The sequence below is a fragment of the Nostoc sp. MG11 genome (assembly GCF_014904695.1).
In the GTDB taxonomy this organism is placed as follows: Bacteria; Cyanobacteriota; Cyanobacteriia; order Cyanobacteriales; family Nostocaceae; genus Komarekiella.
Map to the genome: position 1 here is coordinate 1 of NZ_JACXXN010000025.1, position 87,249 is coordinate 87,249.

Below are 87,249 nucleotides of genomic sequence, written 5' to 3' on the forward strand. Positions count from 1 at the left end.
ACCTGCACGCCGATTGCAGTTGAACGTATCTGAAGAAGAATTAGCTCGTCGTCGTACCAACTGGCAAGCACCTGCACCGCGTTACACTAAAGGTGTACTGGCCAAATATGCCAAGTTGGTATCTTCTAGCAGCCTCGGTGCTGTAACCGATTTAGATTTGTTCAATAACAGAATGTCTGGTGCTAATAATCGAGGCTTCGGAAAAGGTCGATCTAGCTGTGGAGAAGGGATGGACTTATGAGCGATCGCTTTAAGCGATCACCTGTGCTTTACGAGAATTGAATCAGCACCCAGATGGATTTTTTGCTCAAGCTTGGTGTGAAGTTGTGGGGCGGAAGGGTGAGTGAAACGCACAGAGAAGTCTGAGCGGCGGCTTCCGCCGATGGTCTGTATCACTACCGAGAGGCGCAAGGCTTTGTGCCTCTCCCTTGTGTCCAAAGGACACAAGGCAACCGTTCTGAAAGAACGGTTGGGCAGTAAGACCCGCATAGCGATCAGAACTTCGGTGGGCGTGCAGAGTTAAGCGCAGAGTTTTAGAGAATTTGCGATAAAAACTTGCGTGTTCTTTCTTCTTTAGGGTTGTTGAAAAAGACGTTAGGGGTTGCTGACTCAACGAGAGAACCGCTATCCATGAGAATAACTCGGTCGGCAACTTCACGAGCAAATCCAACTTCGTGGGTAACAACTACCATTGTCATGCCATCACGGGCTAAACTTCGCATCACGTCCAAAACTTCTCTTACCATCTCAGGATCTAAAGCTGAGGTGGGTTCGTCGAATAGCATAATTTTAGGTTGCATGGCTAAAGCACGAGCGATCGCCACCCGTTGTTGCTGTCCACCAGATAACTGTCCTGGATATTTCTGTGCCTGTTCTAAAATTCCCACTCTTTCTAATAATTGCATAGCCAATTCTTCAGCTTTTACCTTTGGCGATCGCCGAACCCAAATTGGTGCCAACGCAATATTTTGCAGCACTGTGAGATGGGGAAATAAATTGAATTGCTGAAATACCATTCCCACTTCTCGCCGAATTGCTTCAATATTTCGCAAGTCATGACTGAGAGTAATACCATCGATTTCAATTTTTCCCTTTTGGTATTCTTCTAAAGCATTAAATGTGCGAATAAATGTCGATTTACCTGAACCGGAAGGCCCCATCAATACTACTACTTCGCCACGAGTTACTGTCAAACTTACACCCTGGAGAACGTGGAATTTACCATACCATTTGTGAACATCCTCAGCCACAATTATTGATTTTGGTTCTGACATGGGATTTCACCTCGAAATAATATAATGTAAGAAATTTTAATTTTAATTATTTAACCGTCTCTCTAATCGTCGAGAAGCCAACGACATGGAGTAACAAAATACCCAGTAAATTAATCCAACAAACAAATAAACTTCTGCATAGCGACCAAGAAACTGTGGCTGCGCCAAGATTGAACGAGAAATACCCGTGAGTTCCACCAATCCCACTAGAGATAATAGTGAAGTGTCTTTAAATAAGCCGATAAACTGACCAACAATCGCGGGAATAACCGCACGTAAAGCTTGAGGTAAAACAATCAATATGACCACCAAAGGTGTATTTAATCCCAGTGCTTTGGCTGCTTCAATTTGTCCGCGCGGGATTGCTTGAAGTCCACCGCGCACGTTTTCTGCCATGTAAGCAGCACTAAACAGAACCAGTCCAGCGATCGCTCGCAATACCCGATCTAAACGCACATCTGCTGACAGAAATAATGGCAGCATAACTTGAGCAAGGAATAAAATCCCAATCAATGGCACTCCTCTGACTACTTCTATATATAGAATACAAAACCAACGTACTGCTGGCAGATTGCTCGTACGTCCTAAAGCTAGTAAAACTCCAATGGGAAAGGAAAGTACAATACTAACTGCTGCCATCAACAAAGTAAGTAGTAAGCCATTCCACAAATTTGTGGATACAGATTGCAAGCCAAATCCACCACCAATTAACCACAAAATTATTGGAAAAGACAACAACCATAATAGGGAAAGCCAAAGAGCTATTACCTTTGCAAATCTTCCTCCAATCCAAAAACTTGCAAATAATAAAACTGCAATTAACAGCAACCAGAGACGGGATATAAAATCTAATGGCAAAACAACTAATATCACGCCAGAAATTAAAGCAAACAAAGCAAATCTGCGCCTTCTCAATTGTTGCTTTCCAGAAAACACACCCCAAGTTAACGCGCCTAAAGTTGAAGCGATCGCTAGTACAATCCAAACTCGCCAGTATAAGGCTTGGGGAAACCGTCCAACTAAAAATAAACGTAAATTAACCTGAATTACTGCCCATTGTGCTTGAGTGGTTGCCCAAATCAGAACTCCCCGCACTACCCAAAACAGCAATACTAAGCAAACAACAGTTAGTAAGCTGTTGTACCAAGTACTGAACAGGTTTCTACGTAGCCAAGTCAATTGAGTATTTGTCATTAGTCAAGAGTCATTTGTCATTGGACATGAAGCAGGAGGTAAAAAAGTGGAGTTCTAAGCCTTGTTGACGAGTATCAAAGACTCATCGACAAATCTCTGAGGTTTAACTTCTAACTTCAACTGCTTCCTCATCTCCTTCATCTCTCTTTAATTTGCACGGTGCGATTGAATAAATTCATAACTAAGGAAATAGTCAAGCTCAGGATGAGATAGGTGAGGATAATCAATAACATAACTTCTACGGCTTTACCCGTTTGGTTAAAGGTGGTAGAAGCGACAAAATAAACATCAGGGAAGCCGATCGCGATCGCTAAACTGGAATTTTTTGTCAAGTTGAGATACTGACTAGTTAATGGTGGAATGATCACCCGCAAAGCTTGGGGAAAAATCACTAGCCGCATCACTAACCCTGGTTTTAATCCTAGCGATCGCGCTGCTTCCCATTGTCCTTTAGGTACTGATTGAATCCCGCCTCGGACAATTTCAGCAATAAATGCACCTGTGTAAAAAGTTAGCCCTAACAACAAGGCTGAAAACTCTGGGGACAAAGTAAACCAAGGAAGTTCTAAACCATTTTGACTCAGGCCAATAAACCCCCAGAGGGAAATTTTATTTTCTGTCTTAGGAAAACCGAGGAAAACAGCAAAGTACCAAAATAGCAATTGCAGCAGTAACGGCGTATTGCGGAAAATTTCCACGTAAATCATAGCGATATTCCGCACTAGCCAGTTGTCAGAAAGCCGAGCGATACCAGCGCTTATCCCCACAATTGTCGTAAGTAAAATTCCTGCTACTGCTATCCGCAAAGAATTAATTAGTCCCACCCACAAAGCTCGACTGTAGCTGTCAGTCGGTTTATAGGAAATCGGCGTTTCGCCAATATCAAAGGACGCTTGCTGCTTGAGAAAATCAAATCCAAACTGAATCCCCAGTTGCCGCAAATTACGATTAACGTTGCCCCACAATATTGTTACTATAATTACTGCTAAAAATACAGCAATGAGTTGCCCAGCAATATTCCAAAAGCGTTGATCACGCCATATAGGCACTTTTGAATTAGTCATTCTCCCCTTGCTCCCCTGCTTACCCTGCTCTTTTCTACCGGAACGGAGGAGAATAGAGTAATCCGCCTTTTGTCCAGAGTTGATTTTGACCGCGAGCTAGATTAAGTTTTGTCTTTGGGCCGAGGCTGCGATCGTAAATCTCAGCGTAGTTGCCGACGTGCTTAACTATTCTTGCCGCGAAATCGTTTGTTAAGCCAAGTCCCTCACCAAGGTTGCCTTCTGTTCCTAAAAAACGCTTAATATCTGGGTCATTACTATTGGCAAACTGTCCAACATTCTGGGAATTAATGCCTAACTCTTCGGCTTTTACCAGGGAATAAACCGTCCACTTAACAATATCACCCCACTTTGTGTCCCCCTTAGCAACTGCTGGTGCAAGAGGTTCTGAAGAGATGACTTCATCGAGAATCACGTTTTCTTTTGGTTTGGGTAGAATCGAACCCCGCGAAACTAAAGCTGAACGGTCGGCTGTAACGCCGTCGCAACGACCTTCAGCATAAGTGGCAAAAGTAATGTTAACGTCTTCAAAAACAACGGGTTTGTAAGTGATGCCCCGTTTTCGCATTTGGTCTGCTAAATTCTGTTCGGTAGTAGTACCTGTTTGAACGCAAATAGCTTTATCTTTTAAGTCTGTTAGGGACTTAATGCCGCTATTCTTGCGAACCATTATGGCTTGACCATCGTAAAAAACTACAGGTGCAAATTCCATACCTACTGAGGTATCACGACTAAGTGTCCAAGAAGTATTACGGCTGAGAATGTCTACTTCTCCAGTTTGCAAAGCTGTAAACCGCTCTTTGGCATTAAGATTGCGAAATTCTACAGCATCGGGATTATCAAACAAAGCTGCTGCGATCGCGCGACAGACATCCACATCGATACCGCTGTACTTACCGTCATTTCCGACAAAGCTAAACCCTGGTACTTCACCACTGACACCACAAATGACCTGACCACGACTTTTAATATTATTCCAGCGATTTCGAGTTGCTTGTGTTCCGGGAGTGCTGGCTGTATTGGCTGTTTGTTCTGACTCTCCACCACAAGCAGTAATGGTAAAAATTAGGGGTGCGATCGCTAAAACTAAAGCTGATTTATGCATAAACGTCATAGATACTCAACAACAGAAAATGTATTATTCACTACAATCATTACGTGAAAACAATTTGATGCTTGTAATATAAAACTTTATCAGCTCTGTGCTTTATTGTTTTTGCGAAAGCAACGGTTGAAGTTTTACTTATTTTCTCAAAAGCTTGATATGACGAGAAGAAATTATTTCAATATTATGTAGATCCAACTTGGAAGATAATATTAAAATTTAGGTAATTTACGTAGTTTTATTTAACTTAAAATAAAGACTTAGCAACTCTAAATATAATTTCAGTATTTTCTTGCTCGTTACATTACAAAACTTACTAATAGTTGAGATGTATAAAGCAAAATCTGGTTTGATTATCCAAATAAATAATCAAATAAACGTGACATATAGCAGTCCTTTGTTATTTGTGATCAACCACTTATGACAAGTAGAGAAATCTTAGCGGAGCGGAAAGTCAGAGCTAGGATTTCTACAGAAGTCCATTTGAGTTAAGGGAATAATTAAAAGAATTGTCTATAGTCTACGTTCTTCGCCTGGGTAAAAACTGAATAATCGCGTTTCAACAAATGAGCATAAGCTCTATTCCATACTTCTAGGTGAGGAGAAGTAGCCGCACCAACCTAAGCAACTGCCACTAGCAGGTTAAACTAGGTCTGGTAACAGCTGCTCCACCGTTCCTTATGAGGCTTTTATGGGAGCTAATCTTAAACAGATTGCCAAGTACTTAGATAACCTTGGTTGGGACTACCGTTTTGATGACGAAGAAGACCGGATTATAACAGGGGTGGAAGCTGATAACCTAGAAGACTTCCTGATAGTTGTCCAGTTGGATGAAGAGGGAAAATTTTTTCGGGTTTTTGCTCCTCAAGTTCTAGCAGGAATTCAAGACCATCCTCACAAGGGAGCTATCCTACAGACAATGCTAGCTATTTCTTGGGAAACTAAAATGTTGCAATGGGAGTATGACCCATCGGATGGGGAAATCCGTGCCATTATTGAGTTTCCGCTAGAAGACTCGATTCTCACAGAAAGACAGTTTCATCGTTGTCTGAGTGGGTTAATTCAGATTGTTGATAGCATAGCGATACCTCGCCTGAGAGAAGTGATGGAAACAGGTGAAGATCCGGGAAATCTAGAACTTGGGGAAAGATTATTACTCAGTATTCAGGAAGAGGCTCCAGGATTACTAGATCTGCTGGAAAAAGCAATGGAAGCGCGGAAAAAGCGAGGAAGTTTTCCCAGCGATTGAGGCAGATCATCACTGAAATAGCTATACTCCAAAGTGATACCCTCACTATATACTGAATTTTTCTAGGGCTGGATTTTATGACATCCTATGCAACCTCCTCTGCCAAAGCGGAAATGAGTGAACTCCGGCGGTTGAAAGGCTTACTACCGCCAGAATTGCAGAGCTGGGTCACGGTTGAAGGCACAACTGAGGTCAATCCACCCCTGATCCGTAGCGAAGAAATTGGTAAAGACCAGGTAGAGATTCAAATTGATCTGGTCAAATGGGATGCCCTCGCAATGGATCAGCGTAACCTGCTGTTCTGGCATGAAGTCGCTCGCGTGCAAAATGACACGATTCCCAAAGATGGTTGGGAAATGGCAGCGCTAGCAATTGGTTTAGGTGGTGCTGTCGGTGAGTTGTGGGTACAAGATGGATTGCTGCTGGTGTTAGCTTTGGCGTTGTGTGGTGTCTCAGGCTGGCGACTTTATCAAAAGAATAATGGGGGCAAGCAACTCACAGAATTGGTCGATGCTGACGAAAAAGCGATCGCCTTGGCAACTCGTTTTGGTTACAGCCTTCCCAATGCTTACAAGAGTTTAGGTAGCGCCTTAAAAACCCTGATCGATAACACTCCTAGCAAGCGCCAACGGTCTAAATACGAAGCAAGACTTTCTGCCCTCAAACGCAGTGCCAATAAGGTAAAAGCTAAATCTAAGGCTGCAAATGAAGGTGGTCTGTAGAAATCAGAAAGTAGGTTGGGTGGGCAATGCCCGCCCATAAAATATTTGATCACAAACATAGAAATTGCCATGAGGTGTGATCGCAAATGTCTCAGGGTCAAAGCTTAGACCAAGAACTGCTGCATCGCCGTTGAGTTACCTAGGAGCATCGGGCATTAGTGACTCTTCCCCATGCCCCATGCCCCATGCTCCATGCTCCATGCTCCATGCTCCATCCCAAGAGTGGGTCAAGTTTTTTATAAAAGCTTCTACAGTTGGTTGAGCATTTTATGCGTCTGAGGAATCACACGCACTTGCTTGACAAACCGCTTCATTAAAGATTGCCACATCAAAACTTGCTCTGGAGAAGGGGCCATTATAGGTATTTGAGTGAATTGTTCTGAGGCTGGCAAAGGCGTAACAGGTTGTAAAAATACTGGAATGTCTTGACTCACGGCTGCCACCAGCAAAGCTGAGCGTTCCAACTCGCCTGGGTCTGTCTCTTGAGAAACAATTATCTTGACAAAAACGTTTAAAAGTGAATCGTGACATAATTGGAGAAATTTTGCATGTTCTTGCCAATGACTTTCACCGCTGACACTGGGCAGCTTTAAATCCATACCTACAGAGTCTAAGTAGGGGAGAATCATAGCTAGTTGTTCTGGGCGATGTCCGCCAGTTTCTAGGTATATAGGTAGACCAGTTATGGCTCGGATTTGCGGTAGAAATTGCGTCAGGAAAGAAGCGTGAAGAAGTGGTTCGCCCCCAGTTAAGCTAATGCTATCGTGTAGACAAGGTAGATTTTGCCTTTCAACTAATTCTATTAATATGGGTAGTGAGACAGGATTAGAGTGAATTTCAAAGTCGCGTAATCCTGGCGATCGCTCTATCCTACAGGTAGCAGGTGCATTCCAAGTGTTAGCGCTGTCACAAAAGTGACAGCGCAAGTCACAAAGAGCAAAGCGAACAAAAATCTGACGCGTCCCTACATTCAGTCCTTCCCCTTGAATGGCAGAAAATACCTCGACCAGGCGTGCAGTGGGTGTAATCGTAGTTTTAGAAATCATTTGAGGAGAGCAACGCGATCGCGTTGCGTCGGCACAACAGCAACTATATTTTTTGGCTTCTGTTATTTTTTTGGCTTCTTATTCTATTGTGAATCGTCGCTAGCGATTTCCAATCCCACCCCAAGCAACTAGCGTTTAGTCCTTATTCCTACTGATTTAACATCTGGTTAGGCAATCTTTTAGGACAAAATAATGTTTGGCAGATTACATTATACATGGCAACGAAAGTGCAGAGCTTCATGACTAGCCAACCCATTGAGGTAGATTTTCCAGTTACTTCCCTAAACGACACGGCTATAGTGCAGGTGCCCGCACGGTTAAGCGTGCTAGAGGCTGTAGGCTTTAAGCAAACCTGCCAAGGCTTAACCCAGTCCACTTCCCATCCCAAGCAAATCATCATTGACTTTCACCAAACTACTTTTATGGATAGTAGTGGTTTAGGTGCCTTGGTAAGTAATTTTAAATACGCCCAGGAGAAAGGTATGACGTTAATACTGAGGAATGTCACTCCTCAAGTAATGTCAGTCCTAAAACTCACAGGATTGGATCAGGTTTTTTCCATTGAGTCTATCAGCGACGTATCGCTAATAGAACAGCAAAGTGGCGTAGAATTGCCTAGAAAAGCTTCGCGTCAAGTGGAACAATTACCTACTACTCATCCTTCTGTGGGATCTTGGATGAAACGGTTCATAGACATTATTGGCTCACTGGTAGGTTTAATTATTACAGGAGTGTTGTTGATTCCGATTGCGATCGCTATTCAAATCGATGATCCTGGTCCCCTTTTCTTTAGTCAAATCCGCTGTGGTTGGATGGGAAAGCGTTTTGAGATTTGGAAATTCCGCTCCATGTGTGTGGATGCGGAAGCGAAGAAATCCCAAGTTAAAAACCAAGCGCAAGGAGCCTTTTTCAAGAACGAAAACGATCCCAGAATTACGCAGGTAGGGCGCTTTTTACGGCGAACTAGTCTGGATGAACTGCCCCAATTTTGGAACGTTCTGAAAGGAGAAATGAGTTTAGTAGGTACTAGACCACCCACACCTGACGAAGTGGAACGCTATGAAGTACCGGAGTGGCAACGCTTAGATGTTAAACCCGGTATGACTGGCGAATGGCAAGTGAATGGTCGATCTACAGTACGTAGTTTTGAGGATGTAATTCGCCTGGATTTGCAGTATCAACAAAATTGGAGTTTAGTGTACGATTTAAAACTGATTTTCAAAACCGTAGCTATCTTGTTTCACAAAAATAGCGGCGCTGTTTAACCTATTAACCTTATTTGCAATTTGTTGGTAACTCATACACCCACAATAATTGTTGGGTACGCCCAAGCCCCTTTTGGGCTTGGGTAAATACAAAATTTGACTACAGCAATATTCTAAAGATATCTTTTTTAATTTCTGCTTATTCAAAAATTTATCAAGAAAAAACTTACTAAATTTCTAGATTTTTTAAATTCCATTAAAGGTGTTTGACTCTACTTTATCAACTTTTAATTAAGCTCTATTAATTAACGTTGAAAGTTTCTTTAACTAACAGGCACAGGGTTTACACTTAAGACTACATCATAAATTAATACTTAAAACATTACTTAAATAGTAAAAAAAATATCATAGATACCTTAGTACGCAATATCAAATTTTACTCAATCTTTAATTAAAATCCCTGACATTAAAAGAGTCTGAAGACACAATTAAACATAGGCGCTTTTGAGCACCAAACGATATTTAAGACAAATACTGTCATTAAATAAAAAAACCGGGGTACTTCTGACTTATTATTTATGCGGATTTTGATTTACTCCTACAACTACTATCCAGAACCTATTGGTATTGCCCCGCTGATGACTGAATTAGCAGAGGGACTAGTTAGGCGTGGACACCATGTGCGCGTAGTCACTGCTATGCCCAATTACCCTGAGCGTCAAATTTACCAAGGCTATCGAGGCAAATGGTATCTCACAGAATATAAAAATGGTGTTCAAATCCAACGCAGTTATGTTTGGATTCGCCCGCAGCCCAACTTGCTAGACAGGGTATTGCTAGATGCTAGTTTCGTTGTTAGCAGTTTTGTGCCCGCCCTCATCGGCTGGCGTCCAGATGTTATCCTCTCGACTTCACCATCCCTGCCTGTTTGTGTACCAGCTGCTCTTTTAGGATGGTTACGTGCCTGTCCTGTAGTTTTAAATTTACAAGATATATTACCGGAAGCAGCTGTACATGTCGGTTTACTGAAAAATAAATTGCTCATCAAATTGTTTACGATATTAGAAAAATTTGCTTATCATACCGCTAGCAAAATTAGCGTCATCGCTGATGGGTTTGTGGATAATTTGCAGTCTAAAGGCGTCGAAGCTAACAAAATTGTGCAAATTCCCAACTGGGTTGATGTAAATTTCATCCGCCCCTTGCCCAAAGAAAATAACCCTTTCCGTGCAGCACACAATCTGAATGGCAAATTTGTAGTGCTATATTCTGGTAATATTGCTCTAACTCAAGGCTTAGAAAGTGTCATCAAAGCGGCTTCTGTGTTGCGCCATATCTCAGATATTGCATTTGTAATCGTTGGAGAGGCAAAAGGTTTACAGCGATTGCAACAGGAATGTCTAGACTGCGGGGCAGATAATGTTTTGCTACTGCCGTTTCAACCCCGCAAATATTTACCACAGATGTTAGCAGCTGCGGATGTCGGTTTGGTAGTGCAAAAGAAAAATGTTGTATCCTTCAACATGCCATCGAAAATTCAAGTGCTATTAGCGAGTGGTCGAGCATTGGTTGCGTCTGTGCCCGACAATGGTACAGCAGCTAGAGCTATCAGGCAAAGTGGCGGCGGAGTTATTGTTCCTCCAGAAGATCCCCAAGCTTTAGCAATGGCAGTTTTAGACTTGTACCAAAACCCAGAAAAAGTCAAAAATCTAGGTTATAAAAGTCGTCAATATGCCGTTGAGCATTATGCTTTTGAGCAAGCATTAAATCAATATGAGACATTGTGTTACTCACTGATAGCAGATAGCAGAGTAATTAAGTCCACAATAGTAACGAAACAGGAAGTTTAATCTACCTGGTTGAGTTAGGTTGCTTATCAGTGTCCTCTTGGATTCACAGTCTGAAAAGTCGCAAATTCTACCAAAAATCCCACGGCTTTACTTCCTTGAGGCTGTGGGAAAACTATTTGTTTTGCCCGTACACTAGGGGCGCTCTGGTGTCCTAGCCTACTCTAAGCAGACGATGGCTAAACCCCTCAAATGGATTTATCAAGGATGCTCTGTGGCGGTATTAGTTAGGTGATGTAGGATACAAAGATGTGTATTTGGTTTGGAATCTAAAGTAAAAAATATAACAATTTAACCACTGACTTAGAACTTCCATACCAATCAGACTTTAAGCAGACCACGTTATGAGTCTGCTGTGTTATGTCGTGATTTTTAGCAAATGACCTAAAACCTGGCTGCGGCGATACCTGCGAATTACAAGCTTTAGATATTAAAATGTTTGATTAGTCTGCAACATCCCAAAAATTGTTACTGGAAAGCCCTTTGTGGTTGATCTTTGCATAATATTTACTTGCAATTGGTGCTTGCTTGTGTCGAAACCTCAACAACTAATTCAATTAGATAACTAGCCCCATAGACACCTGTTTTTTTGTTAGTATTCAAAAAAACCTATTTACACAGTTGCAGTTCAATTGTTTGTTGTTTGTAAGTAGTTGTCAAGAATTGTTACAAAAGGAAGAAAGCACCTGAGGTTTAATGTCTGATTATTTCCAAGGAGATTTCCAATTACAGTCTGTCTCAGTGATGAATAATGCGGTGCGAAGTACCTCTGAAACCGAAGATTCGAGTGGAAAATTAGCTGCAACCATCGCTGAAGCTGCATCAGATCGCAAAGCGGGTGATATCTTATTGCTCAGAATGGCAGATGTATCCTACCTGGCAGATTACTTTGTGATGATGACTGGCTATTCTAGGGTACAGGTAAGGGCGATCGCCGAAGCAATTGAAGAAAAAGTCGAAAATGAGTGGCAAAGGCGTCCCTTGAGGACAGAAGGAAAAGCCGATGGGAGTTGGGTTTTACAAGACTATGGCGATGTGATCGTTCACATCATGATGCCCAAGGAGCGGGAGTTTTACAATTTAGAAGCGTTCTGGATTCATGCAGAACGGATTTCGCTACCAAAATCCGATGACGGAGGAGGTAAACCAACGTGATTAAGTCCTCGGTTTCCAATTGCCCTGTTCCCACAGAACAGCAGCCTCTAAATGAGTACGAAGAGTTAAAAACTTCCTGGCTGTTTCGTGATAGCACCTTAAATTGGCATAAGTATATTACGAAAATAGTTTGGATTTGGAGTTTATCGTGGCTGGTAGCAGGACCGGTAGCAGCGGCAAGTTTTCCTCCGCATAAGTATATTACCCATTTTATGCTTTGTGGTGCAGCAGGAGCGAGTGTAGGAGTCGTGCTAGCACTGGTACGTTTGTACTTAGGCTGGTTCTACGTGCGGGATCGCCTCTATAGTCCCACAGTATTCTATGAAGAGTCAGGTTGGTACGACGGTCAAACTTGGACAAAGCCCCTGGAAATCCTTGACCGCGATCGCTTGATTGTTACGTATGGAATCAAACCCATTCTCCGACGGTTACAATTTACTTCTGCTGGCTTGGCTGGATTGTTTCTTATTGGTACTATAGTTTGGCGTTTGTTGTAAATAGTCATTAGTCAGTGGTCAGTAGTCGTTAGTAAAAAACAAATGACATAGACACCTTAGCGGCTTCCCGCAAGGTAGGATAAATGACTAATGACAAATAATAAAATAGTGATAAATTTTAACCCATGACAATGGGAAAACGAACTCAAGCCACAGCACTGGAAGTCCGGTTGCTGCGGGAAGGTATTATTGAATCGAGGCATATAGTCCAGGCTGTTGTATGCGACGAACGAGGACGGGTTCTAACTGTTGCCGGCAACTCAGAAACAGCTGCGTTTGTCCGTTCAGCGCTCAAACCATTTCAAGCACTCGCCGTCACAGCTACAGGTACACTAGAACGCTACGATCTTAATGATCGCGACTTGGCAATTATCACGAGTTCCCACAAAGGAACGATAGAGCAAGTCCGACAGGTGTTTAACATCCTTTGGCGAGCCGATCTTGACCCTTCAGTACTCCAATGTCCAATTCCTGAAGGCAAGCGGAGTCCTCTAGAATACAATTGCTCTGGGAAACATGCGGGAATGCTAGCCGTTTGTCAACAACGCCATTGGCCTTTAAATAACTACTTGGAACGCAAGCACCCAATACAGCAGTTAATTTTAGGCAAAGTATCAGAGTTACTGCGAATGCCAGCGGAAGAATTTATCAGCGCTCATGATGATTGTGGCGCACCAACTTATCTGATGCAACTCGGTCACATGGCGTCTTTATATGCTCTGCTAGCTTCTAGTACCAATTTAGATATGGAGCGTATTGTCCGTGCAATGACTCATCACCCAGCTATGGTGGCAGGTGATGGAGAATTTGATACGGAATTGATGCGCTTAACTCCAGGAGAACTAGTAAGTAAAGCTGGTGCCGAAGGAGTGCAGTGCATTGGTAGACTTGGTGAGGGTATGGGATTGGCGATTAAAGTCATGGATGGGGCAAAAAGGGCAAAATATGCCGTTGCTATCCACTTGCTCCAGCAGATGGGCTGGATTAGTCCTAGTGCGGCAGAAAGCTTGTCAGAAAAGTTTATGACTTTAGGAAAATACAAGCGTTTAGAAGTTATTGGTGAATTATCGTTTTTGTAGTTGCCAAACTTTTGACTTTGGGTTAAACTAGAAAAGTAAACAAACGACGCGGGATAGAGCAGCCTGGTAGCTCGTCGGGCTCATAACCCGAAGGTCAGTGGTTCAAATCCACTTCCCGCCACCAAATAAAAGATCAAACAAATCCCTCCAACCTTTACAGATTGGAGGATTTTGTTTTATTTTGATCTATTCTGAAGTAGGAACCTTCCAAAAAGCGCGGAGAAACATGGTTGTGAAGTTGCAGCGACCAATTTTAGTAGGAGGACTGGGACTGTCCTTTTTCCTGTGGATGCTAGAAAATTGGCATCATTCAATAGTGCAGCTGGGTGAATTTAGTTTATTAGGCACCTTAGCTGTTGGCGGTGGTTTGTGGTTATTACAGCAAAATCGCCCGAAAGGCAGTTTAGAACAGCTAAATGGTATGCTTGTGGATCGGTCAACCGTGGAAAGTGCGATCGCTAAAGCTGAAGCTGTAATTAACCAACTGGCAAAGGAAGCAGAAAAACATACAGCCTTAGAGACACTGCGAGAACAAGTTGCCCAATTGCTGTTGGAGTTAGACAGGCAAGAAATTAAACTGGCTGTTACTGGCGGGAAATCCGTGGGTAAGAGCACTTTAATTCAGGTGCTATCTAACTGGCAAGAAAATCAGCCAAGAGTCAAATTCCAAGAGACAGCATCTTTGTTTACAGAAGTGGGTGACAAGTCGGATGCAGATGTTCTGGCAGAAGTGGCAAAATCAGATTTTGTTCTGTTTTTGACAAACGGTGATTTGACAGACTCAGAATTTCAAAGTCTCCAGCAGATAAAGGCAGCAAATCAGCCCACAATCTTAGTTTTTAACAAACAAGACCAGTATTTAGTAGATGAACGCGCCAGCATCTTGCTGTCATTAAAACAGCGGATACAAGAAAATGTCGTTGCAACTGCGGCCTCTCCCATTCCCATGAAAGTACGGAAGCATGAGGTTGATGGTTCTGTGCAAGAGTGGCTGGAGCAACCAGCGCCAGATATCCAGCAGTTGACACAGCAATTAGGCGAAGTTTTAGCACAGCAAGGACAACGCCTAGTGTGGGTAACTACCATGAGAAAAGCCAGATTGCTAAAAGCTGAGGCGAAAAACTGGCTGAATGGAACCAGACGCGATCGCGCCACCCCAGTTATAGAACAATATCAGTGGATAGCTGCTGCTGCTGCCTTTGCTAACCCAGTCCCAGCACTTGACATCTTGGCAACTGCGGCAATTAATGCCCAAATGGTAATGGATTTAGGCAATATATATCAGCAGAAATTTTCCCTAGAACAGGCGCAAGCTGTAGCTGGAACAATGGGAAGTTTAATGCTGAAACTCGGTTTAGTGGAACTTTCTACAAAGGCTGTTGGTACTGTCCTTAAAAGTAACGCTGTCACCTTTGTTGCTGGTGGCGTAGTGCAGGGAGTAAGTGCCGCTTATCTAACCAGAGTAGCAGGCTTAAGTTTAATCGAGTATTTTCAACAACAGGAAGTAGCTATAGATTCGGGAAATGCTTTGAATTTGGACAAGTTGCGGCAAACTTTGCAAAAAGTATTTCAGCAAAATCAGCAGATGGCTTTTTTACAAGGGTTTGTTAAGCAAGGCGTAAAGCGTTTGTTACCGGAAGCACAGCAGGTTGAACTCGTTAGTGCTGAGAAAACGGTTGGATAATCTCGCGCAAAGGCGCTAAGTTTTTCTTAGCGCCTTTTGTGTGTGAAGTTGGAAATCAGTTTGGAAGTAATGACTAGTGTTCGCCCTTGTATATTCTCCTTTTTTGCTGGCTCAGGTTTTTTAGATTTAGGTTTTGAAACCTGCGGTTTTAAAATTGTTTATGTCAATGAAATTTTTTCCCCATTCATGGCAGTGTACCGCTATTCACGGGAGGTTCTCAACCTAACATTGCCAGAATACGGATACCATGACGGAGAAGCAGGAGACGTAACCAAACTTATTGAAGGTCTACAAGCACAACGTCTCTGGGAATTAGTACAAGACTGCCGTAAGTCTAATAATATTGTGGGCTTTATTGGTGGCCCTCCCTGTCCTGATTTTTCTATTGGTGGAAAAAACAGAGGACGTTTAGGAGATAATGGCAAACTTTCTGCTTCCTATATTGAATTAATTTGCCGGAATCTTCCAGATTTCTTTTTATTTGAGAATGTTAAAGGTTTATGGAGGACAAAAAAACATCGTCTGTTTTTTGAATCGTTAAACCAACAGTTACAGCAAGCAGGCTATATATTAACAGAGCGATTAATTAATGCTATTGAATTTGGTGTACCCCAGGATAGAGACAGAATTATTCTTGTTGGCTTCCACAATGATTTTATCAAGAACATAGGAATAGAAATTGATAGTGACCAATTTCTACGTGAAGGAGCTTTCCCCTGGGAAAATAATATTTTATATCCTCAAGAAAAAGTTTTTGCTTATCCTTGGCATAGATGCGAACCTTTTAAAGAAAATTCCATAGTGCCTTGTCCTGATAACATACCTCTAGAACTAACTGTTGAATATTGGTTTAGAAAAAATGATGTGACAAAACATCCTAATGCTAAACATTATTTTCAACCAAGGGCAGGTATCACGAAATTTGCTGCTGTTGATGAAGGAGATGATTCTAAAAAATCTTTTAAACGTCTTCACAGATGGCGTTACTCTCCGACAGCTTGCTATGGAAATAATGAAGTACATTTGCATCCCTACAAAATCCGCCGAATTTCTGTAGCGGAAGCTTTAGCCATACAATCTTTACCTGCAAATTTTGTGCTTCCAGAAAATATGTCACTAACAAATATGTTTAAAACTATTGGTAATGGCGTGCCATACTTGGCATCAAGAGCGTTAGCTAAAACTGTTTTTGACTTTTTAGTAACTAAAGAATGGCATTTTGAAGAGGAAATCAAGCAATTGGAGCTACCACTCACTTTTAGTTAAATTGTTGTAGAACTTAACTAATGTTGAATAGCTGCTGCAACTAACGGCACTAAATCTGCTTTTCTTGTGTATGGATATGTACCATCTACCAGCTTAAAATTTTGTTCCAGTGCCACACCATGAGGGGCAACTGCTGTACTAAATATAGTTCTATCAGCAGGCGTTAACTCACTGACAACCATGTAATATTTCCAACTTTGCTGTAATACATAACCAATTGCTTTAATCATAGCTGCTTCAAACAAAGGCTGATAACGACGATCTGGACGATTTGAAGTTTTGAGGGAAACTGCTGCTTTGACTTCTTCTATATGTAATTTTCCTTTTAAAAAATTATACAGTACTAAACTTTCTGGATCTCTTGTTTGTTGCTGTAAAAGTGACTTAATGATGTTTGAATATACATGATTTTCAATAATAACAATAATATAGTTTGGGCTAGGCATAAAAATTTTGTCTTTAACAGGTTGTATTTTCGCTAAAGCATTATTTACATTAGCAAAATTATCCTTGGTGAATAAGTTTAAAAAATTTGAATATGCTTCATCTACTCCTTCTATTTGTAACCTTGAATTTGGCATAGAAAAAGCCGCAATACATACCCCAGTTTCTTGATTAATCTCAAAGATAATTTCAGACAATAAACTAGTTGCTATTAACTCGTTCCATCCTCCTATCGCTTTATTGAGAGCGCCAACTTGGGGATTTTGTGAGTACTTTTCTCTAAAAGCTTTAATTGTTTCGTTTTCATCCAGTCTAAAATTTCACTAACCGATAAGTTTTGAGCTAGTTTAATCACTATCTCAGAAGATAAATTTCTGTATATACTTCTGCTATTGATACGGAATTTACCATTTGATATTTCTGTAAACCATGTCCTATCACTAGGCATTTTCTTATTTTTTCAGATAAGGTGCAGGGAGATTTTATAACAGGTAAAGATTATTACCAAGGATATTTCTCCTTCCTAACCTTACTGCTGCCTAATGTCAACTTAAATACCTACACTTATTTAGAGACATCTGCAAAGCCGATATACGAGATCAAGTCAGCAGACTGTTTTCAGGATAAACTCGTAATAAATGTGGTTTAATATATATATATAAGAAATGTTTTAATTTTTTATAAATTAATAATCAATCACTGGCAGAAGACACGATGGCAGCAGACTATCCAGAAATTGATATTGCGCCATTTATTGATCACGCCCTGTTAACGCCAACAGCTACCCCAGAGCAGGTTGAGCAATGGTGTGAAGAAGCATACAGATTTAATTTTGCGGCGGTTTGTGTGTACCCCGCCTATGTGAAGCAAGCAGTCGAGCTTCTGCACGGCAAAGAACCGAAAGTATGTACAGTTATTGGTTTTCCTGCGGGTGCGACGACTTCAGCCGTCAAGCTGTATGAAGCTCAAGAAGCTGCGGATAGTGGAGCCACTGAGTTAGATGTGATGATCAATCTGGGCTGGTTGAAAGCTGGCAAAACAGAAGAAGTCCACCGGGAGATTGCCGAAATTTGCGAAGCGACTGGGCAAACTATTAAAGTAATTTTAGAAACCAACCTGCTGACAGATGCAGAGAAAAAACTGGCAGCTGAAATATCTATGGAAGCGGGGGCAGCATTCTTAAAAACCAGTACAGGTTGGAATGGTGGAGCTACCGTTGCAGATGTAAAACTTTTGAAGGAAGTAGCAAAAGAAAGGGTAGGCATTAAAGCATCAGGTGGGATTCGCACCGTTAATCAAGCCCTGGACTTAATCTTAGCGGGCGCTACTAGATTAGGCACATCTCGTGGTATCGATTTGATCCGTCAGCGCGATAATCTGGAAGAGAGTGGATAATCATTTGTCTTTTGTTCTCTATCCTACTCTAGCTTTCTCCTGCAAAGACGCTATTGTACGCGGGTAATAGTAAGCCACTCTTTGAATATCTATGTAATTTGTTCTTCGTCCTAAACCTAATGACTAATGACTGATGCCCCTTACGGATGACGCTCGTTCCGAAGCTCGTGATGCTCGATGACTCGCTACTGCTGTGCGCTAAGAGTGCCCCGCTTTTCTACGAGAGGCTGTGCGCCCTAAGCGTAGCTATGCCGCAGGCTTTACGAGACGCTACGCAAACACTAACGCCAGTCACCTGGGTTGCGAAAACGCCACTTGCTAAGAGCGAACAAGCCGGGAAACTTCAGAGTTCTGTTCGCCCTTGGAGGAAAGCGGAGCCATTAACGGAAGCCGCTGTTCCGACTTCTCTTTGCAATACTGGACTGGACCACCGCGCTGGCTCACTAATGACTAATAACTCATGAGTAGAACCTATAAAGCAACTGGAATTAATCTCAAAACCCAGGCGCTAGGAGAATCGGATAAAATAGTGACGATTTTGACACGAGAATTTGGTCTGATTCGAGCAGTTGCTCCTGGGGCACGTAAGCACAACTCCAGCCTTGGTGGTAGGAGTGAGATGTTTGTGGTAAATGAACTATTAATTGCCAAAGGGCGATCGCTCGATAAAATTACTCAGGCACAGACGTTAAAAACTTATCCAGGTCTAGCTAAAGACTTAGGAAAACTGGCTGCTAGCCAGTATTTAGCAGAAATAGTTTTATGCCAAGCCTTGAGCGAGCAACCCCAGGAAGAACTCTATGAGATACTTAATGAACATCTCAGCCGCTTGGAAACATTGCCCAAGACGGAAGTATATAGTATCTTGGCTTACTTAGTTCATGCGGTATTTCACCTTTTAGCTTTGGCAGGATTAACGCCTCAAGTACAAGTCTGTTGCCTAACTCAGCGCCCCATAACGCCAGACTTTACAGACCCTAACTGGCAGGTAGGATTTAGCATCGCTGCCGGTGGAACGGTTTGCTTAGAAAACTGGGAACGATCACGAAAAGAGGGAGAAGGTGAAACAAGGAGACACAGAAATTCATCTTTTCCTCAACTACTCAATCACTCCACTACCTCATCGCTTTCAAAACCTGCCTACCAAACAGTTGTTGTCCATCGACAAGAAATACCTGTGATTTCTTGTCGTTTGGGTGCCACAGAACTGGCAATGCTCCAACATCTGTCGCAACCAGAGATAATGCAGATGGATGCAGCCAAAGATTATGGCTGGTTATCTGTTGAGCAGATTTTGCGCCAGTATACTCAGTATCATTTAGGTCGCCCTATTCGCTCTGCTACCTTAATCGACTCTTATTTTGCTGCCAACCATGATGCAACCATCTGATTTGGATCAAAAAATCCTGCCTTTGTCACCCAGCTACGCCAAAAAACAGAATAGAGCATCAGATCCTACCGTAACCAATCGCCTGAGTGCCGTTCCCAAGTCAACACCCAGTCAAATCAATAGCCAAGAAATATCTCCAAAAGACGTTTCTAAAAACGATAAAAACTGGGCGACAGAAATACCTAAAACTGATGTTCCGAGTCAATCAGAAAAACAATCTGATGAGCGATTAGATACTGCTGAGACAGGTAGCAATGGGCAAATACCAGTAACAACTACCCCAGAACAAGAACCACCGAAATTAGATCGGTCTGGTTCCGGTGGAAAAGCCTCATCAGGGAATGTAAAACATTTAGGGTTTTTACCCGTATTGAGAAATCCCAATTTCCTGGCTCTTTGGGGTGGTCAAGTTTTTTGCCAACTTGCTGATAAAGTGTATTTGGTACTGATGATTGGCTTGATTCATGGTCAGTTTCAAACAGGCAATCAGAGTATTAGTGGTTGGGTGTCAGCATTAATGATGGCTTTTACCATTCCCGCTGTGCTGTTTGGTTCTGTTGCTGGTGTGTTCGTAGACCGCTGGTCGAAAAAAGCTGTGCTGGTGGCAACAAATGCTTGGCGTGGCATCCTGGTTTTAGCAATTCCTTTCCTATTATGGTTGACTCATGATTGGAAACCCATAGGAATGTTACCAGTCGGTTTTGGCATCATCTTGGGTGTGACTTTTTTAGTTTCCACACTGACACAGTTTTTTGCGCCAGCAGAACAGGCGGCAATTCCCTTAGTAGTAGAAGAACAGCATTTACTCTCTGCTAACTCCCTTTACACAACGACAATGATGGCATCGGTGATTGTCGGCTTTGCTGTGGGAGAACCGCTATTGGCGATCGCTGATCAAATTTGGCTGCAACTCGGTGGTAATGGTGGACTGGGTAAAGAACTTTTGGTAGGTGGCAGTTATGCGATCGCGGGACTAATTTTGTTTCTCTTGGCAACTAAGGAAAAACCTCATGCTCCCGAAACAGAATTCCCTCACGTATTCTCTGATCTGCGAGACGGTTTTAGCTACCTCAAAGCAAATTATCGTGTCCGCAATGCCTTGCTTCAGCTAATTATCTTATTTTCTGTTTTTGCAGCATTAACTGTTCTTGCCGTTCGGATGGCAGAAATAATTCCTAACTTGAAAGCCTCCCAGTTCGGCTTTTTACTAGCAGCTGGCGGCGTTGGAATTGCTGCTGGAGCAGCAATTCTTGGTCAATTTGGACAACGCTTCTCCTATAGCCAATTAAGTCTGTGTGGTTGTTTGGGTATGGCAGCATCTCTGATTGGTCTATCAATATTTACAACGCATCTTTGGGTAGTCCTGCTATTGGTGGCCCTGGTGGGTATCTTTGGAGCACTAATTGGTATTCCCATGCAAACCGCTATCCAAACAGAAACTCCGGCAGAAATGCGTGGCAAAGTATTTGGTCTGCAAAATAATGTGATTAATATTGCCCTATCCTTACCTTTAGCATTAGCAGGTATAGCAGAAACTTTTGTGGGATTACAGGCCGTTTTTCTGGGATTAGCTGCGATCGTCTTTTCAGGAGGTATATTAACCTGGCATAACTCAAAAGAATAGTTATCAGCTAACAAGAATTATTATTCATTACCTTTTTACTTAAAGATTTTGTGTTCATGGTAAACTTAGGTGAATAATAATTTATCGCATACTTGCTGGGAATTAATCTGACGTTAGCCAGAATAAGTTGTTTATATGTATAAAATGAACAACTTATAAGTAAAGTAAATAAAGCCGTAAGTCCATTAGTTTAAACATCTGAAAAATCAGATTTTTGAGCTAACGTGTGGCAGTAATTTATCATAACTAAAAAACTAGCAAGTACAGCATGATAAAAAAAGACAAAAAAAACACATAAAACTGAATAGATAAAACTCGCTTTTCTTATAGCTAATAAAGAATGCGTATAGCCTGGATTGGAAAAAAATCACCCTTTTGCGGTAATGTCACCTACAGTCGAGAAATTACAAATGCCTTGCTAGACCGGGGACATCAAGTTAGCTTTCTTCACTTCGCTCAAGAAGAATCGGAACCAGACAACTGGCCAAACTTTCAGGAAGTTTCCCTACCCTTCATTTACAAGTCCCAGGTTTACACAATTCCTACTTTTAAAGCGACCAAAGTTTTAACCCAGTCGCTACGGCAAATCAAGCCGGATGTAGTTCATGCTTCCTTGACCCTATCTCCTCTTGATTTTGTTTTACCAGAAATATGTGAACAACTGAGTTTGCCCCTAATTGCCACTTTTCACACACCATTTGCTGGCAAGGGGGCAAAACTGATTTCGGGGACACAACTTTTAGCTTATCAACTCTACGCGCCTTTTTTGGTTAACTATGATCGCGTGATTGTATTTTCCCAAATTCAGCGAGAATTATTAGCACGTATGGGTGTACGGGAAGAAAATATCGCCGTAATTCCCAACGGTGTTGATACCAGCAAGTATTCTCCCGGAACTTCTAAAGTCAAAGCAGAATTTAAAGCCGAACGCTTGTTTGTCTATCAGGGTCGCATAGCCCCAGAGAAAAATATCGAAGCCCTCCTCCGGGCTTGGAAGCAGTCAGAAATGGGGACTGATAGTAAGTTGCTAATTGTTGGCGATGGCCCTTTGAAACCTTCTTTAGAACCATTTTATGGTTGGGAATATGGCATTATCTGGCTGGGATTTGTTGCTAATGAAGACCGACGCATCGAAATTTTGCGGGGCGCAGATGTATTTATTTTGCCTTCATTGGTAGAGGGTCTGTCCCTCTCTTTATTAGAGGCAATGGCATGTGGACTAGCTTGTTTAGCAACAGATGTAGGTGCAGATGGAGAAGTATTGGAAAAAGAGGCAGGTATAGTTCTTAATACTAAGACAGTGCGATCGCAATTAAGAACCCTCTTACCAGTTTGCCAAGACCATCCTGAGTTAACAACACTACTAGGGCAAAAAGCTAGACAGCGCGTATTAGACCGTTATACCCTCAGTAAGAATGTTACTCAGTTGGAAGAACTTTATAAAGAAGTTTTAACACAGCGTCCTCTACCTCTAAGTCGCAGAGCTTAAAAAAAGTAAGAACTATTTTTGGTATCAAAGCGATAGATGTTCATTACAAGCACAGATCAAGACTCAGAATTTTGTAAAAACCATCCCAAACTTGTTGGCTGTTCATAAACCCGTTTCAGGGTGTTCACATCTCTGGGAGAAATAGGCGGGGGGTTGCGAACTTGGGAAAAATATAAGGCATCAGTTTGTAGCGGACTATGGCCCCAAATTCCCAGTGCATGACCGAATTCGTGGCGAACAGCAGCGGTGAGATAGTTACCAGTCTGGCTAGGACTCAACATTATTGTGAAGCGGTGGGATAAAATTTTGTTGTTGCTAGTGTACAACTCGTAAGTAGTTTGTGCAGAACGCGCACGGGGAACATTGTCGCCACGGGAAATCTGAAGAGGTGGCGCTTTTCGTACAATCTTAATGTCAGCAAGTTCTGGCTGTTCGACTACTGTCAAAGGCAAATAAGCGCTCCATTCCTGTACAGCTTGCAAGACACTGTTAACCCATGCTTGAGCCTGTTTTTTGCTAACAGTTTTTGGTAGCTCTACGTAAACTCGAATAGGAAATTGCGACCAAACTAAATAACCTACTTGGGTTTTTGTGACTTGGGAAAAGTAGTCACCGCTGTTTGTCTTATCTTGCCACTGCGCTAGTGTGGGTGGGAGAGGATGAGGGAGAAAGGAGGAGAGAGAAAAAGAAGTTCTGGATTTTAAATCATATAAAGATGATTTTGTCAAAGCATTAGTCAATTGGAGATTAGCCAAAATGAGTAGCAGCCCTGTGCCAATAGCTAAGGCAAGAGCTGCTAGTAACCGCCGTTTAATTAAATTTTTGAGGGTGTTAGGTTTTGGGCATTGAGTTCTTCCCATTTCCCTATTTCCCTTTTCTTATTTAGGTAGCCAACCGGCACTCAAAACGACTGTTAAACCAAGGAAAATAACTGTCAGTGCCCAAGTAACTCGGTTCAATGTATTTTCTGCGCTCTTGGTGCTGCTAAATAACTGGGCTTGTCCGCCAATAGCTCCAATACCATCACCTTTGGGGCTATGTAGTAACACTAAGACAATTAAACCTATGGCGGAAAATGCCCAAATGCCTTGCACGATATTAGTAACTGTCATGGTAGCAATCTCATTTATAAAAAGTTTCAAAACGGAGGAGTTAGGAGTTAGAAAAGCCTTGATTTGTGATTCTTAACTTTTAACTCCTAACTATTTCTACAGCCCGACTTGTGCGGGAGTGCGAGTACGTTGCAAGTCATATTCTGCTGATAAAAGCAGCGATCGCCCTGTCATCTCCGGTGGCTGAGGTAATTGTAAAATCTCCAGAATCGTGGGGGCAATGTCGGATAGCTTGCCATCGCTTCGCAGTTCGACATTAGTAGCATGTCCGGGGATTTTGACTTTCTCGCCTTCCACCAGAATTAAGGGAACTGGGTTGGTGGTGTGAGCTGTCCAGGGATTACCCTTATCATCTAGCATATACTCTGCGTTGCCGTGGTCAGCAGTAATAATTGTTGTACCACCGACTTTACCAATGCTCTCGACGAGACGACCCAGACAGCGATCCACTGTTTCAATTGCCGTAATCGTAGCTTCGATTTGACCAGTATGCCCTACCATGTCTGGGTTGGCATAGTTAATCACAACTAAAGAGTAGATACCTTTTTGAATCGCGGCGATCGCTACATCTGTAACTGCTTGTGCTGACATTGCCGGGGCTTTGTCGTAAGTCGCTACCATTGGACTGCTGACTAGTTCTCGATCTTCTCCGACAAAGGGTTCCTCTAGACCGCCATTGAAGAAATAGGTCACATGGGCGTATTTTTCGGTTTCGGCGGTGCGGAACTGCTTAAGATCGTGATTGGCTATGACTTCCCCCAGAATGTTACTCAGATTTTGAGGCTCAAAAGCTACAGCCACAGGTAAGTCTGAATCGTACTGAGTAAATGTGACAAACGACAGCGGTGTGATTTGCTGTCTTTCAAAGGCATTAAAGTTAGAACTGACCAAAGCTTGAGTCAGTTGTCTGGCGCGATCGGGGCGGAAGTTGAAAAATATTACCCCATCTCCTGGTTCTATTGCACCAGGAGCAATTCGGGCTGGAAGGACAAACTCATCATTTACCCCTTCGGCGTAAGATGCTTGCAAGACTTCCAAAGCCTTTCGACCATCACCTGCACCATCTTGTGTCATCACGTCATAGGCGCGTTTGACCCGATCCCAGCGGTGATCGCGATCCATCGCGTAGTAGCGACCGCTGAGGGTAACTATGCGCCCAATTCCTGTGCGGTCTATATAGTCTTGCAGCAGAGTTATTGCTTTTACACCATCTTTTGGGGCGGTGTCACGACCATCAGTAATGGCGTGGATACAAACTTCTGAAATTCGCTGGTTTTTGGCTAAATCTAGTAGTCCGAATAAATGGGTAATGTGTGAATGTACTCCACCTTCAGAACAAAGTCCTACTAAATGCAGCTTGCTATTTCGAGAGCGAACTTCCTGACAAATTTTGACAAGTGCTGGGTTTAAGGCAATAGAACCGTCTTCGACCGCATCTGAGATGCGTACCAATTCTTGCGGTACCACTCGCCCAGCGCCAATGTTCAAATGACCAACTTCCGAGTTGCCCATTTGTCCTTCTGGCAACCCCACGGCTTTTCCTGATGTGCAGATGAGGGTGTGCGGGTAAGCTGCCCATAAGCTTTCCACAATTGGAGTTTTAGCCGCGACAATAGCGTTTCCTCGCGTCTCCTCGCAGTAGCCCCATCCGTCTAAAATGACTAGCACCACAGGAGCAACAGGTGCTTTGGTCATAGTAAAATTGCCCTTTACTTTTTGTAATACCCGAATGATACCATTGCTAATCCCTGCCGCAAGTGAATTTCTGCTTATTAACTTCTTTTATGAAGGGCTTGCAGTTTTTTTAGATATTTTTTAAAATTTAGTAATTTTTTTATATTATTTGCGATCGCTAATAATTCAGTGATTACTAAGTAGTAGCGCATCAGCGCTACTACTTACCTATTTTCCCGTTACTTATTTGCGTTTCGTGCCAGATTTCGCAGCTTTTGCAGCTTTCTTAGCTGCTTTTTCGGCATCTATCGCGGCTAACTTTGCTTGTTCTTTTTCTTCGGCAATTTTCTGGAGATAGTAATGATAATCTCCTAAGTAGACGCGGAATTCGCCATCACGAATTTCTACGATTTTGTTAGCTACCTTAGAGATAAAATAACGGTCATGGGAAACGACAATTGCCGTACCATCATAGTTTTGTAGAGCTTCTTCCAACATCTCTTTAGCTGGAATATCCAAGTGGTTTGTCGGCTCATCTAAAATTAGTAAGTTCGCCGGACGTAAGAGCATTTTTGCCAATGCTAGACGAGCTTTTTCGCCCCCACTTAATGCCCCAACTGCTTTAAATACGGTGTCACCAGTAAATAAAAACCGTCCTAAAAGCGTGCGGACTTCTTCATTTTTCCAGTCAGGAACTTCATCATGGATAGTCTCCATAACAGTTCTCTTCAAATCCAAAGCTTCAGCTTGATTTTGCTCAAAATAACCAGGAATAACGTTGTGATCGCCTAATTGGACGATACCTTCTGTGGCTTTTTCCATACCCATGATTACGCGCAGAAGTGTAGATTTTCCAGCGCCATTGGGGCCAAGAAAAGCAATGCGATCACCTCTTTCAATCAGGAGATTCGCACCCAAAAACAAAATTTTATCACCATAAACATGAGTTAAGTCTTTAATTTCTACTACTTCGCGTCCACTGCGGGGTGCAGGGGGAAAGCGGAAATGTAAAGTTCTTACCCCAGCTATAGGTGCTTCGATGCGTTCGACTTTTTCCAGTTGCTTTTCCCGGCTTTTTGCCTGAGTACTGCGGGTAGCACTGGCGCGAAATCTGTCAACAAAAGTTTGCTGCTTTTCTAGTTCTTTTTGCTGGCGTTCGTAGGCGCTAAGTTGTGCTGATTGATTTTCGGCTTTTTGTTGTAAATACGCCGAGTAATTGCCAAGATAAGTAGCGGAAACACCACGTTCAGTTTCCACAATTTGGGTGCAAAGGCGGTCAAGAAATTCCCGGTCATGGGAGACTATTACCATTGGGGTAATTAGCCCTTTGAGGTAATTTTCTAACCACTCAATGGTTTCTAAATCCAGGTGGTTAGTAGGCTCGTCCAGCAGCAATAAATCGGGTTTTTGCAGGAGGATTTTACCCAAACTCATCCGCATCTGCCAACCACCACTAAAGGCGCTGACGAGGCGATCGCCATCTTCTAGCCCAAACCCCATCTCTGGTAAGATTTTGCCAATTCGTGTGTCTAGGCTGTAGCCATCCAAGGCTTCAAATTGGCGCTGTAAACGATCCAACTTGTCAATTAATTTATCTAGTTCCTCTGGGGTAGCCGTTTCCATGTCACGCTGCACCTGCGCCAGAGATAACTGCACTTGGTTCGCTTCTTTGAAGACTATCCAAAATTCTTCTCTGACAGTGCGGCTAGGGTCTACTTCAAACTCTTGGTTGAGGTAGGCTATGTGTAAGCTGGCAGGACGAATAATTTCGCCAGCAGTGGGTTCAATTTCCCCAGTGATGATTTTGAGTTGGGTTGATTTTCCAGCACCGTTGACGCCGACTAAGCCAATGCGATCGCCTGGTTTAACTTCCCAGTTGATATCTTTGAGAACTTCGCCGGTGGGGTATATTTTATTGATATGTTCTAGTCGCAGCATCAAGTTTCTCTCAGGTAGGGAGTGGGGAATGGTAGTTGGGAGGAAGTGCTAACGCCGTGTCTAATCTTAACAAAATTTAACTACAAATTTGGTACAGGAAATTCCGAGGAGATAGAGATCGAGTTTTGACTTACCTAAATATAGGTTTTATCACATCAATCTTAGGGTTGATATTACGATACTTGCTTGACTTTTATAATTCCAAACTTAAAGGTTGTGCTATCTGTACAACAGTCAACTCCAATACTAACAACCAGGGTATTTTGTCTTTGCGATCGCCTTCTTTTATTTCTTTGTGATCCACCCTTGTCTGCTTTAACTCATTTAATCCAAATATTACCTGTATTTATTCCCAAATTTCTCTGCGAAAACAGTCCTTTTAAAATCAATAAAAATGGTGTGACATCTTAACAAATCACACACTCTTCCTGTCTAAAAATACTTCTCTTTGACTTTGTGCTCTAACTTTCAGAAAACCACTCTACATTTATGTACTCTTTGCAGTTTATTTTCCCAATTCAACTTGCTTTTGCTTCATCCCCAGATGCTTCAGCAACAGCGGCTAACCTATCTGCCGCAGCTTGAACGATTTGAGCTACTTGGCTCAGAGGCATGTGCTGAATTTGTCTGAGAATCAAACTCAAGTCTGAGGTTTCTGGAATTGGTTTGCCATCCAAGCAGCTAAGCAACTCTTCCATTGTGTAGCCTGCTCTCGATGCGATTTGAGCCAAATTTTCCGTATCTGGTATCTTCACACCTTTTTCCCACATCTGAACAGCAGTAGCAGAAACTCCCAAAAGCTTACCAAACGCTCGCTGACTCATTGAACCGCGAGCCAGTTTAATGATTTCAATCAGTTTTTGTCTGCTTTCAATGTTCACTGCTTGTTTAGCTAGCCAACGTATTTACAAGTTCACTTTCAATACTACAAGTTTACTTTTATATTGACAGCCTGATGTTTTAGTACTAAACTAAGTATCTTTAGTTGTAAGATGACAACTATAGTAATGATTTTATAAGTAGGCGATCGCAGCCATCTTGAGCCAAAAGAACTTATTTTGCTACGGCAGATCAGCTAGTAGCTAGGCATTGCTGCGAACAATAATATCGAAGGTGCATCATGTTTCGCAAGCTACACAAAACTAATCAATATCGCCGCAAAGGTCGAAATCTTATAGCCGCTAATAAAATTAAACCAGAACAGTGGAATATTTCTCAATCAGAAGCCAAAGAAGCCCTAAAAGCAAAAGGCTACGATGTTAAGCAAATCAAAAAAATTCATCACTTGAAGCATCAGGTGTGTATTTCTTTCTGGGATGCAAAATGTAACGTGTGTAGCAGCTTTTTCAGCTACCGGATTTTTGCGCGTTGGCGAAGCGAAGTAGAAAAGTTAATTTATTGTTGCCAAAACTTAAAAGAATGGGCAAAGTTAAATCACCTCATGCAGTACGAATTTGCCTACTATAACTATCCTAGCGAAATAGAAAATACACTCGACGCTAAATTAGAAAACCACTTGCGTGTGTTGAATGCAACAGAACGACAAGCGGTTTTCCAAGTAGTTTAATAGTGACAATTAATTGGCAACACCAGAAGTCGCTAACTCTGCTAAACGCTCCTGCTGATCTTGAGATATACAAGATTGAATAACCGTTTCTAAGTCGCCTTCCAAGACAGGGTTGAGGGAATAGTTTTGACCTAGGCGGTGGTCGGTAACGCGATTATCTTTATAGTTGTATGTGCGAATTTTTTCTGATCGCGATCCTGTACCAACTTGCGATCGCCGCATGGAAGTAACAGCTTCTTGTTGTTCGCTTAACTTGATGTCGTACAACTTCGCCCGCAGAATTTGCATCGCCCGTTCTTTGTTTTGCAACTGGCTGCGTTCTTCTGTACAGAAAATGCGTATTCCCGTTGGTTTGTGCATCAAGTCAACGGCTGTTTCCACCTTGTTGACGTTTTGGCCACCAGCACCACCAGAACGAGCTGTAGTCATTTCAATATCTTTCGGGTCAATGTGAATTTCCACATCATCCACCTCTGGCATAATCGCCACGGTAGCTGTGGAAGTATGAACCCGTCCCCCAGATTCAGTTGCCGGCACGCGCTGCACACGATGCACTCCAGCTTCAAACTTTAGCTGGCTGTAAACGTCATTACCTTTAATTTCGAGAATGACCTCTTTCCAGCCACCCATTTCTCCGCGAGATTCGCTCACTAGAGAAACTTTCCAACCTTGAGTCTGGGCATAGCGGGTGTACATCTGCATCAAATCGCCAGCCCAAATACTTGCTTCATCGCCACCAGTACCAGCGCGAATTTCCAACATGATATTCTTTTCATCATTGGGGTCGCGTGGTAACAGTAAGACTTTCAAGCGAGACTCTAAATATTCTATTTTTTCCTCAAGTTCCTTTACTTCCAGTGCTGCCATTTCTTGCAACTCTGGATCACTCGCAGATTCTTTATAAACCTCACGCGCTCCGATCAAGTCTTCTTGGGCTGTTTTCCAAATCTCGTATGTATCAACTACCTCTTCCAAAGAAGAACGAGACTTAGCAATTTCTTGATACTCATCAGGGTTGCTAGCGGTATCGGGGTCGCCAAGACGACGTGTTAATTCATTAAAGGTTTGTTCAACAGATTTTAGTTTGTCTAGTAAGTATGATTCAGCCATGACGAGTGCGATCGCTCCTTAAAATAACAAGTTGGCTCGAGCATTAAATGACAATCGACCCAGCTGATGCAGGGTCGTCGTTAACAGCAGAGCCAACCCGCTACTTTTTGTTTTGATCGTCGCCAGATGTTTGAGTGCTGCTCATACCGTATTTGCGGAGGAAGCGCTCTACTCGACCCTCAGTGTCAATAATCTTCTGAGTACCAGTGTAAAAGGGGTGATTTCCAGACCAAACATCTACATGCAATTCTGGCTTGGTAGAGCCAACAGTCATCACAACTTGACCGTTGCAGTAAACTTTAGCTTCTGGATACCACTTGGGATGAATATCAGATTTAGCCATTGTTCCTTGTGTGGTGAATCTATATAAATTATAACTTTCAGCTTTCAATCAAGACTAGGAATTAGGGACTAGGAAAGAGTTTTCCTAATACCCTATACCCAATTTCCAGCAGCTTAACGCTTGGAGTACTGAGGTGCTTTCCGGGCTTTGTGTAAACCATATTTTTTCCGCTCTTTTGCTCTGGGATCACGAGTCAAGTAGCCTTCTGTTTTCAAAGGTGAGCGATTTTCTGGATCTAGTTGACACAACGCACGGGCAACTCCCAAGCGAATGGAGTCAGCCTGACCGGTCAAGCCACCACCTTCAGCTTTTACCAAAATGTCATATTCGTTTTCCAGTCCCAGAGTTTCTAGAGGTGCTCTGATGACGCCAAGGTAATTGGCGTTGAATTGAAAATACAAGGTTCCATCTTTCCCGTTGACAGTCAGTTGACCGTTACCTGGAATTAGACGTACTCGTGCGACTGCGGACTTGCGACGACCAGTTCCCCAGTACACGGCACGACCGCTATTAGCGTCTGCTACTACCATTAATTTTCCGCTCCAGGAATTGTATTAACTTTTAGTTCTTTAGGTTTTTGAGCTTCGTGGGGATGAGTGGGCCCAGCGTAGACTTTCAGTTTGGTGAACAACTGCCTACCCAGACTATTTTTGGGTAGCATACCTTTAACAGCGACTTCTACTATCCTTTCTGGTAGGCGTTGTTGCAGCTTAGCGAAGGTTTCTGTTTTCATCCCGCCAGGACGACCAGAATGGCGACGATAAATCTTTTGGGTACGCTTTTTACCTGTAACTGCTATTTTTTCAGCGTTGACGACGATAACAAAGTCACCTGTATCTAGGTGAGGAGTATATTCGGCTTTTTTTTTGCCTCTGAGAATCTGGGCGATTTCAGTGGCGAGGCGACCGAGGCGTTGGTCAGTAGCGTCTACTACGTACCACTCACGCTCAAGGGATTCTTGAGGAGGAAGGTATGTTTTATTCATTGTTGTTTGTCCTTTGTCACTTTGTCTTTGAAGTTCTGAACGCCGAAGCCGGTGCTCAGACTTCTCTGTTTGTCATTTGTCCGTTGTCATTTGTCGTTACTAATGACTAATGACTCTTGACTAATAACCAACTTTGGCAGGGTTTCGTACCAAATCTCTTTTGGAAAGGGAAAATTTGGATAGCCGACGCGCAATAAGCATAAGCCTTGGGGAGGTGCAGCGTGTTTCACTTCTTCCCGGCGTTGTTCTTTCCAGAGTTCTGTGAAGCTAGCAAGCGATCGCTTGCCAGAGCCTACTTGTGCCAGCATCCCTACCAAGAGCCTCACCATGCCATACAAAAATCCATCTGCCTGTATTTCTATATGGATAAATGGCCCACTACGACAACATTCTGCTGCTTGTACCTCTACCCAGGAGTGCGATCGCTTTGATCCTGCACGGTGAAAAGCAGCCAAATGGTGTTTTCCCATTAACGGTTTGAGGGCAGCTTGAATTAAGGCTTCATCCAAGGGATCATAATAATAATGCCAACTGAAGGGTTGTACGAACAAGTTCGGTAGATCTTCAGTGTATATGGTATAGCGATACCGTCGATAGGCTGCATTAAAGCGAGCGTGCCAACGGTTATCTACACTTGCCGATGCCCTTATTAATATATCTTGAGGCAGATAGCTGTTAAGAACTGTTGCCCACTTATGAGGTGGGATTAAACCTGTAGCATCAAAATGAGCTATTTGAGCAGCGGCGTGAACTCCGGCGTCGGTACGCCCAGCACCGTGTAGTGGTACATGGTATCCAATAATTTTCGTGATCGCTGCTTCAATCTCTTCCTGAACAGTGCGCTGCTGCTTTTGCCGTTGCCAGCCATGAAAGTAAGTGCCCAGGTATTGGATTACCAGGGCTACTCGGTGAGTCGGTGGAGGCTGGTGACTTTCTAACATACAGATTATGTCATTTGTCTCTTGTCAAATGAGTTGCGGAGTCTCAAGTAGAAATAACTTGACTCCTGACTCTTGACTCTTGACTAATGAATTAGACCAGTTCAATAATCGCCATTTGGGCATTATCACCCCGACGCGGCACAGTATGCAGGATGCGGGTATAACCTCCTTGGCGATTACCATACCGAGTGGGAGCTTGCTCAAACAAAGCGTGAACTAGTTGTTTGTCAAAGATATAGCCCAGGGCTTCCCGACGTGCTGACAAAGAGCCGTCTTTGGCTAGGGTAATCATTTTGTCTACTTCACTTCGCAGAACTTTAGCTCTAACTAAAGTAGTAGTTATCCGACCATGACGTATCAGCTCGGTAGCGAGCGATCGCAGCAAAGCACGGCGCTGATCGGTTGGTTTACTGAGTTTTTTGACGCGACAACGGTGACGCATAATTATGCACTATGAATTATGAACGGTTTTTAATTAAGGGTGTTTAGAACCTCTTTCCTGCGGCAGGGTAATGCCTAATCGTCGCTGCAAAGCTTCAACTACTTCTTCCGCTGATTTCTGACCAAAGTTCTTAATTTCTAAGAGGTCTTCTTGGGTATAATCCAACAAATCTGCTACAGAGTTAACCTGTGCTCGTTTGAGACAGTTATAAGCCCGCACAGAAAGTTGTAACTCTTCGATAGGAATCTGAGCAGTTGGATCGTCTGGAATGTCTGAACCTGTATCTGTTGGTTCTAGGGAGATATCTTTCAACGGATTGAATAAATCTACCAAAATGCCAGCAGCAGAGGATAGTGCTTCTTGGGGAGAGAGACTACCATTCGTCCAAACTTCTAACAGCAGTCGGTCTTTTGTGATCGAGCCGTCTAAACGGGCTTCTTCGACACTATAGTTAACTTTCCGCACTGGCATAAACACTGAGTCGATTTGGAGAAAGTCCAACGATGTGGCTTCTTCACGTCCTCGCTCTACGGTGCGATACCCTTTGCCTTTCTCGATCCGAAATTCCATTTCCAGCTTGCCTCCCTCAGCTAGGGTGGCTATATACTGAGTTGGATCAATGACTTCTACTTCACTGGGTAAATCAAAATGTGCCGCGGTAACTGTTGCTGGGCCGTTAACGAGCAACCGACCAATCTGAGGTTGAGAAGAATAGCTTTTAAGAATTACTTCCTTCATTTTCATGAGGATTTCCAGCACATCTTCTCGTACACCCGGAACTGTGGCAAACTCATGAGAAACGCCTGCAATCCGCACTGCTGTGACTGCTGTACCCTCTAAATTAGATAGTAAAACCCGCCGCAGCGCGTTGCCAACAGTTGTTCCTTGACCACGCTCCAGAGGTTCCAGAATAAACTTACTGTAATGGCTACGACTTTCTTCTGTACTAGACTCTACACATTCAATTTGAAACTGCGCCACGGATTAGCCTCCCTTCTTTTAAGGTGCTGCTAGCAGGCAAATCAATTGCCTCCCGAATTCACTTTATGTCCTGTAGATTTAGGTCTGTCAAACTCACAAAATAGAGTTTGAAGCTCCTATTGAGCTTACAGGTGTTGATAAAATTTTGGGTTTTCCAAAGTTTAGTTGCTCTTCCTACTGGAAGAACTGATACGCTTTGAGTAGGCCCAGCCGTCTGAAGTTTACAAGCTTTACCTAACGGCAGTTTGCACTTCTAATAGTCTAAGCATCCATGACGGGTGACTTATTTTTGATGAAACTTCTTGCCCTTAGTGTCTAATTTTTGATGATTAAACTCGACGACGTTTAGGTGGACGGCAACCATTGTGAGGAATCGGGGTAATATCCCGAATTAGTGTAATTTCCAGTCCTGCTCCTTGGAGTGCCCGGATAGCCGTTTCTCTACCTGCTCCTGGGCCACTGACCATTACCTCAATTTGACGCATCCCTTGATCGATCGCTCGACGTGCTGCGCTTTCAGCGGCAGTTTGTGCTGCAAAAGGAGTTCCCTTTTTTGCTCCCTTAAAACCGCTAGAACCAGCGCTAGCCCAAGATATGACATCTCCATTTTGATCGGTAATGGTGACAATGCTATTGTTGAAAGTAGACTGGATATAGGCCATCCCGTTGGGGACGTTCCGTTTTTGTTTTTTGCTCCCGGATTTTTTAGTTGGTTGTCTCGCCATATTTGTTTAGTGAATTTCAGGTAAAACTTGCTCTGATTGGCAAGCGGTGCAAAATTATTTGCCTGGTGCCTTCTTCTTACCGGCCACTGTCTGCCTTCTCCCACGACGGGTTCTAGCGTTAGTGCGAGTTCTTTGTCCTCTGACTGGTAGGCCCATGCGATGACGACGCCCTCTGTAGGTGCCAATGTCAACTAAGCGCTTGATGTTCATAGACTCCAAGCGCCGCAAATCCCCTTCAACTTGATAGTTGCTTTCTACTTCTGCTCGCAGGGCTGCGACATCGGCATCACTTAACTCTTTAACACGGATGTCTGGGTTTACACCTGTAGCCGCTAGAATCTCTTGCGACCGTGATAATCCAATCCCGTAAATGTAAGTCAGACCAATTTCAATGCGCTTATCGCGTGGAAGGTCTACTCCGGCAATACGTGCCACAATTAATCTCTCCCTATTGTTGTCGCAATTATTGTTGGAAAAACGTGATTAATCGCGTCTTTTCGTTTTAATGATGATATGTGTGTCGTACCCGAATTTGATGGTGGTAAGAGCACTATCCTTGACGTTGCTTGTGCTTGGGGTTGACACAAATCACCATAACGCGACCACGACGTTTGATCACGTTGCACTTTTCACAAATTTTCTTGACTGAGGCTCTGACTTTCATGCCTTTTCTAATTGACTCCAAATATTGAATTATAGCATTTTTAGGGAAATTAATTTCAGTTTACTAACTGAGGAACACCAAAAAGTTGTTTTATGGTAAAATTCTCTACATGTGATTTACTTCTTCCGTAGTCGATAAGTGATTCTGCCTTTCGTCAAGTCATAGGGAGTTAACTCTACTTTGACGCGATCGCCAGGTAAAATCTTGATATAATTGCGGCGGATCTTGCCGGAAATGTGTGCCAGCACATTAAAGCCATTGTCCAAGTCAACGCGAAACATTGCATTGGGCAAGGATTCAGTAACCGTGCCTTCCATTTCAATCAAATCTTGCTTAGACAATTTGTTTTTTCCTCAACTCAACAATCTCCTGTTCTGTTGCAGCAGCTTCATCTGCAAGAGAACATACTTTAAGAAATATATCAACAGTTTATTAATATATCTTAGCTAAAATTGATCTACTCCCTGCTAGGAGTGCAAGAAAGCAGGAGGTAACTACATACTTATTCTTGTCTCCCTTCCTTTGCGTCTGTCTCTGTCATGTTTCAGGAGGCTATTATCTTTTGAAGATCGCAAGTGACTTCTTCTTGGGGCTGATTACCATTGATCGTGAGGAGTTTTTGGCGCTCGCGGTAATAGTCAATCAAAGGCGCAGTTTCAGCGCGGTAAACTTCTAGCCGACGACGAATCACCTCTTCAGTGTCATCTTTTCGTCCTCTGCCGAGTAAACGTGCTACCACTACTTCATCTGGCGCATCTAAGTTAACTACCCTTTCGCCATGCTGATGCGTTTTTTCCAATAACTCCTGCAAAAAAACTGCTTGAGTTACTTTGCGGGGAAAACCATCAAGAATCCAACCGGATGCAATATCTGGCTGTTCTAACCGCTCCTGCACCATTTCCTGCACTAGCTGATCAGGGACTAATTCACCGCCATCAACATAACTTTGAGCCTTAATCCCTAAAGGAGTTTGCTCTTTCATGGCTTGTCTTAATATGTCGCCCGTAGAAATATGGGGAATATTCAACTTTTTAGCCAAGGTTTGAGCTTGAGTTCCTTTACCAGCCCCAGGTGGCCCCAAGAAGATTAATCGCGTCACTATTGTTTCACCATTCCTTCATAGCGCTGAGAGATGACGTAAGTTTGGACTTGTTTAGCTGTCTCAATTGCCACACCAACTAGAATTAACAAAGAGGTTGCACCCAGACCCTTAAAGGTTGGTACTCCTAAAGCACTTTCCACGCCGGTTGGAATAATAGCAACTAAACCCAAAAATATAGCACCCAAAAAGGTGAGTCGGTTTGTCACACGCTCAATATACTCACTAGTCGCCTTACCCGGACGAATGCCAGGAATACTGGAACCCATTTTCTTCAGGTTTTGCGCTACGTCTACTGGGTTGAGTATCAACGAAGAATAGAAATAGCTAAAGAAAATGATAGAAATCATGTAGACCAAAGCATATATCCAAGAACCAGAACCGCTTGGACTCAGATAAGTGTTAACAATATTCGCTAATTCTGGGTTTTTGGTAAAATTAGCGATCAAAAGTGGCAAACTCAGGATGGCAGCTGCAAAGATAATTGGCATGACGCCCCCAGCTATTAACCGCAGGGGTAAATAACTACGTTGCTCTGCCAAAACGCGGCGACCTACTTGGCGACGAGCCGAAATAATCGGAATGCGACGCATTCCTTCTTGCACAAAAACAATACCAACAATTGTTGCTAGGAAAACCAAGATCAGCACTATCACACGACCTACTATTTCCCGACCACCAACTTGTACCAAGTCAATGGTATCGCCTAATGATTTTGGTAACGATGCTACAATGTTGACAAAAATCAACAATGATGCGCCATTCCCAATACCACGTTCTGTGATCAATTCTGAAGCCCACATTACGAACATGGAACCAGCAATCAGAGCGATCGCCGTTTCAGCTACGAAGACTGGCCCTGGGTTTAGAGCAAATTGCTGGAGAAATAATGCCGAAAAAGCCACACTTTGAATAATGGCCCAGCCTAAAGATACATAGCGGGTAATTTGTGCAATTTTCCGTCGACCAGCTTCCCCTTCATTTTTCTGTAAATTTTCTAAAGAAGGAATTGCCGCAGTAAGCAATTGAATAATAATGGATGCATTAATGAAGGGCAGAATTCCTAAGGCAAAGACTCCCAAAGTCGAAAGTCCCCGCCCAGAAAATATATCCAACAAACCGAATATGGAATTATTGCCCTGAATAGCTTCGCCAAATCTAACTCTATCAATCCCTGGTACTGGTAGAAATATGCCTAGGCGAACCAAAATTAAAATCCCGACAGTGACAAGCAGCCTGCCTCTCAGCCCAGCCGCTTGAGCCATCTGCATAAAAGTTTCTTGAGCCGTTGGGGCTTTGTCTCGACTGATCATAGAGTGCTACCTTTATTCTGAACCAAACGCTGGTAGCGAGTTGGTTTGCATTTAAGTGCGCTGTTCTGGCTCACTCATAAGACTTCACAACTCCCACCAGCTGCCTCAATTTTGCTACGAGCTGTACCTGTGAAAGCTGCCGCTTGCACCTTGAGCGGAATGCTCAATTCCCCATTACCCAAAATTTTCAATGGTCCCTTGACAGCAGTTATGATACCTGCTGCTTTTAAGGAGATCAAAGTTACTTCTGTATTAGCAGGAAGGGAAGCTAGCTTCTCTACATTAATCGTAGTGTAATTTTTACGATTAACAATTGGAAAGCCCTTCAACTTAGGCAGACGACGATACAATGGCTGCTGACCACCTTCAAAACCTGGTCGGGTACCGCTACCAGAGCGAGATTTTTGACCTCGCATACCTAAACCAGCACTAGCACCTTGACCGGCAGAAATACCTCTACCTACACGCTTACGGCGTTTTTTCGAGCCTTTTTGAGGCTTAACATCGTTGAGTCTCATAAGCTAAAAGTTGTCATTTTTCATTTTTCATTTTTCATTTGTCATTTGTTATTGCTAAGAACAAAGGACTAAGGACGACGGACGAATGACTACTCAGATATAGAGATGTTCAATAGCAATGCTCCGATCTTCAGCAACTTCGGCAAAGGTACGCAGTGTAGATAGGGCGTTGACTGCGGCTCTAGCATTGTTGAGTGGATTATTAGAACCAAGTTGCTTGGCTAAGACGTTGCGAACTCCTGCCAGTTCCAACACAGTACGCACAGCACCACCAGCAATTACCCCAGTACCAGGTGCAGCTGGGCGCATCATCACCTTAGCACCACCACCGACACCATCAATAGGATGGGGGATGGAGTTAGATTTGGTAATTGGAATGTCAATCAAATGTTTTTTGCCGTCGGCTACGCCTTTTTTGACAGCACCAATTACATCTGAGGCTTTGCCTACTCCAACGCCGACTTGACCGCGTTCGTTACCGACGACTACAATCGCTCGGAAGCTAAGCTTTTTACCGCCTTTGACGACCTTACTCACGCGTCGGATTTGGATAACCCGCTCTTGCCAGTTTGTTTCTTCTTTCTTTGTTCGGTTAGTTTTACGACGACCCGTTGCCATAATCAATGCCTCTGTTAGTCAATGGTCATTAGTCATTAGTCATTAGTCATTTGCTCTTAATACAAGGGACAAAGGACAGATGACAAAGGACAATTTAGAAATCTAAACCAGCCTCGCGTGCTGCATCGGCTAATGCTTTGACACGACCATGATATAGGTTGCCACCACGATCAAAGACTACTTTAGTAATACCTTTTTCTAGCAATCTCACTGCGATCAATTTGCCAACTTGCGCCGATGCATCACGATTAGCACCTGAACTTAAACTAGATTTCAACTCTGGTTCTACAGTCGAGGCTGCCACTAATGTATGATGCTGAGTATCATCAATGACTTGCGCGTAAATATGTTCATTAGAGCGAAACACGGCTAACCGCGGACGCTCTGGGGAGCCGATAACTTTACCACGGACGCGTCGATGGCGACGCTCCTTTGATTCTCTACGAGTAAGTTTCATTTTTACTTCTTACCACTCTTACCAGTCTTACCAGCCTTGCGTCTTACCTCTTCACCGGCATAGCGAATGCCTTTACCTTTATAAGGTTCTGGTGGACGAACGGCACGAATTTTAGCTGCTGTGTTGCCTACTATTTCTTTGTCATAGCCGCTGACGATGACATTAGTAGTACCTTCTACTGCAAATTGAATTCCTTCAGGTGGAACAATTTGTACCTGATGGCTGTAACCCATATTTAAAACCAGGTTACGACCTTGAACTTGTGCTCGGTAGCCAACTCCTTGAATTTCCAAACGGCGCTGAAAACCACTAGAAACTCCCTCGACCATGTTGGCAACCAAGGTGCGGCACAAACCGTGCATTTGACGAGATGCCTTTGTATCATCTCGTCGAGTTACCTGCAATGTTTCCCCTTCTTGGGAAACTGTAACAGCGGTAGGTAGATCGCGTGAAAGTTCCCCTTTAGGCCCTTTCACAACAACCTTTGTGCCATCAATCGCTACTTGGACTTTGGTGGGAACAGTAATTGGACGTTTACCAATACGAGACATGACTTTTTGTCCTTTGTTATTTGTCCGTTGTCCTTTGTTATTTGTCCTTTGTCTTTTCCTAATGACAAATGACCAATGACAAATGACTAATGACTACCAGACGTAGCAAAGCACCTCACCACCCAAGTTCTGACGCCGCGCTTCGCGGTCAGTCATGATGCCACTGGATGTAGAAATAATGGCGATGCCAATGCCGCCTAGTACTCTTGGTAATTCTTTTCTGTTGGAGTAAACGCGCAAACCTGGCTTACTCACTCGCTTTAAGGCGGTGATTAAAGGCTGGCGATTTTTGCCCTTGTATTTCAAGGAAATCACCAGATTACGCTTTACCCCTTCTTCGGCTTCTTCAAATTCAGAAATAAAGCCTTCCTCTCGCAGCACTTTAGCAATACTACGGGTCATTTTTGTAGCTGGCACTTGTGTAGTTTGATGCCTCGCCAAATTGGCATTGCGGATGCGCGTCAGCATATCTGCAATTGTGTCGTTAGCCGCCATCGTTCCCTCTTTAGATGAACTTATTGATCGCGAAAGGGCATTCCCATTTCTTTAAGTAAGGCGCGGCCCTCTTCGTCGTTTTTCGCTGTGGTGATGATGGAAATATCCATACCACGGATTTGATCGATGCTGTCGTACTCTACTTCTGGAAAGATTAGCTGTTCTCTTACACCCAGAGTATAGTTGCCGCGACCGTCAAAGCTTTTGGGACTAACGCCGCGAAAGTCTCGAATTCTAGGCAGTGCCAAGCTAATGAGTCGATCGACAAATGCGTACATCCGTTCGCCTCTGAGAGTAACCATGATGCCGACAGGCATACCTTGACGAATTTTGAAGCCCGCGATCGCCTTTTTTGCTCGCGTTACTACTGGCTTTTGACCAGCAATCAGCGCGATTTCGTTTATGGAAGCTTCGAGCGCCTTAGCATTTTGAGCCGCTTCTCCCAAACCTCGGTTAACAGTAACTTTCACCAACTTTGGTACTTGATGAACGTTGGTGTATTGAAACTGATTGATCAGTTTAGGGACGATTGTCTCTTGGTATAAGCTTTTGAGTCTTGTTGGCGCCATAGTTTCTTTTCCTAATTATCCCTGGGCTTGGTCAGGGAAGCTTATTTGTCCTCTATTACAAAGTTCTGTTCGCCGGAAGTCGGCGTACCCTGGGGGATCTTGCTACATACAGACTTTGCGCTTTGTCATTTGTCTTTTGCTAGTGACTAATGACTATTTATCTAAAATCTCACCAGTTTTCTTGAGTTTTCTCACCTTTTTGCCTTCTGGCGTAAAGGTGTAACAAACACGACTAGCGACGTTTTGCTTAGTAGAATAAAGCATCACATTAGAGCTATGAATCGGGGCTTCTTGGGTGACTATCCGCCCTGATTCACCTTCTTGCTGGGGTTTAACGTGCTTAGTTTTAATATTGACGCCTTTGACGACAACTTTGCTCAGTTGAGGAAGCGCTTGGATAACTTCACCAACTTTGCCTTTATCTTTACCAGCAATTATCTGGACTGTATCGCCAGTTTTGACATGCATCTTGTGGAATACTTTTGGCTGATCTTTTCGGTATGCCATTACAGCACCTCCGGAGCCAGAGAAACGATTTTGGTAAAGTTTTTCTCACGCAGTTCTCTTGCTACAGGGCCAAAGACCCGTGTACCTCTAGGATTACCATCTTTGTTGATGATCACTGCGGCATTATCGTCAAAGCGAATACTCATACCACTGTCTCGATTTACGCCTTTGCGAGTACGAACAATTACCGCTTCCACAACATCAGATTTTTTTACAGCCATGTTGGGTGTAGCATCTTTAACAACAGCAATAATTTTATCGCCTATACCGCCATAACGGCGATTGCCTCCACCTAAAATGCGGATGCACATTAATTTACGAGCGCCGCTATTATCTGCGACATTAAGGTAAGTCTGGGGTTGAATCACGATTAGTCTCCCGTGTGGTGCTGTTAGAAAACTAACAACTATGAGATGTTAAATAGATTTGACGTTGAGGACTTCTGTGACTTGCCAGCGCTTGGTTTTACTCAGGGGTCTGGTTTCTTGAATGCGGACGCGATCGCCCACTTTACACTTGCTTTCCTCATCGTGAGCTTTATAGCGCCGGGTTTGAACTACAATCTTGCCGTACTTGGGATGAGGAGCGCGGTTTTCCACAGCAACTACTACCGTTTTTTGCATTTTGTCGCTCACTACCAAGCCAACTCGTTCTTTGACTGCCATAATCTCCTACTTTTCTTCTTTAGCCGATTGACTTGCTGCCCGTTGGCGCTCCGTCTCTATTGTTAGCAATTGGGCTAAGCGGTGTCGGGCGTGTCTGAACTGGTGAGGTTTTTCTAGTTGTCTGGTTGCTTTTTGTAAGCGCAGCTGAAATAGTTGCCTTTTAATAGCAACAATTTCCTCAGCCAATTTTTGATCACTTAATTCTCTAGCTTCTGAAATCTTGGGAAGAGGCATAACCTACTCCTGCTCCTCTGGTTTAGAGCGCACAATAAACTTGGTTTTTATGGGCAACTTAAATGAAGCTAAACGCATAGCTTCTCTGGCAATTTCTTCAGAAACGCCAGCGATTTCAAATAAAATTCGCCCTGGTTTAACGACAGCTACCCAAAACTCCGGCGAACCTTTACCGGAACCCATCCGAGTTTCAGCAGGACGCATGGTTACAGGTTTGTCAGGGAAAATCCGAATCCAGATTTGTCCACCCCGACGAATGTAGCGGGTCATTGCCCGACGAGAAGCCTCAATTTGACGAGAGGTAATCCAAGCAGGTTCTTGAGCTTGGAGTGCAAAATCACCGAAGTTTAGGGTGCTGCCACGGCTGGCTAGTCCCTCCATCCGTCCGCGTTGTTGTTTGCGGAATTTAGTTCTTCTAGGACTTAACATGGTTTGTCAAGAGTCAAGGGTCAAGGGTTATGGGTCAAGGTTGAAGTCAATGGTCAAAAAATCTTGGACTTTTGACTATGGATTTTTGACTCTTGACTATCCTTCATTTGAGCGGTCTTCAAATTGCTGACGACGGCGTTGTTGTTGACGGCGACGAGGTTCGCGGTCACGGTCACGATCGCGTGTTGTGGGTGGGGGCGGAGTTTCTTCCTGTCCAGGGATAATTTCTCCCTTAAACACCCAGACTTTGATACCTAGAATGCCGTAAACCGTTTTTGCCGTGCAATAAGAGTAATCAATGTCCGCCCTTAAAGTATGTAGAGGTACTCTACCTTCACGAGTCCACTCTGTCCGGGCAATTTCTGCACCATTAAGACGACCGCTGACTTGGACTTTAATGCCTTGAATTCCGGCACGTTGAGCACGCTGAATCGCTTGCCGTACTACCCGCCGAAACGAAACACGGCGTTCTAATTGTTGAGCAATGTACTCGGCAATTAAGTAGGCATCAGCATCAACTCGTTGTACTTCAACTACGTTAATGCGAATTTGGCGATTGCTACCCAACAGTTCTTGGAGTCCGGTACGCAGTGATTCAATGCCTTGTCCACCGCGACCTACAACCACGCCTGGTCTTGCTGTACGTACTTCTAAGTCGATTTGGTCGGCTTTGCGCTCAATCCGCACCTCGGAAATCCCGGCGTTATTTTGAGCAAGTCTACCCAGCTTTTTTTCTATGTATTGACGGAGTTTGTGGTCTTCTTGTAGAAGTTCTGGATAGCGTTCAGGAACGGCAAACCAACGGGATTGATGTTCGTGTGTAATACCTAGGCGAAAACCAACTGGATGAATCTTCTGTCCCACAAATGCTTCCTCTAAAATTTCTTACTTTACGCAATTTTTCATGTAAACGTGCTTATTTCTCTGGGGCGGCTGCAACAGCCACAGTGATATGACACGTAGGCTTGCGAATTTGGTAAGCTCGACCTTGCGCTCTAGGTTGGAACCGTTTCAGCACTGGGCCTTGATCGGCATACGCTTGGGTAATCACTAGCTGAGTCCGATCTAACCCTGCATTGTGTTCCGCATTGGCAGCAGCGCTTCTAAGAACCTTTAATATGGGTTCTGTAGCTCTATAGGGCATGAATTCCAGGATAATTAGCGCTTCTCTATACGAGCGCCCACGAATTTGATCTAGTACACGACGCACTTTGTAAGCAGAAATACGTATAAATCGGGCGATCGCTTTGACTTCAGTAGTATCAGTAGCCATAATTTTCTCCATTTTTGTCATTTGTTATTCGTCGTTTGTCATTTGTCTTTAGCTAATGACCAATGACTAATGACTAATGACTACCTACCTGCTTTTTTGTCACTTTTACCATGACCCCTATAAGTACGTGTCGGGGCAAATTCACCCAACTTATGTCCCACCATCTGCTCACTGACAAACACTGGAACGTGTTGGCGTCCGTTGTGAACAGCGATGGTATGACCCACCATTAGAGGCAAAATTGTCGAGGCTCTCGACCAAGTTTTAATGACTTGCTTTTCGTTTTTAGCATTCAGCTTTTCAATTTTGCTGAGCAGATGATCGGCCACAAAAGGGCCTTTTTTTAGAGAACGACCCATAATCTTAAGTGCTGAGTTCTGAGTTCTAAATTTTAAGTTTCGAGTTTTGAGTCTTAAGTTTTGAGTTTTGAGTCTTAAGTTTTGAGTTCTTTAATTCCACTCAGCACTCAGCACTCAGCACTCATAACTGATTAAGACTCACGACCACCGCGACCGCGTTTAGAAGATTTGCGGCGGCGACGCACAATTAGTTTGCTGCTGGGTTTCTTAGGTTTGCGTGTCTTTGCACCCAAGGTGGGTTTACCCCAAGGTGTTACAGGCCCAGGTCTACCAATGGGTGCTCTACCTTCACCACCGCCGTGAGGGTGGTCAACTGGGTTCATGACGCTACCTCTGACCTTGGGACGGCGACCTTTCCAGCGATTTCGCCCTGCTTTACCTGCACTCAGGTTTCTGGCATCAGTGTTGCCTACTTGTCCAATAGTGGCGTAGCACTCACGCCGAATCAAGCGGACTTCTCCCGACGGCAACTTAAGAGTTACATAGTTACCTTCTTTTGCCACTACTTGAGCGCTAGCACCAGCAGAACGCACGATTTGACCACCTTTTCCAGGAGTCAATTCCACGTTGTGAACACTTGTACCCAAGGGAATGTTTGACAAAGGTAAGGCGTTACCATCTTCAAAGGGGGCTTCAGGCCCAGCAATAACTATTGTTCCGACTTTCAACCCGTTTGGTTGGAGGATGTAACGCTTCTCGCCATCCTGGTAATACAAAAGGGCAATGCGAGCATTACGATTTGGATCGTATTCAATAGCTGCGACTTTGGCAGGAATATTACGCTTATCTCTTTTAAAGTCGATGATCCTGTAAAGTTGCTTGTGTCCGCCACCCCGGCGACGGCTAGTAATCCGCCCTTGATTGTTCCGACCTTTGGCGCGATGTACCGATGTCGTGAGGGATTTCTCCGGCTCAGTTTTGGTAATTTCTGCAAAGTCGGAGATAGTAACTTGGCGAGTGCTGGGGGTATAAGGGCGATAAGAACGAGTACCCATCTTAGCTTTAAACCTCTGGGAATAGAACTTGTCTAATCTTGTCTTCGTCCCCAGGCGCGACAGTAACTATGGCTCGCTTATATTGGGGCTTGTAACCAATAAATCTGCCAACGCGACGCTTTTTACGCGGTGGTAGCGCAGTATTGACTTGTACAACCTTGACTTGAAATAGGTCTTCGATCGCCGCTTTGATTTGGGGCTTGGTTGCTTTCGGAATTACTTCAAAAGTGTATTTATTCTGCTCCATCAGCATGGTCGCCTTCTCTGTGACAATTGGGCGACGTACTAAGTCAGCAAGATCACGGGGGTCAAAGCTAGGCACTGTAGACCTCCTGGATTTTTTCTAGGGCTGATGCCGTAGTTACAATCTTGTCAGCGTGCAGCAAATCGTAAACATTTAGCTGGTCAGCTGCAATTAGCTTTAAATTTTCTATATTGCGGGCTGACAAATATACGTTTTCAGGAAACTCAGACAAAATTAACAGTGTCTTAGTTTCTGGTGCTGCTCCCCAACGAGCCAGTGCTGCCACTAATTCTTGGGTTTTTGGGCGGGATAGCTCGTTGCCAAATTCTTCTACTACAATCAAATCGTCAATACGACCGACCAAGGCTGTCCTCAGTGCTAAACGCCGTTCTTTGCGGTTTAACTTCAGATTGAAGTCTCTGGGCTTTGGCCCAAATATCACACCACCACCACGCCATAGTGGTGAACGAATAGAACCTGCACGAGCACGACCAGTACCTTTTTGCCGCCAAGGTTTGCGACCGCCGCCTCTAACTTCGGAACGAGTTTTTGTACTGGCAGTTCCTTGGCGAGAATTGGTCAATTGTCGTACTAAGGCTCTATGCACAATATGCGCTGCCGTTTCCTCTTTAGCAACTCGCAACTCGAAGGTCTTCTCTCCGACTTGTTCCCCTTGCCAATTTTTAACTACACTTTCAACCATTTTCCTTATTTGTCCTTTGTCATTAGTCATTAGTCATTTGACTAATGACTACTTCCCAACTTGTTTTGCAGGCACAACGTTCACTAACGCCCCTGGTTTACCAGGAATGGCTCCTTTAATTAGTAATAAGTTGCGTTCCGCGTCTACTTTCACGACAGTCAGCTTGCGGATTGTGATGCGTTTACCGCCTAAACGCCCTGCCATCCGCTTACCTGGATAGACACGACCTGGCGTTGTACCAGCACCAATAGAACCTGGCGCTCTATGGTTTTTGGAACCATGTGACATTGGCCCCCGACCAAAGTTGTTGCGCTTCTGGTTCCCCGCAAAACCGCGGCCGATACTTGTACCGATTACATCGACTATTTGACCTTCACTAAAAATATCTGCTTTAATCTGCTGACCTAAAGCATAATCACCTGAACTATCGGTGTGATACTCATTTAAATGACGCAATGCTGGCGCAGATGATTTAGACAAGTGACCCAACAGTGGCCTGTTTAAAGCTTTTGATTTAACTTCGTGATAACCGACTTGGATAGCAGCGTAACCGTCGGTTTGTTTCGTTTTAACTTGTGTAACTGTGCATGGCCCTGCTTGTATAACGGTGACAGGAATAGCTACTCCTGACGCGTCAAATATTTGGGTCATACCCAGCTTGGTGCCGAGAATACCTACTGACACTGCGACTGGTTCTCCTTTCTACTTGCTGACTTTGGAATTGGACTTTAGAGGACACATGATTGTCAACATTGGTCTTGGGTGGAGAGGCCTCCAAAATTTGGCGCAGCTGACGCCGAACCAGATTTCTCAGGACGCACCAAACTGTGTCCATACTGTTTGGTGAATCGCTTACTTTCACTCGCTGGCTCACCAGAATAGCCACAACTTCCCTCCCATTAGGAAGGAGTATCTTCTGGAATGATGCAAGGCGCTACAGCTTCAAGCTGTGTGCAGCAATGCTTTTGTCCAAGCAATTGCTCTGGCACTTCCTGGTTGCAGTTGGACTTAAGCGGATATTTTCCGCTCAGTATCCGTTAACTGAGACTGATGCAAAGCCGTGAAACCAACGCTACTGCTCAGTTTCTACTTCACTAAATACCTTAAGCTATCGTTTAAGGTTTTGCCTAGTTGTTCAGGGGCTACAGGAGTGAATGCAGCTTTTTTCTCATGGCTAGTTTTAATTTTAAGCTACAAGCTTAAAATTGACTGTACGAAATATCTAGCTTACCAGTGTTTTAACCAATTTGAGTCAGTTTGTCCAATTTACAATTGAGGCATTAACTAACTCAAACAGTGGGAACAAAAGGCAGCTTAATTTTCATGTTTGGTCACAATCTAATAATATATATCAATTATTCATTTTTGTCTATAGATTCGACTAAATCCCTCTCTTTGCTTATCTATCAAGGGTAAGAGGCGAAATGGTCAACCTAAAGGTTGAGGCGATCGCAGCAAATCAAGTAACAAAGTTTGCAATCATAACAGATGCTTCCGAAAGCGCCCATGATTCATCTAGCAACTCACGAAATATTGTAGGGCTGACGCGGGGAATTGTGAGTCAAAGAACTGAGTACTGAATTGTAAGTAATATTTCTCTTCCCAGCTACAAGTAGGAAGTGTCTTCAATACAGAACAGAGAATTCAAAGCTTAAAATCCTATTAACCTCATAAAGCGAACCAAATCTAGTTCATAAGTTATTGTTGAACTCAATCTCGCGGTTCACGGTAAATAATAGAGATATCTGAGTGGGATAAGACGAAAATTTATGGCATTGATTACCACTGGTAACGCTTTAATCCGCGACCTGGAAAAATTTGGCGCTCTTGGTGTGTACGTACCTCTAGAAGGAGGTTACGAGGGACGTTATCAACGCCGACTGCGTGCAGCTGGCTATAATACCCTCCACATTACTGCTAGGGGACTGGGCGATGTGGCTGCATATCTCACAAGAGTTCATGGAGTCAGACCTCCTCATCTTGGTAAAAAAAGCACTGGTAGTGGTGCAGCGGTGGGTTATGTATATTATGCACCACCAATTATCAATTATCACTTAGAACAGTTACCACCAAAGTCAAAGGGGCTGGTCTTGTGGATTATTGAAGGACATATTCTTTCCAATCAGGAACTTGAGTTTTTAGTAACTTTACCTAGTTTGGAACCACGAGTAAAAGTAGTCATTGAGAGAGGTGGCGATCGCTACTTCCGTTGGACGCCTCTAGAAAAAACGCTGTTAGCTAGTTAGTCCTTAGTCATTAGTCATTAGTCATTTTGATCACTAATGACTAATGACTTCAATCAGCATTTCGATAGTGCTGGCTCGAAAACCACAAGATGCAAACAATCGGCGTACAACTTCATTGACTACTGCTGTATCTAGCCGAATTTGGTTAACACCCATTTGATGAAAGCGTTCAACACTTAGTATCACCATTTGTCGTGCAAGTCTGTTTTGGTGATATTCTGGTTCAACTTAGATATCGTGAATAAAAGCAAATTCCTGTAAACGATAAATTGGTATTTCTCGTTCTACTGTCGCTACCATAAACGAAGATATTAATCTTGTTGATGAGCAAATTTATAACCACCCCACAGAGAAAGGGCGATCGCTATCACTAGCAAAATCGGCACGCTGTACCAAGGAAACTGAGATAATGGCAAATGGGCCGCTGCACGCAATCCGATGCTGGCATAAGTCAACGGTAATAGGTAAACAACGGCTTTCAAGGCAATTGGTAATGTTCCAGGATCAAAGAAAGTAGCTCCTAAAAAAGACATGGGGATGATCACAAAGTTGTTGTAGAGTCCTACTGATTCTAGTGATCGCACACTCAACCCGACAATCACCCCCAACCCTGCAAATACAGCACAATTCAGTACTACCAACAGTAGAAATAGTGGATTGAGAAAATTCCAGTTCCCGGTTAACAGCACTGCTACTAAAATTACTGAACCAGAAGTCATCAACCCCCGCACTATCCCTGCTAGCATTTTACCAATGTGCAACGCTAACGGATGTATGGGTGCTAGTAACAACTCCTCAAAGGTTTTGGTAAAGATTCTGTCCCCGCAAATCGAAAATGTCGTCCCACCAAAGCTAATTGTCATCGACGACAGCGCTACCATCCCTGGTAGTATGAATTCTAAATAGTTGTCATAATTACCACTGATTCCTGAGTCTGGCTTGATTGAACTACCCAAACCCAGCCCAAAAGCTAAGATGTATATAAGTGGAGATATTAAGCCTGATGCAGCAACTTGTACTATTCTTACACGTAAATCGAGCCAATCGCCCCAAAAAATAGTCAAACTATCCGCTATGAGGATTTGAAATTGAGAAGTTTTAAACCTCTTGCTTGAGAGTAATGCTTTGGGAAATGTCACTTTCTAGTTACTTATCAAAAATTTTATCAACTATTAATTTACATTTTTTGGTGCATCAATTACTAGAAGTAACTAAAAGCTCTAAGTTTGAGAAATTGAAATTTAAAAAAGCTAAAATTAGATAAGCCATGCATTTTAATAGTGTCATATTGGCAAACTCAATCCTAGTTATCTCAAACCAATCAAAAACATGATATAATTAACGATTGAAATATTATTATGTTGATTTTAAGAAAAACAAAAACCTGGAAAGGTTGAAATTCTGCCTAGACATCTAAACTTATTTGCTATTTTTGTCATTTAATTAAGAAAATTGCACGTAAGGTTGCAGGCAATTACAGTCAAGACTCGGCATACTGAAAGAGGGAGAGAAGTTTAAACCACTCCCAGCCCAATCGGCGTGAAGGTGATTAAGCAACAATGAGACGTAAATCTACTGGTAGACAGGCTACTACTTCTAAACCCTCTGCTTTCCAATCCCCTCTGTTCAACTTCACCACCATCGCAATTTTGGGGGGGGTGTTGATATTAGGAATTGGGATTGGCATTGCTTTTAGTTCTACAACCACGTTAGCTCCATCAAATGTGGCTTCCCGTGAATTTATTGATACTAAAGCACCTAACCCTGAGATTTGCGTGCAGTATGGAGCCAGCGCTATGGTGATGGACGCTAGACTGTTTGTCACTCTCAACCCCTTCAACGTCTATGTTGCTCAGCCTAGTATGCGTCCTGGATGCGTCATCCGACAAAATAACTGGGCGCTTTTAGAGCAACGTAAGCTGGTTACATCTGACCAGGTAAGAGATTGCAAAAACCGACTGAATACCTTTGGCTTTACAGGTAACTTAGACAGTGATAAACCTGATATTAGGTGTATATATCAGAATGAGGCTGCTCAAAACTTCTTTACGGCTCAACCAGGAGCAGTTGGCTCACCTCAAGAAACAGACAGATTCTAAATTTGGGCATGGGGCATAGGCAGAATTACTTTTGTTGATATTCTATGCCCAATTTCCAATCACTTTGAATTTTTAGTATCTAGTTTTGGGTAAAGGTTGACCAAACTCAATCACCTCGATATTGGGATCATTAGATCGATTATTCGGGGTTGTTGGTACTGGAAATTCAGACTGGTTTAAAGGAGTAATGCTGTTTAAATTACCAGGTTGATTTGGGAAAGTGGCAGGGGGAAGAATAGAATTAGGTAGTTGAGAGGGTTGGTTAGGAGCCAGAGGAGGAACAGTTACAAAAGGCTGCTGTGGATTAGTTGTTTGCGGTAGGTCGCTCGATGGGGGCGGAAGCGTGAACAAGGGCGGTTGTGCGTTAGTAGTCGTTAGCGGTAGATTACTAGACGGCTGTGAGTAGTTATGGGGTATTTGAGGTAGGTTATTAGGTGAAGGCGAAGAATATACTGGTTGCACAGAAGTACTATAACCAGGAGTGACAGGACGTAAAACCCAGCGAGTGGAGTTGTTTTGGGAAACGCGTTGCAGTTGCAGCTGCTTTAGATGTAAAGAAGTACTTGGTGCTAAATCTAAGACGATGCGGGTGCTACTTGCGTTCAATTGAGAAACGCGAATTCTTTGAATTGCTCCAGAATAATTTTGTTGAGTAGAAACATAGCCCAACTGAGTATCTGGCAGATCTAAAACAATACGAGGTGGTTGGGCAAGGTAGAAATAGCGGGGGGTAGTACCTGCGGAGAGAGTAATTTCTAGTTGTACTTTCTCTGGATAAAAGCGCCAATCGTCTAGTTTTGCTACTGGTGTAGCAGCACTGCTAACAGTTTCAAGGGCAATTGTCACGTACAAGCTAAACAAGCTGACGCCAAACAGCTGCTTGTACCATTGGAAAAATTTCCTAGTCTTTAGTCCCTTGTCCATTCTTTTGATCCCTTGTAGGTTGAGCTATAAATTATGGTTTATCGACTAGCAATATAGCAATTCCTAATTACGGGTTACTAATTTCCTAAGCTAATCGGCAAACAAGATTGCATGTTGAAATAGGAGTCAGAAGTTAAGGGACAGAAGACATTGGTTATTTCTCCTCCGCGTCCCTACTTTCTTTAGCTACGACAATACTGCAAACTAAATACATATCAGTTTGTTCTCCACAGTTGTCCATGTTTTAATGGCTGTTTAACTTCTGGGATTTTTCCTGAGCTTTTTGTGGTGTGGCGGTAAATCTCAGATTTTGCGAGATCCCACTTATGGTTAGTTGACCTGTAATTTTGCCTCTATCCACTAGTTGCATTTGAATTGTGACTGAGTTAGTCGGATTATTTTGCAGTCGAGAGATATTACAAAGGATGGATCTGTCAACTTTTCCAGATAAGCTCAACTGCTGATTTCTCAGCATCATACCCGTAAGCGAGTACTTTACGTCAATATCTGCGTTAGTATTTGCTGGTAATAAAGAGGCATTCAAGTAAATACCTGATTGCTGAAGATTTAGTATCAAGGCATCTGATTTTTCACACAGCGGCAAATTTTCAGCTAGTGTCAGATGATAAAGACCATTAATTGCAGGAGGAGCCTGAAGATTGTTTTCTCCGTAAGCAGTTACGACTTTAAACAACAGTAGTACTGAACTTATTGCAATAGCATAAAATGCTAAAGATTTGAAGTTGAAATGATTCATAGTTTCACATCCCAACTTTTGATTCTTGACTACCAACATCAGGAAGCACGGAGGACAGGTGAGAGGTAAGTTGACTGTAGCGGCGGGTAATTAGTAAGGAGGAGCGGCATTGAATAGCTAGTTGATCTGTATATCGTCCTAGAGTTTGACGCTCAATTCCCCAAGTACGGCTAGTGCCAGCAATTGTTAGATCGACACCTTCTGAGGCTGCAACGACAGCTTGGATTGGCTCTGAGGATTCGACAATTTTGATGTCTATGCGATCGCGTACACTAGTCGGCAATTGCTCCATCATCGTATGCAGTTCGTAACTCAATTCTTCCTTGGCATGATTAGCTACTACTTGTAATATTTGCAACATACAATTTTCGTGATTGATTAGCAGTCTCAGCGCAAGTATCAATGCTAGATCATCATGAATATTTGCCGAATAAGGCACCAACAAGCTTTCTAATCGCTCGCCTCCCTTGTCTACAAAAACTGCGACATCAACTGGTGCATTGGTCAGAATTTGCCCGACTCGTCCACCTAAGCGATTGCTACTAAAAGCTGGACGATGCCATCCCACTAAAATTAAATCTGTTTGTTCTAATGCGGCAATCTGTGCTGTTTCCCGCGCGACATTGCTAGATATGCGAACCATAGGATGCACATGAGATTGTGTTTCTGGTGGTTCGAGAGTATTAATCAATTCTGTTAGTTGCTGGCGGCGCTGTGCAATTAATCGGTCTGCCTCAACTGGAGTACTTTCAAAGGCATAGTCTTCTTCAAATTCAATCAAGCTCAAGGGATTAACAATGGCGGGTTGTTGGTGGTTGAGAGTAATGCCTGTGGTGGGCAGCGCGATCGCTACAGCTAATTGCACCAAACCTCTTTGTGTAGTGGGATTTGCAATCGGTACTAAAATCCGGTAGGGACGAGTGTAAGTTTCACTGGCAGCATCTATGCCTGCTTCTGCTTCCAATACTGGTTCCACTACATCTAACATGATCAGCTTTTTCGGATACGTCCATTCCAGCAGTGGCGAGGTCATGAATGTGGTTACTAACGCCATTATGACCAACATGGTAAATACTAAAGGCGAAATGACCCCTAACTCCAAACCAATATTTAGCACTATCAACTCGGTCAAACCACGAGTGTTCATCAACCAACCAAGTGCCGATGCTTCCCGCTGATTAATGCCACTGACACGAGCTGCTACATAAGTGCCTATATACTTACCTGCGATCGCCACTACTAAAACTAATGCACACAGCAACCATAATTCAGGACGGTTAAGCAAGCCAATTTGCGTCCGCAAACCACTGTAGGCAAAGAATATTGGCAGTAAAAATATCAGCACAAAATCTTCAGTTTTTACCGCTAATTCCCGCACTAAATCTGCATTCTTGGGCATTGCTGCGCCCAGGAGAAATGCCCCAAAAATTAAGTGAATGCCGATTAGTTCAGTGATCAGTGCAGACGCAACCACTGCCATATAAATCAGAGCTAGAACCAATTGGCTAAGGCGTCCAGTGCGGCGATAATGAGTAGCCAGACGTTGCAAGAACCAACGTCCCACCGTCAGCATAAAAGCAATGTAGACTAAGCTCTCGATAATTGTGGGGACTGCACCAGCGAAGTTACCTGTACGAGCTACAGCGATCGCTACTGCTAATAAGCACCAAGCTGTCGCATCATCTACTGCGGCACAAGTTAACGCCAACGTTCCTAAGCGTGTCCCTTGCAAATTATTTTCAGTAATAATTCGTGCTAGTACTGGAAAAGCAGTAATTGACATTGCTGCCCCTAAAAACAGGGCAAAGGTGGTAAAAGATACACTAGCATTGGAAACCAGGGGATAAAGCAGCAACGCTAGCAATGTTCCTAAAGAAAACGGCGCTAAAATGCTTACGTGAGAAGTTAAAATTGCTACTTCTAATTGTCCACTTAAGTATTTTGGATTTAGCTCTAATCCAATTAGAAACATGAAGAATATTAGTCCCACCTGAGACAAAACATTTAGAAAAGGAATAGTTTCTGGTGGGAACAAGGTAATTGCTGTATGGGGGGCAATCCAACCAAATAAAGACGGGCCGAGCATAATCCCCGCGACAATTTCACCAATTACTAGCGGTTGATTAATTGACCGGAATGCCAGCCCTATTAGCCGCGACAGTCCAATAACAATCAGCACCTCAACCAGAACGAGAATAATTGTGTGCATGGTTCCTCAAAAGCGACTATCCGGTTTCCTTAAGATGATTCTTTAAATTAATGGAAAATGTCAACCTTGTTAAACACACTTAAAGTTAATTCGCTCTTAGTTTTGATGTCAATTGTTACAACACAGTTCCAGTAATGAAAGTAGTTATAACCAGAATTCAAAGATAGGTATTTAACCAAGATATACGTAATTGATACCTCAAAATTCTGCTCTATTGTTATTAAAACGAGGATTTTTCATAGCTTGTACCTTGTAATAAAAAAGTAATTAATGGCGATGCCATGAGTGTAGTAATAATCGCCATAATAACCATGATCGTAAATAAAGTTGGAGTGATTATACCTTGTTCAAGACCAACATTGAGAATGATTAACTCCATTAAACCACGAGCATTCATTAATGAGCCAATAATCGCCGAATTACGCCAATCCTCACCCCCAAGCCTTGCTGCCAGTGTACAAGAAACACCTTTACCAAGAATAGCGATCGCAATAATTAAGATTGTTATTCCCCACAAAGTAGGTGTGTTTACCAGTCCAATTTGAGTATTAAGTCCAGAGAAAACAAAGAAAATCGGCAGTAGAAATGAAGTCGTAAAGAACTCGGTATATTGGCGAATTTGTTGGGCAAATTCTCCACGTGGCATCACTGCTCCAAGTACAAATGCACCGAATATCGCATATATGCCCGTGGCATCAGTAAACCAAGCGCAAAATGCCAAAACTATTAACAATAAAGTCAGGGTTTGCCTACTCACACCTGCATCACGTTTTGTCATGCGTGTGAAGATGCTAAGTATAGGTTGCCCTACAAAAATTGCAAACAATACATAAATAATGCCACCACCAATTGCTAAGACAGCAATGCTCATGGAATTTTTCACACTAGCAAGCACAATCGCTAGTAAACACCAGGCAACTCCATCATCAACTGATGCTGCACCTAAAGCTAAAGTACCAAAGCGAGTTTTTGCCAAACCGCGTTCGTAAATGATTCTAGCTAACATGGGAAAGGCGGTAATAGTCATCGACGCACCAAGGTATAAAGCAGCAGCCCAAGGTGTTACATTTGGTTGGAAAAAATTGCCATTGTTGTACAGCCAAAAAGAGGCGATCGCTCCTAAGATAAATGGAGTAATAATTCCGGCAGCAGATAGCAATCCCGCGCTTTTAATATGATGTTTTAAGAGTTTGGTATTAAACTCCAATCCAATCAAAAACATATAAATTGCTAACCCAATTTGGCTAATAGCATATAAAATCGACATTGATGGGTTAGGTATCTTGCTTCCTAGTGCAGTCAAAATAGGAAGTTTGGGAAACAGCCATTGCTGCAAATCTGGCGTTATCAAGCCCAAAAGTGATGGCCCTAACATCACACCTGCGATCATTTCACAAACAACATCGGTTTGACCTAGATAACGTCGTCCTAGAATCGTGACAATACGACAAGTGATTAAAATTATGGTGAGTTGCAGAAAGAGCTTGGTAACTAGGTCAAAATTCGACATTTTACTTCCTTGAGCACAAATTAAGAAGATATTGAGGGAGTTAAATATAGCACTTTTAAGTCAACAAGACACATCAGTAGAAAAACAACAGCAAAAGTACAGATACGTGAATTTTCGCGTCTCTTAAGACTAAGATTCCCGACTTCTTTAAGAAGTCGGGAATCTTAAAGTCGGGAATCTTGTTATTCAGAATATATGAAGATTTATAACCACTCCCCACCTCGGAAACGCCAACGGGGAAATATAATTCGCATGAGGCTTTGCGAAGTAATAAAAACTGCTAACCAAACAAAGCTGTAATGTACAAGAAAAGCTCCTGGCGATAGTTCTTCTTTTGCCAAAGGTATTGGTAAAAAGCCAAAAATTTTTATCCCACAGAAGACAAATAATAATTCCCAGATACCAGCTAAGAGTTGATAAACTGCGGGCCAATCCCTATCCCAGCGAGATTTTTGAAGATGGTTATAAAGTATATCCCAACCTAAGCCAAAGATAGCGATATAACTGAGAATCCAAAAATAAACTGAGTTAGCACCAGGCCCAACTAAGCCTATTGCAAAGGGCAAGGATACCAACACCCCGACAGTAGCAAGTAGTAATAATCGAGTTTGCCAACGACCTAATAAAGTTGGAGTCATAAAATTACTGAATAAAAAATAAAAATATGGGAGTTTTTTAGATTAGTTGTGAAATGCACTTTACTCCCATTCATATTCAAAAAACCAGCAAAAGTTTGGTGTTTTGTGCAAGGAAGGAAAATACAAAAGTAATTATATATTTAGGATGATCGCAATTTAGAATGATAAGCTGCTAATGGTTTCCAATTAAGTACATCCTCTAACAAAGCTTGATATCCTAGTGTATTAGGATGAAGACCATCTTCGCTCAAGCGTTTGAGTCGCCAAGCTTCACCGCGTTCCATCCATTGCTGGAAAATATCCAGATAGGGAATTTGCCGCTTGGAGCAAGCAATTTGAGTAGCTGTTTTATAGCGGTATTGTTCGGCATGATTGTAGTAAAAGCAATCTAGAAATGCCATTTTAGCTTCATTCACTGGAACCATGCCTACAAATAATACCGGACAGAGTTGCTGTGCCAAATCTAGTAAAGAAGCAATTTCCGATTCAAATATGGCAAAATCTGTATAATTGCGTCCATTAGGACGAGTTAACCGCGCTGAGTCATTCACACCTACTGATAGAATAATTAGGTCGGGAACACGATTTCGCAGTTCACCCCGATGGCGAAATTCCACTTCTAGCCTTTGTGCTACTTGCTGGGTGCGATCGCCTCGTACTCCTAAGTTATATAAAACATGACCGGGACTATCCGGCAACATCCACCACCGCCGCAGTTGCTCAACCCAGCCTCCTCTTTCCGGGTCGCCGAATCCATAGACTAAGCTATCTCCCAGTGCGATAATCTTCAAAGGCTGGCATTGATTTGGTGGTACAGACAGCTGCATTGAGGAAGTAGCTTGAAATGTTTGCATCTTAAAAAGAATATATTTTACATCTTTACAAGATTCTATACATTTCTACACCATTAATGAGTATTTTTACGCGTCATCTTGATAAGCGTTGACCAAGTAGGGGACTGCTGCATCTCGGCGCGGCCAATTCTGGGAAAGAAAGCGAACTAGCAAAGGCAATGTTACTAGCATCAGTAAGACACCTAACCACCAGTTAGAACGTAATTGTTCTAGACTATTCACGGCTGAGGTAGGATTCGACTCACTAGAGAAAAGTCCCATTGTCACCGCTAGAAAATTGTTCAATGCATGGCAAGCGATCGGTACAATCAGCGTGCGGGTTTTGATGTATAACACCCCCATGATTATCCCAAATATGGACAATCCCAAAACATTCGCGTGTAAAATTCCAAATAAAAGCGACGAAATGACCAAGGCTGATCGAATGCCCCACTTAGCCGCCCAGCGTTGTAAAATAATACCTCGGAAGAGAAATTCCTCTGTGATCGGGCCAATCACCACATAAACGATCGCTGCTAGCAAGTTGTCAAACAAAGGTGCAGTACTTCGGGGGGACGGATTAGTTGCAACCTGGCGGAGGACTCCCTCCACAAAGGAAGGTGCGACTAATAACAGTAGATAAAATGATACAAGGAAGGCACTGAGGGAAAACAGGATGGTGAGAATTACCAAGCCTACTGTATTTAACCACTTATGATTTTTGGGCACTCTACCTACGACGTACTTAAGATTAATTCCAAAGCGTTTGAAATCTGCCAGTTCCCAGAGGCAAAGCAACCCAAATATTAAGATGTAGAGGATCAAGGGTACAACTTGATTATTGAATTTAAAACCACTGATTCCTTGTATAAAGCCTAGTGTAAAGCCAAGACTCAACGAGATCAACAAACCTCGCAACAGCAAATTACGAACCTTGAGCTTACGGAACGGATTATCGAGATTTTGATCTGTCATAAATTAACGATGGGCGATCGCCTATAATTTCTTTACTTTCACTTAACTAAGGCGATTGATTCAACACCCACTTCAGCCATTGCCTATAGGAACTTATAATATTCAAATATTGGACTCCAGGCGCACGGGCGGCGACGAGTCCATCAACGGCAACTAACGCGGCGTACTGCAAGCCCAAAAAACTATCAACAGCTGCATAGGGGCCACCAAGGGTAATGGCCCCAGCTGCATACATCTGACCTCTGCCACTACGCATTTCTATCAACTCAAAATTGTTCGCCACAACCAACCGCCCCAAGTGATTCAGCGGCAAATTGTAATGTTTTACCAAATCGTCTAATAAAGGATTTGTTTCTACCTTGGCGTCGAGTCCAGTAGCATCAACAATAAAGTCAGCAGCCAGATTCATTTCTCCAAAACCTTTTTCCCGGATACGGGTAATAGTGCGATTTTGGGCATCCCGTTCTACACCCAGTACTTCACCAAAGGTAATTTGATACCAGCCTTCGCTCAGTCCTTGTTCTGTGATACGTTGCCAGTCGTGACGGTCAGCGGTGGTTGTACCGCCCCAGTCCGCTAGTAGGCGCTTGCGTTCATCAGGACTAGCTTTTTCTAATATGGTGCGGAGTTCACCGCCCCAACAGGCTTTAGGCCAGTTAAATGGTTGAAATTCGTAATGATTTTTGACTAGACGCTGGGCAGTTTGAAATTTATTACCTTGGGGTTTGGGCGATCGCATCAAATGCAAAACTGTAATATTCTGATTTTGCTTTCTTGCCTCATAAATGCGCTGAAAAACGCGCGAAGCGACAATCCCCCGCCCCCGAATCAACACCGTACCACCCTGTTGCTCTAGCTGCTGGTAAACATGATCGTGTGCCTCATAAGCATTCACGACCGACTTAAAATCTTGATATTTTTCTCTATAAGCTTGCAAATCTGGAAGAAACTGAATGGCTGGGTAGCCAGTAGCTAAATGTAAATAACGACTAACTAAAAAAGCATAATTTCCTGGGCCACGAGAATAGGCTACGCAATACCTGCCATCATCAGTTTTGCGAATTCCCCTAACTCGCCCATAGCGATAAATTTGATTCCAGCCAATGCGCTTCGCTTCTCGGTCGATGGAATCAAAGACATTACCTGCACGGGGTGTATAAGTTTCAGCAAATGTTGGTTCAGCAAATACCTGCCACAAATATCTGAATGCTGAGTTTATCTTGCCTTGGGTGAAATCATACCAAGATTCTCGCAGAGCATAGCTAGGCCAGCCCCAAATATTATCGGGACAAGAGTCAGAATTAGATCGTAGTCTTTCATGTAAGGGAATTTGCGAATTCATGCAGAGGCGCTTATAACGAGCATACGGCTCCCCCTCTAATCCCAAAGCCACAATCTTGTCGGCATGGACACCACTAATTCGCAGCAAATCAACCCAGACAAAGCTACCCAACCCCGCCCCAATCGCCAGATAATCAGATTCATCTACTGGTAAGCCTGTAGCATGAAGTGCTTGTACAACGACATTTTCCGCCTGAAAAGCTGGTGGTGGAAAATTGCTTCTTGAGGGTGTAGACAGCGCTGGGGATAAGCTGGGGTCTGGGAGATTAGTATTGGGGTTAAACTGAATTGTTGAAGGAGGGCTGGTGATTTGCGCGGATACATTGGTGGCAAATATTACCGCCATCATGTATGGGCCAATTTGCAGCACATCCCCATTAGTCAAAACACTGCGTGTTTGTTGTTGACCGTTGACAAATATACCGTTTACACTACCTTGGTCAATCACTACCAATTGGTTTTGTTCCCAGTCAATTAGGGCATGGTAGCGAGAAACTTCGTTACTATTAAGCAGCATTCTGGAGACGCGTTGTCCTCCAATTTCGGCAGGTAAGCGGGCGAATTCTCGACCAAAAGCGATGGGTAGATTTAACTTTGGTTCCCGCCGTTCTCCCGTTGCTGGATCTTCCCAACTTAATTGAATTTGTAAGTCATTTGTCATTTGTCATTTGTCAAGAGTCAAGGGTCAAGAGTCAAGGGTCAAGAGTCAAGGGTCAAGGGTCAGAGTCAAAGGTCATTAGTTATTCTTCCTATGTCCCTCTGCTCCCCCTGCCCCTCTGCCCCCCTTCTCCCCTCTTTCTAACTACTGGGTGCTACTAGCACACTGACTGCCGCAGCTAAAGATGTTCCGCACCAACGACAGCCAACTTGCAAATTCTCAGCAGGGGAAACTTTATGACATTTGGGACACTCTAAGCCATAAACTCCTTGAGGTGGTGCTGAAGGTTTGGGTTGATGATGGTGATGTCCTAGTTGCACTTGTGGCTGCTGATATGCCAGAGGTGTGGGTGAATGGAAGTTTGCCGCTTGTGCTTGCGGTGGTGTCAAAATTGTTGCTGGAATGCTGTTGATTGAAACGCTGGTGACTTGAAGTTTCGTTTGCCCTAAATAGATAACTGTGCCTTGAGTTAAAGGTCTTTCACCCTGGACTAGTTGCTGTCCATCTATCAGGGGGGGATTCTGCGATCGCAAATTTCTGATATAAAAGCGTTGTTGCTGGTTATGAAAAAAGATTTCAACGTGCAAACCAGATACGGTAGGGTTACTCAGAACAATGTCGCACCGGAGTGGATCGCGGCCTATGCGGATAGTGCCAGGATTTTTGCTTGGCTGTTGTTCGTAAATATTCTGAGTTTTATCTTGACCTGCATCGTGCCACTGTAAAGTTAGTGCGTTCATTGTTCTAACTTGGGTAACTCGTATTTAGCTACTTCAACTTCTTTCTGTGCGATTCCTAACACGATTGAGCAGAAGCAAGCAAGTATTTAGAACAAACTTCAACAAAATGATATTGAGAATCTATGCTTTATCTCGCAGATGCTAATTTATCTGCAATACGTGTGGTTTCTGGCAAGCGATACTTTGGTGTGCAGCGTAATACATAGTTAATTGCTGTTGGTAAGCTGACTCTATGACCACTGGAAATATAAACAGGTTTTACTCCTGTACGTGTTCGTAAAACTGCTCCAATTGTTTCACCTCGATGTGTTAGTGGTTGCAAACTTCCTCTGTTTTCTGGTAAATCTTCATGCTTGCCGATTAACAACGATTTTGCTACACCAATCGTCGGTATATCTATAATTAGCCCTAAATGGCTAGCTATACCTAATCTGCGAGGATGAGCAATTCCCTGACCATCACACAGGATGATATCTGGTATTATCTGAATCTTTTCTAGGGCATCAAGTACAGCAGGGATTTCCCGAAATGAGAGGAAACCAGGAATGTAAGGAAACGTAGTAGGACGACGTGCTAAACTCGTTTCGACTACTTGCAAATCGGGAAAACTCAGCACCGCCACCGCTGCACGGCTAATCGTTCCATCGGCTTCAAAACCCATATCCACGCCAGCAACGTACCGTACAGGTTCTTTGAATATATCTTCAGTAATTACCTGATTTCGCAACTTTTCTTGAATAGCGATCGCTTCTTCTACTGTTAGGGGCCAAGCATGAGGTTGATCAATCTTCATATTTAAAGTTGGAATTATGAAATGTTGCTTGTACCTGTAAACCGGGAATCCTGAGATAGAAGATTATTTTCTCAGCTTTTCTCTTTTACTGGTTATGACACAGCCTAATACTTTAGAACTTGCTAAACAAGGAGATGTACAGGCGATCGCATCTCTAATGAATCGCCACCTACAACCCAAAGGCATTACTGCGACGGTTGCGCTTCAAGATGCTTGCTTACAAGTAATGCTGGAATCTACTCAATTAATGAATCAGCAAGCTTTAATTACATTTGTACACAAAGGGATAACTGGTTTAGGTGCTGCATCTATAGAAAGAGTGGAAGTTTACGCATACCAAACAGGTGAGGAGTTTCCTGTTTGGAGTCAAGAATTTAATCTAGGTGTAACAAGAGCAGAATTAGAAGCAGTAATTCATGAACAGCCTTCCACCAATCCTCAAATTGTCTCTATTTCTATTAATTTAAATGGTGATACTGTACGCGGATTAACAACCCAAAATTTTGAAAGTCTTGCAAATAAAATGACAAATGATATTTTTTCATCATGTAAGAATATGTTTATTCAAAAGGTGAGTATTAGTAACGGTATATCTGTGATTACAATTGAACGCTAGTGTTTTAATATTTTGTGGATAATGTTTGACACAATATAATCGGAAAGTAAAAAAACACTCCATTTCTAGTAATAGGTATTTTATGAAATCACTTAAAAATATTCAAGCCTTTATCAAGGGATTAGCTAACTCTGGAGTTATTGAAGATGCTATAGAGCTTGGTCAGCATATATGGGAACATTTCACGAATGACTATAATCTCGGTTACTCTGATGATAGCCCAGGCGTGATTGCCAAAACGCTGCACAGAATGAATACAGGTTTTGCCCCCCGGATTGCTTTAGTTGGAATGACCTCGGCTGGAAAGTCTAGCTTAATCAATGCACTTTTTGGTAAATCAATTGCAGAAGTTCGGCGTACTGCTGACACCACGGTCTGTGTTATTACAGCCGAATTCCCTAGTGGCTTACTAATTTATGATACTCCAGGAATTGGAGGCGATGAGGAGCTTGGATATGAAAACATTACTCGGCTATTTTTGGGTATTTCACAAGAGGAAGATGCTAAACAATTTTCCTGTGTACCCTTTCAGGAAAAAACTCATGAAGTAATTGAATTGTCTGCTGACCAATTGGTTCAATTACCACCATTAGATGCAGTTTTAGTGGTAGCTAATATCTCAAGTACTTTAACCAAATATGAAAAGCGGGGATTAAAGACATTTTTCCTTCAGCTTAAAAATCAGTATCAGGGACGTATCGTTGTAGCTGGTACTCATATCGATGAACTAAACAAACTTAGTAATCAGGAACTTCAAGGACAGTTAGATAGTTATAACCGAGTCTTTGAGAATCAGCTAATACCAGTTTCTTCTATCTCTGGAGAGGGTTTATCAGAGCTAGTTATTAATCTTTTTCGCATAATGCCTCAAAAAGTTTCTCCTGCAAAGCTTCAGGAATCATTGACAAATGCTAGGAGGCTGAATCGTCTTCAATTCGTGATTACAGAATCTAGTAATTTATTGGCAGAGATTATCCTTCTTAAAGGAAACCAAGCTGATGATATTAAAGCATCCTATTTATGGCTGTTTGCGCTTATCTGCAAGCAATACTCTGTTGATGAAGATACGTGGTTGAAGTGCAATGGAGATGCTTTAAAGATAGGGTCTAAGGCTCATAAGAAGGGAATACGCGAATACAAAACTCCTCGTCTTCCAAAAGGTCTTTGGGAAAAAGTACAAGCATTTTTATTCGGGGCAAAGTTTGAGAAAGATGCGGAAGAACATAAACAGATAGGAGTAGAAGGACTCAAAGAGTTATTGCCAGGAATTTATGGACTTTTACATGAATTCGCTGATGTTTATAATCCTGAGCTATCAGATCAAGCAATTCGCTTAAAAGTTAATGCTCAAGCTAATGAGATTGAGTCTCTTGTAGAACAGAATAAAGTTGAAGAGATTGCTTATCTGATTGGAGAAATACTACAAGAACTTCTCGTTGCTTCATAATGTTTAATGTCTGCTTTACTTTGAAGAATTATATTTCCAGAACTTAAGAATATTTTTGTGGGTAGTGATCGCTCCTCAAAGTTAAGCTAGAAAAAGCAGTGCGATCGCCTATCCTTATGAATGAAGGGCGATATTCCTACATTAACGACGATAAATTATCATGCTGAATGGACTCAGGCAAAAGGCGATCGTCAAGCCTGGTGGTGTAGTAGAAATCTGTTCTCCAGAACTTCCAGCAGGCGCAACTGTAGAGGTGATAGTACTTCTAGAATCACCCCTGAAGCAATCTGAAAAGCCTCTAACTAGCTTTCTCGGATCTGCTAGAGGGAGTTTTGCCACTCCAGAAGAAGTCGATAAGTTTATTCGCCAAGAACGGGATGCATGGAAATCTTAGATCAGGGTATCCCTAGTTTATCGGTGGTTTTACTGTCTCAGATTAATTCTCCCTAGCTAACATAGAAGAAAAGCAATTTCGCTCCTGAAGCTAGCCATGACACAAAGACAGACGCGGCGCAATTTCTTAATGACCACCGCTGCTGTAACGGGTGGTATTGTGGCAACTACTGCTTTACAACAAAATGCCACAAACACCGCTACACCGCCAGCAATGATGCCAGAAAGAGTACTGGGACGCACGGAAGTAAAAGTACCTATCTTCGGATTGGGTGGAGCGGGACAAACGCCGCTATCTTGGGAAGGAAAAGAGCGTGATGCTGTGGCAATTATTCAAAGAGCATTAGAACTTGGCATTCGCTACTTTGATACTGCGGCTAGTTATGGGCCAAGTGAAGATTATTTAGGCAAAGTGCTACCACCCCATCGCTCAAAGCTATTTTTAACAAGTAAGACTGATAAAAGAGACAGGGATGGTGCATGGCGAGAATTGGAGCGATCGCTTAAACGTCTCAACACAGATTATCTTGATTTGTGGCAATTGCATCATGTCTCTTTTTCTGAAGAATTGGACACCATCTTTAGTGCATCTGGTGCAATTAAAGCTATGGAAGAGGCAATACAGCAGAAGCTTGTACGCTTTGCAGGTATTACCGGACATCATGATCCTGAAGTGATTGCTGAATCACTGCGCCGCTATCCCTTCCACACTACACTGATTCCTGTTAACGCCGCCGACAAGCACCACCCGCGTCCGTTTATTCCAGTAGTTCTACCAGTAGCTCAAGAAAAGAATGTCGGTGTGATTGCAATGAAAGTCCCGGCTTACGGACGGCTATTTAAACCAGGTGGGTTGACAGGTATGCAGCAAGCTTTGGGATACACAATGTCTCAGCCTGGGGTTCATTGTTGCGTGATTGCGGCAGAAACAATTGCACAATTAGAAACTAATGTCAAGATAGCGCGGGCTTTTCAACCCCTCAAGGAGCAAGAACTGACTGCGATCGCTCAACAAACTGCTGGTATTTGGGAAGATGGTACATTTTTTCGTGCTTGGACTTAAGGCAATCTTGCAGATATTACAAGGTGATCGCTCAGTCTTAACAATCTTTCTGATAATATTGGGTTGCTTGTGACATATTTAGGTGCAAAAGCTTCTGTACCCCTAACTCATATCGAAAACTAGGTTTATAAGGTGAGATATTCAAACTGCGAATAATCTCCGCTGCTACAGCCTTTGCTAGTAGGGGTGGGACAGAGTTACCAACTTGCCGGAATCCGTGCCATTTTGTCACATGAAATCTAAACCAGTCGGGATATGAATGCAGCCTCGCCGCTTCCCTAACTGTGATACAGCGGGGTGTAGATGGGTGAATCGGTCTAGGAGAAGTAAAAGAACCTTTATGCATATCTGTTCCTGCTCTGAGGGTGTTACAGACACCAGCAGGATGCAGTTTATGAAAACGACTAATCGGCTCTCTTTCCCCCTGAGTTGTCGCAGCGAAGCGTTCAATAGTTTCTATTGAGTGTTTTGTGCGGAGACTTGAAGAGAGAATTCGGGAATCGAATTCACGTTCGTAGGAATAATCATCTGCTAAAGTGCTGATACGGCGAAGTGTGAGAGCGTAATTACTAGGCTTGCCGTACTCCGCGATTACCCAATCTCTTTTTAGTAATTCTGAATATTTTTCTACTTCTGGTAAATCTCCAATTGCGTCCCACACTGTCGGGCCATTTGGAAGAACAGATAAATTTTTGGATGTAGAATTATCTGGTAACGCTTGTTTGGTAATTGGTTGAGGATATTTCGGTAACTCGACATCTTCCCTTGCGCCCAAAAGAAATAATCTCTCGCGAGACTGTGGTACTCCATAATAGGCAGCATTTAAAACTTGATAATTTTCCTCGACTTGATAGCCATAAATTTTAAACTCTTCAATCAAGGTTCTGAGAATTTGTTTATGTTCACCGACTGTGATTCCCCGAACATTTTCCATTACAAAAAATTTCGGTTGTAAGTCCAAAACCAGCCGATGAAAGTGAAATACAAGTGAGTTTCGCGGGTCATCGAAAGCCCGTTTACCAATTAGTGAAAATCCTTGACATGGTGAGCCGCAAATTACGGCATCAATCTCACGATCGCCAATTTCAGATCTATATCTAATTTCTTGTCCTGTGGTGTCCACAACACTTTTGCATAACACTGAGCAAAAGGGAAAGTTAAACTCATGTGTTGCACAATGGATGGGGTCTATTTCTACAGATGCCAACACATCAAAGCCAGCCTGTTCAAAGCCGAGGGTCATTCCGCCCGCACCTGCGAACAAGTCAACTGCGATCGGTCGTTGTTTTCTCACTTCATGAGCCATGACACCTCAACATAATTTGTAATTGATAATTCGTAATTCGTAATTACCTTATGCATAAATGCGGGTTCCGACAAAAACAGGTGCTTCGCACTTATTTTATTCATAAGTGAATTGATTTTCTATCTAAAATTACGAATTACGAACTACGAATTACGAATTATTTGGTAGCATTTGCAAGATTTCTTGAGCAGCGCGATCACACACTCCAACTTCTCCCAAACACTGCCGCATTTGGTCATAATCTGCCAAAGTTTGCTGTATGCGTTCAGGATTTAATAGTAATTCCATCACTGCTTGGGTAATATTCTCTGGTGTAGCTTGCTCTTGTAAGAACTCTGGTACAATCGGCTTCATCAATACTAAATTGGGTGGCGAGGCAAAAGGTATAGAACCTTTGAGGATTTTCCGAGCAATCCAAACACTAATCGGATTCAAGCGGTACACCACAACTTGCGGCACATTTAACAGGGCAAGTTCTAGGTTAACAGTGCCAGATTTAGTAATGGCGAAATCAGCAGCGGCAAATACTTCTTTTTGTTGTTGATTTGATACAACTGTAGCCCGCAGACCGTACCGCTCAATTGCTTGCTCAATTGGCTGTCTATAAATTTCTAGAGACAGAGGAATCCAAAAATGAACTTCTGGTAATTTAGCCTGAACAGTTTGAGCAGCTTGGAAAATAACTGGTAAAAGATATTTTAGTTCTTGGCGGCGAGAAGCGGGGAGGAGGGCGATCGCAGTTTGTTCCGGTGTAATTCCCAATTTTGCCCGCGCCTCTTGGCGACTAGGGGCGTTTTGTATCCTGTCAACTAAAGGATGCCCTACCCAGCTCACTTTTGCGCCTTTTTCCCGAAAGTAACGGGCTTCTTCTGGGAAAATTGCCAACAGCTTGTCTGTAAAGCTGACAATTCGGGCAGTATTACGTACATTGACTGCCCAAACCCACTCTTGAGGAGCTATGTAATACACTACAGGCACTTGTGGCAAATGCTGTTGCAGATAAGTACCAATACCGAGATTCGGCCCCATGTAATCAATCAGTACCACTAAGTCAGGTGGATTTTGCTTCAGGTAGGCGATCGCCTGTCGTTGTACCTTAAGAGTGGGCAAAATATAAGGCAGGCTTTCTAGAATACCCATTGAGCCAATACTACTGGTATTACCCAGCAAGGTTGCTCCTGCCTCTAGCATTTTTTCGCCGCCTAGTGCCACAATTTCTAATTCCAAACTAGCAGCAGCAGCTTGACGCTTAAGGGCTGCAATTAGCAGCGAACCTTGCAAATCGCCAGACACTTCGCCAGTGCTGATAAATATCCGCATTTGATAATTAGTAAAAATTAGAAGTTCAGATTTAAAAATTGAGAAGTTAGGAATTAGGGATGAGATTTCACTCCTAACTCCTAACGCGTAACTTAGGATTCATCACTCACGCCTGGTTTACTCTTTGCGGGAACCAAACCACGTCTTCCTGGCATCTGAGAAAGTAGCAGGAAGCGACGTAAGTACTGTAGTTGTTCAGTTTCTCCTAGCAGTTCCAGCTGTTCCAAAGCGTCCTTAAAAGTCAAGTTAGAACGGTAGAGAATGCGGAAGGCTTTTTTCAGAATTTGTAATTCGCTTGAGTCCATACCAGAGCGTTTGAGTCCAACAAGGTTGAGGGTTCTCACCCGCGCCGGATTTCCTTCTACCAGCATATATGGGGGCACATCCCGGTCAATACGTGTCATACCGCCTACCATTGAGTGTCTGCCAATATGCACAAATTGATGGACACCCAAAACCCCACTCAGCCTAGCGCGTGACTCTATATGAACGTGTCCCGCTAAAGCTACAGAGTTGGCAATCACTACCTGGTCTTCAATAATGCAATTATGGGCTACATGAACGTAAGCCATCAGCAAGTTACCGTCACCAATCACGGTTGCTTCACCAGCACCGGTAGCGCGATTAATAGTAACGTACTCACGAATCAAGTTGTTATCACCAATTTTTACCCAGGTTGGTTCTCCCACAAATTTGAGATCCTGGGGTTCCATGCCGATAGCTGCACCTGTGAAAATCTGATTTCGCGCCCCAATCTCACAAGGCCCTTCTAGCACTACATGAGCACCAATTATAGTTTCAGGGCCCACTTTTACATTTGCGCCAATCACAGCATAAGCACCGACTTGCACTGTTGAGTGTAGTTCCGAGTTAGGATGAACTACAGCAGTTGGATGAATAAGCGTCTTCAAGGGTGAATCTCCAGAACTGTCTTAGGTAGCCAGCGCCCTTCCTTTAGGGAACGACTTCGCCATTTTACAAAGTTTGGGAAACCCTTCTCTAGGAATGGCTCACTGTACTTTGGTTGCCATTGAGGCGACTGGCGTTGCTGAGCTTTAAAGTATTGAGTAAACGAAAGTGTCGGGCAAAGCAAGTTAAGTGTGTTCGGGCAGCATCTCCGTCAGGAGAAGAGAGGGGAGTCGAAAATCAAGAGATTATTAAGATGCTCTCGTGGCTTGTTTTTTACTGTTATCCTCGTTCAGGTTTCAGTAATAGTACTTCACGGCTGCACTCACACCACAACAGCAAATTTTTAGTTAATGAGAGAAAACATCAATTCGCCTTCAGTAGCAATTTGACCGTCAACCTCAGCAATAGCTCGCATTTTGCTAAAACGACGTTGTTTTACCCATAACAGTTCCACGGTCATCACTAGCTGATCCCCTGGTACAACTTGGCGACGGAAACGGACTTTATCGATACCAGCAAAAACGAACAGTCCATCTTCAAATCCTGGCATTTGCTTTAGAATAATGCCCCCAACCTGTGCCATTGCTTCTACAATTAGCACTCCTGGCATCAGTGGTCTTCCTGGGAAATGCCCTTGAAAATGGGGTTCGTTGACGGTAACGTTTTTAACGCCCACAGCTCGTTTATTTGGTACGTAGTCGATAATCCGGTCTAGAAGTAAAAATGGGTAGCGGTGGGGTAGCAGTTTTTGAATTTCTTCAGATAAGAGAGTCGTTTGAATCTCAGATGTAATTTTAGTCTCATTGGTAGCTTCTTGTTCGGTAGATGTCGGTATATTAGTATCGGTGCTGTTCACTTTGGTAAGGATTGACATTGGCAGTATAGTTAATTTTTAATCTGAGAACGTAAGTAGGCGTGAGTTAAAACCCTTTGAGGTTTTTATTACCTAGACTTTAGCTTTGAGAAGCTAAAATCCTGTGCGCTAGTTGAATGTGTAAATTATGACTGGCTTTATACGCCAAGAAATGAGCGCGAGGAAAAATTCCTAGTAAACTCAAATCTCCTACTAAATCCAAGATTTTATGACGCACTGGCTCATTTGCAAATCTTAATGGTGGATTTAGCCAACCTTCGGGCCCACAAACAAGTGCATTATCCAAACTGCCACCTTTGATTAACCCTGACTGTTGTAGATGTTCGATTTGATACAGCAATCCAAAGGTACGGGCAGGAGCAATTTCCGCAGCAAAGCTGGCAGAAGCATTTCCTAGATCGACAGCTGGCGACCAACTGTGCCATTGATTACCAATAGCAGGGAGATCGAAGTCAATTCCGTAACTAAAACGGGTTTCTGCTGCGGGTAGAGCACAAGCAAAAGCATCGCCTTGATATACATATATTGGCTCTTTAATAGCCAAGGAAATTTGATTGTTAGTTGTTTGTGATACCAAGCCAACTTGAGCAATATCGGCTGTCCACACCCTTGCTGAACCATCTAAAAGCGGTACTTCTGGCCCATCAATTTCAATGCGAGCGTTATCCACACCCATACTTGAAAGTGCTGCCAATAAATGCTCGACTGTGCAAACGTATACCTCACCTTTACCAAGCTGAGTTGAGAGAACAGTTTGACTAACCGCCGCAACTTGGGCTGGAATAATCGGTAAATCCGGCAAATCCACCCGCACAAAGTAGCGCCCACTTCCTGCCTCAGCTGGTAGTATCCGTACATGGGTACTCACACCACTATGCAGACCCACTCCTGTTTGAGTGATTTCCGCAGCTAAAGTGTGCTGTTGCATAGACAAAAATTTAATATATGTTGTTTGGTAGTGTTCATGGTTAGTTTGAGCCAAACCCTGATATGTGACTAAAAATGTCACTGGTACCTGTATCGAAATAGTATTAAGGCAAATGTAAAAATTAGCAAGCTAATAAAAAACAGAATGGTCAAAAGTCAAGGGTCAAAATTTTGACTTTTGACTCCTGACTAACTTAAAACCTTTCACCAATACCAAAGTTGATGCGACTATCACCGTCATCGTTAATGCCGTAGTCAATGCGAATTGGCCCTAATGGCGACTGCACGCGCACGCCAAGACCGTAGCCGTAGCCGCTGCCGCTTTTGTTCAAAACCTCAGCTGTCCTAGTACTAGTTCCCAGGTCAGTGCCAAGATCAAAAAACAGTGCGCCGCTGACTACTGAGAAAACTGGGAAGCGATACTCAACAGATGCTTGTACGTAGCTGCGTCCACTACCTAGCGCTCCTTCTTCATAACCACGGACGGAGTTGCTACCACCAAGAGTAAAGGCTTCGTAGGGCGGCAAGTCACCAAGGATAGTTCCCGCTTGCAAGTTAAATGCTAGGGTTTGTGGCCCTTTGGTGAAGTTGGTAAAGCTTACGGGTAAATATTGGCTGTAGCTGCCTCTTAATCTGGTGAGGAAAATGCTACCTAGTCCTATTGGCACTGACTGATCGACTCCAAAACGCAGATAAGAACCGCTGGTGGGTTGTAAAGGATTATTACGGCGATCGCGCTGTGCCCCTAATTGAACTAACACTAAATCGTCTTCACCTTCCCCAGAGAAGCTAAGAGGAACTGTTGTGCCAGGGCGGAGGGTTCCATCATCATTAAATATTGCTCCTTGCCTTCTCAGGTCGCCATCACGATCGCGGGTGGAAACTCGTTGATACTGTAAACCTGCTGAAGCCGTCCATTCTGAAGGTCTGTAGGGATTGGCGCTCAAAGGACGGGTAAAGGTGATACCGCCACCTAAACGAAGAACACGGGGGCGATCGCCTTCATCTGTTTGCCCTTCTTGAAAAGTCCTAATGTCGTCATCTTTGCCATCAAAGATTAACGAAATGGAACTGCGACGAAAAATATTGGCAGTATAAGAAGTCCGGTAAGGATCTCCCGCAATCCAGGGATCTGTAAATCGCAGATCAAACAGCAGTTCTCGCTGTCCCACTTGCACCTCTGCTCCCAGTTTTTGGTTTCTGCCGTTCAGGTTTTGCTGCTGATAGCTAACAGTACCAAATAGTCCACTGGCAGAACTAAACCCAGCTCCAGCGGCAATAGAACCACTGCTACGCTCAGCCACATTCACTACTACATCGACTTTGCTGGGGTCAGTACCAGGATCAAGGGAGACATTCACATCTTCAAACAGTCCCAGTCCGTATATCCGCTGTAAGTCTCTTTGCACTGTGTTGCGGTTGAATACTTGTCCGGGCTTCAACTCCACTTCTCGCGTAATAATATACTCCTGTGTCCGACCCCGAATCGGTTGTCCCTTTTCGTCTGTCTCCTGACCCTCTTTATTACGGAACCGGACTCTAATATTCTCGACTACACCTTCTGCTACTTGTAGTGTCACAACTCCGTTTTCAGCAACTTGTGGCGCTCCAATTACGTTGGCTAGCACATAACCTTGATCTTGATATCGCTTGGTTAACTGCTTGATGCCTTCCTGTAAGTCACGCAAGTTGAGAATTCTGCCGTACTGTTCGCGAAAGATTTCATCCACCGTATTAGCAGGGATTACAGAGGCTACCCCAGTGCCAGGATTGGCTTGCACTTGCACTTTAGACAAAACGGGGTTTGGCTGTACGATAAAGCTCACGCGCACTCCTAAAGGGGTATCTTCTGGAGTTGCCTGAACGTTGGAGAAGAAGCCAGTACCAAAGATGGCGTTAATATCTTCTTGCAGTTGGGAGCGGGTTGTTGTTCGCCCTGGTTGGGTACGAATGACTCTGTAAACTTGACTTTCTAGTTCCGGTGATAATTGTCCTGTCTGAGATGTGATTGCTACCTCCGATACCAACACACGAGGCTCATTTGCTTCCGGGGTAGGAGATGGCTGTTGAGTATTTCCTGGTGTTGTAGGGAATGCAGGCGGATTGACGTTTTCCTGACTGGGAGTGGTGTCAGGTGTTGAGAAAGGAGCTTGTTGCTGAGTTCCTGGGGCTGGCGCTGGAATTTCTGGAGCGGGAGACGGCTGTTGAGTATTTCCTGGTGTTGTGGGGACTCCAGGTGTTGCTGCGGGTGGGTCGAAGTTTTCTTGACCAGGAGTGATGCCAGGCGTTAAGAAAGGCGTTTGCTGTTGATTCTCTGGGGATACAGGTGTAGGCGCAGGCGGATTGCCATTGTTCAGATTTGGAGTGCTGCTAGGGGTTGAGGAAGGTGTTTGTTGTTGAGTAGCTGGGGGTGAAATTTCTGGAGTAGGAGACGGCTGTTGAGTAGGATTTTGGTTGATTTGAGGAGTTTGTGCAGTTTTTGGCGTCGTGGCGGTTGGCACTATTATTTCTGATGTCGCCAGCGATGCTGAGTTGATTGTTAATGCTTTGACAGATGGAGATTGGAGAGAATCTATCTTTGAAACCTCTTTTGGTTTGAGGCGAGATTTCAGCCTTTCAATAGAGTGACTCCGATCGCTGTCTTTTTCTAGTTGCTGATTTGTTTCTAGGGTAGAAACCTCTGTTGTCTGTTTTAAACTGTCAGCGGTTTGTGCATTTGCACTTAATGAGCCGCCCAAAGGGGCTGCAATTGCCACCGCTGCTACCAATACGGGGGATAAACGCATTTTATTTACATTCCTCTTCACGACCACACACCATTACGGACTTGTCATTTGTCATTTGTCCTTTGTAACTAATGACAAATAACAATGGGCAATCCACACGAGTTTAGTTTATTTTTGCCCACTAATTATTACTTTCTACTGCTTTTAGGACTCTTTGTAAGACCTCCTGGTAGGCATTCTCTACATTTCCTAAGTCTCGACGGAAACGGTCTTTGTCCATTACTCGGCGCTTAGAGTCACCTTCTGCTGTATCCCACAAACGGCAGGTGTCGGGGCTAATTTCATCTGCCAAGAGCAACTGCTGTTGTGAGTCCAAACCAAACTCTAGTTTGAAGTCTACTAGGGTAATGCCGCACCGCTGCCAAAAGTCTCTGAGAAACTCGTTGATTTGTAGTGCTAGATGTATAATAGCGTCCACTTGTTCCGGGGTGGCTAGTTCCATTAGGTACAGGCGATCGCGTGTCAGCAAAGGATCTCCCAATTGATCATTTTTATAATAAAACTCTACCAAAGGCTGTTTCAGAACTGTGCCTAGCGGCAACCCCGTTTGCTGGCACAGGCTTCCAGCAGCAATATTTCTGACAACTACTTCTAATGGCAAAATCTTGACTGCTCTGACTCGCATCTGATTAGGAGCAGGGCTGTCAATAAAGTGAGTTTTAATGCCATGCGCCTCCAACTGCTGAAATAGCTGGCTGGAAATAATACAGTTAATTTTTCCCTTTCCTTGGATGCTGCCACGCTTTTGGGCATTAAACGCAGTGGCATCGTCTTTAAAATCAGCCAACAAGACTTCTGGATCGTCCGTTGTATAGAGAATTTTTGCTTTGCCTTCGTATAGCTTGGAATTAACAGACATGATGGCAGATAAAATTTTAGGCGATTAGCAGCTTTTGTCCTTTTAGGCTTCACCATTTTATCTTTAGTTATTAGCCATTGGCCATTTAGTCGGTTAACACTGGTTTGGTAGCCAGGACCACAAAACTCCTAGATCACATCTAACTTTTAACAGACGACAATTATTTTTGATACGTGATATGTTCTACATGCGTCCTTCTATATACTTAGTTGTAATTATTTTTGCAGAAATAAAATTATAATAATATATACAAGTATTTATTAATACTTAGTAATAGTGGTTTCAAGTGAAGTTAATTACAATCAGAGTTCTCATAGATAAATAAAGAAATAGATTGGCAATTGGCAGGAAGGTAAACTATCCTATGTTGTCAGTGTTAGAGATTCTTTATTTGTTGTCAACTTGGATGAAAGTACTTCAACCTTTATCCTCTACAAAGCCCAAATCGACCAACTCCCGCACAACCTTTCTGGAAGAAGGATTCGATGATTTTATTTCTCCTAGTCTGACAAACAGGAGATGAGATGGCGAGTGATTCTGCTTTAGATATTAAAACAGGAGGGAGTTAAATAAATGGAGAGAAAAATAGTGAATAAAGATGATTTTCTCTATCCTCGTGGTCGTTACTATGGTCAGGTAAAACCAGAAAACTTGGTTTTTAATGCAAATCTACAGGAATTTGCTCAACGAGTTAGTTACATCTGCAACTTAGAAACAGGTGGAAAATTACCTCCAGGTGAAGCCTACGAACAAATCAAGGATTTGTGGAAACAGTTGAAACGCACAAAAAAACAACTAAAAATTGGCGAAGAACCGTTTCAGAGTGACCAAGGGGATATTGAAGATTAAGAAATTAGTCCAAAGTCAAAATATTGACCCTTGACGTTTTTGATTATTTAACAATCATTGTCCAGACACCATCCCAAGATTTAGGAGGTGGCGTTTGTTGATAATTACGAGTACGTTCTAGGTAGATATCAACAGCTTGATCTGTGGGTCGGATGTGTTTAGCAGCTTCAAAACAGGCGATGGCCTGTTCAAAATTGCGCGATAAATAAGCAGCACGTCCAGTTTGGTAATGGAATAAAAATTCTTGAGTGTTGGCATCTAGGGGGGTGCTGCGATCGCCAATTAACTCGTAGATGTTCACTGCTTGGTGTTTACCCTTGACCCGAATTTTATCTAACTGGCGAACCCAAATGCGATCGCTGCACAGTTGGTAAGTAAATTCACTCAAAAGTATGTCACAGCCATATTCCTTAGTGACTGCTTCTAAACGGGAACTCAAATTCACACTATCCCCAATAACGGTATAGTCCATCCGCTTGCGGGAACCGATATTCCCTGAAACAACTTCACCAGAACTAATTCCAATACCAATATGGATTTGTGGCTGCGCCTGGATAAATCGCCGATGGTTAAATTCTTTTAGGCGGTGTCGCATATCTAACGCCGATTGCACCGCCCTCCAAGCATGATTTTCTGTAAGTGGTAGTGGCGCACCAAATACCGCCATTAAGGCATCACCAATAAATTTGTCTAAAGTACCTTCATAGTTAAAAACTGCCTCTACCATCGTTTCAAAATACTGATTGAGCAGCGACACCACCTCAGCCGCACCGAGATTTTCTGTAAGGGTTGTGTAGCCCCGGATATCAGAAAATAAGATAGTTACTTCCTTGCGTTCGCCTACCATTAAGGCATCTTCTCCCAATGCCATAACTTGCTCAGCCACATGGGGCGTCAGGTAGCGGGACATGGTAGTTTTCATCCGTTTTTCCTGGCTGATATCTTCCAAAACCACCAAACCGCCCCTGACTCCGCCTTCTGGGTTTGTCAAGGGATTGACAGTAAGATTGATGCTGCGTTCTAATTTTTGTACCTGGTTAGAGGTGAGCAACTCAGATTGTGAAGTCAAGGGTTGATTCCAGGGAATGAAAACATCTGAGTTAGTGCGATCGCGCACTGCTAAAATGTAACAACCTTGTTGATTATTGGGTAATACAGAGCTAGCGTTATGATGAACCAGCTTTGTATAATGGTTTGCCAAATCATGGGACTGGCGAAAAGGTTCTCCAATCTGGGAAGCAGATGCGTTGGGAAATCCAGATGTTATAGCGGTTCTAGAGGCAGTAAGTGGGTGATGGCGAGGATCACCTTGAGGAACCAGCCTCACTGGCTTGTCTTTTGACGGCTGCTCTGTGACAATAACTGTCATCAGTTCTGGCGATTTATGGACACCTTCTGGGCGGCTTCCCGGAGAGTAAGTACTAATATCTAACTCATGTTCTTGAGTTTCACTCGTTACCTGGCACTCAGCAACGCCATTTGGTACAACAGGGGGAACCTCGCGATCGCCCTTGGCGTCCTCTTCTAAAGAAAAAAGTTCTGATAGTTGGAAGTCTCCGTTTTCACAACTTTCTTGCACACACTGATCCCTCAGTACTTGGTAAACTCCCACCGTCAAACTTTGCTCTGGCACATAATGTTTAGCCCCAGTTTTTAAACTATCTACCAGCCGCATTTGGAGATTTTCAATCGGTACAACCTCCCAAACTAGGCGACCAATCAAATTTTGTTCCCATAAAAGCTTGTTATTTTTCGTATGAGCCTCCCCCAAAGGACAACCCAACAACTCCAGTGCCGCGTCATTGATTGTGACAATCCGACCTGCCATATCTGTAGAAATCACAGCATCCGACAGACTTTGCAAAATATCTTTTTGATATTGTTTTTCTAAAAGTACATTTTCAAACAGGCGGGCATTTTCCAGAGCAATTCCTGCTTGGATATTAAAGGCCCGCATAAACTCTTCATCAGAGGCGGTAAAACTGCCTTGTTGCTTATTAATTAATTGCGTGACACCAATTAATTCATTTGCCGAATTAAATACTGGCAAACACAAAATATTGCGAGTTACATACCCAGTCTTTCTATCTGTAGTTGGATCAAAGCGGGGGTCTTTGTAGGCATCGGCAATGTTTAATGCTTCACCAGTGGAAGCCACATAGCCGGCAATGCCACGGCTGGCAGAAATGCGGATTTCTACCAAGTTTGTACCATCCGCTGCTACCGCCACCTTCGTCCAGAGTTCACTCATCTCTTTACGATACAAAAATAGCGTGCTGCGGTCTGCTTGCATTAAAATCCGAGCTTGCTCCATAACTATCTGCAAAGTTGCTTCTAAATCCAGACTTTGCCCTAGTGTTTGAGTTGCCCGCAATAGAGCCGTTGCCCCCCGCTGATTGCGAGCTGCTACGTAAAAAGATTGGCAGCTTTCTAGAATAATGCCAATAGAAGAGGCAAAGTCTCGAAAACGCTCCTCATCATCTTGATTAAAAGGAATATCCCCAGTTTTATTAGCCAGTTGTACTACTGCTACAGTCTGATTTTTGCTACTCACAACTGGCATACATAAAATATTGTGAATCTCGTAGCCCATTTGTTTTTCTAATTCTGGGCTAAATAAAGGGTGAGTAGAGGTTTCAGATATATTCAAATATTCACCTGTACTGGCAACATGACCTGGGATACCAACTGTAATAGGAGTACGAATTTCTAAGAATTTTTGGGTATTACCTTGAGGAACTTTTGACCATAACTGACCTTTGTCATAGTCAACTAAAAAAATGGCTGTGTGTTCGGCCTGGAGAATTTGACCAATTTTGAGTGTGATGGCTTCTAGCACTTTCTCCAACATTGTTTCTAGAGCTTCATTATTAATCAGTTCAATGGCTCTTAGAAATTGCTGGAACTCAGCAGTGATGAAGTCTAGTAAGCAAACAAATTCGTTAACAGATAAGTCTTTGACGCGACGTAGTAGAGCGTGAGTACGATTAACTTGAGTAAGTTCAGTTAATGTAGCCAGGACGCTACCAGGGTTGGGGAGTGTCATAGTAATTTTAAATTTTAGTTTTTAGATACTAGTTTTTTATTTCTGCATAGTAATTCTAAAATCGACATTTCCCAAAATTTGGGGCGAGGTTTCCCGCCCCAGAAGTCAAAATTCTACTTAAACAGCTTTGTCTAACTGTTGCGAAAATATTACTTTTTGATAGTAGTTTTGTAGCTGGCGTGTGGCAGATCCCCAACCCCAACTCTCTGCTTCTTGACGAGCATTTTGACGAATGATGTCTCGCTGTTGTTTTTGTTGTAATAGGCGAATAGTCGCAGCGATCGCCTCTTGAATATCTGCTGTTGGCTCAAAAAGATATCCATTTACCCCGTCTGTCACAATATCAGGAATTCCTCCAGAACGAGCTGCAACCACTGGACACCCAGCGGCCATTGCTTCTAGTAAAACTAAGCCTAATGTTTCTGTACGGGAAGGAAAGATAAATGCATCAGCGCTAGCAAAGGCAGAGCCTAATTCTTGTCCCATAAGATATCCGACAAAATGAGTGTTTGTGCCAGCAAAGTGTTTTTGCAATGCTTGACGGTGCGGCCCATCCCCTACCAATGCCAATCGGGCTTCAGGAATTGCCTCTAAAATTGGTTTGATACGCTCAATTTCTTTTTCAGCAGAAAGACGCCCAACGTAAAGTAGCAAAGGACTTTCGGGATGATTCTGCGACAAGCGCGATCGCATTTCCACACTAGCTAAATCGGGGTGAAATAATTCTGTATCCACACCCCTTTGCCATAAATCTACGCGTTCAATACCGTGTGCCGTTAGTTCTTCCATCATCGCTGTGGAGGTACACAGATTTAATGCTGCTTGATTATGAGCACTTTTGAGCAATTCCCACAAAAACCCTTCTAGCATCCCCAAGCCATAATGCTGGAGATATTGGGGTAAATGCGTATGATAAGACGCCACTAAGGGAATTTTGAGCATCTTGCTATAAAATATCCCAGACAAACCCAAAACTGCTGGATTTACTACATGAATGATATCTGGCTTAAATTGTTCTAAGGTGTAACCAATGGCTGGCCGAGGAAGTGCCATCTTCAATTCTGGATACAATGGCAGAGGAAAGCCAGTAACGCCGTAAACTTTAGCTCCTTTGTGTTCAGTAATACCTCCATCAGGAGCAATAACTAACACTTGGTCACTATTGCGCTGTAGATGGTCAACGGTGTGACGCAAGCGCGTCACAATACCGTCAACCTTGGGCAAAAAGGTTTCGGTGAATAGAGCAATTCTCATAAAAAACTATTCAATCCAGGCAGATAATCGCAGCTTTTTTTGCATTTAGCTATTAAACACAGAGTAAACTGTCTCGCGTGTTGGAATCAATTCTGCACAGTCAGACTTAATGTTTTGCCGCTGCTTTCGTACAAAATCCGAGATCACCTCAATGTTCACAATCCAATCTTTAGCGTAAGCACCTGGCATTTTACTACTAGCTGGATGATACGTTTAATAATTAATAATTAATTGGTCGTCATACTGTGCTAATAGATGACGACCAGTTTGAGTTTAGCTGCTCACTTGAGTTAAACAAGTGTTACCATCTGTACCCAGGTTTACCCTAATTTCTGTGCCAAGAGACTTTAGGTAGAATTTGCTTATTATCAACTCGTTTCTGATACTTGATGGCAAAGTTCAATAAAGAATCAAGCAAAGAATCAGAAAGCAAATGAGGCTGTAAACCGAGATCTAGCAGTTTTGTATTTTTAGCATTGAAGTAATGTTCTTCTTTCTCGACTCTGGGGTTATCGAGGTGATTGATGTCTACATTCAATCCCAATGCGTTCCCAGCTTTTTTCACCATCAATGCCAAGTCACCGACGCTGAATTGCTCGGTAAATTGATTAAATACGCGGAACTCCCCAGGTTGGGCTGGGTTAGCGATCGCTAATTCAACACATCGCACTGTATCTCGAATATCTAAAAATCCGCGAGTTTGTCCACCTTTACCGTAAACAGTAAGGGGGTGTCCAATAGCTGCTTGAATGCAGAAGCGGTTTAGTGCAGTGCCAAACACTCCATCATAATCCAGACGATTAATCAAAAGTTCGTCCATCCCCGTTTCTTCGGTTAAGACGCCGTAAACTACACCTTGATTTAAATCAGTCGCTCGCAATCCCCAAATCCGGCAAGCAAAGTGGATATTGTGACTATCATGAACTTTGCTTAAATGGTACATTGAACCGGGTTGCTTGGGATAAGGCAGAGTATCTTTGCGCCCATTGTGTTCTATGGTGATATACCCTTCTTCTATGTCGATGTTGGGTGTACCATATTCACCCATTGTTCCCAGTTTCACCAAATGACAGTCAGGGAAATCCTCCCGCATGGCATACAGCAAATTGAGAGTGCCGACTACGTTATTTACCTGTGTCAGAACCGCATGTTCGCGGTCAATCATTGAGAATGGAGCCGAACGCTGCTCACCAAAATGCACTATGGCGTTTGGCTGAAATTTGTCCAAAGCTCTTTGGAGAAACTCATAATTGGTAATATCTCCGACAAAAAAGTCAACAGATTTACCAGTCAAATCTTGCCAGCGCTGGAGGCGTTGCTGAATTGGTGCGATCGGGGTAAGAGTTTCGACACCCAGTTCGTTATCCCAGTGCCGCCGCACCAAACTATCTAAAATCCCAACTTGATAACCTCGATTGGAAAGGTAAAGAGCGGTTGCCCAACCGCAATACCCATCGCCACCAATAACCAGGACTTTCATCTTAACCAGTTTTTACTCGCTGATAGCTAAATCTATCAGGTTTATGTCCCCTCTTTATCATCATTCTGAAAGAGATATGGAAATGAGGACATAAGAAGCGAGGAAAGCAGTGGCAGCAGGGCTAACTAAAATAACGAAATTCCGTTCCATTATCTCTGTAAAAAGCCAGCATGAAGAGATGAGACAGATGAAGTAACAGGACACAAGGGGAGTGGTGAAAGTGGAGCAGTGGAAGAGTGGGCAAAAAAAAGACAAAGAGAATAATTACTGACTTTTGACTCTTGACCCTTTACTAATGAAAAATGAGTTAGGACTTTGGAATGCGATACTGCTGGGCGATGTAATAAAACAAACGGTAGTAATCTTGAAATTCTTGGCTATCGCTTTGCCCTTGCCAGTAGTATTGCATTTGCCCTTGAGTTAAGGTCAGTGTCATTGAACTTATTTGTTGATTAACTTCTACTACCAGTACCCCAGATATTCCTTGGGTAGTCCGAAAGTTGGAATTTATCTTTCCTTTCCCGTCTGTAATAGTATCTGGTATCTGATGACTTGCCCAACCCCGAATTACTACAGAGTTATGATGCGGTGAAACAAAAGCAATGCCATCATCATTTTCTGGGGTTGGTAAAGAAATCCAGTTACTAGGGTATGGAAACTCAAAACTATAACGGTAATTGTTATAAGTCTTCCATGTAATAGCTCTAGCGTTAAAACCAGTTGTAGTACACCCGCATAGCATGATGAACAAGCTTAGAACTTTGCTAACGCTAAAGGCAAACGCATACCTTCTTCGCTTTAAACAACAGGTTTTAACCGCAGCAGTGGTCATTATTACACTTTTTACCAAAGTCACTGAATTTTGCAAAATTTTCAGAAATACAAATCTCTAACGCTACTACCGTTTTATTTAAATCTGGTAGAAACCGCGTAACCGTTTTATAGATAATAGATAACTTAGGTCAGTGACAATGTCACTAATGAGAACAATAGATACAGAATACAGATAAGTCTTATTGTAAATAAATGTAACGAAATAGCCGTCAAAACGCTTTGCCATCTTGACAATGGTTGGAGGAGCCGATAACGTGATATACATACCCGGGTAAGACCGTTAATGAGTTATATGCAAGCTAAGCAAAAGGTTACTTTGTATCTATCGCCAGAATTACACAAAAGGCTGAAGATTCGTTCAGCAGTCGATTCTGAATCAATGTCAGAACTTGCCGAACGGGCCCTTGGTTTTTACTTGTCCAATTCAGAAATAGTTGAAGAGGTAGAAGCTTCTTCTTACGGGCGAACCCATAAATTATATTCCTGTCCAAATTGTGAAAGCTCACTAGTATTACGTGATGGAGAACTGGTTGCATTGGGCAATCAATCAGGAATTATTGGTCAAGAGCATCTTCCCATTGACGAGATGGCTCAAGATGAAACCAATCCTAAGGGTGAGGAAGAGTTAGTTCCTTGCTAGATAGGAATTATGAATGGAAGAATTCATAGTCCGGTTGTCTTTACTAAAAGCAATGTCTGTACTGTCTCTATAAGGTCTCAAGTAGGTCGATTGTATGAAAGAAGAGCTCAATATACTAATTCAAGCTCAATACCCTCTAATCTACCTTGTGACCTCCGAGGAAGAGCGGGCAGAGCAGGCAATTTCCACAATCGCCCAAGTGTTAAAGCCCCAACGCCGAGTATACGTTTGGACAGTAACCCACGGCATTGTGGAGTATGGTCAACCACGGAATGTCACTCAGCACAATACCGTTTCTCCAGAAGCGGCGATTGAGTGGATAATCCGGCAAAGAGAACCTGGTATATTTATTCTTAAAGATTTACATCCATTTATTGATGCGCCTGCGACAACTAGATCGTTGCGAGATGCGATCGCCAGCTTCAAAGGTATGCAGAAGAACATCATCTTGATGTCGCCAATGCAACAAGTTCCTATTGAACTGGAAAAAGAAGTTGTCGTTCTGGACTTTCGACTGCCGGATATGGCTGAGTTAAATAAAGTATTGACTCACCATCTAGAACAAAATCGTGGGCGGCGGCTAACAACAGAGGCACGAGAAAAGCTTCTTAGAGCAGCTCTGGGTCTAACTAAAGATGAATCTGAGAAAGTATATCGTAAGGCGCAGGTCACTACAGGGCGTTTGACGGAAGATGAAGTAGATATAGTTCTATCTGAGAAAAAGCAACTGATCCGGCGTAATGGTATACTAGAGTACATTGAAGAAGATGAAACCATTGATGCTGTAGGTGGTTTAGAAGAACTAAAAAAATGGCTCAAGCAACGCTCTAACGCCTTCACAGAAAGAGCCAGAGAGTATGGTTTACCTCAACCAAAGGGAATGTTAATTCTAGGTGTTCCCGGTTGTGGTAAGTCGCTGATTGCTAAGACCACTTCTCGACTGTGGGGTTTACCAATTTTACGCCTGGATATGGGGAGAGTCTACGATGGCTCAATGGTTGGTCGAAGCGAGGCAAATCTACGCAATGCTCTAAAAACAGCAGAATCAATTTCCCCAACTATTCTGTTTATCGATGAGTTAGATAAATCCTTTGCTGGTAGTGCTGGTTCTGGTGACTCGGATGGTGGAACTTCAAGCCGGATTTTTGGTTCTTTCCTCACATGGATGCAGGAAAAGAAATCTCCAGTGTTTGTGATGGCAACCGCCAATAGAGTTGAACGCTTACCTGGGGAATTTTTGAGGAAAGGTCGTTTTGATGAAATCTTCTTTGTAGATCTGCCAACTCCCGAAGAACGTCAGGATATTTACAACATCCACCTGACCAAGCGTCGTGAAGACATCTCTCGATTTGACCTTGAGCAACTAGCCAAGATGTCCGACGGCTTTTCCGGGGCAGAAATTGAGCAAGCGATCGTTGCGGCAATGTACGAAGCTTTTGCCCAAGATCGGGAGTTCACCCAGTTAGATATTATTGCTGCACTAAAGGCTACTTTGCCGCTGTCTCGCACGATGCAAGAACAGGTAACGGCCCTAAGAGACTGGGCCAGACAGCGAGCACGACCCGCAGCATCCTCCGTTGCTGAATATCAGCGAATGGAGTTTTAAAAGCTTTCCCTTGCTAACCCAGGGGGAAAGGCTAGCTGAAAATGCTAGCAGTTACGAAAAAAGCCGCTTCAAGCTGAGCAGCGGCTTCGCCCAAAGCAAATCGTTGTCTTTTTTCTCAATCTTCTCACTGGAGGAAACCCAAATGTCTCACTTTAGCACTCTGCGTACCAAGATCACCGATGCCGAAATCCTCAAAGCTTCCTTGCGCGACCTCGGTATCAGCGTAAAGACTGAAGCTGATGTCCGTGGCTACAACGGTCAGCGCGTGCGTTCTGACATCGTTGCCGTGTTGGAAGGCGAATATGACCTAGGTTGGTCTCGCAACAGCGATGGTTCTTTTGACCTAATCGCTGACCTGTGGGGCGTTGCTAAAAAGCACAACCAAACCGAGTTGATCAACTCGATCAACCAAAAATATGCTGTTAACAAAACCTTGGCTGAAGTAAAACAGCGCGGTCTACAAAACGCCAATGTAAAATTGGTATTGCAATAACTATTTCTCTGCGCGTTCCCAAAGCTGCACGGGTTAACCAAGTTAATAGCGGTTAGCCCGCTTTTTTATCGGGGCTGAGATTTTTTTCTCAGTCCCGATTTTTTATGACTCTAGTCAATACTAATTTAAAATGAATAAGCCTTATTAACTTCAGCTTTTAAATTTGATGCCTGAATTTCGCAATGATTTTCAATCAAGAGCTATTACAGAGAGAGCAGGCACATTTATTGACAATATGAAATTACCTATTCATAGATGGTTTAGGTATTCTGCTGGATTTTCAGCAACTTGGGTTGAAGGAGTAATCGCAGAACTGAAACCGAAAATTGTCCTCGATCCATTTGCAGGATCGGGCACTGTTTGTATTGCTGCTGATAAACTTGGTGTGAACTCCTACGGTATTGAAGCGCACCCTTTTGTTTATCGGCTTGCACAAGGTAAGCTCTCATGGGAGATACACACCCATCAGTTTTAGGAAGCAATCACTGAGATTAAAAATCTTGCTGCTAGTCTTCAGCCAAAGTTTCCAGACAAAATGCCAGTATTACTAAGCAAATGCTACACCGAGGAGGTATTAATACATCTGTTCAAAATCAGGCAAGCCTATTTAGAGCTAGCTCCAACTCTATCCGAAGAGTTACAGTCTCTCACTTTTCTAGCAATCTCTGCTACTTTACGATTGTCAAGCTATGTAGGCACGGCGCAGTGGCAATATATTCTTCCAAACAAACGAAAAGCCAAGATTTCTAAACCACTTAATGCACTAGATATCCAAATCGCTTTGATGCTAGAAGATATGCATTGTATGCAGTGTCTTAGAACAGCAAGCCAAGCTACCCTGCTTAAAGAAGATGCAAGGATTTTAGAAGGTATTCCCGATAAGTCAATAGATTTAGTAATAACCTCTCCACCATATGCAAACAACTATGACTATGCTGATGCCACGCGTCTCGAAATGACCTTTTGGGGAGAGGTTAACTCTTGGGGGGATTTACATGATACAGTTCGCAAGTTTCTGATTCGTTCAAGTACGCAACATGTGTCAAAGGATCGATTGAAATTGGATGCTTTGATAGCTGATCCTATACTTGAGCCAATTCGAGATGAGTTAATTCTTGTTTGTAAAGAGCTAGAAAAAGTCCGAGAAACTAAAGCTGGCAACAAGGCTTATCACACAATGATTGCCGCATACTTTGTTGATATGGGGTCTGTATTCCATGCCCTTCGTCGAGTTACAACATCTGATTGTAAGATTTGCTTTATAGTTGGAGATTCCGCTCCATATGGGGTGTATGTTCCAGTCGAGCAGTGGTTTGGAAAATTAGCAAATGAGGCAGGGTTTTGCTTATGGTCTTTTGAGAAAATTAGACAACGTAATATCAAATGGAAAAACAGAAAACATAATATTCCTTTACATGAAGGAAGGCTTTGGATAGAAAATTAGATTATGGCACAGTCACCATCACACAAGTTTGGTCAGCAACTAGGCAAACTTCTTGAAGATATTGTACTTTACGATATTCTTAAACCTCGACTACAGCAATTTGCCCAAGTCAAAAACTACTATCTTGACTGGCAGCGATCGCGTCCAGCTAGAAGTGGTAAAAAGGTTACTTGGGAAGATAAGTATGGAAATAAGCATGATCTAGATTTTGTGATTGAAGTCGATGGTACGGATAATAAGCTTGGCAGACCTGTTGCATTTATTGAATCTGCGTGGCGTAGATATACAAAGCACTCAAAGAACAAAGCTCAGGAAATCCAAGGGGCGATATTACCAATTATTGAGCTTCATCATCTATCTGCACCCTTTTATAGGGTAGTTTTAGCTGGAGATTTCACAAAACCAGCACTAGAACAACTAAAAAATAATGGCTTTGCAGTTATTTATATCCCCTATAAAAGTGTAGTATCAGCATTTCAAGTAATTGATTTTGATGTTGCTTTTGATGAAGATACTCCTGACGAAAGCTATACTACAGTATTTAGACAACTTGATAGTCTTACTAGTTCAGATAAAGAGAAACTGAGACAGGCTTTGATGCGAGTTTCTTAAGAAGAAGTAGATAAGTTTATGGAAACGCTTAGAAATTGTCTTGAGCGTTACATTAGTAATATAGTTTTAATTCCGCTTTTTGGAAGGAGATACGAATTTAATAGTATTGATGATGCAATTAGTGGGCTGAATACACTTAATATTGTCAGTCCAATTGGGGAATTTGAAAAATTTGAAGTTATCGTTGATTATAATAATAGCGATACAATTCGAGCTACTTTTCAAAATAAAAATTTATTGACAGACTTTTTAAGAAAATTGGAACATTAAGGTCAGCTTAATATTAAATTTATTACATACCAAATCTGACTTAAATCTAAAATTAACGCAGATAGCAACGCTTCACCGCACAGTGTCTTAAATAAAATTACTGCTTTTTAGCTGTTAAACACTATTAAATTCTTGAATTTATTCCCTACCAACCCACATTCCGCAGGTCTATCAGTTGAGAAGATAATATTTTCTGCAAGGCGCACCAAGAAACTGTAGAATCCATAGTCGTTCATCAGTAAGATTGGCAATGTGCTTCAA

94 protein-coding genes, 1 tRNA gene and 3 pseudogenes are annotated in these 87,249 nt (G+C 43.0%); 33 read left to right on the forward strand and 65 right to left on the reverse strand.

Annotated features, from left to right (window positions below; all coding sequences use genetic code 11):
* Positions 1 to 163 (forward strand): annotated as a pseudogene (locus HCR01_RS25560) (dihydroxy-acid dehydratase); the annotation flags it as partial.
* Between the two features lie 370 nt (positions 164 to 533).
* Here HCR01_RS25560 and HCR01_RS25565 read toward each other — a convergent pair.
* From HCR01_RS25565 to HCR01_RS25580, 4 genes are all read right to left on the reverse strand, one after another.
* Positions 534 to 1,274 carry an amino acid ABC transporter ATP-binding protein gene (locus tag HCR01_RS25565; protein ID WP_193198886.1) on the reverse strand — a complete coding sequence of 247 codons (741 nt, stop codon included), beginning with the start codon at positions 1,272 to 1,274 and terminating at the stop codon, positions 534 to 536.
* A 42-nt stretch (positions 1,275 to 1,316) separates the two neighbouring features.
* Positions 1,317 to 2,468 carry an amino acid ABC transporter permease gene (locus HCR01_RS25570; RefSeq protein ID WP_193198887.1) on the reverse strand — a complete coding sequence of 384 codons (1,152 nt, stop codon included), beginning with the start codon at positions 2,466 to 2,468 and terminating at the stop codon, positions 1,317 to 1,319.
* 137 nt (positions 2,469 to 2,605) lie between these two features.
* Positions 2,606 to 3,532: an amino acid ABC transporter permease gene (locus HCR01_RS25575; protein ID WP_193198888.1), complete on the reverse strand. Its 927-nt coding sequence runs from the start codon at positions 3,530 to 3,532 to the stop codon at positions 2,606 to 2,608.
* 34 nt (positions 3,533 to 3,566) lie between these two features.
* Positions 3,567 to 4,634 (reverse strand): amino acid ABC transporter substrate-binding protein, encoded by a 1,068-nt coding sequence (locus HCR01_RS25580; protein WP_193198953.1) that lies wholly within the window; start codon positions 4,632 to 4,634, stop codon positions 3,567 to 3,569.
* Positions 4,635 to 5,325: 691 nt separating this feature from the next.
* Here HCR01_RS25580 and HCR01_RS25585 point away from each other — a divergent pair.
* Both HCR01_RS25585 and HCR01_RS25590 read left to right on the forward strand, forming a co-directional pair.
* Entirely contained in the window at positions 5,326 to 5,883 is a 558-nt protein-coding gene (locus HCR01_RS25585) for a hypothetical protein (RefSeq protein WP_193198889.1), read from the forward strand.
* 77 nt (positions 5,884 to 5,960) lie between these two features.
* Positions 5,961 to 6,605 carry a DUF3318 domain-containing protein gene (locus tag HCR01_RS25590; RefSeq protein WP_193198890.1) on the forward strand — a complete coding sequence of 215 codons (645 nt, stop codon included), beginning with the start codon at positions 5,961 to 5,963 and terminating at the stop codon, positions 6,603 to 6,605.
* A gap of 248 nt (positions 6,606 to 6,853) precedes the next feature.
* On the opposite strand, the gene HCR01_RS25595 is transcribed toward HCR01_RS25590, so the two are convergent.
* Positions 6,854 to 7,651 (reverse strand): 7-carboxy-7-deazaguanine synthase QueE, encoded by a 798-nt coding sequence (locus tag HCR01_RS25595; protein WP_193198891.1) that lies wholly within the window; start codon positions 7,649 to 7,651, stop codon positions 6,854 to 6,856.
* Between the two features lie 215 nt (positions 7,652 to 7,866).
* Here HCR01_RS25595 and HCR01_RS25600 point away from each other — a divergent pair, with 215 nt between their 5' ends.
* The 8 genes from HCR01_RS25600 (at position 7,867) to HCR01_RS25635 (ending at position 16,384) form a co-directional block, all read left to right on the forward strand.
* Positions 7,867 to 8,916 (forward strand): anti-sigma factor antagonist, encoded by a 1,050-nt coding sequence (locus tag HCR01_RS25600; protein WP_193198892.1) that lies wholly within the window; start codon positions 7,867 to 7,869, stop codon positions 8,914 to 8,916.
* A gap of 518 nt (positions 8,917 to 9,434) precedes the next feature.
* Positions 9,435 to 10,706, forward strand: coding sequence for a glycosyltransferase family 4 protein (locus HCR01_RS25605; protein ID WP_193198893.1), 1,272 nt, complete (start codon positions 9,435 to 9,437; stop codon positions 10,704 to 10,706).
* A gap of 693 nt (positions 10,707 to 11,399) precedes the next feature.
* Positions 11,400 to 11,858, forward strand: a complete 459-nt coding sequence (gene rsfS / locus HCR01_RS25610; protein ID WP_193198894.1) for a ribosome silencing factor — start codon at positions 11,400 to 11,402, stop codon at positions 11,856 to 11,858.
* Positions 11,855 to 12,355: a CGLD27 family protein gene (locus tag HCR01_RS25615; protein ID WP_193198895.1), complete on the forward strand. Its 501-nt coding sequence runs from the start codon at positions 11,855 to 11,857 to the stop codon at positions 12,353 to 12,355. Before rsfS ends, HCR01_RS25615 begins: the two co-directional genes overlap by 4 nt.
* 125 nt (positions 12,356 to 12,480) lie before the next feature.
* Positions 12,481 to 13,434 carry an asparaginase gene (locus tag HCR01_RS25620; RefSeq protein WP_193198896.1) on the forward strand — a complete coding sequence of 318 codons (954 nt, stop codon included), beginning with the start codon at positions 12,481 to 12,483 and terminating at the stop codon, positions 13,432 to 13,434.
* A 47-nt stretch (positions 13,435 to 13,481) separates the two neighbouring features.
* Positions 13,482 to 13,558, forward strand: a tRNA-Met gene (locus HCR01_RS25625).
* 102 nt (positions 13,559 to 13,660) lie between these two features.
* Positions 13,661 to 15,118, forward strand: coding sequence for a YcjF family protein (locus tag HCR01_RS25630; protein ID WP_193198954.1), 1,458 nt, complete (start codon positions 13,661 to 13,663; stop codon positions 15,116 to 15,118).
* A 69-nt stretch (positions 15,119 to 15,187) separates the two neighbouring features.
* Positions 15,188 to 16,384: a DNA cytosine methyltransferase gene (locus tag HCR01_RS25635; RefSeq protein ID WP_193198897.1), complete on the forward strand. Its 1,197-nt coding sequence runs from the start codon at positions 15,188 to 15,190 to the stop codon at positions 16,382 to 16,384.
* 17 nt (positions 16,385 to 16,401) lie between these two features.
* Here the strand turns inward: HCR01_RS25635 and HCR01_RS25640 are convergent.
* A pseudogene (locus HCR01_RS25640) lies at positions 16,402 to 17,276 on the reverse strand (Cfr10I/Bse634I family restriction endonuclease).
* 266 nt (positions 17,277 to 17,542) lie between these two features.
* Between HCR01_RS25640 and deoC the strand changes: the two are divergent.
* The 5 genes from deoC (at position 17,543) to HCR01_RS25665 (ending at position 22,726) form a co-directional block, all read left to right on the forward strand.
* Complete coding sequence (gene deoC, locus HCR01_RS25645) at positions 17,543 to 18,223, forward strand: deoxyribose-phosphate aldolase (RefSeq protein WP_193198898.1); 681 nt, start codon at positions 17,543 to 17,545, stop codon at positions 18,221 to 18,223.
* A 146-nt stretch (positions 18,224 to 18,369) separates the two neighbouring features.
* A complete protein-coding gene (locus HCR01_RS25650; RefSeq protein ID WP_193198899.1) occupies positions 18,370 to 18,687 on the forward strand; it encodes a hypothetical protein in 318 nt (105 codons plus the stop codon).
* The gene (gene recO, locus HCR01_RS25655) at positions 18,684 to 19,613 is read left to right on the forward strand and encodes a DNA repair protein RecO (RefSeq protein WP_193198900.1); all 930 of its coding nucleotides are present in this window, start codon (positions 18,684 to 18,686) and stop codon (positions 19,611 to 19,613) included. The genes HCR01_RS25650 and recO overlap by 4 nt, the downstream gene beginning before the upstream one ends.
* Positions 19,600 to 21,237 (forward strand): MFS transporter, encoded by a 1,638-nt coding sequence (locus HCR01_RS25660; protein WP_193198955.1) that lies wholly within the window; start codon positions 19,600 to 19,602, stop codon positions 21,235 to 21,237. The genes recO and HCR01_RS25660 overlap by 14 nt, the downstream gene beginning before the upstream one ends.
* A gap of 340 nt (positions 21,238 to 21,577) precedes the next feature.
* A complete protein-coding gene (locus HCR01_RS25665; RefSeq protein ID WP_193198901.1) occupies positions 21,578 to 22,726 on the forward strand; it encodes a glycosyltransferase family 4 protein in 1,149 nt (382 codons plus the stop codon).
* Positions 22,727 to 22,782: 56 nt separating this feature from the next.
* Here HCR01_RS25665 and HCR01_RS25670 read toward each other — a convergent pair whose 3' ends face one another.
* From HCR01_RS25670 to HCR01_RS25690, 5 genes are all read right to left on the reverse strand, one after another.
* On the reverse strand, positions 22,783 to 23,586 hold the full coding sequence (locus tag HCR01_RS25670) for a peptidase (protein WP_193198902.1): 804 nt from the start codon (positions 23,584 to 23,586) through the stop codon (positions 22,783 to 22,785).
* 18 nt (positions 23,587 to 23,604) lie between these two features.
* Positions 23,605 to 23,838: a preprotein translocase subunit SecG gene (gene secG / locus HCR01_RS25675; RefSeq protein ID WP_162396570.1), complete on the reverse strand. Its 234-nt coding sequence runs from the start codon at positions 23,836 to 23,838 to the stop codon at positions 23,605 to 23,607.
* 96 nt (positions 23,839 to 23,934) lie between these two features.
* Positions 23,935 to 25,533, reverse strand: coding sequence for a 2,3-bisphosphoglycerate-independent phosphoglycerate mutase (gpmI, locus tag HCR01_RS25680; RefSeq protein WP_193198903.1), 1,599 nt, complete (start codon positions 25,531 to 25,533; stop codon positions 23,935 to 23,937).
* 222 nt (positions 25,534 to 25,755) lie between these two features.
* A complete protein-coding gene (locus HCR01_RS25685) occupies positions 25,756 to 27,450 on the reverse strand; it encodes an ABC-F family ATP-binding cassette domain-containing protein (RefSeq protein WP_193198904.1) in 1,695 nt (564 codons plus the stop codon).
* 518 nt (positions 27,451 to 27,968) lie between these two features.
* Positions 27,969 to 28,331 (reverse strand): helix-turn-helix domain-containing protein, encoded by a 363-nt coding sequence (locus HCR01_RS25690; RefSeq protein ID WP_193198905.1) that lies wholly within the window; start codon positions 28,329 to 28,331, stop codon positions 27,969 to 27,971.
* 239 nt (positions 28,332 to 28,570) lie between these two features.
* On the opposite strand from HCR01_RS25690, the gene HCR01_RS25695 reads away from it, so the two are divergent.
* Complete coding sequence (locus HCR01_RS25695; RefSeq protein WP_193198906.1) at positions 28,571 to 29,017, forward strand: hypothetical protein; 447 nt, start codon at positions 28,571 to 28,573, stop codon at positions 29,015 to 29,017.
* A gap of 9 nt (positions 29,018 to 29,026) precedes the next feature.
* Here HCR01_RS25695 and prfA read toward each other — a convergent pair whose 3' ends face one another.
* The 31 genes from prfA to rplC all read right to left on the reverse strand — a co-directional run bounded on the left by prfA (position 29,027) and on the right by rplC (position 46,921).
* Entirely contained in the window at positions 29,027 to 30,127 is a 1,101-nt protein-coding gene (gene prfA / locus HCR01_RS25700; protein WP_162396575.1) for a peptide chain release factor 1, read from the reverse strand.
* A 100-nt stretch (positions 30,128 to 30,227) separates the two neighbouring features.
* A complete protein-coding gene (gene rpmE, locus HCR01_RS25705) occupies positions 30,228 to 30,470 on the reverse strand; it encodes a 50S ribosomal protein L31 (RefSeq protein ID WP_162396576.1) in 243 nt (80 codons plus the stop codon).
* A gap of 113 nt (positions 30,471 to 30,583) precedes the next feature.
* On the reverse strand, positions 30,584 to 31,000 hold the full coding sequence (rpsI, locus tag HCR01_RS25710; RefSeq protein ID WP_193198907.1) for a 30S ribosomal protein S9: 417 nt from the start codon (positions 30,998 to 31,000) through the stop codon (positions 30,584 to 30,586).
* Complete coding sequence (gene rplM, locus HCR01_RS25715) at positions 31,000 to 31,455, reverse strand: 50S ribosomal protein L13 (RefSeq protein WP_162396780.1); 456 nt, start codon at positions 31,453 to 31,455, stop codon at positions 31,000 to 31,002. Before rplM ends, rpsI begins: the two co-directional genes overlap by 1 nt.
* Before the next feature lie 86 nt (positions 31,456 to 31,541).
* Positions 31,542 to 32,396 carry a tRNA pseudouridine(38-40) synthase TruA gene (gene truA, locus HCR01_RS25720; RefSeq protein ID WP_193198908.1) on the reverse strand — a complete coding sequence of 285 codons (855 nt, stop codon included), beginning with the start codon at positions 32,394 to 32,396 and terminating at the stop codon, positions 31,542 to 31,544.
* 91 nt (positions 32,397 to 32,487) lie between these two features.
* Positions 32,488 to 32,838 carry a 50S ribosomal protein L17 gene (gene rplQ / locus HCR01_RS25725; RefSeq protein ID WP_193198909.1) on the reverse strand — a complete coding sequence of 117 codons (351 nt, stop codon included), beginning with the start codon at positions 32,836 to 32,838 and terminating at the stop codon, positions 32,488 to 32,490.
* A 33-nt stretch (positions 32,839 to 32,871) separates the two neighbouring features.
* Positions 32,872 to 33,819 carry a DNA-directed RNA polymerase subunit alpha gene (locus tag HCR01_RS25730; RefSeq protein WP_193198910.1) on the reverse strand — a complete coding sequence of 316 codons (948 nt, stop codon included), beginning with the start codon at positions 33,817 to 33,819 and terminating at the stop codon, positions 32,872 to 32,874.
* Between the two features lie 329 nt (positions 33,820 to 34,148).
* Positions 34,149 to 34,544 (reverse strand): 30S ribosomal protein S11, encoded by a 396-nt coding sequence (gene rpsK, locus HCR01_RS25735; protein ID WP_010998331.1) that lies wholly within the window; start codon positions 34,542 to 34,544, stop codon positions 34,149 to 34,151.
* 54 nt (positions 34,545 to 34,598) lie between these two features.
* Complete coding sequence (rpsM, locus tag HCR01_RS25740; protein ID WP_162396580.1) at positions 34,599 to 34,979, reverse strand: 30S ribosomal protein S13; 381 nt, start codon at positions 34,977 to 34,979, stop codon at positions 34,599 to 34,601.
* A 115-nt stretch (positions 34,980 to 35,094) separates the two neighbouring features.
* The gene (gene rpmJ, locus HCR01_RS25745) at positions 35,095 to 35,208 is read right to left on the reverse strand and encodes a 50S ribosomal protein L36 (RefSeq protein WP_015129703.1); all 114 of its coding nucleotides are present in this window, start codon (positions 35,206 to 35,208) and stop codon (positions 35,095 to 35,097) included.
* A 116-nt stretch (positions 35,209 to 35,324) separates the two neighbouring features.
* Complete coding sequence (infA, locus tag HCR01_RS25750; RefSeq protein WP_006276978.1) at positions 35,325 to 35,549, reverse strand: translation initiation factor IF-1; 225 nt, start codon at positions 35,547 to 35,549, stop codon at positions 35,325 to 35,327.
* 203 nt (positions 35,550 to 35,752) lie between these two features.
* On the reverse strand, positions 35,753 to 36,307 hold the full coding sequence (locus HCR01_RS25755) for an adenylate kinase (protein ID WP_193198911.1): 555 nt from the start codon (positions 36,305 to 36,307) through the stop codon (positions 35,753 to 35,755).
* Positions 36,307 to 37,620: a preprotein translocase subunit SecY gene (secY, locus tag HCR01_RS25760; protein WP_191758483.1), complete on the reverse strand. Its 1,314-nt coding sequence runs from the start codon at positions 37,618 to 37,620 to the stop codon at positions 36,307 to 36,309. The genes HCR01_RS25755 and secY overlap by 1 nt, the downstream gene beginning before the upstream one ends.
* A gap of 74 nt (positions 37,621 to 37,694) precedes the next feature.
* Positions 37,695 to 38,138, reverse strand: coding sequence for a 50S ribosomal protein L15 (gene rplO / locus HCR01_RS25765; protein ID WP_193198912.1), 444 nt, complete (start codon positions 38,136 to 38,138; stop codon positions 37,695 to 37,697).
* A gap of 93 nt (positions 38,139 to 38,231) precedes the next feature.
* Entirely contained in the window at positions 38,232 to 38,756 is a 525-nt protein-coding gene (gene rpsE / locus HCR01_RS25770) for a 30S ribosomal protein S5 (RefSeq protein WP_193198913.1), read from the reverse strand.
* A gap of 94 nt (positions 38,757 to 38,850) precedes the next feature.
* Positions 38,851 to 39,213 carry a 50S ribosomal protein L18 gene (rplR, locus tag HCR01_RS25775; protein ID WP_193198914.1) on the reverse strand — a complete coding sequence of 121 codons (363 nt, stop codon included), beginning with the start codon at positions 39,211 to 39,213 and terminating at the stop codon, positions 38,851 to 38,853.
* 2 nt (positions 39,214 to 39,215) lie between these two features.
* Complete coding sequence (gene rplF, locus HCR01_RS25780; RefSeq protein WP_193198915.1) at positions 39,216 to 39,764, reverse strand: 50S ribosomal protein L6; 549 nt, start codon at positions 39,762 to 39,764, stop codon at positions 39,216 to 39,218.
* A gap of 93 nt (positions 39,765 to 39,857) precedes the next feature.
* Positions 39,858 to 40,259: a 30S ribosomal protein S8 gene (gene rpsH, locus HCR01_RS25785; protein WP_191758479.1), complete on the reverse strand. Its 402-nt coding sequence runs from the start codon at positions 40,257 to 40,259 to the stop codon at positions 39,858 to 39,860.
* A gap of 20 nt (positions 40,260 to 40,279) precedes the next feature.
* The gene (rplE, locus tag HCR01_RS25790; RefSeq protein WP_191758478.1) at positions 40,280 to 40,828 is read right to left on the reverse strand and encodes a 50S ribosomal protein L5; all 549 of its coding nucleotides are present in this window, start codon (positions 40,826 to 40,828) and stop codon (positions 40,280 to 40,282) included.
* A gap of 153 nt (positions 40,829 to 40,981) precedes the next feature.
* Complete coding sequence (gene rplX, locus HCR01_RS25795) at positions 40,982 to 41,335, reverse strand: 50S ribosomal protein L24 (protein ID WP_162396589.1); 354 nt, start codon at positions 41,333 to 41,335, stop codon at positions 40,982 to 40,984.
* Positions 41,335 to 41,703: a 50S ribosomal protein L14 gene (gene rplN / locus HCR01_RS25800; protein ID WP_162396590.1), complete on the reverse strand. Its 369-nt coding sequence runs from the start codon at positions 41,701 to 41,703 to the stop codon at positions 41,335 to 41,337. Before rplN ends, rplX begins: the two co-directional genes overlap by 1 nt.
* Before the next feature lie 48 nt (positions 41,704 to 41,751).
* Complete coding sequence (rpsQ, locus tag HCR01_RS25805; RefSeq protein WP_193198916.1) at positions 41,752 to 42,000, reverse strand: 30S ribosomal protein S17; 249 nt, start codon at positions 41,998 to 42,000, stop codon at positions 41,752 to 41,754.
* A 6-nt stretch (positions 42,001 to 42,006) separates the two neighbouring features.
* Positions 42,007 to 42,234, reverse strand: coding sequence for a 50S ribosomal protein L29 (rpmC, locus tag HCR01_RS25810; protein WP_193198917.1), 228 nt, complete (start codon positions 42,232 to 42,234; stop codon positions 42,007 to 42,009).
* A 3-nt stretch (positions 42,235 to 42,237) separates the two neighbouring features.
* Positions 42,238 to 42,663, reverse strand: coding sequence for a 50S ribosomal protein L16 (gene rplP, locus HCR01_RS25815; RefSeq protein ID WP_162396593.1), 426 nt, complete (start codon positions 42,661 to 42,663; stop codon positions 42,238 to 42,240).
* 96 nt (positions 42,664 to 42,759) lie between these two features.
* Positions 42,760 to 43,527: a 30S ribosomal protein S3 gene (gene rpsC / locus HCR01_RS25820; protein WP_193198918.1), complete on the reverse strand. Its 768-nt coding sequence runs from the start codon at positions 43,525 to 43,527 to the stop codon at positions 42,760 to 42,762.
* Positions 43,528 to 43,579: 52 nt separating this feature from the next.
* Positions 43,580 to 43,936 (reverse strand): 50S ribosomal protein L22, encoded by a 357-nt coding sequence (gene rplV, locus HCR01_RS25825; RefSeq protein WP_193198919.1) that lies wholly within the window; start codon positions 43,934 to 43,936, stop codon positions 43,580 to 43,582.
* An 80-nt stretch (positions 43,937 to 44,016) separates the two neighbouring features.
* The gene (gene rpsS, locus HCR01_RS25830; RefSeq protein WP_191758192.1) at positions 44,017 to 44,295 is read right to left on the reverse strand and encodes a 30S ribosomal protein S19; all 279 of its coding nucleotides are present in this window, start codon (positions 44,293 to 44,295) and stop codon (positions 44,017 to 44,019) included.
* A 131-nt stretch (positions 44,296 to 44,426) separates the two neighbouring features.
* Positions 44,427 to 45,290 carry a 50S ribosomal protein L2 gene (gene rplB, locus HCR01_RS25835; protein WP_193198920.1) on the reverse strand — a complete coding sequence of 288 codons (864 nt, stop codon included), beginning with the start codon at positions 45,288 to 45,290 and terminating at the stop codon, positions 44,427 to 44,429.
* Positions 45,291 to 45,297: 7 nt separating this feature from the next.
* Positions 45,298 to 45,612: a 50S ribosomal protein L23 gene (locus HCR01_RS25840; RefSeq protein WP_162396598.1), complete on the reverse strand. Its 315-nt coding sequence runs from the start codon at positions 45,610 to 45,612 to the stop codon at positions 45,298 to 45,300.
* On the reverse strand, positions 45,605 to 46,237 hold the full coding sequence (gene rplD, locus HCR01_RS25845) for a 50S ribosomal protein L4 (RefSeq protein WP_193198956.1): 633 nt from the start codon (positions 46,235 to 46,237) through the stop codon (positions 45,605 to 45,607). Before rplD ends, HCR01_RS25840 begins: the two co-directional genes overlap by 8 nt.
* 48 nt (positions 46,238 to 46,285) lie before the next feature.
* A complete protein-coding gene (gene rplC, locus HCR01_RS25850; protein ID WP_193198921.1) occupies positions 46,286 to 46,921 on the reverse strand; it encodes a 50S ribosomal protein L3 in 636 nt (211 codons plus the stop codon).
* Between the two features lie 143 nt (positions 46,922 to 47,064).
* Here rplC and HCR01_RS25855 point away from each other — a divergent pair, with 143 nt between their 5' ends.
* The 3 genes from HCR01_RS25855 to HCR01_RS25865 all read left to right on the forward strand — a co-directional run bounded on the left by HCR01_RS25855 (position 47,065) and on the right by HCR01_RS25865 (position 48,483).
* Entirely contained in the window at positions 47,065 to 47,301 is a 237-nt protein-coding gene (locus HCR01_RS25855) for a hypothetical protein (protein ID WP_193198922.1), read from the forward strand.
* Between the two features lie 360 nt (positions 47,302 to 47,661).
* A complete protein-coding gene (locus tag HCR01_RS25860) occupies positions 47,662 to 47,817 on the forward strand; it encodes a hypothetical protein (RefSeq protein WP_193198923.1) in 156 nt (51 codons plus the stop codon).
* Positions 47,818 to 48,006: 189 nt separating this feature from the next.
* Entirely contained in the window at positions 48,007 to 48,483 is a 477-nt protein-coding gene (locus tag HCR01_RS25865; RefSeq protein ID WP_193198924.1) for an NAD(P)H-quinone oxidoreductase subunit N, read from the forward strand.
* A 33-nt stretch (positions 48,484 to 48,516) separates the two neighbouring features.
* Here HCR01_RS25865 and HCR01_RS25870 read toward each other — a convergent pair.
* Positions 48,517 to 48,699 (reverse strand): annotated as a pseudogene (locus HCR01_RS25870) (GNAT family N-acetyltransferase); the annotation flags it as partial.
* 95 nt (positions 48,700 to 48,794) lie between these two features.
* On the reverse strand, positions 48,795 to 49,622 hold the full coding sequence (locus HCR01_RS25875) for an ABC transporter permease (RefSeq protein WP_193198926.1): 828 nt from the start codon (positions 49,620 to 49,622) through the stop codon (positions 48,795 to 48,797).
* Positions 49,623 to 50,042: 420 nt separating this feature from the next.
* On the opposite strand from HCR01_RS25875, the gene HCR01_RS25880 reads away from it, so the two are divergent.
* On the forward strand, positions 50,043 to 50,582 hold the full coding sequence (locus HCR01_RS25880) for a DUF3172 domain-containing protein (protein WP_162396603.1): 540 nt from the start codon (positions 50,043 to 50,045) through the stop codon (positions 50,580 to 50,582).
* A gap of 72 nt (positions 50,583 to 50,654) precedes the next feature.
* On the opposite strand, the gene HCR01_RS25885 is transcribed toward HCR01_RS25880, so the two are convergent.
* The 10 genes from HCR01_RS25885 to nfi form a co-directional block, all read right to left on the reverse strand.
* A complete protein-coding gene (locus tag HCR01_RS25885; RefSeq protein ID WP_193198927.1) occupies positions 50,655 to 51,506 on the reverse strand; it encodes an AMIN domain-containing protein in 852 nt (283 codons plus the stop codon).
* A gap of 244 nt (positions 51,507 to 51,750) precedes the next feature.
* Positions 51,751 to 52,263 carry a hypothetical protein gene (locus tag HCR01_RS25890; protein WP_193198928.1) on the reverse strand — a complete coding sequence of 171 codons (513 nt, stop codon included), beginning with the start codon at positions 52,261 to 52,263 and terminating at the stop codon, positions 51,751 to 51,753.
* A 4-nt stretch (positions 52,264 to 52,267) separates the two neighbouring features.
* Positions 52,268 to 54,472, reverse strand: a complete 2,205-nt coding sequence (locus HCR01_RS25895; protein WP_193198929.1) for a cation:proton antiporter — start codon at positions 54,470 to 54,472, stop codon at positions 52,268 to 52,270.
* Positions 54,473 to 54,692: 220 nt separating this feature from the next.
* A complete protein-coding gene (locus HCR01_RS25900) occupies positions 54,693 to 55,982 on the reverse strand; it encodes a cation:proton antiporter (RefSeq protein WP_193198930.1) in 1,290 nt (429 codons plus the stop codon).
* A gap of 203 nt (positions 55,983 to 56,185) precedes the next feature.
* On the reverse strand, positions 56,186 to 56,620 hold the full coding sequence (locus HCR01_RS25905) for a hypothetical protein (protein WP_193198931.1): 435 nt from the start codon (positions 56,618 to 56,620) through the stop codon (positions 56,186 to 56,188).
* A gap of 140 nt (positions 56,621 to 56,760) precedes the next feature.
* Positions 56,761 to 57,474, reverse strand: coding sequence for a GDSL-type esterase/lipase family protein (locus HCR01_RS25910; RefSeq protein ID WP_193198932.1), 714 nt, complete (start codon positions 57,472 to 57,474; stop codon positions 56,761 to 56,763).
* Between the two features lie 66 nt (positions 57,475 to 57,540).
* The gene (locus HCR01_RS25915; protein ID WP_193198933.1) at positions 57,541 to 58,428 is read right to left on the reverse strand and encodes a CPBP family intramembrane glutamic endopeptidase; all 888 of its coding nucleotides are present in this window, start codon (positions 58,426 to 58,428) and stop codon (positions 57,541 to 57,543) included.
* Positions 58,429 to 58,474: 46 nt separating this feature from the next.
* Positions 58,475 to 60,430, reverse strand: a complete 1,956-nt coding sequence (locus HCR01_RS25920) for an FHA domain-containing protein (protein ID WP_193198934.1) — start codon at positions 60,428 to 60,430, stop codon at positions 58,475 to 58,477.
* A gap of 137 nt (positions 60,431 to 60,567) precedes the next feature.
* Positions 60,568 to 61,167, reverse strand: coding sequence for an FHA domain-containing protein (locus HCR01_RS25925; RefSeq protein WP_193198935.1), 600 nt, complete (start codon positions 61,165 to 61,167; stop codon positions 60,568 to 60,570).
* A gap of 127 nt (positions 61,168 to 61,294) precedes the next feature.
* Positions 61,295 to 61,960 carry a deoxyribonuclease V gene (gene nfi, locus HCR01_RS25930; RefSeq protein WP_193198936.1) on the reverse strand — a complete coding sequence of 222 codons (666 nt, stop codon included), beginning with the start codon at positions 61,958 to 61,960 and terminating at the stop codon, positions 61,295 to 61,297.
* 94 nt (positions 61,961 to 62,054) lie between these two features.
* On the opposite strand from nfi, the gene HCR01_RS25935 reads away from it, so the two are divergent.
* From HCR01_RS25935 to HCR01_RS25950, 4 genes are all read left to right on the forward strand, one after another.
* Positions 62,055 to 62,576, forward strand: a complete 522-nt coding sequence (locus HCR01_RS25935) for a hypothetical protein (RefSeq protein WP_193198937.1) — start codon at positions 62,055 to 62,057, stop codon at positions 62,574 to 62,576.
* Positions 62,577 to 62,658: 82 nt separating this feature from the next.
* Entirely contained in the window at positions 62,659 to 64,023 is a 1,365-nt protein-coding gene (locus HCR01_RS25940; protein ID WP_193198938.1) for a GTPase, read from the forward strand.
* Positions 64,024 to 64,183: 160 nt separating this feature from the next.
* A complete protein-coding gene (locus HCR01_RS25945; protein WP_193198939.1) occupies positions 64,184 to 64,417 on the forward strand; it encodes a hypothetical protein in 234 nt (77 codons plus the stop codon).
* A 96-nt stretch (positions 64,418 to 64,513) separates the two neighbouring features.
* Positions 64,514 to 65,479, forward strand: a complete 966-nt coding sequence (locus tag HCR01_RS25950; RefSeq protein WP_193198940.1) for an aldo/keto reductase — start codon at positions 64,514 to 64,516, stop codon at positions 65,477 to 65,479.
* 37 nt (positions 65,480 to 65,516) lie between these two features.
* Here HCR01_RS25950 and HCR01_RS25955 read toward each other — a convergent pair whose 3' ends face one another.
* The 7 genes from HCR01_RS25955 to purC form a co-directional block, all read right to left on the reverse strand.
* On the reverse strand, positions 65,517 to 66,785 hold the full coding sequence (locus tag HCR01_RS25955) for a DNA cytosine methyltransferase (RefSeq protein ID WP_193198941.1): 1,269 nt from the start codon (positions 66,783 to 66,785) through the stop codon (positions 65,517 to 65,519).
* A 150-nt stretch (positions 66,786 to 66,935) separates the two neighbouring features.
* Positions 66,936 to 68,105, reverse strand: a complete 1,170-nt coding sequence (lpxB, locus tag HCR01_RS25960; RefSeq protein ID WP_193198942.1) for a lipid-A-disaccharide synthase — start codon at positions 68,103 to 68,105, stop codon at positions 66,936 to 66,938.
* 92 nt (positions 68,106 to 68,197) lie between these two features.
* On the reverse strand, positions 68,198 to 69,016 hold the full coding sequence (gene lpxA, locus HCR01_RS25965; RefSeq protein ID WP_193198943.1) for an acyl-ACP--UDP-N-acetylglucosamine O-acyltransferase: 819 nt from the start codon (positions 69,014 to 69,016) through the stop codon (positions 68,198 to 68,200).
* A 341-nt stretch (positions 69,017 to 69,357) separates the two neighbouring features.
* A complete protein-coding gene (gene fabZ / locus HCR01_RS25970; RefSeq protein WP_193198944.1) occupies positions 69,358 to 69,888 on the reverse strand; it encodes a 3-hydroxyacyl-ACP dehydratase FabZ in 531 nt (176 codons plus the stop codon).
* A gap of 79 nt (positions 69,889 to 69,967) precedes the next feature.
* Complete coding sequence (gene lpxC, locus HCR01_RS25975; protein WP_193198957.1) at positions 69,968 to 70,816, reverse strand: UDP-3-O-acyl-N-acetylglucosamine deacetylase; 849 nt, start codon at positions 70,814 to 70,816, stop codon at positions 69,968 to 69,970.
* 193 nt (positions 70,817 to 71,009) lie between these two features.
* Positions 71,010 to 73,601, reverse strand: a complete 2,592-nt coding sequence (locus tag HCR01_RS25980) for a BamA/TamA family outer membrane protein (protein WP_193198945.1) — start codon at positions 73,599 to 73,601, stop codon at positions 71,010 to 71,012.
* A 121-nt stretch (positions 73,602 to 73,722) separates the two neighbouring features.
* Entirely contained in the window at positions 73,723 to 74,460 is a 738-nt protein-coding gene (gene purC, locus HCR01_RS25985; protein WP_193198946.1) for a phosphoribosylaminoimidazolesuccinocarboxamide synthase, read from the reverse strand.
* A gap of 573 nt (positions 74,461 to 75,033) precedes the next feature.
* On the opposite strand from purC, the gene HCR01_RS25990 reads away from it, so the two are divergent.
* Positions 75,034 to 75,309, forward strand: a complete 276-nt coding sequence (locus HCR01_RS25990; protein WP_193198947.1) for a hypothetical protein — start codon at positions 75,034 to 75,036, stop codon at positions 75,307 to 75,309.
* A gap of 43 nt (positions 75,310 to 75,352) precedes the next feature.
* On the opposite strand, the gene HCR01_RS39035 is transcribed toward HCR01_RS25990, so the two are convergent.
* The 4 genes from HCR01_RS39035 to HCR01_RS26015 all read right to left on the reverse strand — a co-directional run bounded on the left by HCR01_RS39035 (position 75,353) and on the right by HCR01_RS26015 (position 81,831).
* Complete coding sequence (locus HCR01_RS39035; RefSeq protein WP_226889622.1) at positions 75,353 to 78,355, reverse strand: GAF domain-containing protein; 3,003 nt, start codon at positions 78,353 to 78,355, stop codon at positions 75,353 to 75,355.
* Positions 78,356 to 78,472: 117 nt separating this feature from the next.
* Positions 78,473 to 79,609, reverse strand: coding sequence for a glycosyltransferase family 4 protein (locus HCR01_RS26005; protein ID WP_193198948.1), 1,137 nt, complete (start codon positions 79,607 to 79,609; stop codon positions 78,473 to 78,475).
* Between the two features lie 325 nt (positions 79,610 to 79,934).
* Complete coding sequence (locus HCR01_RS26010; RefSeq protein ID WP_193198949.1) at positions 79,935 to 81,089, reverse strand: NAD-dependent epimerase/dehydratase family protein; 1,155 nt, start codon at positions 81,087 to 81,089, stop codon at positions 79,935 to 79,937.
* Positions 81,090 to 81,396: 307 nt separating this feature from the next.
* Positions 81,397 to 81,831 carry a hypothetical protein gene (locus tag HCR01_RS26015; RefSeq protein WP_320073175.1) on the reverse strand — a complete coding sequence of 145 codons (435 nt, stop codon included), beginning with the start codon at positions 81,829 to 81,831 and terminating at the stop codon, positions 81,397 to 81,399.
* Positions 81,832 to 82,215: 384 nt separating this feature from the next.
* On the opposite strand from HCR01_RS26015, the gene HCR01_RS26020 reads away from it, so the two are divergent.
* From HCR01_RS26020 to HCR01_RS39045, 7 genes are all read left to right on the forward strand, one after another.
* Positions 82,216 to 82,563: a hypothetical protein gene (locus tag HCR01_RS26020; RefSeq protein WP_193198951.1), complete on the forward strand. Its 348-nt coding sequence runs from the start codon at positions 82,216 to 82,218 to the stop codon at positions 82,561 to 82,563.
* A 94-nt stretch (positions 82,564 to 82,657) separates the two neighbouring features.
* The gene (locus tag HCR01_RS26025) at positions 82,658 to 84,169 is read left to right on the forward strand and encodes an AAA family ATPase (RefSeq protein ID WP_193198952.1); all 1,512 of its coding nucleotides are present in this window, start codon (positions 82,658 to 82,660) and stop codon (positions 84,167 to 84,169) included.
* Positions 84,170 to 84,311: 142 nt separating this feature from the next.
* Positions 84,312 to 84,662 (forward strand): DUF1257 domain-containing protein, encoded by a 351-nt coding sequence (locus tag HCR01_RS26030; protein ID WP_015136553.1) that lies wholly within the window; start codon positions 84,312 to 84,314, stop codon positions 84,660 to 84,662.
* Between the two features lie 166 nt (positions 84,663 to 84,828).
* Entirely contained in the window at positions 84,829 to 85,137 is a 309-nt protein-coding gene (locus HCR01_RS39040; RefSeq protein WP_226889623.1) for a DNA methyltransferase, read from the forward strand.
* A gap of 60 nt (positions 85,138 to 85,197) precedes the next feature.
* On the forward strand, positions 85,198 to 86,106 hold the full coding sequence (locus tag HCR01_RS26035) for a hypothetical protein (protein WP_226889624.1): 909 nt from the start codon (positions 85,198 to 85,200) through the stop codon (positions 86,104 to 86,106).
* 3 nt (positions 86,107 to 86,109) lie between these two features.
* On the forward strand, positions 86,110 to 86,718 hold the full coding sequence (locus HCR01_RS26040) for a hypothetical protein (protein WP_226889625.1): 609 nt from the start codon (positions 86,110 to 86,112) through the stop codon (positions 86,716 to 86,718).
* Between the two features lie 18 nt (positions 86,719 to 86,736).
* Positions 86,737 to 86,988 (forward strand): hypothetical protein, encoded by a 252-nt coding sequence (locus tag HCR01_RS39045; RefSeq protein WP_226889626.1) that lies wholly within the window; start codon positions 86,737 to 86,739, stop codon positions 86,986 to 86,988.
* Positions 86,989 to 87,249: the final 261 nt, after the last annotated feature.

Bases quoted from the DNA above. Each gene is read 5' to 3' on its own strand.
- HCR01_RS26035 (WP_226889624.1), top strand. From the start codon at position 85,198: ATGCCAGTATTACTAAGCAAATGCTACACCGAGGAGGTATTAATACAT.
- lpxB (WP_193198942.1), bottom strand. From the start codon at position 68,105: ATGCGGATATTTATCAGCACTGGCGAAGTGTCTGGCGATTTGCAAGGT.
- rplE (WP_191758478.1), bottom strand. From the start codon at position 40,828: ATGGCGCCAACAAGACTCAAAAGCTTATACCAAGAGACAATCGTCCCT.
- HCR01_RS25695 (WP_193198906.1), top strand. From the start codon at position 28,571: ATGTTTCGCAAGCTACACAAAACTAATCAATATCGCCGCAAAGGTCGA.
- rplO (WP_193198912.1), bottom strand. From the start codon at position 38,138: ATGAGACTCAACGATGTTAAGCCTCAAAAAGGCTCGAAAAAACGCCGT.
- HCR01_RS25950 (WP_193198940.1), top strand. From the start codon at position 64,514: ATGACACAAAGACAGACGCGGCGCAATTTCTTAATGACCACCGCTGCT.
- HCR01_RS25665 (WP_193198901.1), top strand. From the start codon at position 21,578: ATGCGTATAGCCTGGATTGGAAAAAAATCACCCTTTTGCGGTAATGTC.
- rplX (WP_162396589.1), bottom strand. From the start codon at position 41,335: ATGGCATACCGAAAAGATCAGCCAAAAGTATTCCACAAGATGCATGTC.
- prfA (WP_162396575.1), bottom strand. From the start codon at position 30,127: ATGGCTGAATCATACTTACTAGACAAACTAAAATCTGTTGAACAAACC.
- HCR01_RS25945 (WP_193198939.1), top strand. From the start codon at position 64,184: ATGCTGAATGGACTCAGGCAAAAGGCGATCGTCAAGCCTGGTGGTGTA.
- HCR01_RS25905 (WP_193198931.1), bottom strand. From the start codon at position 56,620: ATGACTCCAACTTTATTAGGTCGTTGGCAAACTCGATTATTACTACTT.
- purC (WP_193198946.1), bottom strand. From the start codon at position 74,460: ATGTCTGTTAATTCCAAGCTATACGAAGGCAAAGCAAAAATTCTCTAT.
- HCR01_RS25685 (WP_193198904.1), bottom strand. From the start codon at position 27,450: ATGCTGCGACTAGAACATATCAATAAAATATACCCCACCGGCGAAGTT.
- recO (WP_193198900.1), top strand. From the start codon at position 18,684: ATGAGTAGAACCTATAAAGCAACTGGAATTAATCTCAAAACCCAGGCG.
- HCR01_RS25955 (WP_193198941.1), bottom strand. From the start codon at position 66,785: ATGGCTCATGAAGTGAGAAAACAACGACCGATCGCAGTTGACTTGTTC.
- rpsQ (WP_193198916.1), bottom strand. From the start codon at position 42,000: ATGGCAGTCAAAGAACGAGTTGGCTTGGTAGTGAGCGACAAAATGCAA.
- HCR01_RS26020 (WP_193198951.1), top strand. From the start codon at position 82,216: ATGCAAGCTAAGCAAAAGGTTACTTTGTATCTATCGCCAGAATTACAC.
- HCR01_RS25570 (WP_193198887.1), bottom strand. From the start codon at position 2,468: ATGACAAATACTCAATTGACTTGGCTACGTAGAAACCTGTTCAGTACT.
- gpmI (WP_193198903.1), bottom strand. From the start codon at position 25,533: ATGACCAAAGCACCTGTTGCTCCTGTGGTGCTAGTCATTTTAGACGGA.
- HCR01_RS25585 (WP_193198889.1), top strand. From the start codon at position 5,326: ATGGGAGCTAATCTTAAACAGATTGCCAAGTACTTAGATAACCTTGGT.
- rpsS (WP_191758192.1), bottom strand. From the start codon at position 44,295: ATGGGTCGTTCTCTAAAAAAAGGCCCTTTTGTGGCCGATCATCTGCTC.
- lpxC (WP_193198957.1), bottom strand. From the start codon at position 70,816: ATGCAACAGCACACTTTAGCTGCGGAAATCACTCAAACAGGAGTGGGT.
- HCR01_RS25915 (WP_193198933.1), bottom strand. From the start codon at position 58,428: ATGACAGATCAAAATCTCGATAATCCGTTCCGTAAGCTCAAGGTTCGT.
- HCR01_RS26030 (WP_015136553.1), top strand. From the start codon at position 84,312: ATGTCTCACTTTAGCACTCTGCGTACCAAGATCACCGATGCCGAAATC.
- HCR01_RS25630 (WP_193198954.1), top strand. From the start codon at position 13,661: ATGGTTGTGAAGTTGCAGCGACCAATTTTAGTAGGAGGACTGGGACTG.
- HCR01_RS25605 (WP_193198893.1), top strand. From the start codon at position 9,435: ATGCGGATTTTGATTTACTCCTACAACTACTATCCAGAACCTATTGGT.
- HCR01_RS25595 (WP_193198891.1), bottom strand. From the start codon at position 7,651: ATGATTTCTAAAACTACGATTACACCCACTGCACGCCTGGTCGAGGTA.
- HCR01_RS26040 (WP_226889625.1), top strand. From the start codon at position 86,110: ATGGCACAGTCACCATCACACAAGTTTGGTCAGCAACTAGGCAAACTT.
- HCR01_RS25935 (WP_193198937.1), top strand. From the start codon at position 62,055: ATGACACAGCCTAATACTTTAGAACTTGCTAAACAAGGAGATGTACAG.
- HCR01_RS25900 (WP_193198930.1), bottom strand. From the start codon at position 55,982: ATGTCGAATTTTGACCTAGTTACCAAGCTCTTTCTGCAACTCACCATA.
- rsfS (WP_193198894.1), top strand. From the start codon at position 11,400: ATGTCTGATTATTTCCAAGGAGATTTCCAATTACAGTCTGTCTCAGTG.
- HCR01_RS25565 (WP_193198886.1), bottom strand. From the start codon at position 1,274: ATGTCAGAACCAAAATCAATAATTGTGGCTGAGGATGTTCACAAATGG.
- rplP (WP_162396593.1), bottom strand. From the start codon at position 42,663: ATGTTAAGTCCTAGAAGAACTAAATTCCGCAAACAACAACGCGGACGG.
- HCR01_RS25990 (WP_193198947.1), top strand. From the start codon at position 75,034: ATGGAGAGAAAAATAGTGAATAAAGATGATTTTCTCTATCCTCGTGGT.
- rplD (WP_193198956.1), bottom strand. From the start codon at position 46,237: ATGGTTGAAAGTGTAGTTAAAAATTGGCAAGGGGAACAAGTCGGAGAG.
- rpmC (WP_193198917.1), bottom strand. From the start codon at position 42,234: ATGCCTCTTCCCAAGATTTCAGAAGCTAGAGAATTAAGTGATCAAAAA.
- nfi (WP_193198936.1), bottom strand. From the start codon at position 61,960: ATGAAGATTGATCAACCTCATGCTTGGCCCCTAACAGTAGAAGAAGCG.
- rpmJ (WP_015129703.1), bottom strand. From the start codon at position 35,208: ATGAAAGTCAGAGCCTCAGTCAAGAAAATTTGTGAAAAGTGCAACGTG.
- HCR01_RS39040 (WP_226889623.1), top strand. From the start codon at position 84,829: ATGCCTGAATTTCGCAATGATTTTCAATCAAGAGCTATTACAGAGAGA.
- HCR01_RS25940 (WP_193198938.1), top strand. From the start codon at position 62,659: ATGAAATCACTTAAAAATATTCAAGCCTTTATCAAGGGATTAGCTAAC.
- HCR01_RS25890 (WP_193198928.1), bottom strand. From the start codon at position 52,263: ATGAATCATTTCAACTTCAAATCTTTAGCATTTTATGCTATTGCAATA.
- truA (WP_193198908.1), bottom strand. From the start codon at position 32,396: ATGTTAGAAAGTCACCAGCCTCCACCGACTCACCGAGTAGCCCTGGTA.
- HCR01_RS25910 (WP_193198932.1), bottom strand. From the start codon at position 57,474: ATGCAAACATTTCAAGCTACTTCCTCAATGCAGCTGTCTGTACCACCA.
- rplR (WP_193198914.1), bottom strand. From the start codon at position 39,213: ATGAAACTTACTCGTAGAGAATCAAAGGAGCGTCGCCATCGACGCGTC.
- rpsI (WP_193198907.1), bottom strand. From the start codon at position 31,000: ATGGTAGTAGCAGACGCTAATAGCGGTCGTGCCGTGTACTGGGGAACT.
- HCR01_RS39035 (WP_226889622.1), bottom strand. From the start codon at position 78,355: ATGACACTCCCCAACCCTGGTAGCGTCCTGGCTACATTAACTGAACTT.
- HCR01_RS25920 (WP_193198934.1), bottom strand. From the start codon at position 60,430: ATGACAAATGACTTACAAATTCAATTAAGTTGGGAAGATCCAGCAACG.
- rplF (WP_193198915.1), bottom strand. From the start codon at position 39,764: ATGTCTCGTATTGGTAAACGTCCAATTACTGTTCCCACCAAAGTCCAA.
- secG (WP_162396570.1), bottom strand. From the start codon at position 23,838: ATGACAGTTACTAATATCGTGCAAGGCATTTGGGCATTTTCCGCCATA.
- HCR01_RS25660 (WP_193198955.1), top strand. From the start codon at position 19,600: ATGCAACCATCTGATTTGGATCAAAAAATCCTGCCTTTGTCACCCAGC.
- HCR01_RS25580 (WP_193198953.1), bottom strand. From the start codon at position 4,634: ATGCATAAATCAGCTTTAGTTTTAGCGATCGCACCCCTAATTTTTACC.
- HCR01_RS25885 (WP_193198927.1), bottom strand. From the start codon at position 51,506: ATGGACAAGGGACTAAAGACTAGGAAATTTTTCCAATGGTACAAGCAG.
- deoC (WP_193198898.1), top strand. From the start codon at position 17,543: ATGGCAGCAGACTATCCAGAAATTGATATTGCGCCATTTATTGATCAC.
- HCR01_RS25575 (WP_193198888.1), bottom strand. From the start codon at position 3,532: ATGACTAATTCAAAAGTGCCTATATGGCGTGATCAACGCTTTTGGAAT.
- HCR01_RS26005 (WP_193198948.1), bottom strand. From the start codon at position 79,609: ATGAGAATTGCTCTATTCACCGAAACCTTTTTGCCCAAGGTTGACGGT.
- HCR01_RS25860 (WP_193198923.1), top strand. From the start codon at position 47,662: ATGGTCAACCTAAAGGTTGAGGCGATCGCAGCAAATCAAGTAACAAAG.
- rpsE (WP_193198913.1), bottom strand. From the start codon at position 38,756: ATGGCAACGGGTCGTCGTAAAACTAACCGAACAAAGAAAGAAGAAACA.
- HCR01_RS26025 (WP_193198952.1), top strand. From the start codon at position 82,658: ATGAAAGAAGAGCTCAATATACTAATTCAAGCTCAATACCCTCTAATC.
- HCR01_RS25670 (WP_193198902.1), bottom strand. From the start codon at position 23,586: ATGGGAAGAACTCAATGCCCAAAACCTAACACCCTCAAAAATTTAATT.
- rpmE (WP_162396576.1), bottom strand. From the start codon at position 30,470: ATGGCTAAATCTGATATTCATCCCAAGTGGTATCCAGAAGCTAAAGTT.
- HCR01_RS25925 (WP_193198935.1), bottom strand. From the start codon at position 61,167: ATGAACGCACTAACTTTACAGTGGCACGATGCAGGTCAAGATAAAACT.
- rplQ (WP_193198909.1), bottom strand. From the start codon at position 32,838: ATGCGTCACCGTTGTCGCGTCAAAAAACTCAGTAAACCAACCGATCAG.
- HCR01_RS25980 (WP_193198945.1), bottom strand. From the start codon at position 73,601: ATGCGTTTATCCCCCGTATTGGTAGCAGCGGTGGCAATTGCAGCCCCT.
- HCR01_RS25880 (WP_162396603.1), top strand. From the start codon at position 50,043: ATGAGACGTAAATCTACTGGTAGACAGGCTACTACTTCTAAACCCTCT.
- HCR01_RS25865 (WP_193198924.1), top strand. From the start codon at position 48,007: ATGGCATTGATTACCACTGGTAACGCTTTAATCCGCGACCTGGAAAAA.
- rplM (WP_162396780.1), bottom strand. From the start codon at position 31,455: ATGAATAAAACATACCTTCCTCCTCAAGAATCCCTTGAGCGTGAGTGG.
- HCR01_RS39045 (WP_226889626.1), top strand. From the start codon at position 86,737: ATGGAAACGCTTAGAAATTGTCTTGAGCGTTACATTAGTAATATAGTT.
- HCR01_RS25650 (WP_193198899.1), top strand. From the start codon at position 18,370: ATGACGCTCGTTCCGAAGCTCGTGATGCTCGATGACTCGCTACTGCTG.
- HCR01_RS26015 (WP_320073175.1), bottom strand. From the start codon at position 81,831: ATGCTATGCGGGTGTACTACAACTGGTTTTAACGCTAGAGCTATTACA.
- HCR01_RS26010 (WP_193198949.1), bottom strand. From the start codon at position 81,089: ATGAAAGTCCTGGTTATTGGTGGCGATGGGTATTGCGGTTGGGCAACC.
- rplV (WP_193198919.1), bottom strand. From the start codon at position 43,936: ATGGCTACTGATACTACTGAAGTCAAAGCGATCGCCCGATTTATACGT.
- HCR01_RS25895 (WP_193198929.1), bottom strand. From the start codon at position 54,472: ATGCACACAATTATTCTCGTTCTGGTTGAGGTGCTGATTGTTATTGGA.
- secY (WP_191758483.1), bottom strand. From the start codon at position 37,620: ATGATCAGTCGAGACAAAGCCCCAACGGCTCAAGAAACTTTTATGCAG.
- fabZ (WP_193198944.1), bottom strand. From the start codon at position 69,888: ATGTCAATCCTTACCAAAGTGAACAGCACCGATACTAATATACCGACA.
- rplB (WP_193198920.1), bottom strand. From the start codon at position 45,290: ATGGGTACTCGTTCTTATCGCCCTTATACCCCCAGCACTCGCCAAGTT.
- HCR01_RS25590 (WP_193198890.1), top strand. From the start codon at position 5,961: ATGACATCCTATGCAACCTCCTCTGCCAAAGCGGAAATGAGTGAACTC.
- HCR01_RS25600 (WP_193198892.1), top strand. From the start codon at position 7,867: ATGGCAACGAAAGTGCAGAGCTTCATGACTAGCCAACCCATTGAGGTA.
- HCR01_RS25620 (WP_193198896.1), top strand. From the start codon at position 12,481: ATGACAATGGGAAAACGAACTCAAGCCACAGCACTGGAAGTCCGGTTG.
- rpsK (WP_010998331.1), bottom strand. From the start codon at position 34,544: ATGGCGAGACAACCAACTAAAAAATCCGGGAGCAAAAAACAAAAACGG.
- rpsH (WP_191758479.1), bottom strand. From the start codon at position 40,259: ATGGCGGCTAACGACACAATTGCAGATATGCTGACGCGCATCCGCAAT.
- HCR01_RS25635 (WP_193198897.1), top strand. From the start codon at position 15,188: ATGACTAGTGTTCGCCCTTGTATATTCTCCTTTTTTGCTGGCTCAGGT.